This is a genomic window from Shewanella holmiensis (assembly GCF_025370255.1).
Taxonomy (GTDB): domain Bacteria; phylum Pseudomonadota; class Gammaproteobacteria; order Enterobacterales; family Shewanellaceae; genus Shewanella; species Shewanella holmiensis.
Map to the genome: position 1 here is coordinate 173,015 of NZ_JAMTCD010000001.1, position 115,343 is coordinate 288,357.

General features: G+C 41.1%; 100 protein-coding genes (2 of these 100 running past the window's edge). 37 read left to right on the forward strand and 63 right to left on the reverse strand.

The genetic code is table 11. The annotated features are described in order from the left end of the window. The 8 genes from NE535_RS00760 to NE535_RS00795 all read left to right on the forward strand — a co-directional run. Positions 1-863 carry the 3' portion of a LacI family DNA-binding transcriptional regulator gene (locus NE535_RS00760; RefSeq protein WP_261296786.1) on the forward strand. The gene continues 139 nt to the left of window position 1, outside the view, so the window shows 863 of its 1,002 coding nt (coding positions 140-1,002); the start codon falls outside the window, past its left edge; the stop codon is at positions 861-863. 461 nt (positions 864-1,324) lie between these two features. Beyond that, the gene (locus NE535_RS00765; protein ID WP_261296787.1) at positions 1,325-4,324 is read left to right on the forward strand and encodes a TonB-dependent receptor; all 3,000 of its coding nucleotides are present in this window, start codon (positions 1,325-1,327) and stop codon (positions 4,322-4,324) included. Between the two features lie 307 nt (positions 4,325-4,631). Next, entirely contained in the window at positions 4,632-6,254 is a 1,623-nt protein-coding gene (locus NE535_RS00770; protein WP_261296788.1) for a tryptophan halogenase family protein, read from the forward strand. 72 nt (positions 6,255-6,326) lie between these two features. Beyond that, the gene (locus NE535_RS00775) at positions 6,327-7,064 is read left to right on the forward strand and encodes a SapC family protein (RefSeq protein WP_261296789.1); all 738 of its coding nucleotides are present in this window, start codon (positions 6,327-6,329) and stop codon (positions 7,062-7,064) included. An 11-nt stretch (positions 7,065-7,075) separates the two neighbouring features. Then, a complete protein-coding gene (locus tag NE535_RS00780; protein WP_425347429.1) occupies positions 7,076-8,119 on the forward strand; it encodes a cupin-like domain-containing protein in 1,044 nt (347 codons plus the stop codon). A gap of 36 nt (positions 8,120-8,155) precedes the next feature. Next, positions 8,156-9,643 carry a tryptophan halogenase family protein gene (locus NE535_RS00785; RefSeq protein ID WP_261296790.1) on the forward strand — a complete coding sequence of 496 codons (1,488 nt, stop codon included), beginning with the start codon at positions 8,156-8,158 and terminating at the stop codon, positions 9,641-9,643. Between the two features lie 54 nt (positions 9,644-9,697). After that, positions 9,698-10,456 (forward strand): DUF6445 family protein, encoded by a 759-nt coding sequence (locus tag NE535_RS00790; protein ID WP_261296791.1) that lies wholly within the window; start codon positions 9,698-9,700, stop codon positions 10,454-10,456. Positions 10,457-10,470: 14 nt separating this feature from the next. Beyond that, a complete protein-coding gene (locus NE535_RS00795; protein WP_261296792.1) occupies positions 10,471-13,092 on the forward strand; it encodes a glycoside hydrolase family 3 C-terminal domain-containing protein in 2,622 nt (873 codons plus the stop codon). 79 nt (positions 13,093-13,171) lie between these two features. Here the strand turns inward: NE535_RS00795 and NE535_RS00800 are convergent, their stop codons facing one another. The 6 genes from NE535_RS00800 to NE535_RS00825 all read right to left on the reverse strand — a co-directional run bounded on the left by NE535_RS00800 (position 13,172) and on the right by NE535_RS00825 (position 20,275). Beyond that, a complete protein-coding gene (locus NE535_RS00800) occupies positions 13,172-13,948 on the reverse strand; it encodes a substrate-binding periplasmic protein (protein ID WP_261296793.1) in 777 nt (258 codons plus the stop codon). Further along, the gene (locus tag NE535_RS00805; protein WP_261296794.1) at positions 13,945-14,556 is read right to left on the reverse strand and encodes a DUF502 domain-containing protein; all 612 of its coding nucleotides are present in this window, start codon (positions 14,554-14,556) and stop codon (positions 13,945-13,947) included. The genes NE535_RS00800 and NE535_RS00805 overlap by 4 nt, the downstream gene beginning before the upstream one ends. A gap of 123 nt (positions 14,557-14,679) precedes the next feature. Continuing rightward, complete coding sequence (gene phoU / locus NE535_RS00810; protein WP_261296795.1) at positions 14,680-15,390, reverse strand: phosphate signaling complex protein PhoU; 711 nt, start codon at positions 15,388-15,390, stop codon at positions 14,680-14,682. A gap of 71 nt (positions 15,391-15,461) precedes the next feature. Continuing rightward, positions 15,462-16,280, reverse strand: coding sequence for a phosphate ABC transporter ATP-binding protein PstB (gene pstB / locus NE535_RS00815; RefSeq protein ID WP_261296796.1), 819 nt, complete (start codon positions 16,278-16,280; stop codon positions 15,462-15,464). Positions 16,281-16,305: 25 nt separating this feature from the next. Further along, complete coding sequence (gene pstA, locus NE535_RS00820) at positions 16,306-17,964, reverse strand: phosphate ABC transporter permease PstA (RefSeq protein WP_261296797.1); 1,659 nt, start codon at positions 17,962-17,964, stop codon at positions 16,306-16,308. Between the two features lie 58 nt (positions 17,965-18,022). Next, positions 18,023-20,275, reverse strand: coding sequence for an ABC transporter permease subunit (locus tag NE535_RS00825; protein WP_261296798.1), 2,253 nt, complete (start codon positions 20,273-20,275; stop codon positions 18,023-18,025). Positions 20,276-20,466: 191 nt separating this feature from the next. Between NE535_RS00825 and NE535_RS00830 the strand changes: the two genes are divergently transcribed. The 3 genes from NE535_RS00830 to NE535_RS00840 all read left to right on the forward strand — a co-directional run bounded on the left by NE535_RS00830 (position 20,467) and on the right by NE535_RS00840 (position 24,120). Then, a complete protein-coding gene (locus tag NE535_RS00830; protein ID WP_261296799.1) occupies positions 20,467-20,976 on the forward strand; it encodes a glycine cleavage system transcriptional repressor in 510 nt (169 codons plus the stop codon). Between the two features lie 306 nt (positions 20,977-21,282). After that, positions 21,283-23,154 carry a GGDEF domain-containing protein gene (locus NE535_RS00835; protein WP_261296800.1) on the forward strand — a complete coding sequence of 624 codons (1,872 nt, stop codon included), beginning with the start codon at positions 21,283-21,285 and terminating at the stop codon, positions 23,152-23,154. A gap of 138 nt (positions 23,155-23,292) precedes the next feature. Continuing rightward, positions 23,293-24,120 (forward strand): DUF2797 domain-containing protein, encoded by an 828-nt coding sequence (locus NE535_RS00840; protein ID WP_261296801.1) that lies wholly within the window; start codon positions 23,293-23,295, stop codon positions 24,118-24,120. A 111-nt stretch (positions 24,121-24,231) separates the two neighbouring features. Here NE535_RS00840 and NE535_RS00845 read toward each other — a convergent pair whose 3' ends face one another. After that, positions 24,232-24,792, reverse strand: coding sequence for a DUF4136 domain-containing protein (locus NE535_RS00845; RefSeq protein WP_261296802.1), 561 nt, complete (start codon positions 24,790-24,792; stop codon positions 24,232-24,234). Positions 24,793-25,123: 331 nt separating this feature from the next. Here NE535_RS00845 and NE535_RS00850 point away from each other — a divergent pair, with 331 nt between their 5' ends. Together NE535_RS00850 and NE535_RS00855 are read left to right on the forward strand one after the other, a co-directional pair. Continuing rightward, positions 25,124-25,723 carry a LysE family translocator gene (locus NE535_RS00850; protein ID WP_261296803.1) on the forward strand — a complete coding sequence of 200 codons (600 nt, stop codon included), beginning with the start codon at positions 25,124-25,126 and terminating at the stop codon, positions 25,721-25,723. 16 nt (positions 25,724-25,739) lie between these two features. Then, positions 25,740-26,285: a DUF1415 domain-containing protein gene (locus tag NE535_RS00855; protein WP_261296804.1), complete on the forward strand. Its 546-nt coding sequence runs from the start codon at positions 25,740-25,742 to the stop codon at positions 26,283-26,285. Positions 26,286-26,525: 240 nt separating this feature from the next. Here the strand turns inward: NE535_RS00855 and NE535_RS00860 are convergent, their stop codons facing one another. The 10 genes from NE535_RS00860 to NE535_RS00905 form a co-directional block, all read right to left on the reverse strand. Next, entirely contained in the window at positions 26,526-26,771 is a 246-nt protein-coding gene (locus NE535_RS00860; RefSeq protein WP_261296805.1) for a hypothetical protein, read from the reverse strand. After that, the gene (locus NE535_RS00865) at positions 26,771-27,625 is read right to left on the reverse strand and encodes a virulence protein (RefSeq protein ID WP_261296806.1); all 855 of its coding nucleotides are present in this window, start codon (positions 27,623-27,625) and stop codon (positions 26,771-26,773) included. Before NE535_RS00865 ends, NE535_RS00860 begins: the two co-directional genes overlap by 1 nt. A 636-nt stretch (positions 27,626-28,261) precedes the next feature. After that, the gene (locus NE535_RS00870; RefSeq protein ID WP_261296945.1) at positions 28,262-28,483 is read right to left on the reverse strand and encodes a hypothetical protein; all 222 of its coding nucleotides are present in this window, start codon (positions 28,481-28,483) and stop codon (positions 28,262-28,264) included. Between the two features lie 99 nt (positions 28,484-28,582). Further along, positions 28,583-29,341 (reverse strand): SDR family oxidoreductase, encoded by a 759-nt coding sequence (locus NE535_RS00875; protein ID WP_261296807.1) that lies wholly within the window; start codon positions 29,339-29,341, stop codon positions 28,583-28,585. A gap of 12 nt (positions 29,342-29,353) precedes the next feature. Then, the gene (mmsB, locus tag NE535_RS00880) at positions 29,354-30,259 is read right to left on the reverse strand and encodes a 3-hydroxyisobutyrate dehydrogenase (RefSeq protein ID WP_261296808.1); all 906 of its coding nucleotides are present in this window, start codon (positions 30,257-30,259) and stop codon (positions 29,354-29,356) included. Positions 30,260-30,271: 12 nt separating this feature from the next. Beyond that, positions 30,272-31,387, reverse strand: coding sequence for an enoyl-CoA hydratase/isomerase family protein (locus NE535_RS00885; protein ID WP_261296809.1), 1,116 nt, complete (start codon positions 31,385-31,387; stop codon positions 30,272-30,274). Further along, on the reverse strand, positions 31,387-32,181 hold the full coding sequence (locus NE535_RS00890; protein WP_261296810.1) for an enoyl-CoA hydratase: 795 nt from the start codon (positions 32,179-32,181) through the stop codon (positions 31,387-31,389). The genes NE535_RS00885 and NE535_RS00890 overlap by 1 nt, the downstream gene beginning before the upstream one ends. A gap of 72 nt (positions 32,182-32,253) precedes the next feature. Then, the gene (locus NE535_RS00895; RefSeq protein ID WP_261296811.1) at positions 32,254-33,411 is read right to left on the reverse strand and encodes an acyl-CoA dehydrogenase family protein; all 1,158 of its coding nucleotides are present in this window, start codon (positions 33,409-33,411) and stop codon (positions 32,254-32,256) included. Between the two features lie 106 nt (positions 33,412-33,517). After that, positions 33,518-35,011, reverse strand: coding sequence for a CoA-acylating methylmalonate-semialdehyde dehydrogenase (locus NE535_RS00900; protein WP_261296812.1), 1,494 nt, complete (start codon positions 35,009-35,011; stop codon positions 33,518-33,520). Positions 35,012-35,139: 128 nt separating this feature from the next. Continuing rightward, entirely contained in the window at positions 35,140-36,324 is a 1,185-nt protein-coding gene (locus NE535_RS00905; protein WP_261296813.1) for a thiolase family protein, read from the reverse strand. 646 nt (positions 36,325-36,970) lie between these two features. Here NE535_RS00905 and NE535_RS00910 point away from each other — a divergent pair. The 9 genes from NE535_RS00910 to NE535_RS00950 all read left to right on the forward strand — a co-directional run bounded on the left by NE535_RS00910 (position 36,971) and on the right by NE535_RS00950 (position 46,332). Beyond that, a complete protein-coding gene (locus NE535_RS00910) occupies positions 36,971-38,416 on the forward strand; it encodes an ATP-binding protein (protein WP_261296814.1) in 1,446 nt (481 codons plus the stop codon). A gap of 13 nt (positions 38,417-38,429) precedes the next feature. After that, a complete protein-coding gene (locus NE535_RS00915) occupies positions 38,430-39,095 on the forward strand; it encodes a response regulator (RefSeq protein WP_261296815.1) in 666 nt (221 codons plus the stop codon). Positions 39,096-39,188: 93 nt separating this feature from the next. Continuing rightward, complete coding sequence (locus NE535_RS00920) at positions 39,189-39,473, forward strand: EF-hand domain-containing protein (RefSeq protein ID WP_261296816.1); 285 nt, start codon at positions 39,189-39,191, stop codon at positions 39,471-39,473. A gap of 12 nt (positions 39,474-39,485) precedes the next feature. Then, the gene (locus NE535_RS00925) at positions 39,486-39,944 is read left to right on the forward strand and encodes a hypothetical protein (protein WP_261296817.1); all 459 of its coding nucleotides are present in this window, start codon (positions 39,486-39,488) and stop codon (positions 39,942-39,944) included. A 277-nt stretch (positions 39,945-40,221) separates the two neighbouring features. After that, positions 40,222-42,783: a CotH kinase family protein gene (locus tag NE535_RS00930; protein WP_261296818.1), complete on the forward strand. Its 2,562-nt coding sequence runs from the start codon at positions 40,222-40,224 to the stop codon at positions 42,781-42,783. Between the two features lie 121 nt (positions 42,784-42,904). After that, the gene (locus NE535_RS00935; RefSeq protein WP_261296819.1) at positions 42,905-43,822 is read left to right on the forward strand and encodes a polyphosphate polymerase domain-containing protein; all 918 of its coding nucleotides are present in this window, start codon (positions 42,905-42,907) and stop codon (positions 43,820-43,822) included. Between the two features lies 1 nt (position 43,823). Next, positions 43,824-44,396 (forward strand): DUF4956 domain-containing protein, encoded by a 573-nt coding sequence (locus tag NE535_RS00940; protein WP_261296820.1) that lies wholly within the window; start codon positions 43,824-43,826, stop codon positions 44,394-44,396. A 54-nt stretch (positions 44,397-44,450) separates the two neighbouring features. Beyond that, a complete protein-coding gene (locus tag NE535_RS00945) occupies positions 44,451-45,551 on the forward strand; it encodes an OprO/OprP family phosphate-selective porin (protein ID WP_261296821.1) in 1,101 nt (366 codons plus the stop codon). Positions 45,552-45,717: 166 nt separating this feature from the next. Beyond that, positions 45,718-46,332, forward strand: a complete 615-nt coding sequence (locus tag NE535_RS00950) for a PGAP1-like alpha/beta domain-containing protein (RefSeq protein WP_261296822.1) — start codon at positions 45,718-45,720, stop codon at positions 46,330-46,332. 92 nt (positions 46,333-46,424) lie between these two features. Here NE535_RS00950 and metA read toward each other — a convergent pair whose 3' ends face one another. Together metA and NE535_RS00960 are read right to left on the reverse strand one after the other, a co-directional pair. Next, positions 46,425-47,375, reverse strand: coding sequence for a homoserine O-acetyltransferase MetA (gene metA / locus NE535_RS00955; protein WP_261296823.1), 951 nt, complete (start codon positions 47,373-47,375; stop codon positions 46,425-46,427). 43 nt (positions 47,376-47,418) lie between these two features. Next, a complete protein-coding gene (locus tag NE535_RS00960) occupies positions 47,419-47,811 on the reverse strand; it encodes a YbaY family lipoprotein (protein ID WP_261296824.1) in 393 nt (130 codons plus the stop codon). Positions 47,812-47,967: 156 nt separating this feature from the next. On the opposite strand from NE535_RS00960, the gene NE535_RS00965 reads away from it, so the two are divergent. Next, complete coding sequence (locus NE535_RS00965; RefSeq protein ID WP_261296825.1) at positions 47,968-48,714, forward strand: SDR family NAD(P)-dependent oxidoreductase; 747 nt, start codon at positions 47,968-47,970, stop codon at positions 48,712-48,714. A gap of 264 nt (positions 48,715-48,978) precedes the next feature. Here NE535_RS00965 and ompW read toward each other — a convergent pair whose 3' ends face one another. Together ompW and NE535_RS00975 are read right to left on the reverse strand one after the other, a co-directional pair. Beyond that, the gene (gene ompW, locus NE535_RS00970; RefSeq protein WP_261296826.1) at positions 48,979-49,626 is read right to left on the reverse strand and encodes an outer membrane protein OmpW; all 648 of its coding nucleotides are present in this window, start codon (positions 49,624-49,626) and stop codon (positions 48,979-48,981) included. A gap of 690 nt (positions 49,627-50,316) precedes the next feature. Continuing rightward, a complete protein-coding gene (locus tag NE535_RS00975) occupies positions 50,317-52,269 on the reverse strand; it encodes a monovalent cation:proton antiporter-2 (CPA2) family protein (RefSeq protein WP_261296827.1) in 1,953 nt (650 codons plus the stop codon). Between the two features lie 157 nt (positions 52,270-52,426). Here NE535_RS00975 and dgcS point away from each other — a divergent pair, with 157 nt between their 5' ends. After that, positions 52,427-53,311, forward strand: coding sequence for a diguanylate cyclase DgcS (gene dgcS / locus NE535_RS00980; RefSeq protein ID WP_261296828.1), 885 nt, complete (start codon positions 52,427-52,429; stop codon positions 53,309-53,311). A gap of 123 nt (positions 53,312-53,434) precedes the next feature. On the opposite strand, the gene tilS is transcribed toward dgcS, so the two are convergent. From tilS to rpsB, 17 genes are all read right to left on the reverse strand, one after another. Then, positions 53,435-54,964, reverse strand: a complete 1,530-nt coding sequence (gene tilS / locus NE535_RS00985) for a tRNA lysidine(34) synthetase TilS (protein ID WP_261296829.1) — start codon at positions 54,962-54,964, stop codon at positions 53,435-53,437. 18 nt (positions 54,965-54,982) lie between these two features. Continuing rightward, on the reverse strand, positions 54,983-58,459 hold the full coding sequence (gene dnaE, locus NE535_RS00990) for a DNA polymerase III subunit alpha (RefSeq protein WP_261296830.1): 3,477 nt from the start codon (positions 58,457-58,459) through the stop codon (positions 54,983-54,985). A 180-nt stretch (positions 58,460-58,639) separates the two neighbouring features. Then, positions 58,640-59,275, reverse strand: coding sequence for a ribonuclease HII (gene rnhB, locus NE535_RS00995; protein ID WP_261296831.1), 636 nt, complete (start codon positions 59,273-59,275; stop codon positions 58,640-58,642). A gap of 19 nt (positions 59,276-59,294) precedes the next feature. Beyond that, complete coding sequence (gene lpxB, locus NE535_RS01000) at positions 59,295-60,440, reverse strand: lipid-A-disaccharide synthase (RefSeq protein ID WP_261296832.1); 1,146 nt, start codon at positions 60,438-60,440, stop codon at positions 59,295-59,297. A gap of 6 nt (positions 60,441-60,446) precedes the next feature. Further along, on the reverse strand, positions 60,447-61,217 hold the full coding sequence (gene lpxA / locus NE535_RS01005; RefSeq protein ID WP_261296833.1) for an acyl-ACP--UDP-N-acetylglucosamine O-acyltransferase: 771 nt from the start codon (positions 61,215-61,217) through the stop codon (positions 60,447-60,449). Next, positions 61,214-61,675 carry a 3-hydroxyacyl-ACP dehydratase FabZ gene (gene fabZ, locus NE535_RS01010; RefSeq protein ID WP_261296834.1) on the reverse strand — a complete coding sequence of 154 codons (462 nt, stop codon included), beginning with the start codon at positions 61,673-61,675 and terminating at the stop codon, positions 61,214-61,216. The genes lpxA and fabZ overlap by 4 nt, the downstream gene beginning before the upstream one ends. Before the next feature lie 43 nt (positions 61,676-61,718). Continuing rightward, positions 61,719-62,741, reverse strand: coding sequence for a UDP-3-O-(3-hydroxymyristoyl)glucosamine N-acyltransferase (lpxD, locus tag NE535_RS01015; protein ID WP_261296835.1), 1,023 nt, complete (start codon positions 62,739-62,741; stop codon positions 61,719-61,721). 25 nt (positions 62,742-62,766) lie between these two features. Beyond that, entirely contained in the window at positions 62,767-63,264 is a 498-nt protein-coding gene (locus tag NE535_RS01020; RefSeq protein WP_261296946.1) for an OmpH/Skp family outer membrane protein, read from the reverse strand. A 65-nt stretch (positions 63,265-63,329) separates the two neighbouring features. Then, positions 63,330-65,813 carry an outer membrane protein assembly factor BamA gene (gene bamA, locus NE535_RS01025; RefSeq protein WP_261296836.1) on the reverse strand — a complete coding sequence of 828 codons (2,484 nt, stop codon included), beginning with the start codon at positions 65,811-65,813 and terminating at the stop codon, positions 63,330-63,332. Between the two features lie 31 nt (positions 65,814-65,844). Beyond that, a complete protein-coding gene (gene rseP, locus NE535_RS01030; protein ID WP_261296837.1) occupies positions 65,845-67,215 on the reverse strand; it encodes a sigma E protease regulator RseP in 1,371 nt (456 codons plus the stop codon). An 11-nt stretch (positions 67,216-67,226) separates the two neighbouring features. Then, on the reverse strand, positions 67,227-68,417 hold the full coding sequence (ispC, locus tag NE535_RS01035) for a 1-deoxy-D-xylulose-5-phosphate reductoisomerase (protein ID WP_261296838.1): 1,191 nt from the start codon (positions 68,415-68,417) through the stop codon (positions 67,227-67,229). A gap of 5 nt (positions 68,418-68,422) precedes the next feature. Continuing rightward, a complete protein-coding gene (locus NE535_RS01040; RefSeq protein WP_261296839.1) occupies positions 68,423-69,280 on the reverse strand; it encodes a phosphatidate cytidylyltransferase in 858 nt (285 codons plus the stop codon). 19 nt (positions 69,281-69,299) lie between these two features. Continuing rightward, the gene (locus NE535_RS01045; RefSeq protein WP_261296840.1) at positions 69,300-70,124 is read right to left on the reverse strand and encodes an undecaprenyl pyrophosphate synthase; all 825 of its coding nucleotides are present in this window, start codon (positions 70,122-70,124) and stop codon (positions 69,300-69,302) included. 80 nt (positions 70,125-70,204) lie between these two features. Continuing rightward, on the reverse strand, positions 70,205-70,747 hold the full coding sequence (frr, locus tag NE535_RS01050; RefSeq protein WP_188840002.1) for a ribosome recycling factor: 543 nt from the start codon (positions 70,745-70,747) through the stop codon (positions 70,205-70,207). 145 nt (positions 70,748-70,892) lie between these two features. Continuing rightward, positions 70,893-71,624 (reverse strand): UMP kinase, encoded by a 732-nt coding sequence (gene pyrH, locus NE535_RS01055; RefSeq protein WP_188839379.1) that lies wholly within the window; start codon positions 71,622-71,624, stop codon positions 70,893-70,895. Positions 71,625-71,693: 69 nt separating this feature from the next. Continuing rightward, positions 71,694-72,545: a translation elongation factor Ts gene (gene tsf / locus NE535_RS01060; protein ID WP_261296841.1), complete on the reverse strand. Its 852-nt coding sequence runs from the start codon at positions 72,543-72,545 to the stop codon at positions 71,694-71,696. Positions 72,546-72,663: 118 nt separating this feature from the next. Then, the gene (gene rpsB, locus NE535_RS01065; protein ID WP_188839377.1) at positions 72,664-73,392 is read right to left on the reverse strand and encodes a 30S ribosomal protein S2; all 729 of its coding nucleotides are present in this window, start codon (positions 73,390-73,392) and stop codon (positions 72,664-72,666) included. 352 nt (positions 73,393-73,744) lie between these two features. On the opposite strand from rpsB, the gene map reads away from it, so the two are divergent. Genes map through dapD form a run of 3 tightly spaced genes read left to right on the forward strand, consistent with a single transcriptional unit; the run spans position 73,745 to position 77,989 of the window. Continuing rightward, positions 73,745-74,542, forward strand: coding sequence for a type I methionyl aminopeptidase (gene map / locus NE535_RS01070; RefSeq protein WP_261296842.1), 798 nt, complete (start codon positions 73,745-73,747; stop codon positions 74,540-74,542). A 24-nt stretch (positions 74,543-74,566) separates the two neighbouring features. Next, complete coding sequence (gene glnD, locus NE535_RS01075) at positions 74,567-77,140, forward strand: bifunctional uridylyltransferase/uridylyl-removing protein GlnD (RefSeq protein WP_261296843.1); 2,574 nt, start codon at positions 74,567-74,569, stop codon at positions 77,138-77,140. Positions 77,141-77,164: 24 nt separating this feature from the next. After that, positions 77,165-77,989 carry a 2,3,4,5-tetrahydropyridine-2,6-dicarboxylate N-succinyltransferase gene (dapD, locus tag NE535_RS01080; protein ID WP_261296844.1) on the forward strand — a complete coding sequence of 275 codons (825 nt, stop codon included), beginning with the start codon at positions 77,165-77,167 and terminating at the stop codon, positions 77,987-77,989. Between the two features lie 397 nt (positions 77,990-78,386). Here the strand turns inward: dapD and NE535_RS01085 are convergent, their stop codons facing one another. From NE535_RS01085 to NE535_RS01105, 5 genes are all read right to left on the reverse strand, one after another. Next, positions 78,387-80,306, reverse strand: coding sequence for an HD domain-containing phosphohydrolase (locus NE535_RS01085; protein WP_261296845.1), 1,920 nt, complete (start codon positions 80,304-80,306; stop codon positions 78,387-78,389). 120 nt (positions 80,307-80,426) lie between these two features. Then, positions 80,427-81,308: a formyltetrahydrofolate deformylase gene (gene purU, locus NE535_RS01090; RefSeq protein ID WP_261296846.1), complete on the reverse strand. Its 882-nt coding sequence runs from the start codon at positions 81,306-81,308 to the stop codon at positions 80,427-80,429. Positions 81,309-81,628: 320 nt separating this feature from the next. Continuing rightward, the gene (locus NE535_RS01095) at positions 81,629-82,090 is read right to left on the reverse strand and encodes a flavodoxin (RefSeq protein WP_261296847.1); all 462 of its coding nucleotides are present in this window, start codon (positions 82,088-82,090) and stop codon (positions 81,629-81,631) included. 92 nt (positions 82,091-82,182) lie between these two features. Next, complete coding sequence (gene truC / locus NE535_RS01100) at positions 82,183-83,019, reverse strand: tRNA pseudouridine(65) synthase TruC (RefSeq protein ID WP_261296848.1); 837 nt, start codon at positions 83,017-83,019, stop codon at positions 82,183-82,185. A 2-nt stretch (positions 83,020-83,021) separates the two neighbouring features. Then, a complete protein-coding gene (locus tag NE535_RS01105; protein ID WP_261296849.1) occupies positions 83,022-83,342 on the reverse strand; it encodes a YqcC family protein in 321 nt (106 codons plus the stop codon). Positions 83,343-83,451: 109 nt separating this feature from the next. Here NE535_RS01105 and NE535_RS01110 point away from each other — a divergent pair, with 109 nt between their 5' ends. Together NE535_RS01110 and NE535_RS01115 are read left to right on the forward strand one after the other, a co-directional pair. Further along, positions 83,452-84,465, forward strand: coding sequence for a DUF3549 family protein (locus NE535_RS01110; protein WP_261296850.1), 1,014 nt, complete (start codon positions 83,452-83,454; stop codon positions 84,463-84,465). After that, positions 84,462-84,848: a DUF3301 domain-containing protein gene (locus NE535_RS01115; RefSeq protein WP_261296851.1), complete on the forward strand. Its 387-nt coding sequence runs from the start codon at positions 84,462-84,464 to the stop codon at positions 84,846-84,848. The genes NE535_RS01110 and NE535_RS01115 overlap by 4 nt, the downstream gene beginning before the upstream one ends. Positions 84,849-86,960: 2,112 nt before the next feature. Here NE535_RS01115 and NE535_RS01120 read toward each other — a convergent pair. The 7 genes from NE535_RS01120 to NE535_RS01150 form a co-directional block, all read right to left on the reverse strand. Then, complete coding sequence (locus NE535_RS01120; RefSeq protein ID WP_188843134.1) at positions 86,961-87,290, reverse strand: YbaB/EbfC family nucleoid-associated protein; 330 nt, start codon at positions 87,288-87,290, stop codon at positions 86,961-86,963. A gap of 183 nt (positions 87,291-87,473) precedes the next feature. Continuing rightward, complete coding sequence (gene dnaX / locus NE535_RS01125) at positions 87,474-90,359, reverse strand: DNA polymerase III subunit gamma/tau (protein ID WP_261296852.1); 2,886 nt, start codon at positions 90,357-90,359, stop codon at positions 87,474-87,476. 137 nt (positions 90,360-90,496) lie between these two features. Further along, entirely contained in the window at positions 90,497-91,045 is a 549-nt protein-coding gene (gene apt / locus NE535_RS01130; protein WP_261296853.1) for an adenine phosphoribosyltransferase, read from the reverse strand. 108 nt (positions 91,046-91,153) lie between these two features. Beyond that, positions 91,154-91,522, reverse strand: coding sequence for a YbaN family protein (locus NE535_RS01135; protein WP_261296854.1), 369 nt, complete (start codon positions 91,520-91,522; stop codon positions 91,154-91,156). Positions 91,523-91,891: 369 nt separating this feature from the next. Continuing rightward, positions 91,892-92,644, reverse strand: coding sequence for an HvfC family RiPP maturation protein (locus NE535_RS01140; protein ID WP_261296855.1), 753 nt, complete (start codon positions 92,642-92,644; stop codon positions 91,892-91,894). Then, positions 92,644-93,501 (reverse strand): HvfB family MNIO-type RiPP peptide maturase, encoded by an 858-nt coding sequence (locus tag NE535_RS01145; protein WP_261296856.1) that lies wholly within the window; start codon positions 93,499-93,501, stop codon positions 92,644-92,646. Before NE535_RS01145 ends, NE535_RS01140 begins: the two co-directional genes overlap by 1 nt. Positions 93,502-93,705: 204 nt before the next feature. Continuing rightward, positions 93,706-94,137: an HvfA family oxazolone/thioamide-modified RiPP metallophore gene (locus tag NE535_RS01150; protein ID WP_261296857.1), complete on the reverse strand. Its 432-nt coding sequence runs from the start codon at positions 94,135-94,137 to the stop codon at positions 93,706-93,708. Between the two features lie 288 nt (positions 94,138-94,425). Between NE535_RS01150 and NE535_RS01155 the strand changes: the two genes are divergently transcribed. Continuing rightward, positions 94,426-95,370: a tRNA-dihydrouridine synthase gene (locus NE535_RS01155; RefSeq protein ID WP_261296858.1), complete on the forward strand. Its 945-nt coding sequence runs from the start codon at positions 94,426-94,428 to the stop codon at positions 95,368-95,370. A 190-nt stretch (positions 95,371-95,560) separates the two neighbouring features. Then, complete coding sequence (locus tag NE535_RS01160) at positions 95,561-95,929, forward strand: TraR/DksA C4-type zinc finger protein (protein ID WP_261296859.1); 369 nt, start codon at positions 95,561-95,563, stop codon at positions 95,927-95,929. A gap of 103 nt (positions 95,930-96,032) precedes the next feature. Here NE535_RS01160 and NE535_RS01165 read toward each other — a convergent pair whose 3' ends face one another. The 12 genes from NE535_RS01165 to trmJ form a co-directional block, all read right to left on the reverse strand. Beyond that, the gene (locus NE535_RS01165; protein ID WP_261296860.1) at positions 96,033-98,675 is read right to left on the reverse strand and encodes a TonB-dependent receptor; all 2,643 of its coding nucleotides are present in this window, start codon (positions 98,673-98,675) and stop codon (positions 96,033-96,035) included. Positions 98,676-99,039: 364 nt separating this feature from the next. Then, positions 99,040-101,796, reverse strand: coding sequence for a TonB-dependent receptor (locus tag NE535_RS01170; protein WP_261296861.1), 2,757 nt, complete (start codon positions 101,794-101,796; stop codon positions 99,040-99,042). A gap of 1,152 nt (positions 101,797-102,948) precedes the next feature. Next, a complete protein-coding gene (gene ndk, locus NE535_RS01175) occupies positions 102,949-103,380 on the reverse strand; it encodes a nucleoside-diphosphate kinase (RefSeq protein WP_188843114.1) in 432 nt (143 codons plus the stop codon). A gap of 545 nt (positions 103,381-103,925) precedes the next feature. After that, on the reverse strand, positions 103,926-104,261 hold the full coding sequence (gene fdx / locus NE535_RS01180) for an ISC system 2Fe-2S type ferredoxin (RefSeq protein ID WP_188843112.1): 336 nt from the start codon (positions 104,259-104,261) through the stop codon (positions 103,926-103,928). 8 nt (positions 104,262-104,269) lie between these two features. Further along, positions 104,270-106,129 carry a Fe-S protein assembly chaperone HscA gene (hscA, locus tag NE535_RS01185; RefSeq protein WP_261296862.1) on the reverse strand — a complete coding sequence of 620 codons (1,860 nt, stop codon included), beginning with the start codon at positions 106,127-106,129 and terminating at the stop codon, positions 104,270-104,272. Positions 106,130-106,232: 103 nt separating this feature from the next. Then, a complete protein-coding gene (hscB, locus tag NE535_RS01190) occupies positions 106,233-106,757 on the reverse strand; it encodes a co-chaperone HscB (protein WP_261296863.1) in 525 nt (174 codons plus the stop codon). A gap of 46 nt (positions 106,758-106,803) precedes the next feature. After that, positions 106,804-107,127, reverse strand: a complete 324-nt coding sequence (gene iscA / locus NE535_RS01195; RefSeq protein WP_261296864.1) for an iron-sulfur cluster assembly protein IscA — start codon at positions 107,125-107,127, stop codon at positions 106,804-106,806. A 15-nt stretch (positions 107,128-107,142) separates the two neighbouring features. Further along, positions 107,143-107,526, reverse strand: coding sequence for a Fe-S cluster assembly scaffold IscU (iscU, locus tag NE535_RS01200; protein WP_188843104.1), 384 nt, complete (start codon positions 107,524-107,526; stop codon positions 107,143-107,145). Positions 107,527-107,582: 56 nt separating this feature from the next. Then, entirely contained in the window at positions 107,583-108,797 is a 1,215-nt protein-coding gene (locus NE535_RS01205; protein WP_261296865.1) for an IscS subfamily cysteine desulfurase, read from the reverse strand. Between the two features lie 97 nt (positions 108,798-108,894). Next, on the reverse strand, positions 108,895-109,356 hold the full coding sequence (gene iscR, locus NE535_RS01210) for a Fe-S cluster assembly transcriptional regulator IscR (protein WP_261296866.1): 462 nt from the start codon (positions 109,354-109,356) through the stop codon (positions 108,895-108,897). Between the two features lie 280 nt (positions 109,357-109,636). Continuing rightward, complete coding sequence (gene cysE / locus NE535_RS01215; protein WP_261296867.1) at positions 109,637-110,458, reverse strand: serine O-acetyltransferase; 822 nt, start codon at positions 110,456-110,458, stop codon at positions 109,637-109,639. Positions 110,459-110,477: 19 nt separating this feature from the next. Beyond that, positions 110,478-111,197: a tRNA (cytosine(32)/uridine(32)-2'-O)-methyltransferase TrmJ gene (trmJ, locus tag NE535_RS01220; protein ID WP_261296868.1), complete on the reverse strand. Its 720-nt coding sequence runs from the start codon at positions 111,195-111,197 to the stop codon at positions 110,478-110,480. Positions 111,198-111,345: 148 nt separating this feature from the next. Here trmJ and suhB point away from each other — a divergent pair, with 148 nt between their 5' ends. The 6 genes from suhB (at position 111,346) to NE535_RS01250 (ending at position 114,712) form a co-directional block, all read left to right on the forward strand. Next, complete coding sequence (gene suhB / locus NE535_RS01225; protein WP_261296869.1) at positions 111,346-112,149, forward strand: inositol-1-monophosphatase; 804 nt, start codon at positions 111,346-111,348, stop codon at positions 112,147-112,149. 133 nt (positions 112,150-112,282) lie between these two features. Beyond that, positions 112,283-112,687, forward strand: a complete 405-nt coding sequence (locus tag NE535_RS01230; RefSeq protein WP_261296870.1) for a phosphate-starvation-inducible protein PsiE — start codon at positions 112,283-112,285, stop codon at positions 112,685-112,687. A gap of 130 nt (positions 112,688-112,817) precedes the next feature. Further along, the gene (locus NE535_RS01235; RefSeq protein WP_261296871.1) at positions 112,818-113,120 is read left to right on the forward strand and encodes a PilZ domain-containing protein; all 303 of its coding nucleotides are present in this window, start codon (positions 112,818-112,820) and stop codon (positions 113,118-113,120) included. Positions 113,121-113,260: 140 nt separating this feature from the next. Further along, positions 113,261-113,929 (forward strand): AAA family ATPase, encoded by a 669-nt coding sequence (locus tag NE535_RS01240; RefSeq protein WP_261296872.1) that lies wholly within the window; start codon positions 113,261-113,263, stop codon positions 113,927-113,929. Next, positions 113,916-114,257, forward strand: coding sequence for a replication protein RepA (locus NE535_RS01245; RefSeq protein ID WP_261296873.1), 342 nt, complete (start codon positions 113,916-113,918; stop codon positions 114,255-114,257). The genes NE535_RS01240 and NE535_RS01245 overlap by 14 nt, the downstream gene beginning before the upstream one ends. A gap of 77 nt (positions 114,258-114,334) precedes the next feature. Beyond that, entirely contained in the window at positions 114,335-114,712 is a 378-nt protein-coding gene (locus NE535_RS01250) for a VF530 family protein (protein ID WP_261296874.1), read from the forward strand. A 425-nt stretch (positions 114,713-115,137) separates the two neighbouring features. Here the strand turns inward: NE535_RS01250 and NE535_RS01255 are convergent, their stop codons facing one another. Further along, positions 115,138-115,343, reverse strand: the 3' end of a protein-coding gene (locus NE535_RS01255; protein WP_261296875.1) for a hypothetical protein. It continues 685 nt past the right edge of the window; 206 of the gene's 891 nt are visible here — the last part of the coding sequence; its start codon lies beyond the right edge, outside the window; its stop codon occupies positions 115,138-115,140.

A 115,343-nucleotide genomic window follows, 5' to 3' on the forward strand; every position in this document is an offset into this window, starting at 1 on the left:
CGAATACCATTGCCCAATCGCTTGCTTCAAACTGCTCAAATAGTATTGGTGTTCTCGTCTCACAATTAGATGGTCCTTTTTATGGCCCGATGATGACAGAAATAGAAACCGCGCTGCGCAGTGCCAATAAACATGTGATCATTGCTGCTGGTCATGCCGATGAAGAACAAGAAAAAGACGGCGTGGATTTTTTAATGAGTCGCGGCTGTGATGCATTAATTTTAGATGTAGAAGCCGTATCAGATGAATTTCTGCTCCAACTGCACAAGGGCAATACCCCTATTGTATTGATTAACCGTTATATTGATTCAATGAAAGAAAATTGTATCTTTCTTGAAAATGAGCGCGGGGGGCATATGGCTACAGATTATATTTTGTCTCTTGGCCATAAAGATATTGCCTACATCTCTGGTCCTATGTACAAACGCGACGCCAGAGATCGCTTGCAAGGCCATCAAAGAGCCCTTTCCGAACATGGACTCATGTTTGATCCCGCGTTGTGGTTTGAAGGTAACTTCCGTGAGTTTGGCGGTAGTGATGGTATGCGTCATTTACTGTCTTTGAAGAAACACTTTACTGCTGTCGTGTGTGCAAGTGATCAAATGGCATCCGGCGCTATTGCGGTGTGTTTAGAACAAGGTATTCGAGTACCTGAAGATATCTCTTTTATCGGTTACGATAACATTCCGTTTCCACAGTACATATCACCCAAACTCACCACAGTCAGCAACCCCATTAACGAAATGGGTAAAATGGCTGCACTTTGGGTTTTACAACACGTATATAAAAGTGAAAAAGTCGATGTAAATTGCTCTTTCTCACCCGAGTTGTTTGTCCGCGACTCCGCCAAACGCATAAAGTAACTACTGGTTAATCTTGCCATTAACCAGTAAAAAAGAAGCTTATGCTGAAACAAATGACGCATACTCCTCTTAAACGGTTAAGTTACAACTTTTGTAAATAACCGTTTTATGTACAAAAATTCAATCACAAATCTTTCCCGCAGAAAACTCAAATTATCTCAACGAACAAACTCACCCAAGAAAGCGCTTACATATTTAACAACATTCCATCATAATTACTTTCTTATATAATACATGTAATTACAACAAAATTGCGCTTTGATAAGATCGTTAGGTTAACAAAATGTTGTTATTTATGGTCATTTTGATTGACTCAGATCACAAATTGCACTAGGTTTATGTAAGCGCTTACATAAACCAATCAAACTCAATGTGACGCTATTGGAAAATAATAAATCGGTTTGCGCATTCTTTCGTAAACTATTAGAACAAGTAGAATCTAGTCAATGGGGATTTCCTAGATGAAAACAAGAACATTTACCAAAACTAAGCTAGCGACAAGTTTATCGCTTGTACTTGGTTTAGGTTCAATGATGCCTGCACATGCTGCTGAAGATGCTGGTGATGAAAATATTGAAGTGATTCAGGTTACGGGTATCCGTGGCAGTTTAGTCAAGTCAATGGATGTCAAACGCAGTTCAAATGGTATCGTTGACGCAATTAATGCAGAAGATATTGGTAAGTTTCCCGATAGTAATTTAGCGGAATCTTTACAACGCATTTCAGGCGTATCAATTGACCGTCAAAATGGTGAAGGCAGTAAGGTAACAGTACGTGGTTTCGGTCCAGACCGTAACTTAGTGATGCTAAACAATCGCCAAATGCCTACCACTACGGGTTCTCGCTCATTCGACTTTGCTAACGTCGCCTCTGAAGCGATCAGCGCAGTGGAAGTAGAAAAAACCAGCCAAGCGAAAAACTCTACAGGTGGCATCGGGGCAACAATTAACGTGTTAACCCAACGTCCACTTAATAATCCTGGTCAAAAAGCCTCATTTGGGGTTAAAGCCGTAGATGATACTTCTACAGATCAGGGTAGCATTACTCCTGAATTATCTGCTTTATATTCAAATACTTTTGCTGATGATAAGTTTGGTATCTCAATCTCTGCCAGTTATCAAGATCGTGAAAGTGGTAACCAACAAGCGCAAGTGGGTACTGGCTGGCGCAGCTTTCCTGGCAGTGTAGACCAAGACTGGAGCGGTTCACCTGGTGCCAACCCTGAATGGGGTGGTGTACCTAAAGATGCCAACCAAATTAATCGCCCAGGCGATAGTGATGTTTATTCTGTACCACAAACCACCATTTACCGTTTTGAAGAACAACAACGTAAACGTACAAACGGACAATTAGTACTTCAATATGAGCCTATTGATTCGGTTCGTACCACACTTGACTATACCTATATGCGCAATGATGTCGATACTCAGTCGCATGACGTATCAGCATGGTTTAACTTCGTACCGACTCAAGAAAGCACTTGGTCTGACGGCCCAGTATCTTCACCATTAGTTTATTCTGAAAACTACCCAGGTGGTGGTGCAGACTTATCAATGGCTGCAGGTGATTTTGGTACTCGCGATGAAGGCGGTTCATTGGGCTTCAACGTGGAATGGGATGCAAGTGAAAAGTTGTCTTTAGAACTTGATTACCATAATTCATATGCGGAGCGTTCACCAAATAGCCCTAACGGTAGTAGCAGTAACTTAAGTACTGCGGCGTTTATCCGTACGAGTGCTGCCACTGACTTTACTGGTGAAGTTCCCGTATTGGCCGTTGGTAACGGTAATAATGTTCGTCCTGAAGATATGCGTATCACAGGTTCTGTATTTGGTAATGCTGTAAACCGTTCTGAAATAGAACAAGTACAAATTTCAGGTACTTATGATTTTGAAGACGCGGGTAGCATTGACTTTGGTATTGCCTCGACTGAAGTAAACAATCACTCTCAATCAGTTAACGTACAACGTAATGACTGGGGTGGTGTTGGCGCCGCGGGTGATTTAGATGCGGCATGGTTCCCTGCTGGCACAGTTCAAGATAAGTTTGATGGTTCAAAAGGTAACTTTGGTAGCTATGAAGGTAGCGCTTCAACAGATCCTTTAAACACGATTTTTCTATGGGACTTTGAAGCTGTACGAGCTCGCGCTGCAGAGTTATATGCTTCAAGTGCAGTAGGTGATTGTGGCAACGGATTCTGTCCATCAACTGACTATGCTAGTGATACCGACCGTTTTACAGAAGAAACATCAAAATCTGCTTATTTACAATATAACTACTTTGGCGAAATTGGCGACATGCCATTTGATGTTCACTTAGGTCTTCGTTATGAACAAACAGATGTCGAGTCAACTTCAGCTGTATCAGAATTTGGTAGCGCAACATGGATAGCGGAAACAGAAATTGCAGTTAACCCTACAGGTGAACGTATTTTCCTTACTGAAACAGGTGATTACGATTACTACTTACCAAACGTTAACTTCAATATTGAAGTCGTAGAAGATGTGTACGTTCGTGCAGCCTACAGTGAAACCATTGGTCGTCCTGATTACACCTCTATTCAAGGCGGTACAGTTGTAGGCACATTGGCTAACCGTGGTGGTGGTAGTGGTACTAAGGGTAACCCAGGTTTATTACCTCTTGAGTCGACTAACTACGATATTTCAGCTGAGTGGTACTTTGACCAAGGCAGTTACGCCTCGGTAGGTTACTTCCGTAAGGATGTGACTAACTTCATCGACAACGGTGTGGTTGAATCAAATATTTATAACATTCCCGATCCATCACACAGTGCTTATGTGAATGAAGCAATTGCTGCGGGCCAAACAACGGCTATCGCTCAACGTCAGTGGATTTATGATAACTACGGTGCAACAGATCCAAACGTTACCATTAACCCTGCTAACGGCAACATCGAAATTACCGGCAACCCAGGTGATGATGATTTACTGTTCTTAATCAATCAACCGACCAATGACAGCGAAAGCTCAGTTATTGATGGTTGGGAGTTTGCAGTACAGCATTTCTTCGGTGAAACTGGTTTTGGTATGCAAGCTAACTACACCTTAGTGAATGCCGGTGATAGTTATGATAATGCTAACTTAAATCGCCCTGGTGATTTACCACAAAATGTAGAAGTTGGTATCAGTGATACTGCAAACATTGTGGCAATGTACGAAAACTACGGTGTGACCGCTCGTGTTGCCTGGAACTGGCGTGATGAGTTCTTGAATGCTACGGGTAATGGTACGGGTGCTAACCCTCAGTATACCGAAGCATACTCGCAAGTTGACTTCAGCATTGGTTATGACATACCTCAAGTTGAAGGCTTAACTGTCTTCCTTGAAGGTTTGAACATCACCAATGAAACAACTCGCGTACATGGTCGTGCAACTGAACAGGTCTTAAACTACACCCAAACTGGTGCTCGTTATGGATTAGGTGCGCGTTACACCTTCTAAAACTTAGCTCATTCAGTTCTGTCCAATTGAATGAGCCACTTTTCCCTTTAGGTCGTTTGAGGTGGCCACAACCACCTCTTTTTTTTACATGGATAATAAAACTCGGCAATAGGGATGTTGCCTATTTTTTTAAATTCGAAACAATCAAATTAACACTTGAAAGTGCTTACATTTTAATGAATTCTAAACTAACCAATGTTTTAACGTGCTTAGTGAGTTCATTAACCTGTGAGTATTACAGCACCATGCTGATGCCAAACATAAGCACCAAAACAAAATAACAAAGCAGTAACGGTAGGCAGAGTCCATGCAAAAAGCAGTAACCAAAATAGTCATCGTCGGTGGTGGCACCGCAGGTTGGATAACTGCGGGATTAATTGCAGCCGAACACAATGCTGATAATGGTCGTCTCTCCCCTTCTCCTAAATTAGACATCACCTTGATAGAATCTCCCGATGTACCCACTATTGGTGTAGGTGAAGGTACATGGCCATCGATGCGCTCAACCCTGCAAAAAATAGGGATCGATGAAACCACTTTTTTACTGCAATGCGATGCTAGCTTCAAACAAGGCTCACGTTTTATTGACTGGCAAATAGCATCTAACCACGCTATTACAAGCAATATGCCAAATGGACTGCACAGTTATCTGCACCCTTTTACCCTACCCATTGGTGAACCACAATTTGCTATTGCCCCTTTTTGGCTACCACACAAAGATCAGGTCAGTTTTGCTGATGCGGTTTGCCAGCAAAATAAAGTCAGTCAACTGGCGTTGGCACCGAAACAAATTTCCACACCTGAATACAGCTTTATCAATAACTATGGCTATCATTTAAACGCAGGTAAATTCAGCCAATTATTACAGCAACATTGCACTAAAAATTTAGCGGTAAAGCATATTACCGACCACGTCACGGATATTGTTCTGGTGGATGAAACAACACAAACAGATTTACCAAAGGGTGATATTAGCCATGTGCTAACTCAGCAACACGGGCAAATTCATGCCGATTTATTTATTGATTGCACTGGCGTTAAGTCTTTGCTGCTGGGTGACAAGTTAGCCGTACCCTTTATTAACCAAAAACATGTATTGTTTAATGACTCTGCACTTGCGATACAAGTCCCCTACGCCGACGATAATAGCCCTATCGCTTCTTGTACTCATTCAACGGCACAAACAAATGGCTGGATTTGGGACATTGGTTTACCTACCCGTCGTGGTATTGGCCATGTTTATTCGTCATCACATACAGATGACGATCAAGCTTTGCAGCAACTTATGGCCTACCTAAAACCTGATTTAGGCACAAAAGCAGCCGACATATCGCCACGAAAATTGAATATCACACCGGGTCATCATCAGGTATGTTGGAAAAATAATTGTGTTGCTATCGGTATGGCAGCAGGGTTTATTGAACCACTTGAAGCCTCGGCCCTTGCGCTTGTGGAATGGACAGCAAAAGCCGTCGCAACCCAATTACCGCAGACCCGCGATACTATGGACATCATAGCCAAAAGGGTTAATCAACAATTTCAGCATCATTGGCAACAAATTATTGAATTTTTAAAGCTACACTATGTGATTAGCAACAGAAGCGACAGCGACTATTGGCACGACCATAGAACGGCCAATTCAATACCCACTGCATTAACAGAGCAGCTGGCGTTATGGCAACACCAAGCCCCTAGTCAGCATGACTTTATCTATCGCGAAATGTTGTTTCCGGCGGCGAGTTATCAATTTGTGCTTTACGGCATGCAATTTGATACCCGACCTCAGGTTCAACTTAAACCGTCAATGAAGCAACAGGCACAACAGTTATTTACCGAAAACAGCCAAAGAGCCTCTCGTTTAAGCCAGGTATTGCCAACCAACAGAGCGCTGTTAAACCAACTAAAATTAAACGGTTTTTCAAAAATATAGTACTCAGGGCTTTAATGAATTAGCACAATAGTCAACGCTCAAAATAACAATAAACATAAATAGGACAACAACATGACCCAACATGTATTACTGAACAGTGTGGAACACAAAGACCTAAAAGTGATCACTGACCGCTCAGCAAAGTATGGTGACAATGTATGGTATTCGGTCACCTTCCCGCTTGAATTTCGCAGTGTACAAGCTCACTACCCTATCTTTTTCCAGAAGGATGCTACTACGGGTCAATTTTACGCTGTCGCATTATTTGGGTTTAGAAATGAAGATAACCTGTTTTTAACTGACAAGGGTTGGGAGGCATCCTATGTTCCACTGACATTACGCCGCCAACCATTTTTGATCGGTAAACAAGTGGTACGTGAAGATGGCATCGAACAAGAGCAACATGTCATTCATATCGATATCGACCATCCTAGAGTCAATAAAGAGCAAGGTGAAGCTGTATTTCACCCTTTTGGCGGCAATACCGATTACTTAGATGAAGTTGGCGATATGTTAGCTGCAATTCATCAAGGCTTGAATGATAGCAAAGTATTTATTGATGTATTACTTGAGCATGATTTGTTGGAATCATTCACTCTCGATATTGAATTAGATAACGGTGAAAAACATCAAATGATTGGTTTTTACACCATCAATGAAGAAAAGCTCAATATGCTAGAGGGCGCTGTACTGGCAAAACTGCATGAACAAGGCTACCTACAAGCTATTTACATGTCGATGGCGTCTCAATCTAACGTGCGCGATTTACTAGACCGTAAAAATGCACAGCACCAAAATAGAAAAGCATGATGGAGAAAGGGTTGAATACCAATACCACATCAGATGCTGAACTCAGGATGCAAAATTGCGTACCTGAGTATACTGATTGCACACTTGATCAACTATATCAACGAATAGAAAGTGCCGACACACCAATGGTTTTTAAAGGTCTTTGCCGTCACTTTCCACTCGTTAAAGCAGGGCTTGAATCAAACAAAGTTGCAATGGATTATTTGTTACAACACTACGCAGGTCAGCCTGTCACCGCATATTATTTACCGCCAGAACAGCAAGGGCGTGTCTTTTATAATGAGCAGGTTGATGGCTTTAACTATCAAGCTGGACGACTCGATTTAGCACAAATATTCCAGCGTTTACAAACTGAATCACAACAACAAACCCCAGCAAGTGTGTATATGGGGTCAACCAATATCCAACAATATTTCCCTGGCCTTTTTGCAGAAAACTGCTTGCAGTTTTCACAAGTTAATCCGATGGCAAATATTTGGTTAGGCAATCAAACCCGCGTGGCAGCACACTTTGATTTCCCACACAATTTAGCCTGTAACATGGTCGGTAAACGCACATTTACTTTATTTCCCCCAGAACAAATTACCAATTTGTATATTGGTCCGATGGAATTTGCTCCCGGCGGCCAAGAAATCAGCATGGTCAATTTTGACCAGCCCGATTATAACCAATTCCCTAAATTCAAAGATGCACTTGCGGCCTCTTTTACCGCAGCACTCGAGCCCGGTGACGTGCTATTTATCCCAAGTATGTGGTGGCACCATGTACGAGGTGTTGACGATTTTAATGTACTCATTACCCATTGGTGGCGTGATACCCCAGCATTTTTGGGACGCCCCAATAATGCCCTATTGCACAGTATGCTCAGCCTGAGATCATTGCCAAAAGCGCAGCGCAAAGCCTGGAAAGCGTTATTTGATTATTACATTTTTGACCACGATGAAGTTGATGAAAGCCATATCCCTGATAATGCCAAGGGCATGCTCACAAAGCCGATTGATGAGTTAAATGCGCGAAAATTACGCGCCGACTTAACCAATAAATTAAAACGCTAACTGAATAAGAATAAACATACCCCAGAGGTAACCCTAATGAAGACAGCAATAAAAAAAGTAGTCATTGCCGGTGGCGGCACAGCAGGATGGATGGCCGCTGCAGCGTTAACAAAATTGATGGGTAAACACATTGAAGTAGTATTAGTCGAATCGGATGATATAGGCACTGTGGGTGTTGGCGAAGCCACTATACCAACGTTGCATATTTTTCACCGCCTATTAGGTTTAAAAGAACAGGACGTGATGGCGGCAACCAACGCCACATTCAAGCTAGGCATTAATTTTGAAAACTGGCACGACGTAGGAAAAGATTACCTGCATTCATTTGGTTTTTTAGGAAAAGACTGCTGGGCTTGTGGTTTTCAACACTTTTGGCTTAAGGGCAAGCAACAGGGTATGGTCAGCGAAATAGGCGACTACTGCACCGAACATTTAGCTGCTCGTCAAGGCCGCTTTGCCATATTACCGAATCAGGACTACAACCACGCTTATCATATGGATGCCAGCCTCTATGCGAAGTTTTTACGTAAAATGGCTGAGGCTAATGGTCTGACTCGAATTGAAGGTAAAATTACTGATGTACAATTGCACAACAGTAATGGCTATATCAAAGCGCTTCAGCTTGATAATGGCGAAATAATTGAAGGCGATTTATTTATAGATTGCACTGGCTTTAGGGCGCTACTGATAGAACAAACCTTAAATACTGGTTTTGATGATTGGAGCCATTACTTACCTTGCGATAGCGCGATTGCCGTGCAAACAAAATCAGTTAATACCCCATTGGCTTATACCCGCTCAATTGCACGTGAATCAGGTTGGCAATGGCGGATCCCTTTGCAAAGCCGTACAGGTAATGGTTTTGTATTTTGCAGTAAATACATGACAGATGAGCAAGCCATCGACACCTTAATGGCCAACATTGAAGGCGAACCCCTTAATAAACCAAGAGTGATCAAGTTTAAAACAGGATCACGCCGCAAACACTGGAATAAAAACTGCGTGGCTATCGGCCTATCATCGGGATTTTTAGAGCCTTTAGAATCCACCAGCATACATCTTATTCAACGTAGTATTGTGCGATTAATGCAGCAATTTCCTTCTCAGGGCATTGATGACACAGACATCAACGAATTTAACCAACAACTTAAGTTGGAAATGGATAATATTCGCGATTTCATTATTTTACATTACAAAGTCACCGATCGAGAAGACAGCCGTTTTTGGCGTTACTGTAAGAACATGCCTATTCCTGCATCACTGCAGCATCGTATAGATATGTTTAGCCAGACGGGTAAAGTGTATAAATACGGCAATGAATTATTTGGTGAAAGCTCATGGATCCAGGTGATGATGGGCCAAGGGATTATGCCAAAAGAGTATCATCCAATTGTGGATATGATGGAAAAAGAAGAATTGGCAAGTTTTTTAAATAACATCAAATCAACAGCAAAGCGTAAAGTAGAAACCTTACCGCCACATTTCGATTTTATTAATCACTATTGTAAATCAAACATTGTGTAAATAACCTTGAGTGAACAGCAATCAAGTTACTCATAACCAACAAGGATAGAGACCATGTCGTCCATTACGACTAACTCGAATCATGTTAATCAACAGCAAAACACCACTGACAGTATTATCAATGTCAGTGGTATAAAGCCCGAGGTTTATTCTATCGGCCAAGAGCAGACGCCTGTGATTATTATCGACAACTTTGCTGATGATTTATCCACGTTACTGGATATTGCTCGTCAACAGGTCCAGTTTACAAAAGATGACGGTTCATACTATCCGGGCGTACGCGCCCCACTACCTCAACGCTATGCTATTGAAGTCATCAATCAGGTGTTTCAGTTGATTTATGATGTCTATCGTGTTCCGCACCACTTAAGGATTAAACCGCAAATTTTATCGTTTTCGTTAATTAGCCAAGCACCTGACAGTTTAATGCCGCTGCAGCGTTTACCGCATTTTGACACACCAGAGCCGTACTATTTTGCTATATTGCATTATCTTAACGATGGACCTCATGGCAATACCGCATTTTTTAGGCACAAAAATACCGGTTTTGAACGAATTAATGAAGCCAGAATGGAGCACTACTTTACATCAGCAAAAGCATTTTTAACTGACCATGCTAAGGACACCCCCGAGTATTTTGTCAAAAGTGATCAACATTACGACATTTATCATCAAATCGAATACCGCCCTAACCGCCTAGTCATTTACCCGGGCAACATGCTGCATTCAACTTTAGTCGATTTACGCACAGATATTGATGATAACCCTAATACCGGCCGCCTCACTGCCAACATCTTTATAAATTTCAAATAACAAAGGGAAAAGTTATGATTAAGGCTTACAACGTTTTAACTAAAAACAAAATGAAAGCGCTTACAGTCAGCCTTGCTACCTTCTTATGTTCAGGTATGCTCAATACAGCATCGGCGGCTCACCCCAGTATTACCCCGCAAACAATACACAGCCTAAGCGTGCTACCTGACAGTGAAAAACAGCGTATTGGTGAGCGCATAGCAAATGTGGAAGCAGAAATAAAACGCTTATTCCCCTTACTCACTTTAGAAGAAAAAATATCGCTAGTTCACGCTGCGGGTAAGTTTCATATACCCGCAATTGAACGCTTGGGTATCCACGAAATGTGGATGTCTGATGGCCCCCACGGCGTACGCTACGAAATTGATCGAGACTCATGGGCCCCTGCGGGTTGGACAAATGACTATTCCACATATCTGCCCCCCCTTACCGCCGTTGCTGCAAGTTGGGATGAACACATGGCAAGCTTGCATGGCAATGTATTAGGTGCTGAAGCACGTCACCGGAATAAAGACTTAATTCTTGGCCCTGGAGTAAACCTTGCTCGTCTGCCGCTATATGGACGCAATTTTGAGTATATGGGGGAAGACCCATTTTTAGCGTCAAAACTTGTGGTGCCAACAGTAAAAGCGATTCAAGCTAATGATGTCGGCGCGACAGTTAAACATTATGCATTAAATACCCAAGAGCTTAACCGCATTGGCGTGAATGCCACACCCGATGAACGCACCTTACGTGAAGTGTATTTACCGGCATTTGAGGCGGCGGTAAAACAAGCTAATGTGCATGCTATTATGGGAGCCTATAATGAATTCAGAGGCACAAACGCTAACCAAAGCGAACACTTAGTCAACACCATTTTAAAAGGTGAATGGGGTTATCAAGGGGTACTGTTAACTGACTGGAATGTTGACATCAATACCTATGATGCTGCTATGAATGGTCTTGATATTGAAATGGGCACTGATGTGGCAAGCTTTGATGATTACTTTATGGCAAAGCCACTCTTAGAGATGATTAAAAATGGCAAAGTACCTGAATCTGTTTTAGACGATAAAGTGGTTCGTATTTTAAGGGTTCAATTAAGTATCGGCATGATGGATAAACAACGCTTATCTGGCGAACGTAACACTGATGCCCATCACCAAGATGCCCGCACCATAGCAACCAATGGGGTTGTATTACTTAAAAATGATAACCAGGTTTTACCTTTACAGGCCAATAAAATAAGCAACATATTGGTACTTGGGCCCAACGCCGATAAACGTCATGGCTTTGGTGGCGGGTCTTCTGAAGTAAAAGCATTGTATGAAATGACCCCGCTTGACGGCTTAAAAGCTAAATTAGGCGATAAGGTCAAGATAACCTTAATGCGTCCTGCTAGCAGCCAATTTATGCCCATTCCAAACGACTACCTCACCACGCGCCACTGGACAGGCACGCCATCTTGGCAAATAAATTATTATCAGGATGCTGCAATGACGCAGCTAGCAAGTGAATCCTGGATAGCCGACCCGCAATTTGATGCCAAAGGGCAAACACAGTCGCTAGAAATAAAAGCCAATATCAAACCTATGGCTACAGGTAATCACAGTTTCAACATTAAGGCAGATGGGCAGGTTGCGCTGTTTATTAACGACAAACCGTTAATTTCTCCATCAAAGGCACACGCAAATAAGGTCATCTCTAAATCCATGCCATTAGTGGCTGGAGAAACTTACGCAGTCAGTTTCCGTTACCAAGGCGATAAGCAAGCCACCTTAGGCTGGGAAACACCCAATAGCTTAAATAACAGCGAAAGTGAATATTTAGCGGCAGCTAAAAAAGCCGATGCAGTGATTTATTTTGGTGGGCTTAGTCATGCTGATGATAGAGAGTCTATCGATAGACCAAACATGGTATTACCCGGACAGCAGGATGAAGTGATCTCCAAATTGCTTAGCGTAAACCCGAATACCATAGTGATGATGATTGGCGGCTCAGCAGTAGAAATGCCCTGGGCCAAAGAAGCTAAGGTATTACTTTGGGGGTGGTATGGTGGCATGGAGGCCGGCAATGCTTATGCCGACATTTTGTTTGGTGACGCAAATCCAAGCGGAAAAATGCCCATCACGCTGCCGAAAAAGCTGACCGACACGGCTCCCATAGCACTAAACGATTACAATGCTGAAACCTCACGGTATAGCGAAGGCGTTTTCATTGGTTATCGCTGGTTCGAACAACAAGACATTGAACCTGAATTTCCATTTGGTCACGGCTTGTCATACAGCCAATTTAATTATACTGACATGAGATTATCCAGTACCAGCATCCGTGACAACAATAGCTTAAAGGTGTCGGTAAACATCACTAATACCAGTAAAGTAGATGGCGCTGAAGTGGTGCAGTTGTATCTACGAGATATGGATTCTAGTGTGCCCCGCCCCATAAAAGAACTAAAAGGTTTTGACAAGGTTTGGTTAAAAGCGGGTGAAACCCAAACGGCACAGTTCACTTTAACTCAACGAGACTTGTCGTTTTGGGATGTTAAAAGTAATAATTGGTTAGCAGAATCTGGGGAGTTTGAAGTCATGCTTGGGGCTTCGGTTAATGACATAAGATTAAGCAAAAAATTCGACTACCAAGCGACAAAATAAAGACGATTGAGAAATGCTATAGTCAAAAAAGCCGGCCTATTTGCCGGCTTCTTTGTAAGGTTATCTTATGCTATTTTGGCTAAGATTCATTTAATACTTTCTGCTCAGCATCAGCAATCATAGTGCTCAGCTTACCGGTTTTAACTAACGTTTTAATAGCGTTATCGATAATAGGGGCGAGTTCTTTACTATTGGGGTGAATATAAACATAAACGGGTTGCGTTTTTATAGTGGCAGATTGCACCGTCAAAGTATCCGCGTATCGTTTATTAATTGTCGCCATACCATCCATATAACTTGCAATGACAACATCGACTCTTTTCTTATTGAGTAAGTCCATCATCTTTTCTGTTGTTGCTGAATAAAATACTTTTTTAGGATTAAGCCCCAGATTTTGAGTATGTTTAACACCCGTTAATACGCCGACATTTAATTCAGCGATATCCGCCACAGAGGTGATGCTGAACTGAGTATCTTTTCGAGTAAAAAAAGCGGTTTTAATTTCATAATAGGACGTAGGCACTCGGATAAAGTCAGGATTATCTTCGCCATAACGCCATACTCGCATAATCTCACCACTTACCTGGCCATCGCGCATACTACGTTCGGCTCTTGGCGCAGGCAACATCTCAATATCGCACTGTAATTTTTGGGTAAAGCAAATTTCTTCTAATATGATTCTCCCAATATTTTGAATCGACGAGTCTGCCACCCCCACAAAATGGGTATTATTATCGTCACTAAAAGCTTGGGGACTCACAACCAGCACACAGGCGAATAGCGCAGCGGTTAGTTTATTCTTACAATATCGATATGATTGAAATGGCTTAAATAATATAACCAATGCATCCTTCATCGGGAGGTCTCTTTTTGTTTCGCAACGTCATTACCTTTAGCGGTTGAAATACCTGCTGTCAAATTAAACCGCATAGCATCCTCAAAAGACCAGTCTACATTGATAAGTTCATCACGTTTTACCAAGGTTGTTATGCCAGCAACCTGATAGCTAAGTTGAAATAATACTGGAACCCAATCCCCTTCAGGTAATGCATCGGTTAACGGCTGAGGTGTATTATCGCTCATTATAAAACCAACAACATACCCTCCACTTGCCTGTTTAACAAGCACTGTTTTTTGTGTTTTCGGTTTACCGTCGCGATTCATTAAACCAGCGATATCTCGAATGCTGCCATAAACAGATTTAAACAACGGAAATTTCATGAGTTGGCGTTCTAACCAACCATATACCCAAACTATCGGACTTACGGAGAACAATAAACCAGCAATAAATACAATCACAGCAACTAAAATAAATCCTGCGCCAACGAACATAAAGGGTGCGCCAAGGCTGTTTAACAGCAATTGGCCAAGGCCATCGAGTGAAATAAACAGTGACCAAAATAACCAGATAGATAACACCATAGGTAATAAATTGGTTAAGCCACGCGCTAAAGTATTCTTCATAAAATGTCAGTTTCTTGATTGAAGTAAAAATTCCCCGTCATTAAAGCAAATAAAAACGCCTTAAGCGATAACTTAAGGCGTTTTAAACAGGATTACGAAAACTTGCCAATAATTGTTGCCAGTTTACTGATGTAAATCCTTTTCCATATCTTCGTATGATGTATGACGAACATCTTTACCCTTAACGTAATAAATAATGTATTCGCAAATGTTTTTACAGCGGTCACCGACGCGCTCAACAGCACGTGCGGCCCATAACACATCAAGTACACCCGGAATGGAACGCGGATCTTCCATCATATATGTCATTAACTGGCGAATAATGCCCTCGTATTCTTTATCTAACTTGGCATCTTCTTTGTGCAATTCAAATGCTTGCTCTGCATCCATACGGGCTAACGCGTCTAAAGTAGCATGTAATGTACGCGTGGCATGACGCCCCATACTTTCAATACTCACTAATAACGGCTCTTGGCTTTTAGCACGTTTATCAACAGCGGCTTTAGCAATACGTACACACGCATCACCAATACGTTCTAAGTCGGTAATGGTTTTTGAAATCGCTAAAATTAAGCGTAAGTCACTTGCTGCAGGTTGGCGTTTAGCAATGATGCGAGTACATTCTTCATCAATTGCCACTTCCATGCCGTTAACTTTATGATCACCATCAATAACGGTTTTTGCCAGTTCGGCGTCTAAGCCCGCTAAGGCATCAAGCGCTTGCTCTAATTGACGCTCAACTAAACCACCCATCGCCAACACGCGGTTACGAATATCATCAAGTTCTGCGTTAAATTGACCTGAGATATGTTTGTTTAAATTCATTTTTTCCATGTTAATAACCTTAAGCTAAAAATACTGAGTCGAGTTTATGACCTGATCTAAAATGGCGATCTATTCGAAAATTAACCATAACGCCCAGTAATATAATCTTCGGTTTTACGCTTTTTAGGCGTGGTAAATATGGTATTGGTATCGGCATATTCAACCAGTTCACCCATGTACATAAATGCAGTTTGATCTGATACTCGTGCCGCTTGTTGCATGTTGTGCGTTACAATCACCACGGTATACTTTTCTTTAAGTTCAGTGATTAACTCTTCAATCGTTAAGGTTGAAATAGGATCAAGTGCTGACGTTGGCTCATCAAGTAATAACACTTCAGGTTCAATGGCTATGGCACGTGCGATAACCAAACGTTGTTGCTGACCACCAGATAACCCAAAGGCATTATCGTGCAAACGATCTTTCACTTCGTCCCAAATTGCTGCTCCACGTAATGAGCGCTCTGCCGCCTCATCCAGCTCTCGACGGTTGTTCAACCCCTGTAACCGTAAACCATAAACCACATTTTCATATATTGATTTTGGAAACGGATTCGGGCGTTGAAACACCATACCCACGTTACGTCTTAAGGCTGCCACATCGACTTTTTTATCATAAATGTTTTGACCATGAAGCAATATTTCACCATCAATTTTACAGGTGTCAACTAAGTCATTCATTCGGTTTATGCAACGTAATAACGTTGATTTACCACAACCACTGGGGCCAATAAATGCCGTCACCTGTTTTTTAGGGATCTTCATCGACACATTAAATAACGCCTGCTTTTCACCGTAACGTAAATCTAAGTTACGAATTTCTAATGCAGTATCCTGTGCGGGTAAGTTAGCTAAATCTACAGTATCTGTTTGCATGTTTGAACGATCAATCGAAATCATTTTTTCTTTCCTCAGGATATCGCTATTAGTGTTCTAGCGAACGGAATTTTTCACGTAAATGGTTACGCACGCTAATTGCAGTTAAGTTTAACGCCACAATTACCGAGACTAATAAAAATGAGGTGGCGTAAACTAATGGACGCGCAGCCTCAACGTTAGGGCTTTGAAAGCCTACGTCATAAATATGGAAGCCCAAATGCATGAACTTTCTCTCTAAATGCACAAATGGAAAATTCATATCTATTGGCAATGTCGGAGCCAGTTTTACCACACCAACTAACATTAAAGGCGCGACTTCTCCAGCGGCTCGGGCAACAGCAAGAATTAATCCGGTCATAATTGCTGGGCTTGCCATTGGGATCACAATGCGCCACAGGGTTTCAGCTTTAGTTGCGCCTAGCGCAAGACTACCTTGGCGAACCGCACTAGGGATCCGGCTTAAACCCTCTTCAGTTGATACAATAACCACTGGCAAGGTTAAAATAGCTAATGTCAATGCTGACCATATCACCCCTGGTGAACCAAAGGTTGGCGCGGGTAATGCTTCTGGGTAAAATAATTGATCGAGTGAACCACCAAGCATATAGACGAAAAAGCCTAAACCAAATACCCCATACACAATAGATGGCACACCGGCTAAATTGATCACCGCAATGCGGATCATTTTAGTTATAGGGCCTTTTTTAGCATATTCATGTAAGTATATCGCCGCAACTACCCCAAATGGTGTCACAATCACGGCCATTAACATCACCATAAATACGGTACCAAAAATTGCCGGAAATACGCCACCTTCAGTATTGGCTTCACGTGGGTCGTGGCTAACAAATCGACCTAATCCCGTAAACCAGTGGCCAATTTTGCCGATAAACGACATGTGATTGACATAGTTAACATCTAATATACTGTCTAACTTCAAGGTAACTTCTTCGCCGCGCATGTCGCGAATAATCACCGAGTCACGTGCCGCTTTATCTCGTAAAGCGAATAACGATTTTTCTAGCACTAAATAGTCTTGATTCAGCTTGGCAATACCCGCTGCAATTTCGGCTTTACGTTCGGCCGTTAAGTTATTTTCTAATTCGTATTTGCGCTCTTTCAAGCGCAAACGTTCGATTTCATAGTTAATTGAGCCGATATCACTTTTCTGCAGATCTAGTGCTTCATTACTGATATCCACAGCACGATTGATATGCTCAATCAATGAGGTTTCTAGTGCCCCGCCCTCTAATGCTAAGCGCTGACCATCTTCAATTACCGCAATAGGATAACCATAAAAATTGCCGTTTTTGGTACGTTCAAACTTAGCCACATCCGCTGGAGTGCTGCGACTAACGATATCGGTTGCCAATATCCAACGAAAATCTAAGCCGACAAACTCACGGTTACCTGTTTTCACTAAGTAACGCGTCACAAACTCACCTGGGTGTTGGTTAAATTGATGTCCCGCTGAAATCAAGCGCTCTGTGGGCACTTCTTCACGGTCATAAATTTCACCAATAAGCGTGCTTTTATTTCCCTGTTGATCCTGTAACTCCCACTGATAAACATCTGCAGGCCAAAAGTAACTTAGACCACGCCATGCAATCAGTAACAACAGTCCTAGTACGGCAATTAAGCTGATACTCACAGCACCGCCAGTCATCCATATCCAGGGTGAACCTGATTTAAACCACTTACCCATTGCATAAACCTCTTAAGACGACTGCTGAAATTGTATTGATAAATGTCATCATCATTCCTTAAAGTGAGCTGTAGCGGTCACGTAAACGCTGACGGACAACTTCGGCAATCGTGTTGAACACGAACGTGAAGATAAACAGAACAAATGCCGCTAAGAACAGCACACGATAATGTGATGAACCGATAGCCGATTCAGGCATTTCAACAGCAATGTTAGCAGCCAGCGTTCTCATCCCTTCAAACACACTCCACTCCAAAATAGCCGTGTTACCTGTTGCCATCAGTACAATCATGGTCTCGCCTACTGCGCGGCCTAATCCCATCATAATTGCCGAGAAAATACCTGGGCTGGCAGTTAATAACACCACACGAGTTAAGGTTTGCCAGTTAGTTGCTCCCAGCGCCAAACTGCCGTTAGACAAGTGACGTGGTACGGAGAAAATAGCATCTTCTGCGATAGAGAAAATCGTAGGAATAACCGCAAACCCCATCGCAATACCCACGACTAACGCGTTACGTTGGTCGAAAGTAATACCAAGGTCATTGGTAATAAATTGGCGGGTATTTCCATCAAAAAACATCACTTCAATGGTTGGGCTAATTGCAAACGACAACCAACCTACAAAGATAATAACTGGAATTAACATTAACTCTTGATAGGTTTCAGGTAAGCGTTGTTTCCACTTTTGCGGTAATTTACTCCAGCCAAAGGCGCTGACGAGAATCGATGTAGGCAGTAAAAACAGCAGTAATAAAATACCAGGCAAGTGATCTTCAATCAGCGGTGCTAACCATAACCCCGCTAGGAAACCTAAAATAACCGTAGGTAAGGCTTCCATAATTTCGATGGTCGGTTTAACAACATTACGCACTTTAGGCGTCATAAAGTAAGCGGTATAAATTGCGCCAGCAATCGCTAGAGGAACAGCAAATAGCATCGCATAAAATGCGGCTTTCATGGTACCAAACGCCAATGGCATTAAGCTTAATTTTGCTTCAAAGTCATCAGAACCAGAAGTTGACTGCCACACGTATTGCGGCTCAGGGTAACCTTCGTACCACACCTTTTGCCACATAGCGCTCCAAGAAACTTCTGGGTGGCTGTTTTCAACGGCAAACAGGTGTAATTTTTTGTCAGCTTCAATGATTAATGCGTTTGAGCGTGGGCTAAACGACATTAATCCCGGATTTGGTAGATCGAATTTCTCGTCAAATAACTCACGTTGACTGGTGGTATAAAGCAGTGTGAGTTCCCCCTCAGGGCTTAACACTGCAAAGCTTTTACGATAAAACTCAACCGCCATGGTGTCTATCGGCGCTAAATGATCAAATTCTCGAATGTGCTGATACAAACGGCCATTATCGCTGTTGACCTGAAAGTATTGACTGACAACCCCAGTGTTATAACTCACCAGTATTGAGCTTGCTCCTGCCAATAAATTAACTTGTTTAACAGTCGCCTCACCTCTTGTAACATCAACAACCTGTAATAACTCAACAGATTCGGCATCACGAATATCATAAACATACAGCTTATTAGCGGCAGGTAAAATCAATTGACGGTGATCGGGCGTCATTAAAGGTGTTAGTGATTTTGACGGCGCCTCTTCAATGGCAGAATGATAAGCAGTCCATTCGACTTCTTCTGTCATCATATTTTCTTCGCCATCTTGGCGATTGATATTCCAAACACCATTTTGGTCTTGGAACACGAAACTCATGCGGCTATCTGAATAATCAAAAGCTAAGTGATACACTGCGCCATTGGGATTAATCAATAATGGCTTATCGTTTAAGTATTGCACTTTAGGGGTGATTAAACGTTGGTTATCAGGATAAGTGACATTGAAATCAATACCAACAACGACAACCTCACCGCTGCTTAAGCCTAATGCAATGCGCTGCTCGTTTGGACTAGACTTCACACTACTAGTCACGGTAGTGCCTTCTGGGATCTTAATCGTATGAGATGAAATAAGCTGGTTAGTTACTGATGAGTAAAAGTCAATTTGACCATTATTGGCAACACGAAAAAGCACTTCATTTTGCTCGTCACTTCCCACCATTAATGTGGGTGAATCAGTATGCTGAAGCTCAACTTTTGTAACGGGTTGAATATCAGCACCATCAAAAATGGGTTTAATAACATAAAGCAGATAGAAAAAAATCAACAATAACGCGACAAACACCATAGTGCCGCCAACCGTTACGCCAATTTGTGCTGCCTTATCCTTAAATGCCCTACGGGTTGCATAGCGATCTACGAGTAGACTTTTAGCCGCAGAACCAGGCTGACTTACCTGACTTTCCATTAAGAACCTCTATATTTAATCATTCACTAGCATTAGCGCTTTGATTGTGTAAATTACTGTGTTAACAATAAATAATTCAAAACAACAAATCATTTATTATTAACCCAATGATAAGTGGCTGCGATTATATTACGTAAAGATGACAGTAGTGTTACAGTCAACGGTTTAATTTTTTGTAGGAGAAAACATTTATGATGCGATATTTAGTCACTCTGCAAGCACCTGATAGAAAAGGTTTAGTTGAACAAATTGCCAATGCGGTTAGCCGAAATAATGGTAATTGGTTAGATTCAGAAATGCGTCATATCGACGGTATATTTGCGGCAATATTACAATTAGAGCTTCCACTGGAAAAATGGGATGAACTGGTCGATGCCCTTGAATGCATAGAGGGTTTATCACTAACCTACTCGCAAGCCAGCCAAGTGGCGCAACCCATTAAGCATGTAAGTTATCAATTAGTTGCCTATGACCGTCCTGGATTAGTATTGCAAATTTCCAATAGCCTTAACGCATTAGGGGTAAATATTGAGCAGTTTAGTAGCCAGTATGAAACCGCTGGTCATACCGGTGTCGCCTTGTTCAGAGCCAATATGCGCTTAGGGCTAACTGAACTGACTCAAGAAGAGCAAATTATCGAACAACTTTATAAAATGGGTGATGATGTTGTGCTTGATAAAGTCAGTAAGGCAACGGCTTAGTCGCTAAATAACTGCTAAAATGAATTGAAAACACGATTTACCCTCGTAAATAAGTACTCATTAGGATAAACAAGACTATTTTCGAGGGTTCCTCTTTAACCTCTAGTTAACACCTAAAGCACAACATACTGTTAACCACACCAGTTTTAGTGTTTCCCCCATAATCTAAGCTTAGGCAGAGCTATGCACTAAAACTGACTCTCATTGATTAAAACATCTCAAACACTGGTCTAATCACTATACAAAACATGTATTTATGATAATCTTCATTAGCCAACTAAAAGGACACTTAGTGCTGAGGAATACATGGAAAGACACATCTCCCAAATGATCATGACTTTAGTCGCTATTACTACAGCACTTTTTTGCGGTTTATCGCATGCCAATGATGTTTTAACTGAGTTAAAAAACTACGCTAGTACCCATTCTGCTGAACAAAGCATTGCTCACCTCAATCAATTCGATTTGGATAACAGTGGTTTTTCAGCTGAAGATAAAGCCAAATTTTATTTTCAATACGGGCAGTTGTTTGAACAAACCCGCCAACTCGATTTATCAATAGCCAGCTATGATAAAGGCATTTCATATGTTGAATCGCTTCCTGTCACTGACATTCTTATCGACAGCCATCTTGAGCGATCTTTTGCCAATTACCTTAAAACCAATGACCCTGCGGTCTATTGTATCGACAGAGTCAAAGCACTTGATTACGCAAGGCAGCACAATAATATGGAGCTGCTCACCAAAACCCTTACCCAAAATGCTTTTTGCTATGAAGACGCGAGTAACTTTCATATTGGTATTGCGTTACTCGATGAAGCATTAGCCATTGTCGATAAAAGCGATCATTTGAACGCTAACCGTAAAGCCATGATTTATAATGCCACAGGTAGCCTATATCGTAATATAGGTATGCACCAACAAGGTTATGATAATTTTGAAAAAGCCTATCAAACCTGGCAAACTATCAACGATAAACAAGACATGTTTAACATGCTACATAACATGTTTAGCCAGAGTATTAAATTGAGTAATTGGATACAAGCTCAAGCAAATGTCGACCAACAGTTTCAATTAGCCCATGATGCTCCAGAATTTAAAGATTTATATTTTTTTGCCAATTTAAATGCCGGGAGATTAGGATTAAGAACCTACGATTTTCAGCAAGCGATATTTCATTTAAACAAAGCTATCGAACTCAAGCACACCACTCAAGAACATTACTTTATTAGCAGCAGTTATTTGTTTCTCGCATTAGCCTATATGCGAAACGGTCAGGCCATACAAGCTGCCGAAATGGCACATTTATTTAAGCAAGATGGATCGTTTAGAGCTGACAAAAGTGAAATGATTTTAAAAGCTGATGCCATTATAGCTTTTGGCAATAAAGATTATTTAACAGCAACCAATTTGTTATTTAAATTGATTGATGAAGAGCGTGAAAAAAATCAAAGCATGTTAAATAATGAAGTCATTAACTCCGCATTAAAGCATCAAAACAACGTGACCGAATTTGAAAAACAATTGTTAGTAAATAAACTGGCAATCAATGAACTCAAATTAGCGGCCATTCGAGATAAAGAACACATCAACGATTTAACCCTCACCATCATCGCGCTACTGGCATCAACTCTGGGTATTTTGCTGATATTTTTCCTCAACACTTATAAAAAGCGCTCTCAAACTGATTTTTTAACAAAAATTGCTAACAGAGGTTATACCTATATCAAAGGCGAGCAACTTGTTAAGCGCTGTATTAAAAAGAATAAACCTGCATCGGTGATCATTTTTGATATTGATAATTTTAAAGAGATCAATGATAAGTATGGTCATCATATTGGCGACTTAGCCATAAAGTCGCTAGCAAATAAAGCCAAAAGCAGCATCAAAAAACAAGATTTAGTCGGTCGTATAGGCGGAGAAGAATTCTTAATTGTGCTACCCAATACCTGTGAACAAGAAGCGGTAGCGATTTCGGAACGCCTCAGAAACAGCATTGCCGAAAAAACCTTTATCTTCGGAGACATAAAAATTAACTTTACCATTAGCTTGGGCGTATCAGAAATTGAGCCATCGTCCTCTGCACTGCAAGATCTTGTAATGCAAGCGGATAAGGCCTTATATCAAGCCAAGTTTTTCGGTAAAAATAAAGTCTATTTAGCTAGACAATGTGCTTAACTCCATGAGGAACAAGCAAGATACTCGGTTAAATCATCACCAGCATTTCTTTAGAGGTCCAATATCAGGGTTAATTGCTTCCTATTTTCAGAGTAAATTCTGTTAAACTAAGCAGCAAAGCTGATTATTGGAACGCGAATGTTAGGTACTCTGTCAAAACTTAAAACAACACTAAATGATGTCAATGAAGTGCAATATCAATTGCCCGTAGGTGATGCACTTGTTGCCCTTAACCCATTAATAGGTAAATCGCTAACTTTAACCCACACGGGTAATATTTTTTGTTGTAATTGTGGGAAAAAAACCAAAAAAAGTTATTCCCAAGGCCACTGTTATGTGTGTATGCAAAAGCTTGCTAGCTGTGATATGTGCATAATGAAACCAGAAACCTGCCACTTTGATCAAGGCACTTGCCGCGAGCCGGAATGGGCGAAAAGTCACTGCTTTGTTCCACATTATGTCTATTTATCAAATACTTCCGGTATCAAAGTGGGTATCACCCGTCATAGCCAAATTCCGACACGCTGGATTGATCAAGGTGCCACCCAGGGACTCCCAATATTCAAAGTGGCGACACGTAAATTATCTGGACTAATCGAAATTGAATTAGCTAAATTCATTAATGATAAAACGCACTGGCAAGCCATGCTTAAAGGTCATAACGATGATGTGGATTTAGTGTCCCAGGCGGCAACGCTTATTCCTTTAATAGAACAAAAACTACAACAGATTGCAGCGCAATATGATGATGTTGTGATAGAGCGCTTAGACTCGAATATTCAGGCTATTCAATATCCTATTGAGCAATTTCCAGTCAAAGTTAAGTCGCATAATTTTGATAAAGTGGCTGAGGTCAGCGGTATTTTACAAGGTATTAAAGGCCAATATTTATTGTTTGATACTGGCGTGATTAATATTCGCAAGTTTGGATCATACGAAGTTGAAGTTAGCCACGACAGCATTTAATTCTGCAGGTTGCCAAATCGGTAAACAGTCATAAAGGTGTGCCTTTTTGCGATTGAAATACCAATCAGTATAACTGATGACATAATTATACTGATTGGTAATATTCAAAGACTACCTAGACGGAATCGCGCTCAGCATCACTTTGGATAAATCATCAAATCGCTCCGCTCTTTTATCAACACTTTTATTATGATCAATAAATCCTTGAGCCAATACCCGCCAGTAAGGCTCTTTAACTAAAGGATTAAAAAACGCTATCAGCACAGAGCCTTTCTCGAGATTGTTATCAACGCCATGTGTTGACAAGCCTGGCACTAACCCTGCTTTAGCTAATATCTCTGTATCACTCATTTCAGACTCTAATGCCATGCCAAATCCAATCAGCATTTGCGGAGAGTCAGTCAAAGCCACTTGTGTATAACCCTTTGCAGCCATCACTTTATTAACAGATTGACGCAAATGGTCACGTAATGATTCTTCATCTTGTTTATTTTTAGTATGGACAGAAAACATAGTTTGATGCCAAGCATAGGTTGCTGACACTAGCGAAACATCGCCACTGGTCACCATGGTGATTCGGTTTGCAAGGGCTGGCTCAAGGTCCTTGGTTGTACAGGCCGAAACGATAACAAGGCACAAACTGAAGATAACTCGATTTACATTTTTTAACATCAATAACAATCCTTTATAATGACATTTTTAAGATAGTGAACAAACATTTATAAAGCTTGACGCTGTTGGCTGATTAGGTATTTTTGCGATAAAGTTATCAATGAGAACTGCACAAATATAGTGCAGCCAATTCGTAACAATAAACAGTCACACACTGTAAAAACAACCTTAAAATTTACACAGTTCCTCATAATAAGCTAACCCGTTCAATCCGAGATAACAACGTTTAATTCAATCCGCAAACTCGCTACACATTTTATTAGATTGTCATTAAGTAACCCGCTAGAATGCCTGCCATCATAATTTATTATTTGAGTAAGCTTACAGCACCATGGAACTGATCTTTGCCATTGCTTTATTTGCTTTTTCTTCAGGTATCACTCCTGGTCCTAATAACATCATGTTGATGACTTCTGGAGTTAACTTCGGTATTAAGCAAAGTGTGCCTCATCTGTTAGGTATTAGCCTAGGCTTTCCCGCAATGATCCTTGCGGTAGGTTTAGGTATGAGCGCGGTATTTCAAGCCTATCCTATACTGCACACAGTGATTAAAGTCCTTGGTATAATTTACTTATTGTATCTTTCATGGTTGATTGCTAATAGCAGCAGTAAAATGGAAGGAAAAAAAGTCAGTAAGCCTTTTAGTTTCATTCAAGCCGCTGCATTTCAATGGGTTAACCCTAAAGGTTGGATTATGGCAGTTGGCGCTATTGCTACCTTTACTTCGGTGAATCAAGCTCTTACCCCTCAAATTATCACTATTGCCAGCGTGTTTTTATGCGTAGCTTTTCCCTGTGCGATTGTATGGTTAAGTTTTGGCGTTGCTTTAAAACGTATTTTAAAGAATGAGCGTCAACAGCGTATTTTTAACGTCAGTATGGCAATATTACTAGTCGCATCCATTATTCCAATGGTCATTCCAAATCACTAATGCTTTAGGCCCAATTATGACTGATCTTCACCCTTGCATCGCGGAATCTGAAAACTGGGTCAAACAAGTAATTATGAAGTACAACATCTGCCCCTTTGCTCGACGGGAAGTTGAACGCAGCAGTATACGATATCACGCCTGTGAACAAACAAAAGTCAAAGCTGTGCTGCAAGCATTTATCGGCGAATGCAAACTGCTTGAAAAAACGCCAAAAATTGAAACAACGCTATTCATTTTACCGCGGGGCTTTGAAGGCTTTTATTCGTATCTTGATCTGGTTGATTCTGCCAACGATATATTAGTGCAACATGACTTTGAAGGTGTTTTTCAGATTGCCAGTTTTCATCCAGACTATTGTTTTGATGGCGAACCACAGGACAGTGCTGCAAATTATACCAATCGTGCGCCCTACCCGACCTTACATATTATTCGTGAAGCAAGCATGGAATTAGCCTTGGCTAGTTATGATGACCCAGAATCAATTCCACAGCGAAATATCGCGTTTGCAGAGCGTAAAGGAACGGACTTTTTCATCAAATTACTTGAGCAGTGCAAGCGTTAATAGATTCTAATTAGTTATAGATTAACGAAAGTGATTATTAATCTTCAGAAACAACTAAGGGCTGCAAAGCAGCCCTTAGTTGTTATCAACGTCTCACATCAACAGCTTAGAAAGCTTCATTCACATTAAAATAAAAGCCTGAATCACCTTTACCATAAGCCAAATCTAAGCGTAAATTCACTTTAGGCTTCACTTCTAAACGGTAACCAACACCCATGTTAGGCAGAAGATGGTCAAAGCTTAACTCATCAATTGAGTCTGCAATCGTGCCGGTGCCACAAAACCATGTAGCAATAGAATAGCGGGCGCAGAGGTGTCGCCACCTTGCCAATAATGTAGCTCACCGCCCTCTTTTAGCGCGATTTCTTGCCGTTCAAACCCTGCATTAGCGACTGTGCGTTGTTGATGGTGATCAACAACACCAACAATGCTACAACCACTCAGTAGAATAATGAATAAGCTAACACCGATGAGTTTTTTCAACATCAAAATCTATAACCTATGCCAGCCATAAAGCTTTTACGTGTCCCTAAACCACCTTCGAGTAAAAGATCAAAACCTTTTCCAAGTGTGATTTGGCCGCCAATCAAGCCATTCCATTTATTAGCTAGATGTTGGTTCACTTCAAATTTTCCACTCGCGATAGGTACGCCAATGTCGGCCAAATTGCCACTAAAGTTTTGCTCCACATCTTGGTACATAGCACCAATCCATACCTGAGTGTTATGGTTAGCTATTTTAAATTGATAGCCAACACGCGGTGAAACCACGATTGAACTAATTTCCCCATCCAAAATATCTAAATCGGTATTGGTGTAATTAACATCAAGTAAAGCAAACCAATTGCCAATCCCACCTGCGATCGTGCCCCCTCCGCCATAGGTTAAGCCTTCAAAGTCTAGAATAAAATCAAATGGAGCTGATTCTACAGGTTTAAATGGCGGTGGTAATGCAAGGTTTACCGTCACATTAGCAACACTGCTGCCTTTGGTTTTACCGATAATGCCGTAAAAATTTAAAAACGGTAGCACCCACATATCGGCGCGAAACGTCGTGGTATCCGACTCTTGAATTGCTTCACTGCCTTTAATCGAGACGAGATCATCAACAAGTCCTAAGCCGGAAAAGGTTACACTCTCAACCACCAAAGGCTGTTCCATGGTCATATAGGTCGCGCCAAAACCAAACGGCAAAGGTAGCTCATACCCCCTGTCTATCGCTTCTTGAGCCCAAACAGGAAAAGTTCGCTCATACTTTTTGGGCACTTCAATTTCGCTATCGTTCGCGAAACATAAGCTAGGAAAAAATACGATGGCTGAAGCCAAAGAAATCTTATACATAAATACCTTATACGGCAGAATTGAGATTAAATAAGAACCCAATGTGCCAATAAAAGGCTCAAATTTGTGTTTGTTGTTATGAAATTTGATTCAATAAGTGCTATCTAAGAATAACCAAAGCTTAAATTATGTGAATTATTACCTAATATCAACATCCGGCTATTCATAGTTGAGATACTTAAAAATATTTAGCTAAAAATAACAAAGGCATAAGCTGATGTTGTTGGCTTAGAAAATGATTATTTATAAGAAAATACTTTTGAACTCACAAATAAACAACATCTTCCGCATCAAAAAACCAAGCACTTTACTGAGACGCTGGTTAATAAACATAATAAGCTATTAACGCAGTAAAATGGCCAACAAACACTGTCAGAAGGGTTCGGCTAAAGCGAATTAAGCTTTGGTTAGTTATCCTATTAAGTGACTTTTCAGTACCACTGATTAAAATAATAACCCTTTGATATTATTATGAATAACTTACACTGGTTAATTTAATTACAAAGACCTGTTTTCGGTGGTAAGCCCATAGAGATGCTTGCATCATGAATAAGATACATATCGCTGGATTAATAAGTATCTGGACATATTGATAATTAGAAGCAAAGGTGCAAATAATCAGCGCGATATAGGCTTTTAATTACGGGTAAACTTACTTTTAAACCAGTCAATAGTGGCAATTTGTTTGGTTTGTGACAAACCAAAATAAATACAAATCCACGGAGAAATCAGTAAAAACCACGGCAGTCCCGCGGTTGATCGCCCGCTAAATAGAAGGTATAGAAAGCCGCCGTACATTACGATGACGCCTAATATGCCTACCACCAGCATAACCTTTTTAATCCACAGCTCTAACATTGAAATGTTCACTTTTCGCCCTTTTTTAAAAGTATCAATACTCACAGCAAAAAGCCGAGCTAAGCTCGGCTTTGTGTAACGATAATACCACGCTTAAGATTACAAGCGAATACCGCCATCAATTTCAAATACACGACCGTTTACATAGTCGTTTTCAATAATAAAACGCACAGTAGAAGCTATTTCATGAGCTTCACCTAAACGTCCTACTGGTACCATTTTCTCTAAACGCTCTAACGCTTCAGGCTTCATGGCTGCGGTCATTTCGGTAGCAATAACACCAGGAGCAACTGCCGCTGCGCGAATATTGTAACGAGCTAACTCTTTAGCCCAACCTACTGCCATTGCCGCTACTCCCGCCTTTGAAGCAGAATAATTGGACTGCCCCATATTGCCGGCTTTGGCTAAGCTCGAAATGTTGATGATCACGCCTTGCTGAGCGGTTTCAATCATGACTGCAGCGGCTTCACGACCACATAAAAAGGTGCCGGTTAAATTAACGTTGATCACTGACTGGAACTTTTCAAAAGACATACGGTCAACCACTTTACCGTCTTTAGCCTTAACCATTAGTCCATCACGTAAAATACCAGCGTTATTGATTAACACATTAATATGACCAAAGTCTTCACGAATAAAATTAAAACCCGCTACTACATCTTCTTCGTCGGTAATGTCAAACGCATAGCCTTGCACTTCAGTCGTGGCACCTAAATCAGCACACGCTTGCTCAAGTTTTTGTTGGTCTACATCGATAAGCGCCAATTTTGCACCTTGGGCCGCTAAATCATGCGCCATGGCAAGACCCAATCCACCCGCGCCACCTGTGATGACGACAACCTTATCTTTTAATTCCATTACCGGATCCTTTTACTTTTTATTTTGATTTGCAAACTGTTCAAAAATGCTCGAGAAATCAAGACGACCATGGCCTTGTCGAGCATGGTTAACATACAAACTACGCGCTAATGCGCCCATTGGTGTACTTGAGTTTGAAGCTAACGCTGCCTGTTGTGATAAGCCTAAGTCTTTCACCATTAAGTCAACCATAAAGCCGCCTTGGTATCCTTTTGATGATGGCACATTATCCATCACATTTGGACAAGGGTTATATTTTTCCAGCGTCCAGTTTCCGCCGCTGCTGACTTTCATGATATCAGACAATACTTTGGGATCTAAACCGTTATCTATGCCTAATTGCAAAGACTCGCTAGTACCGACCATCAACACTGAAAGCAGCATGTTATTACAAATTTTAGCAATTTGTCCTGCGCCTACCTGACCAGCATGGAAGATATTTGCGCCCATCACAGTTAATACCGTTTGTGCTTTAGCATAAGCAACATCACTGCCGCCACAAATAAAGGTTAACGTACCGGCTGCAGCACCTGCTGTGCCGCCAGATACTGGAGCATCCATAAATTCAATGCCATTTTCTGCCGCTTTAGCACCGACGATTTGTGCCGTTTGCGCATCAATGGTTGAGCAATCAATTAATAAGGTGTCTTTGCCGACAACATCTAATAAACCTTTATTATTGTCATCACCAATGTAGATACTTTGAACATGCTTGCCCGCGGGTAACATAGTAATGACATAGTCGGCTGATGCCGCTGCGCCACACGCTGTTTTGGCGCTTAATGCGCCTTGGTCGGTTAAGGCTGCTACGGCCTGTGGATTTAAGTCAAACACAGTTACCGTTATGCCAGCTTTAATTAAATTAGCCGCCATTGGGCCGCCCATATTACCAAGTCCGATAAATGCTACTGTTGCCATGTTTAATTCCTTTTAAAAGTCTTTTAATGGGTGATGATGAGCTTGCCAAGGTGACGTTAATAATGCGGCAAGCGCATCATCGGTGACTTGTGTTACATCATTAAATCGCCATTGTGGATTGCGGTCTTTATCAATTAACAGTGCGCGCACTCCCTCACAAAAATCGCCATGGGCGCAACAATTTACACTGATCCCTAGCTCCCATTTAAAACAGTCGGCTAAACTTAATTCAGTGCCTAATTGTGCCTGGGCAAACACCAAGTGCCAGCTTAATGGGCTGCCTGCTAAGGCGGTTTTTTGGGCGCGCTTTAGCCAGTCTAATTCTGTTTGCAAGCTGGATAATTGATAATGCACATCTTCAATATCGCCAGACATTAATAAATCGATTTGCTGTTGAAATGCTTCTAGTGGGCTGTCGCCAATTTCAACGCTAACGTTATCTTGCATGACATTTAATAACTGCGTCAGCGCCTGATGGTTCACCTCAGTTTTATCATTCCAATGAATGTCAGCTAAGGCATCAAATAAAGGCTCTTTATCATCGCTGGCTAAAAAGTGATTACCAACATTGACGTATAAAGCATCTGCAGCATTCATGTTGTAGGCTGTTAACCCTAAAAACAGGCCAATTTTACCTGGCATGCGATTTAAAAAATAACTGCCGCCCACATCAGGATATAAGCCGATAGTGACTTCAGGCATAGCAATTCGGCTACGTTCAGTGAGCACGCGATGAGAACCGCCGGCCATTAAACCTAAACCGCCGCCCATCACAATACCATCTCCCCAAACTAAAACAGGTTTACCGAACTGATGCAGTAAATAATCTAGTTGGTATTCTTGGGTGAAAAAATCACAGGCTTCGTCGGTCATTTTATGCGGATTAGCAATTGAGGCATGGTAAATAGCCCGTACATCACCACCCGCACAAAACGCTTTATCACCGCTGCCATCAAGCACTACCAAGGCAATATTCGCATCAGTTTGCCATTGTTTTAGCTGCTTGGTCATGGCCTGCACCATGTTAATGTTCAATGCATTAAGGGCTTTTTCAATATTTAAGGTCACAACCCCAATCGACTTGCCCGATAATGTGCCAAGGGTTTGAAAAATTACATCTTGAGTCATTAGGCATTCTTCCAATTCGGTTTACGTTTTTCAAGAAAGGCATTTACGCCTTCAGCTTGATCTTGGGTATCAAACAAACCCACAAATAATTCACGCTCTAACGGCAACGCCTGTTTGCAAGGCATAGTGCGTCCGGCTTGAATGAGGGTTTTACACACTGCCACACTACTCGGTGATTGCTTAGCCACTTTTGCAGCTAATGCAAGTGCCGCATCGAGTGCTTGCCCCTGTTCAAAGACCTCTTCAACCAACCCGATTTTTTCAGCTTTAGCCGCGTCAATGCGCTCACCACATAAAATCATCCGTTTTGCCCAGCCTTCACCCACCAAAGCGGTTAAGTTTTGCGTACCACCCGCACAGGGTAATAACCCTACCGTCGCTTCTGGCAATGCCATTTGCGCTTGTGCTTCAGCAATACGAATATCACAAGCTAATGCCACTTCTAATCCACCACCCATGGCATAACCATTAATGGCGGCAATTGATACGCCTCTAAATGCACTGAGGGTTTCGAATGCCTCACCAAAATGTTTGGCCATGGTAGCCGCATTGCCTTTGTCGCCATCGGCAAACAAATTTAGATCGGCACCAGCAGAGAAAAACTTCTCGCCCTGACCAGTGATCACTAAGGCATAGATATCTTTATTTTCATTCAGTTCAAGTACTTTGGCTTTCAGTGCTTGTAAACTGGCCGCGGTCCATGTGTTGGCCGGCGGATTGTTCATTTTTATAATGGCAGTGTTGCCATCAATTCGTACCCAAATGGCATCTGTTGCTGTGGTATCGGTTGTCATGATGTAAACCTTAATCGTCTGCTGAAATTATCTCGTCTGCGCTAATTCGCCCCTATTGATGAATAGAATGGCTTAACGAATAGGATGGGCGTTTTCATCCAGCAGACGACGGGCAATAATTAACCGCATAATTTCATTGGTACCTTCAAGAATTTGATGCACGCGTACATCACGGAAATGACGCTCAAGTGGGTATTCTCGAATGTAACCATAGCCACCATGAATTTGCAGCGCCGCATCACAGACCTGAAAACCAACATCAGTGGCAAAGCGTTTCGCCATAGCACAATATGCACTTGATTCTGGGTCTTGGGTATCCAGCTTAAATGCCGCTAAACGCACCATTTGCCTTGCAGCAACTAAATCGGTAGCCATATCGGCTAATTTAAATTGTAATGCTTGAAACGCCGCTAACGGCTTACCAAACTGCTTACGCTCATTCATATACTGAGTAGCGCGATCGAGTGCTGATTGTGCTGTACCAATTGAACACGTGGCAATATTAATCCGCCCGCCATCTAAGCCTTTCATGGCAAAAGTAAAACCTTGGCCTTCTTCGCCTAACAGATTGGCAACGGGAACTCGCACGTTTTCAAAACTAATTAGTCGTGTAGGTTGAGCATTCCAACCCATTTTGTCTTCGGCTTTACCGTAGGTCACACCGACAGCATCCGCCGGAATAGCGATAGCAGAAATCCCTTTAGGCCCAGCTTCACCCGTTCGGCACATCACCACTAACAACTCGGTTTCACCGGCGCCTGAAATAAACATTTTTGAGCCGTTAATGATGTAATCATCACCTTCGCGCACAGCTTTAGTTTGCAATGAGGCGGCATCACTGCCGGCACCTGGCTCTGTAAGGCAATAAGAGGCTAATAGCTGGCCGGTTGTTAAGCCTTCAGACCATTGACTGCGTAGGGTTTCTGTTCCCCAGGTAGTGACCATCCAAGTAGCCATATTATGAATTGTTAACATGGCGGTTGTGGCGGTACAGCCGTAGGATAACTCCTCAAATATGATCGAGGCATCTAAACGAGATAGCCCCATGCCACCTTCTGACTCTGGCGAGTACAATGAGCAAAAACCTAACTCGCCCGCTTTTTGGATAACATCTTTAGGGAAGTGATGCTCTTCATCCCATTTAGCGGCAAACGGGGTTAATTCATCGGCTGCGAATTGACGGGCAAGATCGGCAAACTGGCGTTGATCTTCATTTAAATTAAAATCCATTGAGGGGCTCCTACTTTGTTCTGACTGATGACTCTTGGGTCATTTATTGGCAGGCGAACACAAGTGTAGCCTGCCATAAGGTCTTGTTTTCTTATTACTTGAATCACTACTTGAGATTGATACTCATATTTGGACCAGATACCGCGTCGGTTTCAAACCAACGTGAAGTAATGGTCTTGGTCTCAGTGTAAAAACGTACGGCTTGCTTGCCATACGCATGCTGGTCGCCATAGAAACTGCCTTTCCACCCCGTAAATGAGAAGAAAGGTAAAGGCACAGGAATTGGCACATTAATACCCACTTGACCGACTTCAATTTCATGTTGGTATTTACGTGCAGCACCGCCAGATGCCGTAAAGATTGAGGTACCGTTTCCGTAAGGGCTGTTATTCACTAGCTCAATGGCATCGTCTAAGCTGTCTGCTTCCATACAGCATAAAACTGGGCCAAAGATTTCTTCTTTGTAAATGCTCATGTCTGTTGTGACTTTGGTAAACATGGTTGGGCCTACCCAGTTACCCGACTCATATCCTGCAACAGTAAAATCGCTGCCATCAAGTAAACATTCAGCGCCTTCTTGTTTACCTTGTTCAATCAGGCTTAACACGCGCGTTTTAGCTGCTGGGCTGATAACAGGACCATAGGCCGCTTCAGGGTCATTCCACAAACCTGGACGCACTTTAGCCAGCGCTTCTTTTAACTCAGGGATCCACTCTTTTGCTTTACCCACAAATACCGCAACTGAAATCGCCATACAACGCTGGCCCGCCGCGCCCACTGATGCGCCCACTAAGTTATTAATCACTTGTTGTTTACTGGCATCTGGCATGATCACGCAGTGGTTTTTAGCACCTGCAAATGCTTGTACGCGTTTAAGGTTATCGGTACCCGTTTTGTAAATATATTGGCCAACGCCCACTGAGCCGACAAATGAAATCGCTTTAATGGCAGGATCGCGCAGTAAAATATCAACCGCCACTTTATCACCGTGAATCAACTGTAATACGCCTTTAGGCGCGCCAGCTTCAACAAACAATTCAACAAGACGTTGTGGGGTCATTGGATCTTGTTCTGAAGGCTTTAAAATAAAAGTATTACCGCAGGCTATAGCAAGAGGGAACATCCATAACGGGATCATCGCAGGGAAGTTAAAAGGCGTAATACCTGCACACACTCCTAATGGCTGGGTGTAGCTGTAGGTATCAATGTTACGAGCGACGTTTTCAACGGTTTCGCCCATCATTAATGAGGCAATGTTACAAGCATGCTCAGCCACTTCAATACCACGCCACACATCACCTTTGGCATCTTCGAACGTTTTGCCGGTTTCTTGGGCTAAAATAGTCGCGATTTGATCGTGGTTTTCTTTCAACAAATGCTGATAACGCAACATCACTCTTGCACGCTCAGAAACAGGCACTTCTTTCCAAGTTTTAAACGCTTCTTTTGCACTGTGAATGGCTTGTTCAACTTCAGCAGGAGTTGCTGCATTGATTTTAGCAATCACACCATTATTGATAGGGTTCGTGACGTCGATATTGTGAGTACCTTTACCAACAGTGAACTCGCCATCAATATAATGTTTTACTTGTGTGGTCATAATATTTCCCTTCGAACCAGATTAAATCGGGGTAAGCATTAATGGCGATGATGTTGTATTTGTCCCAATCACTATGTGTCGGGTTATTGCTCATTAATGCTTGTCTTGTTGAACGTTAGTTTGTCGCTTTATACTTCAATCGCCATAGCAACGGCTTCACCGCCGCCAATACATAATGATGCGACACCACGATGTAAGCCGCGGGCTTTTAATGCATGAATGAGTGTCACTAACAAGCGCGCACCTGAACAACCAATAGGATGACCTAATGCACATGCACCGCCATTAACGTTGACTTTATTGGCATCTAAACCGAGTTCAGAAATAGCTAACATGGTGACCATGGCAAAGGCTTCATTAATTTCAAATAAATCAACATCATCTTTTGTCCAATCCACTTTACCAAGCAATTTGTTCATCGCGCCGACAGGTGCTGTAGTGAACATGGCTGGCTCTTGTGAATGGGTAGTGTGACCTTTGATGGTAGCTAAAACAGTTAAGCCTAAATTGGCAGCATTTTCTCGTGTCATCAGTAATAAAACCGCAGCACCATCAGAAATTGAGCTAGAATTAGCCGCAGTGATCGTACCGTCTTTGGTAAAGGCAGGACGTAAACTTGGAATCTTTTCAGGACGGGCATTACCTGGTTGTTCATCGGTGTCGACAACAACATCACCACGACGATCGCTTACCGTAACAGGAGTAATTTCAGCCTTAAAAGCGCCGGAGTTAATCGCGTTGTTGGCTTTTTCAAGCGAGCTAAGTGCAAACGCATCCATTTGCTCACGGGTTAAGCCATAATCATCTGCCGTTTTTTGTGCAAATGTCCCCATTGCACCACCGGTATAAGCATCTTCAAGGCCATCTAAAAACATATGGTCCATCACTTTGCCATGACCCATACGCATCCCGCTTCGCGCTTTATCAAGAAGGTACGGGGCCTGACTCATGCTTTCCATGCCACCAGCGATAACGATATCGCTGCTACCGGCTTTAATTAAATCATGGGCTAGCATCACGGTTTTCATTCCTGAGCCACAAACTTTATTAACCGTAGTAGCGCCAACAGAAAGCGGTAAACCAGCCCCTAATGTAGCTTGACGAGCTGGTGCCTGGCCTAAACCCGCTGGCAACACACAACCCATTAACACTTCATCAACGCTAGAAGAAGCAATACCACATTCGGCAAGTAAACCTTGAATAGCGGCAGCCGCCAAGGCTGGGGATTTCACTGCGGACAGTGAACCTTGGAAGCCACCCATTGGGGTACGCTTTGCTGCAACAATGACAATATCTTGGCCCTGACTGCTCATATAAAAACTCCATTCAACAAACTGACAAATTTAATAACATTAACCCACTTTGACGTTTACGCGAACGTAAAGCAAGCAAATATGAAACGTCAGAGTAGAAGAATTTTGATGCTAATTGTCAGTGAAGATTTACACTTGAAAGGATTTACCGTTATGACAAGGGTTTTAGCGAATTGAGTTGAGTATCGCCAGCCATCAATATTTGCAGATATAGGAGAACAATTTGCTTTATTGTCGGATGTGCCAAACTCCACTATTGTTCAGGGTGAGATCGCGAATACTTTTCGCTCAATTAGTGGAAGTTTATTAATCGAATATCAACTGCATGGACGCAGTTATTCTTTTATATTTGGGCCATCATGGATGATTTCACGGCGTTTCGTTTAATAAACGTTCACAAGCTGTATGAAATACAATCACTCATGCGGTAGCCCTGCACTATTGATTACGCGTTCTGTATTTTAATAATTTAAAATAAAACAGGCATTAGCAGGTTTTATACCTTAATAATATTTTTAGCCTAAAGTTTTGATACTTACACAATGTTTGCACATTTATTGTATATAATCTTTCTACTCATATAATCAAACCATTATTCGCTCCGATTTTAGCGATCAGATTAATGTCGTAGAGGAGCCCTAATTCTATGAATATTCAAAATAAGCTGTTTTTTATTTTGTTTGGTTTGAGTGTTGCTTTGATAGCAGCCTTGATGATGTTAGTGCAAAGCAGCATAAATAAGGGCATGCAGGAATACGTAAACAATAAAGAGATTGAACGATTACAGCCAGCAATAAGCGAACTTACCACTATCTATCAAAAAGAGGGTAGCTGGGCCAGTATGGACGGTAAACATAATCGATTCCTTCATATAATCGAAAGCGTCCAAGAAGACAACACACCGCCTCCTCGTCGAGAAAAGCAACCAAGAAGAGCATCACCACCTCCCAATGCTGACGCTTCAAGAATGCCGCCACCAAAGCATAGACAACCTCCTAGACGCCCTCATTTTGCACTACTCGATTTAAACGGTGAGCTAGTTGCGGGGAAAAATATTTTTGCTGACGAGTTTATAGAAATCCCAATAACACTGAATAACAAAACCATTGGTTTCCTTTTAACGGCTAAATATGACCGACTTACAGAAGGTTATGAATTTGACTTTATTAAGCAACAAAAGCAGTTTTTGTGGGTGATTGCGTTAATTGCCATCTTCTTCGTGGCAACTGTGACCATAGCGTTATCTCGTCATTTAGTTATCCCCGTTAAGCTAATCGCTAATGGAATTCATAAACTAACCTTGGGTGAGTACGATCAAAGCATTCATTTGAAAAGAAAAGACGAACTAGGAGATTTAAGCAAAGACTATAATGAATTGGCGATGACCCTATGCGAAAGTGAAAAGTCTCGAAAGCGGTGGCTGGCAAACATTTCTCATGAATTGCGCACCCCAGTGTCAATTATTAGAGGTGAGCTAGAAGCAATGCTAGACAACATTCGTCCATTGACAAAAAATAATATCAGCTCTGCTAATGATGAAGTCATTCACCTTCAGCGATTAATTGAAGATCTACATCTACTAACGACAGCAGATGTGGGTGCGGTACGTTATCAAAAATCATCGCTTAGCTTAAATAACTTGCTCAGTGATGAATCAGAAAAGTTCGCAGGCTATTTAGCAAACGCAGGTATTTCTTTAACCACAGCGTTTTGCCCTCAACAATTAATCATTAATGCAGACAAAACTCGACTCAACCAACTGCTAGAAAATATTGTCAATAATGCGATTAAGTATTCCAAAGCCAGTCAGCTGAAAATATCCCTCAATTTGACAGTTCATGACCGAATTGATAGGGCAATAATTATTATTGAAGATGATGGTGTTGGTGTAGAAGATAGGCATTTAAAGCACTTGTTCGACTATCTCTATCGAGTCGATGACGCTAGAAACAGAAAAGACGGTGGAACCGGATTAGGTTTGTCCATATGTCGGCAAATCGTCGATGCCCATCATGGAAGTATCAGCGCTAATCACTCAACGATGGGTGGCTTAGCCGTTGAAATTATCCTTCCAATAACCCATAACGATTAGAAGATCTGTCGCCATGTTAAATTCAATATTAATTGTCGAAGATGAAGTAAAGTTGGCAACCTTGTTGGCTGACTACTTTTCACAAACTGAGCTAACACCGCATTTAATTCATCATGGTAATGAAGTCATCGCATGGGTAAAAGAGCATCAGCCGCAAGTTATTCTGCTTGATATTATGTTGCCAGGTAAAAATGGCATAGATTTGTGCAAAGAAATCCGCCAGTTCTCGGATGTACCTATTTTAATGGTGACAGCAAAAGTTGATGAAATTGATCGCTTACTGGGGTTGGAATTAGGCGCCGACGATTATATTTGCAAGCCTTTTAGCCCAAGAGAAGTCGTTGCAAGAGTCAAAGCTGTGTTACGTAGAAGCAAAACCGTGAATAATAACTTAAACCAATTAAAGCTCAACGCACACCGTTTAACCGTTTCATTCGCCAATCAAGAAACAGCACTTACCGCTTTTGAGTTCCAATTACTTACCCCACTAATCGAAAAACCAGATCGTATTTTTAGTCGAGAACAGTTGATGAGAAATATGTATTCAGATAATCGGATTGTGAATAACCGCACCATAGACAGTCACATTAAAAAGCTTCGCAAGAAGTTAGCCGACATAAGCGACGGCAAAGACTGGATACAGGCAGTTTATGGCACAGGTTATCGTTTAGTTTTGTAAGCTGATTGCCTGCACTTTCCTTTATTTTTGCACATTGCTTGCATATTTGGTCGTTAAACTAGTGTTATGTTTAACAACTAGAGTACTAACCAAATGCAAAAATACATAGTCGTTACCTCGCTTTTACTGTCAATGCTAGCTGGACAAGCATTGGCGCAAAATAAAGATTCACAAGATGAGCGTAAACCACCTCGCCCAGAGTTTTCTTCAATCGATAGCAATAATGATGGCATCGTTGAATTGTCCGAATTTGCAGCCTTGCCTCATCCACATGATGATTACGAAACAATATTCAACCATATTGATGCCAATGCAGATGGCGTGATCTCAGAGCAAGAATTTAATGATCATAAACCACCCCGTAAAAATAAGAGATGAAGGAGAAGTTCAATGATTAACTCAATTGGTTCAAGTGGCTCAATGCCCCCTCCTCCTCCCAGAAGCTCTCAGCCATTAACGGAAGATCAACAACAACTTTTAACGGATACATTGTCAGAATACGATACTGAAAACCTAACATCATCAGATGCACAATCGATTATTGAAACATTGTCTGACGCAGGTATTCAACCAGGTAAAGAGTTAGAAAGTGCAATGGCCGAACTCGGCTTTGATGCGAAAAACATAGGTGAACTTGCTGGCGGCGAACACCGACCTCCGCCACCACCAGAACAAAGCTCTGAAGAGATCAGTAGCATTTCAAACTTTTTGATTGAAATGGTTGCTGCAAAGCTTGCTGAGACAGGACAAAATGAGCTTAGTAGTGCAGACAAAGAAGATATTTTTTCTAAATTATACGAAAAATTTGGCATTGATGACGGCGAGTCTGTGATTAATACCACCGCTTAAAATGAGTAATTATCATTACTAGTTAATTACTACTTACGGCCAAGTGCCAAGTGCCAAGTGCCAAGTGCCAAGTGCCAAGTGCCAAGTGCCAAGTGCCAAGTGAAAAACAATAACGCTACTTGATTCATTAGGTAGCGTTTTTTATTTCTAGATTCACATCCATCAACATCACAGTTAACACTTCACCACATTAGTTAACACTTCCATATTTGATGCACAATGTTTGCATATTCGTTTTATAGACTAGTGGTACATTTCTAGGAAGCTATAAGACGACATGATGAAAAAACAAAACCATTTATGGATAACCGCGATCATCGCCAGCACTATATTAACGGCTTGCGGCGGTGGAGACAGTAGCAATGAAACCGTTGTTGAAGATCCTGATACGACACTCCCAGTTACCTCACAATTATTGATTAATGAAATTGTTGCCGATGCAGAAGATGGCGGTAATGATTGGATAGAACTATATGCCCTTGAGGGCCCCGTATCGTTAGCAAGTTACACCATTGTCGATGACAACACTGAACGCACGCCTCAAGCACTGCCTGACGTTACATTAGCGCAAGGTGAATTCATTGTAATACAGGCAATTGATGAAGAAGACACTCCGCCAGACAGTGGCTACTATGTCACCTTTAAGCTGGGCAGTGATGATGCGGTCACGTTATTCAAAGATGGCGTACAAAGTGACACGCTTGACTGGGAAGAAGGCGATGCCCAACAAGGTAGCAGTTATGGTTTATACACCGACGGCACTGGCACTGCGCAAACACTTTCACCAACACCTGGCGAAGCAAATCAGCCATCCACTGCAGACATAACCTATGACCTGATTATTAATGAAAATGCGCCTATTCGAATCAACGAAATCGTTGCTAAGAATAGTGAAAGTGAACATGACTGGGTAGAGCTCTACGTTACTGGTAATTATTCGGTCAACTTGAGTGACTATCAAATTGCTGATGAAAATAATGAATTGGTAACTTTGCCTGATATTACACTTGCACCAGGCGAGTATTACCGCCTATATGCGACAACAGATGTTATTGAAAATACTCAAACGATTGCATTCAAACTAGGTAGTAGTGATCAAGTCAGTTTGTATCAAGATGATGACTTAGTTGACCAACTCAGCTGGAAAAAAGGACAAGCATTAATCGGCTACAGCTATGGACGCTTTCCTGATGGTAGCGATGGTACATTTGTACTAACGCCTTCACCACAAAGCACAAACACTAAAGCATTACATGGGCCCATTGTTATCAATGAAGTTGTGGCAAATGACGAAAACGGTGGCTACGACTGGTTCGAACTTTATAACAACAGTGCCCAGCAAATATCATTAGCAAGCTATCAAGTGATTGACGGCAGCGACGACATTGAACCGGTAACATTACCCGATGTTGAACTTGCTCCTGGAGACTATATAGTCATTTTCGCCAGCGATGAACAACTAACACAACATTATGTACCGTTTAAGCTTGGCAATAATGATGAGTTAAGCATTATGTTAAATGGCGAAGTCGTCGACTATATCGACTGGGATAGTAGCGATGTTAATACTGGCTATAGCTATGGCTTAAGTGCCGCCAATAGCAGTGATAACAGCTGGCATAAAGATTTTCTAACACCTACTCAAGGAACCGCTAACGAACTCGCCACGGCGTTTGAACCCAATGTCGTTAAGAATTTATACATCGATATATCTGATGAAAATTGGCAAAGCATTTTAGCCAGCCCACTTGATGAAGAATATCACCAAGCCAGCATTACCTTTGAGGGTGTAACACTAGACAGCGTTGCGATTAGAACTAAAGGTGGCTCAAGTTTACGTGCTGTTTCTCAATCAAATAGCGATCGTTATAGCTTTAAAATCGACATTAACGAATATGTCGATGGGCAGAAATTCTTTGGCTTGAAAAAGTTCACCTTACAAAACTCATACAACGACCCTTCATACATGCGCGAAGTCATCGCTTATGACTTAATGAAAGACCTAGGCATTGCAGCACCAGACCATGCTTACGTTAATGTCTACATCAATAATAAATTGTTTGGCTTTTACCTCATGGTCGAAGTAATCGATAGCGAGTTCATCGAGAATTATTTTGACAATACCAATGGTGACTTATACAAGCCAGATGGAACAGGCAGTGACCTACAATGGATAAGCGCCGACATTGCCGATTACACAGGAATTAACCAACAAAACAATGAGGAGACCACAGATAACGGCGCTTTCATCAACTTTATTGCAGAAATGGATGCAGGTTCAGAGTCAGTGATTGATGTCGATAGCCTACTAAGGTACATGTCAGTGAGCGTTTCACTATCAAACCTCGACAGCTATCACGGCACGCTGGCACATAATTACTATATCTATGAACAAGATGGCATATTTACTTTTCTACCATGGGATTTAAACGAAAGTTTTGGCACGTTTAGTATGGGTTGTCGCAGTGATATTCGCGGCTTATATATTGACGAACCCACTAGCGGTGCAATGTCTGAACGCCCAATGGTGGCAAATGTTTTCAGCAATCAAGATCATTTAAATACTTACCACGACTATCTCTGGCAACTCATCGAAGGCCCATTAGCTGATGATGCTTTCGCACAACGTGTAAACACAATTGCCGCCTTAATTGATGAACATGTAGCGAATGACCCCAGTGCTTTTTATGGCTATTCAAGTTTCATCCAAAACTTAGACAACTCCGTCGACAAGTTTTATGGATTGACCTCATTCATGACTTATCGCGTTAACAACATGCGTCAACAACTCAATGGCAGTTTGCCTTCATCTGGCACTGGTCAAGGCTATTGTCGCTAAACGGGAAGTGTCACTAGGAAGAAAAGCTTTGTCGGGTGTTGTTAGCAGCTTAACTCGACAAGCTTGTTCCTTATCACACCAGCATTGTCTGCATATCTCACCAATTAAAGATAGAAGTATTATGATGAATCACACGTATGACAGCTTATTTCATCGCTTTGAAAGTTGTTTTGAACGTAGAAATGAACAAGACATAAATGCTCAGGTTGCTAGCAACTTACGTACTAGCCTCACTAATGTAGACGCTATGACTGATCCCATAGCAACATTAATCATGCCCGAGCTAATACACTTTCAATGCCATGGCTTAGACGACTTAAAAAACGCCAAACTAATGAACAGAGTTGATAGCAAGTTCATTTTGCCCATTGCTTTTTTGCCTAAATTACTCGGCCAACTTACGCACTTTTACAGCATATTGGAGATCAACAATAATCGAATATCAACTTACCACAATCAATATTTTGATACGCCGTCGATGGCGCTATACAAAGACCACCACAACGGTAAATTGAATCGTTATAAAGTTCGCCGCAGACATTATGTCAATACAGATACCCAGTTTTTAGAAGTAAAATTTAAGAATAATCAAAAGCGTACCTTAAAATCGAGAATTCAATTAACCGGACACAGCAATGAAGGCTCTGAATTTGTCGAACAGCAAATGGGGAGCATAAGCAGCAACCTGCAAGTTAATCAGCATAGTGGTTATCAACGTATTGCCCTTGCTAATGAAGCTCAGGCTGAACGGTTAACCATTGATTTTAATCTGTGGTATCAACACCACCAAAGCACTGAAAAATTAACCCTACCGGGCTTTTTTATTGCGGAACTCAAGCAGGCTAAAAAATCTAAACGCTCTCCGTTTTATCAACTAATGAGCGCCAACAACATTTTTCCATTGTCCTTTAGTAAATATTGTATTGGTTGTGCCCTGTTGAATACATCATCAGTAAAAACCAATCGATTTAAGCCTATTTTGTCGCGAATAGAAAAGCTTAACCAGCCCCTACCATTGACCACTTTTATGAGTAACTAATATGACTGAACTAGATATCTCTTTCATTTCACGCTTTTTAATTAATCTCCTGTCGTTAATTTTACTTTGTTATGCATGCTATTTTCGTGTCAGCAAAAACTCGACTGTTGCTGGCTCGTTTATTTTATTTGGGGTCGGTGTTTTTATTATTACTCGCCTACTTCATGGTGTAGATATGTCAATGGAATTTGCATTTGGCCTATTTGCGGTATTTACCATGCTACGGTATCGCACCGAATCTATTTCAATTAAAGAAATGACATATCTGTTCTTGGTCACCGCCATCGCCTTATTAACTTCGGTAGGCCAAATGTCGTTATTAGATTTAATGATCTTGAACGGGATCATTTGTTTACTCGCTTTTGCCATTGACTCAAGCCTTTTTGGCAAACGTTATCAAACCAAAACCATAAGCTATGAGCGCATCGAAAATATAACGCCACATAACCGAACTAAGTTAATTGACGACTTAAGTGAACGCACCGGCTTAATGGTTGAAAAAGTAGAAATTGAGCATATCGACTTTCTGCGAGATACCGCACAGATCAAAATCAGCTACCTGCCACATGAGTAACGCTTTAGGCAATACCACAGCCTTCAACCAATGAATTTAAGGTGTAAGTATCAAATGAAAACATTCATGATTACCGTTTCTGTCGTTTCGACCCTTTTCAGTTTGGCAACCTGTCATACCGCTCAGGCAAAAGATAACCAGAAGATAGATAACAATAAAGTCGATATCAGCGGCTATTTCATGGTTGATTACGATAACTTTGACAAAGGCTTTCTAGAAGACAAATCAGAGCCGACAACTAAAACTGATATTAGACGAGCACGGATCAGTTTTAAAACTGAATTTGTCAAAGATTGGAAAGCTAAATTATCAATCAATTATTCTGATGATGAAACTGAAATTAAAGATGCCTACGCACAATACAAAGGCTGGAATTGGGCAAATTTAACAATAGGTCAGCAAAAAGAACCTTTTGGTTTAGAAAAGCTAACCTCCTTACGCAACCAGTCAATGGTGGAGCGTAGCCTAGTGAGCAACGCCCTAGCTCCAAGTCGATCAATTGGCGTAAACCTCAATGGTGGCTTTTCATCATTCAACTGGGACCTAGGCTACTTTTTGCCTAACGAAACGGAAACGGCTAGCGCTGTTACAGGTAGATTAACCTGGTTAGCCTGGCAACAAGACGACAACCGGCTTCATTTAGGCGCAGCTTTAAGCGAACGAGATTTAAATGACAGTGAATTTCGCATCAATGAAACAATGGAAGTCAATTTTTCAGATTCTCTCATTGAAGGAGAAAAGCTAAATGCCGACACTAACTCACTACAAAGCATAGAGTTACTGTGGCAATACCATGGTTTTACTACCATGGCTGAATGGCAACAATCGCAGGTAACTGACATTAACGACTTAACGTACGACTACCAAGGCGGCTATGTGCAGTTGAGCTATCTATTGAGTGGTAATAACCGCCAATATAAGAACGGTAGGTTAGGAAGCGTCAGCGACTCAGATTGGGAATTTACCACTCGCTTTAGTACATTTGACATGAATGAAGAAAACCATCAGTCGGATATTTATTCTGTAGGGGTTAATTATTACCCGAGTAAAAAACTAAAATTTATGGCTAATTATATAAATGCCGAACAAATTGAAAATAATATCGAATTAGGCAGCAATAAAGCGATTTCGCTTAGAATGCAATACAGCTTTTAATGTTCAAAATAGCATGCTTATGTAAGTTGAAATTGCTTTTGTGACAACCACAGAGTAAAACTAACCAATGAGAAAGTAGGCACAGATTAACTGCTGCCTACTTTAACTAGCCAAGCTTTATGTTTACACTCTGATCCAATTGCAGCTTATATCACAAGGGAAAACAATGAAGATTATTCTATTACATGGTCTTTATATGCATGGCATTGTGATGCAACCCTTGAGCTTTCAATTACGTAAACTGGGCTATGACACACAAGTGATCAGCTATAACAGTTTGAATATTGATGAAGAGGCGTTGTTTACCCGCATTGACCAAGCCTTAGCTCAAACTAGCTGCAATATTTTAGTGGGTCACAGTTTGGGTGGTTTGATGATTAAACGCTACCTTAACGCACGTAACCCCTCAACTGAGGTGATATCGCACGTGGTTGCCATTGGCTCACCATTAAAAGGGGCTTCTATTGTCAGCCGATTACAGCATTTAGGCGTAGGCAAAGTGCTCGGTAACTCGCCGCAATGTGGATTACAGCAACATGAAGACACTTGGCATTTTCCACAAGCTCTTGGCAGTATTGCAGGTAATATACCCTTTGGCGTTAGACGCTTGCTGATTCGAGATAACAGCCAATCTGACGGCACTGTCACCTTAGATGAAACTCGGCTTTGGGGCATGAAAGATCATATTGAAACTAAGCAAACCCATACAAGCTTAATTTATAATGCCTTTGTGCCTGCGCAAATTGATCACTTTATCAGGAACAATCAGTTTCTGCGTTAAGTCAGTACTTCAAATTCCAGTCAATAAACAGCTGTGGCAGCCCCTAAGTTAACTTTAAGAGCTGTCTATTCTTTAGAGCTGCCTATTCGGTGTTACCTTGCGGGCTTGCTTTCCCAGGGCGTCATCTTACTCATATCAGACAAGTCATATGGCGTTAACTGGTAAACATAATAGTTGAGCCAGTTACTCACCAACAAACTGCCATGGCTGTGCCAGCGAGCTATGGGCTCTTTAGTTGGATCATTATCACGATAATAATTGCTCGGTATATTAGGGTTAATACCTAAGCCAACATCACGCTGATATTCATCATTTAAAGTAGACTTTTGATACTCAGGATGTCCCATGACAAACAAATTACGACTATTGCGGCTAAGTACAATATACGCCCCTGCTTCAGCAGACTCTGCGAGCACTTCAACATCAGAATGTTGGTGTAAATCGTTAATATTCACTTCAGCATAACGTGAATGCGGCGCAAAAAACTCATCATCAAAACCGCGTAATAATGGATGTGGTTCGCTGGTACGACTATGGTTAAACACCCCCGAGCGCTTTTGCTCAAGCAAACTGCGATTAATACCGTATAAATGAAACAAACCTGCGTGGGCTGCCCAGCATAAAAATAACACCGACGTGACATGCTGCTGTGACCAATCAATAATCTCTTTGATATGTTCCCAATACACCACATCTTCAAAATCAATTTGCCCTAATGGCGCACCGGTAATAATTAAACCATCGTAGTTATTGTGGCGTACTTGTTCAAAATCACGATAAAAAGTATTCATGTGGTCAACAGAGGTATGCTTTGACTCTTTATCATGAATACGCAACAAATCGACACCAACTTGCAGTGGCGTATTGCCTAATAAACGCAATAACTGGGTTTCTGTTTCAATTTTATTGGGCATCAAATTCAAGATGAGTACCCGCATTGGGCGAATATCTTGATTCGCTGCACGCGTTTCTGACATCACAAAGATATTTTCTGACTCTAAAATACCTGCTGCGGGTAAATCATCTGGAATTCGAACCGGCATGCTACATCCTTACCTAATTATTAATCGACAAATACCGTTGAAATTATCGCTTTATCATATCCACAACCACAGTCAACGCTTGTGGATTTGAAACATCAACAGGATAAGATTGCGTATTGATGAACCACAACTCATCAGCAACAGTGATCCGGGCACTAATGGCATAACGATGACCTGTTTTGAACGCCTCTGTTGGTAAGACAAACTCGAAAGGTGTGACACCGGTAACCGGAGTTATTTCATATTCAGCCAGGATTTCTGCCTGAACATCTTGCAGTGACACATCTTGTAATTGGATTTGGATCACAGAATTTGCAGGTAATGCTATACGTTGTTTATACAGCACTTCACCTACTATCTGAGTATTTTGAGGAACAGTTTGGCATCCTGATAGAGCCGCAACCATCGCTATAACGCATATTATCTGTTTAATCATGGTTCATCTGCTTTAGTTGAATGACGTCGCATTATAATACATCAAGACGTCTAGAAGTCTACACTTCCAGTATTGAAAAATTTTCGTGCTTGTTATCCGTAAGCGATATTCCTATCATAACCTTTCGATTTCACATAATGAGTGTCAAACCTCCTCATGACCACTATCGCTACCGCTATGATTATTGGTGCCAGCTCTCAGCTAAGTAAAGAACTGGCGCGCCAACTTGCGGCTCAAAACGTAAAATTATTGTTGTTTGTTCAAGAACCAGACGCATTGACCGAATTTGCCAATTCGCTATCCGTTCCAACAGCCGTTTTTCCACTTACGATTACTGATCCCACAAAACTGAACGAGCAAATTAGTCAGGTATGGCAAAGTGAAAATGGTGCCCACTTAGTGATAGTCAATACAGGATTGAATAGTTACGATGCATCGCTACCATGGCAATTAGAAGAAGATATTATTGAGGTCAACGTCAGAGGCTTTGCGGCTATATGCAACTGTGTGTTTAAATTAATGACAGAGCAGCGGTACGGTCAATTAGCGGCAATTAACTCCATCGCCGGTCAACGTGGCGGGCCAAGTGTTGCTTATCACGCATCTAAAGCCTTTGCTGAAAATTATTTTCAAGGTTTGAGTATGCACGCGCAGCGTTTAAAGCTGCCTATTACCATTAGTGATATTCAATTAGGCTTACTCGATAAAGCCGCAATGCAACAAAACCGGTTTTTATTGCCGCCTTTGGAGAAAGTCGCCAAACAGATATTAACCGCGCTAAAGCAAGGAAAACGTCGTGCTTACGTAACCAAACGCTGGCGAGTAGTAGCTTGGTTAAACCGAATGTTACCTGAATATATTTATAATACCCGTCACTGGAAAACCAAGAAAAAAAAGGATTAGCCAACCGATAGCAGGTCATTGAATCTTTATTTGATGCATAACGCTGTAATTATCGAGATTGTGCGATTGTGCGATTATAAAAAATACGGATTATAACATTAGATCCATATGCTCTATACAGTCTGATGCCAGATGTTGATATTAGATATCAGGGGCAGTATTTTATGCTTTATTTCGATTTACCTGAACACTCAATAGCATTCAAGCTGACAAAAAATAGGAGCCAATGGCTCCTATTTCTTTAAGGTGTTTGATTAACAATGATTAAAACTTATAACCAACACTGACCATGTAAACCCATGGGTTAATATCGGTATCAATCGATACAGCATCTCCACCAAGCGTAAAGTTTACATCAGTTGAAATGTCAGCATACCAAACAGAAGCGTTCACTAACCAATCTTTATTGATGTTGTAATCTAAACCAACTTGAGCAGCAAAACCCCATGAAGTTGATAAGCTTAAGTTATCAAGACCGAGATCTTTTGCTTCTTGGGTAAAATCATTGTCAAAAAAGTTAGTAAAGTTAACACCAACACCCACATATGGACGAAGCTTAGATTGTGCATCACCAAAATAATATTGCGCAACCAGTGTAGGTGGTAAATGCTTAGTTTCAGCTATTTTACCTAATGCACCTAAAGAAACATCATGGCTGAATGGTGTTGCCGCAAGTAGTTCAACTCCCCAGTTATCAGTAATCATATAACCAAAGTTTAAACCTAACTGAGTGTTATCATCTACACCAAATTCAGCAATACCAGCAACAACTGGGCTAGATTCGTCAGGCGAAACCATAACTGCACCCGCTCTAAAAATGATATCACCAGCTTGGTGAGCGACAGCAACTGAAGATACACCAGCAGATAATAAACCTGCAGCAACTAAACCTAGGGTTAATTTTTTATTCATTTTCATACTCCATGAGGGCAACAACTGGATGCTTTTCTGTTACATCCTTAACAATTGACGCCACTCTGCCTGAAAATTTAATTAACAACATTGATCTGGATCAAGCTAACCAATTACACCTTTAGAGGTATTCATTTAGTAAGCTTTTCTTTGATGTAGATCACGCATTTGTTGATCTAAAAATCAAAATTCGGTGCCTATTGAATATTGAAAAATATAATAAATTGATAACCTTACTAGGACTAAATCGAAACGAACAATATACGATGCAGCACGATTTAATGGTGGAGCAACAAGAGCATTCACCAATATCCAGATAAAGGCAGTCGCCTTAAATGAGCCGGTAAAACTGTCATGCCAACCCATAATAAAATACCCCTAAATAACATAATTTAGGGGCATCAAATTAGCTGACTATTAAGAGGTGAACTTACTTAATGAGGTTTGGTCGAGTTAAAAAGTATTCAGAGAGGCGAATGGATGATGCCTAATCATCTATATAAAAGCCATTCAACAAGGCGTAAACCGTTTTAGCCGCCCCTTTCGAACGGCATTTGTTGACCAATTCAATTTCGATATTAGAATGTTATATAAAGTTACTTCACCACAAGGTCTCTCCCCAGAGCAATGCCGACAACTGGAAGTAACAATAACCTCGAAACAGTCACAGGGCCGAATAACGGCGTAAATTTAACCCTGCAACAGATACTCTTCCGCTTTTTCAATACTGCGCGGTTTACCCACTAACATTAAAATATCATTGCGGCGCAATACCCAATCGTCTGGTGCTGGTTCAATTTCAGCGCCTTTTCTGCGCACAGCTCGAAGCTCGACATCCAATTGTAGCCATGGAATATCGGCCACTTTTTTACCCACGCTGCTAGCGCTAGTGCTCAGAGACACAGCATGCAGTAAATCTAATGTAAAATCGGTTTCAGTTCCTGAGAAAAATCCATGTAGATATTGGTAGTGGTTGCGTCTTTCAGATTCAAGGCGTTTAATGATCCGTGCTAAAGGTACGCCACACTTATAAAGCACTTGCGACACTAACATCAAGCTGCCCTCAAGTGACTCAGGTATTACCTGAGTTGCCCCAGCTTCTTTTAGCTCAGTTAGGTTAGAGTCGTCTCGAGTACGCACTAGAATTTTTGCATCTGGCGCTAACTTCCTACTAAGCGCTAAAGCTTCTTCAGTTTGACGCTCTTCGGCAAAAGTTACCACCACCATGCTGGCTTGACGAATACCCACACGTTTTAAAATCCCCATTTTACAGGCATCGCCAAAATATACAGGCTCGCCAGCGGCACGTGATTCTGTCACTCGGGTAGGATCGAGATCTAACACAATATAATTAATAGCTTCGGTTTTTAAAAAGCGGGCAATCGTTTGACCCACTCGACCATAGCCTAAAATAACCACAAAATCATCGTCTTCACTTGTGGGTAATACAACCGTTTGATCGGCCATTTCTTTTGAAGGTTTACCGCCTTTAAATTTCTTAGCTATATCGACACTATTTCGTATCAACCAGGGAGATAAAGACATTGAAATAACCGCCACAGCAACCAGTATGGTGCTGACTTCTTTATCTAATAATTGATAATTAACCGCTAATGCTAATAGCACAAAACTGAACTCGCCAACCTGACCTAAACTGATAGCGGTACTTAACGCTACTTTGGCATGTTCGCCAGCAAGTTTGAGCAGGCCATAAACAATCACAATTTTTAGAACTACCACGGCAATTAAAGTGACTAATATTTGCCACCAATATTGCAGGACCAAATTAAAATCGAGCAACATACCAATGGATATGAAGAATAACCCCATCAACAAGTCTCTGAATGGGCGAATATCGGCTTCTAACTGTCTACGGTACTGACTTTCCCCTAGTAGCATACCGGCAATAAATGCACCTAATGCCATCGACAGTCCAAGCCATTGGGTAAATGCGCCGGTAACTAAAGCCACCACAAGGGTAGAAAGGACAAAAAGTTCATTGGAGCGAGAACGAGCAACTTCATCAAAAATACGTGGCAAGACCCATTTGCCAAATGACATTAATCCTAAAAATGCCAATATCCCGGTAAGTAGCCCGTAAAAGATGCCGTTTAAACTCATTGGGGTACCATCACTTGCGAGTAAAGGTAATAAAATAAGCATGGGGACTACGGCTAAATCTTGGAATAGCAAAACACTAATGGATAATTCACCATGGCGACGTCTTAACCAACCTTGCTCATTCATCAATTTGAGCACAATAGCAGTCGATGACAGCGCAATGGCTGAACCAATGACGACTGCGGCGACAATATTTTGACCTAAAAAATATGCAATTCCACCGGCGATAAATGTCGTCACAATAACTTGCGCACTGCCTAAACCGAATACGGTTCTTCGCATTGACCATAACCGCGGCACAGAAAACTCTAACCCTAAGGTAAACATCAATAACACGACGCCAAGTTCCGCCACAAAATGAACTTGCTGCTGTGTGAACCAATGCAAACCGCTGGGGCCACTGATCACTCCAGTAAGCAAGTAAGCCAAAATAGCAGGTAATCCCAAACGGCCTAACACCGCTATCGAAACGATGGCGATGACCAACATAAACAAAATATGAATAAACATATTGTGTTCCATAGGCAAAACTCCTTGTCAAAAAATCGTCGAGATACTGCTACATCTTATTACCAAAACAGCACAAAAGTAACAAGCTCCTAAAAAATATGATAAAAAAAATTTAGGCACACAACTTGCTTAACATGTGTATCGCGCTGTAACGTTTTGGAGTAACCCTATGGACTTTGCTATTGCAACCGAACTTTTCCCTGAAGATTATTGGTATCGTTCTAATGCCCATCTGCATATGGAGCCAGAGCTTGATCTTGTCCAAGTGATCCAACAACTACACGCAAGTTTAGATCCACGGACAGTTTTTGCCTGTTATGGCAAAGTCATCGGTCAGTATTTGCCGATCAAAGCATTACAATTATTTGTCGGTGAACACAAGTTTAGCTGGGGTCGTCATCACGGTATTGAGCTGACCCGCAGTATCAAAACTGAATCTGATACATTACGTTTGCACTACTATCTTGCTGTGCCACTTAGCCCTATTCAAATGAAACAGCTTAATCATATTGAAGCATTGGTATTACAACCGTTTCAGAATGCAATGAAGTATCAGCAAATGTCTAACCAAGCAATGTTTGATGCGTTAACGGGTTTGGGTAATCGTTATTACTTTCGTAAAGTTATCCATAAAAGTATTGCTAGAGCAGAACGGCGCCAAGATCATGTTTCATTGATTGTTATCGATTTAGATAAATTTAAGCAATTAAATGACCAGTTTGGTCACACTGTTGGCGATAACGTACTGACCAGTTTTGCCTCATTAATCAACGACTCCATTCGCGACACAGACCAGGCATTTAGAATTGGTGGTGACGAATTTGTGATTATTACTGAAGGTAACGCTGATGCAGCAAGTATTATTTGCCAACGCATCATTGAAAGTTTGCCATTACACTCACATCTGACAGATTACGGGGTTAAGTGTAGTTTAGGTATTGCGCAATCGCGCACTAATGAGGTTTTTAATACCCTGTATGAGCGTGCCGATAAGGCTATGTATCAAGCAAAAGCAGCAGGTAGAAACTGTTTCAAAGTATGCGAAGATAAATAGCTTAAGCTAGGATGATAGTAAAAAATGGCCACAGCATCCCGTTATGGCAAACAAAAACACGTTTACTGTTTAGTGATTAGTGATTAGTGATTAAAGAAAAAAACAACACAGCGACTAAGTAGCCTAACCGCTGGTTATTATATCAATCTGCAATCCCTGATCATTGTCTTGTGCAAGGTAGCGTTTGTCTACCCACAAGCCTAATGCACCAACCAGCTCGTCGCCATAAAAAAGCAGCGGAATATGCTCCCGACGCCAGGGAGCGATGGCTAACTCTTGCCAAAGTTTTTTTAATTCTCGCGGTTTTTGCCGAAAGTGATCAGCAAATTGTGGCTGACACTTGGTGCTGCCCTTAGCAGAAAACCTAATGGATATTTGATGAATATTATCGGGTAACTTTAGCCTGATACCAGTATGTGACTTTACAAGATTAACTTGCCAGTTAAATGGCGTAAAAAGCAAATGTGTAGCATTGATATGACATGAAGGATTGCTTAAAGCCAATACAGCATTGTGCTGCACCTCTGCGTTGACCTCTTCATTAACATTAGTGGCATTAAGCCAGCCTTGTAACTTTTCAGTTAAACGTAATGGCAAATCATCAGCGAGTGTTAGATGCTCACTCGGCATGGCATATAGATACTGTCCAAATCGTTTTACGACAATCCCTGAGTAATAAATATTGAGATTAGCATCTTCTTTAGCCGTTAATGCCTGACTGAGGATTTGGTTCAACTGCACCTGCGATGGCAGAGATAAACCAAGGTGTGTTAAATAACCACGTAACAGCAAAGCTTGCCAGGCGAGCGGAGCTTTGGCTAAAAGGCTTAATGACAGTCCTGTACCATTGCACGCCATATTTGTCCCTTGTGACACCTTAAGCATTGCAGGTAAACGCGAACTGACTTCATGTTCGATAAGTTGTTGTTGCTCGTTGATTAGTTCAGCACTTCGGCTTGCAGTAAGGGCTATACTAGGCCAACGGCTTTTAAGCAGCGGAATAATATTGAGGCGTAAAAAGTTCCGATCGTAACTGTCGTCTTGGTTACTTTCATCTTCTATATGCGTCAGAGCATGTTCAGCGGAAAATTGTACAATCTCGTCACGAGAAACCTGTAACAATGGTCTCAGTTTATAGTAAGGGGACGCTGCTGAGCCCGCTAATTGATACTCTCCCATCGCAGCTAACCCTTTAGGCCCCTGACCGCGTTTTAGAGCTAATAACAATGTTTCTAATTGGTCGTCCTGATGATGCGCCGTCAGTAGTATATCTCCGCTGCCAAGATGTTGTTCTATCGCGTGATAACGTGCTTCTCTGGCAACAGCCTCAAGGCTTTGGCGAGGCTTTAGGTCAAGTTTTACCCGTTCAATAATAATGGGAAGATTATAGTCTGCCGCTTTTTGTTGGCAATGGGTTACCCATTTATCAGCATGACGGCTTATGCCGTGATGAACGTGCACTAGCACACAAGCAAACTGCGGAAAGATTTTAGCAAATTCACTTAACCCGTAGGCTAATACCTCTGAGTCTACGCCACCGCTGTAAGCTAATACAATCTTGGCTTGACGCTGTGTAGCCGTTGCATTCGCGTGCAGAGCCAAATGTGGTAAACACAAACGGCGAATATGACCGACAAGGTGTGATTTATCCATTTACGCTGTTATTCACGATTAATTAAATACAATTTTGACATTACTTGACCCAAGTTGCGTTTCTAACGCTAGCATCAAATCATCGGATGGATTGACACGCCATTCATCGCCTAATGTTAATCTTCCGCAAGCGCCTTCTTTAGTGTAATTAATCACTACCGGTACAGCACCGCTTTTCCAAGGTTGTAAGGTTTCTTTAAACTGATTGAGCCATTCTGGTGATAACATCTGGGTTTGAATATTCAACTCAACGGCTTTAGCAAAATGACTTCTGGCTTCGCCTATTTCAATAATGTTTCGGCCATTCATCCTGTTACCGCCGGCAAAGTCATCAAAACTGACATCGCCTTCACAAATTAAAATACGGTCTTTTTCCAATAAATGGCCAAATTTTTCAAACGGTTCAGTAAAAAGCATGACCTCTAAACGGGCGCTTTTATCATCTAACGTGACTAAGCCCATTTTGGAACCTCGCTTAGTGATCATGACCCGAGTCGCCACCACCAAACCAGCGGCTTTCACGGTTTTACCCCGCTCAGTCGGGTGAATGTCTTTTAAACGCCCCGAAGTGTATTGCTTAAGCTCTGCTAAATATTGATTTATCGGATGCCCTGTTAAATATAGCCCTAAGGTATCACGCTCACCTTCAAGCCAAATTTTATCAGGCCAAGGCGTACATTCAACAAACTGCTGTTTGTTATCATCGGGCTCATCATTGAGCAAGCCGAACATGTCATGCTGACCAATCTCTTGCGCTTTGGCATGTTGAGCAGCGGCTTTGATGGCCTCAGGCAAGGTTGCCATCATAGATGCGCGATGCGGGCCAAGATTGTCCAATGCCCCTGCGCAAATCAGTTTTTCTATTACCCGTTTATTCAGCTTCTTTAAATCAATACGGGCACAGAAATCGAATAAATCGATAAAAGGTCCATCTTTACGCGCCTCGAGGATTGAGTCGACAGGGCCTTCACCCACCCCTTTAATTGCGCCAATGCCATAAACAATATTAAGATCATCATCAACGGTGAACTTAAACAGTCCCTTATTTACATCCGGCGGAATTAACGGTAATCCCATGCGCTCGCATTCATCTACCAGGGTAACAATTTTATCTGTGTTATCCATATCGGCAGACATTACCGCCGCCATAAATTGCGCAGGAAAATGGGTTTTTAACCACAAAGTTTGGTAAGAAACTAATGCGTAAGCAGCTGAATGCGATTTGTTGAAACCATAACCAGCGAACTTTTCAACCAAATCGAAGATTTTCATCGACAGGTCGCCGTCAACGCCGTTTTGGATCGCGCCCTCTTTAAAGATACTGCGCTGTTTGGCCATTTCTTCAGGTTTTTTCTTACCCATAGCACGACGCAGCATATCTGCCCCGCCTAGGGTATAACCTGATAGAACCTGTGCAATCTGCATCACCTGCTCTTGATACAAGATAATACCGTAAGTGGGCGATAACAGTTCTTTGAGGGATTCATGTTGATATTGTGCGTCAGGGTAAGACACTTCTTCTCGGCCATGTTTACGCTCAATGAAGTTATCAACCATACCTGATTGCAAAGGACCTGGACGGAATAGCGCAACTAACGCAATCATATCTTCAAAACAGTCTGGCTGTAGACGCTTAATCAGGTCTTTCATGCCGCGAGATTCGAGCTGGAACACCGCGGTAGTTTCATATTTTTGCAATAATCTAAAACAGGCAGGGTCATCAAGCTTAATAGCTTCAATGCGAACAGGATCTTTACCCTCTTTGGCCAGACGCGGATTGATCATCTGCAGCGCCCAGTCAATGATGGTTAAAGTGCGTAAGCCCAAGAAATCGAATTTAACTAATCCCGCTGTTTCAACGTCATTTTTATCGAACTGAGTAACAGGGTTTAAGCCTTCAGCATCACAATATAATGGTGAGAAATCAGTAATACGGGTTGGCGCGATAACCACACCACCGGCGTGTTTACCAGCATTTCTAGTAACACCTTCTAAGCGTCGACACATGTCGATAAGCTCTTTGACATCTTCATCTGCGGCATAGGCTTCAGGCAGCGCAGGCTCTACTTCAAATGCTTTGGCAAGGGTCATACCCGGTTCTGCTGGGATCATCTTAGTAAGACGTTCAACAAAACCATAGGGATGGCCTAATACTCGGCCTACGTCACGCACAACCGCTTTGGCGGCCATGGTACCGAAGGTAATAATTTGCGATACCGCTTCACGGCCATAGAGATCTGCTACATGGTCAATCACCTCATCACGTCTGTCCATACAAAAGTCGACGTCAAAATCGGGCATTGAAACACGTTCAGGATTCAAAAAACGCTCAAACAGCAAATCATATTCTAATGGGTCAAGGTCAGTAATCTTTAGCGCATAGGCCACTAAAGACCCCGCTCCTGAACCACGACCTGGACCAACCGGAATACCATGATCTTTACCCCATTGGATAAATTCCATTACGATTAAGAAATAACCAGGGAATCCCATTTGATTAATCACTTTGAGCTCAATCTCAAGACGCTCGTCGTACTCGCCTCTTCTTTCCAATCGAACAGCCGGATCTGGAAATAAAAACTCTAGACGCTCTTCAAGGCCTTTTTCCGATACTTCGACCAAAAAGTCTTCAATAGACAAATCACCGGTAGGAAAATTAGGCAAAAAGTATTCATGCAAGCGAATAGTGACGTTACAGCGTTTAGCTATTTCTACTGTGTTACTGATAGCTGAAGGAATATCTTTAAAAAGTTCGCACATTTCATCTTCACTACGAAGATACTGTTCGGCACTGTAGGTTTTAGGTCGGCGGGGATCCGCAAGGGTGAAGCCATCATGAATAGCCACCCGAATTTCATGTGATTCAAAGTCATCCGGCTTTAAAAACACCACCTGATTCGTTGCGACTACAGGAATTGACATTTTTGATGCCAATTCAACCGCCATGTGCAAATAGCGTTCTTCATCGGGGCGGTTAGTGCGGATAAGCTCGAGATAATATCGATCATTAAAGTGTGTTTGGTAGAAGTTGACCAACTCATCTACCTGCCCCTGGTTTCCTTTTAATAAGGCTTTACCGATATCGCCTTCTTTGGCTCCCGATAAAATTAAAATCCCTTTGTTATAGGTGACAAGCCAAGATTGATCGATAACCACTCGGCCGTTAACTTGACCACGTAGGTAAGCTTCACTGATAAGCTGAGTTAAATTTTGATAGCCATCATTATCCATCGCGATAATGGTTAAGGCACAAAGCTCCTTGTCAAACCCCGGTACTTGCATCCAAAAATCAGCACCGATAATAGGCTTAATGCCCACCCCGTGCGCGCCACCATAAAACTTTACCAAACCACAAAAATTATTTTGGTCGGTCAAAGCTAATGCCGCCATACCCTGCGCTTCCGCCGCTGCTAAGATAGGTTTTACCTTAGCAACACCATCACACATGGAAAAATCACTGTGAACGCGTAAATGCACAAAACGAGGATCGGACATAGATAAAATTCTTATTATTCGATGATAAAAGAGATGCAAAAATGCAATTGAAAATATCGGCTAGATTAACAAACATTCAAATCACTGCCAATAACTTAGCTGTCACGGTAAGAAGATGACTTTGACAGTGATATAAAAATGAAACCTTACCACGGTGACAATATTAGCTTTAAAAGTAAACTATCGCTGATTTAATCTATCGGCAACAGGTTTAAAGCTTTTACGATGCTCATCTAACACACCAAATTCCGCTAGGGCGTCAAAATGTGCTTTAGTTGGATAACCTTTATGCTTAGCAAAACCATACTGCGGGTGTTTAGCGTCAAGCTCAAGCATTTCTTGATCTCTTACCACTTTGGCGATGATTGATGCCGCGCTAATGGCGCTCACCAAACCGTCGCCTTTGATAATGGCATGTGATTGAATACCAAAATCTGGTACACGATTTCCATCAACAAGCACCTTCTGTGGAGTGATCCCTAGCCCTGCCACTGCACGCTGCATGGCTAGCATGGTGGCGTGTAGAATATTAAGCTCATCGATTTCTTGCGGACTAGCACGTCCCACACTAATCGCTAGCGCATTCTCATATATCGTCAGATATAGGGCGTTTCGGCGCTTTTCGGATAACTTTTTAGAGTCATTTAAGCCGTCAATAGGACGACGTGGATCTAATATAACGGCTGCAGTAACAACGTCACCGACTAATGGCCCACGGCCAACCTCGTCAACGCCCGCGATGCACCCTTGTGATAATAGAGCCACTTGCTCAGGGGTAATATTCTTAATCACTGTTGGCAAAGCGAAGTTAGTCATTGGGATCTCGTTAACTTAATTAAACTTCAATTAACGCGACAACGGCATCTGCTGCGCGCTCACTGGCATTGCATTTGAGTAATTGGTGCAATTGTTCGAATCGAGCTCTAAGGGGAGAAAAGTCTTTATCCAACTGATTGATAACAGCATCTGCGATTAATTGAGGCTGACAATCAGCTTGAATTAATTCTGGCACTATGGTTTCGTTCGCCAATAAATTGGGTAAAGAATAATTAGAAATTTGCATCATGCGTACCGCTATCGCGTAAGTTATGGGACTAACACGATAAGACACTATCATAGGACGCTTTACTAACATGGCCTCTAAAGTTGCTGTGCCTGAAGCTAATAAAATACAGTCGGCAGCAGCCATCACTTCTCGCGACTGACCATCGATAATATCGATAGCTAAATCAGGAGCATATTTTTCCAACGCTTCAATAAACTGTTTACGTCGTGCCGCGTTAACAACAGGAGTCACAAACTTAATGTCGGGATAGGCATCTTTAACTAACTTAGCCGCTTTGAGAAAAGGCTCAGCAAGTTGCGCTAACTCGCCACCTCGAGAACCGGGTAAAATCGCTAGGTACTCCGCTTCGGCATCTAACCCCAATTGTGTGCGTGCTGCTAACTTGTCGCTTTGCATCGGGATATCATCAGCTAGCGTATGACCGACAAAAGTGCAAGGAACATCATGTTTATCATAAAATGCTTTTTCAAATGGTAATAATGACAACACCATGTTAGTTGCTTTAGCAATTTTAAAAATACGTTTTGGTCGCCATGCCCATACAGAGGGGCTAACATAATGAACCGTTTTAAAACCTTTATTTTTTAACTTAAGCTCAAGGCCAATATTAAAGTCTGGTGCATCAATACCAATAAAACAATCAGGTTTAATAGCACAAATCTGCTCAATCAAACTGGCACGAACTTTTAATAATCGGGGCAAACGAGACAGCACTTCCACTATTCCCATCACAGCCAGTTCTTCCATCGAAAACCAGGATTGAAAGCCTAAAGCTTGCATGCGGGGTCCACCAATGCCAACGAATGTCGCATCTGGATAGCGCAATTTAAGCGATTTTATTAATCCGGCACCAAGAATATCGCCGGAGATTTCTCCGGCGACCATGGCAAATATTGGGGGAGTAGATTTGCTCATTTTTAACTATCGAATAATCCCACGTGAAGAGGTTGTAATAAAATCGACCATAGATTGCACATATGGGTCATTTTCAGCATCGACAGCTATCTCGGCCAACGCTTCATCAATAGTTAGATTTTTGCGGTATAAGGCTTTGTAGGTTCGACGAATAGCATGTTGAGTTTCTTTGCTAAAACCGCGACGCTTTAACCCTTCAACATTTAAACCACGAGGAATAGCTGGGCTGCCAGCTGCCATGACGAATGGAGGTACATCTTGAAAAATTGTCGATGAACCTGCAGTAAACGCATGCGCACCAATATGCACAAACTGATGCACACCAGTCATGCCACCAAGAATCACATGATCGCCAACATGAACATGGCCAGCAATAGAGGCATTATTTGCCATAATGACATTGTTGCCAACAACGCAGTCGTGGGCAATGTGCACATACGCCATGAACAAATTATTCGAACCAATACGAGTTTCACTATTATCTTGAACAGTGCCGCGATGAATGGTGACTGACTCGCGAATGATATTATTATCACCCATGATTAAACGTGTCGGTTCACCAGCGTATTTTTTGTCTTGACACTCTTCACCAACTGAGGCGAATTGAAAAATGCGATTACCTTTGCCTATCACCGTCGGGCCTTTAACCACAACATGTGAACTGATCCAGGTATCATCACCAATTTCAACATCGGCACCAATATACGTCCAAGGGCCTATGGTGACATTATTACCAATTTTTGCATCAGGGTGAACAAATGCTAGTTTATCAATCACTTTTGAATCTCTCTTCGGGCACACATAATTTCAGCGGAACAAACGACTTCGCCATCGACAAGAGCTTCACCAACGAAAACACCAATTCCGCGACGCTCTTTAATCATTTTAACGTGAAAATGAATTTGATCTCCGGGTTCTACAACTCGTTTAAAACGCGCTTTATCAATACCAGCAAAATAATACAACACATCTGGTGAAGGCTCTGTACTCATTGTTTTAAAAGCAAGTAGACCCGTAGCTTGCGCCATTGCTTCTAAAATCAACACACCAGGCATAACAGGTGCTACAGGGAAGTGACCTTGAAAGAAAGGTTCGTTAATTGTCACGTTCTTTATCGCATGCAGTTGTTCACCAACTGTGTAATCTAATACGCGATCTATGAGTAAAAATGGATATCTATGTGGAAGATATTTAAGGATTTCTTTAATATCCATTGTATTTAATTGGTTCGACACTCTTGATTCCTTAACTCAAGTGAATGAGTTTTATAGCTAACAGTTATTCAGATTCTGATGATTTTTCGAGTTTTTTAACTCGATTAAATAGATCATCTAAATGGCGGAACCTGACTGTGTTTCGGCGCCACAACTTGTTTTCCATGGCGACTGTGGCTGAAGAATAAACGCCTTTGTCTCTAATCACACTTGTCACATTAGTCGCACCACTAATATGAGTACCATCTGCGATAGACAAATGACCAGAAATAGCGCAATGGCCACCTACAATACAGTATTTACCAATAACCACACTGCCCGCTAGTGTAGTATTACCTGCAATAGCAGTGTTTTGTCCAATAATAACATTATGGGCAACTTGCACTTGGTTATCGATGATAACGCCGTCGTGGATTTCAGTATGCGATAACGCACCACGATCAATGCTGGTACAAGCACCTATTTCGACATTATTACCAATTCTAACACCGCCAGTTTGTGGAATTTTAATCCAATTACCGCGCTCATTGGCATAGCCAAAACCATCAGAACCAATAACGGTTGAGGAATGAATAATACAATCAGAACCAATATGCACATTATGGTAAACCGTCACATTAGCCCATAAACGTGTATTTTTACCAATTATGCTGGATTCCCCCACTACAGTACCCGCACCAATTTGCACGTTATCACTGAGAATTACATTGGCACATATAACCGCATTAGCACCAATCGACACATTTTCGCCAAGCTTGGCTGACGTATCAATTTGGGCACTAGGATGTATACCGATGGCTGCTTTGGGGGTCGTATCAAGATGCTGGGCTAAACGTGCAAATGCCACGTAAGGGTCAGCGACAATGACAGCTATTCCTTGATAAAATTCTGCTTCTTTCTCACTCAATAATATCGCGCTCGCTTGAGTTGCCTCAAGTTGAGCGCGATATTTACTATTGGCTAGAAAAGAAATTTGACCTTCTGCCGCATCTTCAAGTGTTGCTACAGTATGGATGATAATTGAATCATCCCCACGAATAGTTGCATTTAGCAGCTGGCCAATCTCTTTTAAAGTCATTTGTTGCATAGTACCTTTGCCTTAACGTTCGGGCTTATTTACCTTTACTTAATGCTTCAACCACTTTGCCGCTAATATCAGCATCAGGCTTAACAAAAATTACCGCACCACGCTGTAATACCATGTCATATTTTTCTTTTTCAGCAATGGTATTAATCACTTTTTGAACTTGTACTAGCAGTTTATTTTGCTCTTCACCTTGACGACGACGCATATCTTCATCAAGTGCTTTGCCTTTTAATTGAAACTCAGACTTCAACGATTCCATTTTACGAACCATGTCAGTTTTTTGAGTATCACTCATTAACGCACCATCACGTTGCTGCTTTTCAACCATTGAACGCATTTCTTCCTGCATTTTTTGGACTTCAGCAACACGATCACCAAATTCAACTTTTAATGATTTTGAGATTTGTTCACGTTGTGGTAATTGTTCAAATACTTCGCCCATATCCACTACGGCAATTTTTTCAGCGTGCGCCATCATAGGTACAGCTAAAAAAGCTAATGTTACTAATGCGCGATTGACCATCTTTTTCAAAGTAGACTCCTTGTTAATAGACACTTGTTCAGCAAAACTTGCCGAGTGTATTCATTTTAGAACGTTTTGCCAATATTGAACGAGAAAATCTCTGTTTCATCGTCTTCGTATTCTTTAAGCGGCCAAGCCAAACTAAACACCATCGGCCCCATAGGAGAAAGCCACTGGACACTCATCCCCCAAGAAGCACGTATTCGACTCGGATCACTAAAGTCTTCAAGCTTATTAAATTCATCAGCAGGAAGGTTTCTATATGAATCATAGTCAAACTCAGTATCCCATACGTTACCGGCATCAACGAAGAAACTGGTACGAACAGAATTGGTATATGCTTCATCCAAAAATGGTGTTGGCACAATTAACTCAAGGCTAGCGGTTGCGATGGCATTACCACCGATTGAACGGCCTTGGTTAACATAAATTTCATTCGGGTCACTAGGCAAACTACAACCATCTCCTGACGGATCAGGTGCACATGGCTCGGTACCACGCATTAAGTAAAATGAACGAGGACCGACTGAGTTTGATTTAAATCCGCGTAATGAACTGCTACCACCTGAGTAATAGTTTTCCCAAAACGGTAGAATTTGATCATTATCGTTAAACTGTCCATAGCCATTTGCATAGCCTAAACGCGCTCGCGTCAAAATCACGAAGCTGTGTTTACGTGTTAGTGGGAAATAGAAGTTAGTGTCGAAATCTGTTTTAAAATACTGCAGATCCGAACCTGGCACAGTCATTTTTCCACTTAAACGCTGTGATGAACCATCCGTTGGGAATGTTCCGCGGTTTAATGTACTTCTATACCAACCGGCATTTAATTCGAAATTATCAAAGCTTAAATCAGCATTAGGATCTTCACTATCACGGTATACATTATAAAAGCGTAGTGCTTGTTCATAAGCAGAAATTTCAGAAATCGCGTTATGACGATAACCTATACCACCGTTTAAACGATTATTTTCGTTAATAGGGAAACCCGAATTAACTGCTACACCATAAGATTTATTCTTATAGCGTTCAAGGTTAGCCTCATTCGCATCAAATTCGTTCCAATAAACACTGCCACCTAAACTCACGCCGTCTTTGGTGAAGTAAGGATCGGTATATGAAATATTGGCACTTTTCGAATACTTGTTAGTGTTGATGCTAATACCCGCTTGGTTACCTGTACCTAAGAAGTTATTTTGTTCTACACCAAACTGTAAACTCACACCAGATTCAGTACCGTAGCCTACACCAGCATTAAATGAGCCAGAGGGCTGTTCTTTAACACTAACAGCGACATCCACTAAATCATCACTACCTGGTACCTGAATGGTTTCAGTATCAACGGTTTCAAAATAGCCCAATCGATTTAAACGCGCTTTGGATTGTTCAATTTGAGCTGAGTTTAACCAAGCACCTTCCATTTGACGAAGTTCACGACGCATGACTTCATCTTTAGTCACCGCGTTGCCAGTAAAATTAATACTGCGCACATAAACACGCTTACCTGGTTTAATATTGATATTAAGGACAACTTCTTTGTTCTCATCATCAATTTCAGGATAGGTTTTCACTTCAGGATAAGCATAACCAAAACGGCCCAGATATTTACTGTACATTTCTTCGGTGAAAGTCACATCTGCACCGTTGTACATATTGCCTGCTTTGATAGGTAAAATGGCACGCATTAACTCTTCACGACCCATTAAATCGCCCGTTAAGTTAATGTCTTTAACTTTATATTTTTCACCTTCATCGACGTTGATGGTAATATAAAGCCCTTTACGATCAGGTGTCATAGCCACTTGTGTAGAAGTAACATCAAAACGAATATACCCTTGGTTATGGTAATACGTTTTAATGGTTTCTAAGTCAGCCTGAAGTTTTTGCTTTTGATAGCGGCGCTCACCAAATACATCCCACCAGGCAACAAAGTCTTTCAACTCCAGCATGCTGATTAATTCAGAATCACTGAAAACAGTGTTCCCTACTACGTTAATTTGACGAATTTCAGCGGCTAAGCCTTCAGTAAAATTAAATTTTAACTCCACACGATTACGCGGTAAATTGATAACTTGCGCTTGAACCTTAGCGCCGTATTTACCCACACCGTAATAAAAGTCTTGTAAGCCTTTTTCGATACCAGAAAGCATGGTGCGGTCCAAAGACTCACCAATTTTAACACCTGAGCCATCAAGACTTTCTTGAAGCTGCTCATCTTTAATATCTTTGTTGCCTTCAAACGTCACCGCACTAATGGTAGGACGTTCTTTAACTGTAACATACAACACGCCAGCCTCATGGCTTACGCTAATGGTTTCAAAGTTTGTTGAACCATATAAGCTTTTTATCGCCTGTTGTAATTTAACTTGATCAACTGTGTCACCGACTTTAACCGGCAAGTTTAACAATGCAGCTCCTAATGCTACACGTTGTAGACCTTCAACTTGAATGTCTGTGACTTCAAATGGCTGGAATGTATTTGCCCAACCGTTCCCTGCAAAAGACGCGCCGACGAATAACATCGATGCAAATAGTTTATTCAATCTCATAGAGCACTTCTAATTATTAGTCTGTCCTTGCTCAGAGTCGGGCAAAATCGTTGAAAAGCGCTACACTCATCAACATTAGCAGCAAAGCTGCGCCAAACCTGAATCCAATTTCCTGCACCTTTTCAGGTACAGGCTTACCCGTAATCACTTCAATAAAGTAATACAGCAAGTGTCCACCATCTAGCACGGGTAAAGGCATTAAATTGATAATACCTAGGTTCACGCTAATTAGTGCGATAAATCCAAGAAAATACACCAATCCATAATTTGCGCTCGCACCAGCTCCTTGCGCAATCGAAATGGGTCCACTTAGATTTTTCACCGACACATCGCCGGTAAATAATTTACCTATCATTTTGAAACTAACCACCACAAGCTGCCATGTTTTATCGACAGCGGCGGACACGGAATCTATCATGCCATATTCTAAATCAAAGCGCATATTTTCAGGCCATTGCGCTGCGGTGGGGCTAATACCAATAATACCGATTGTGTCACCATTGTCATTGGTTTGAGCCTGTGGCACAACCTCAATTTGCAACAGTTCGCCTGCTCGCTCAATATCTACACTAAGCGGCTTATTAGCAGATGTTTGTACCACATCGACAAAGCTATTCCAATCTTTGTAAGGCTGTTGATTTATCGATAAAATTGTATCGCCAATCATTAAACCTGCTATTTGTGCCGCACTATTTTCTGATATTGCGGCAATAATAGGATTAATTCCAGGTCTGAATATCCCTAAACCTAACGCGGTAATCGGTGATTCTTTTTCAGGATCAAATCTCCACTCACGGGTATCGAGTTGATAAGTTTTACCTTTATCATCAATACCGTCCATTCTTGACAATGGCGCCAAAGTCACATCAACACTGTCATTACCAATATGTCCAACCAAGGCAAAATTAACCTCTTCCCAGTTGCGAACATCTTGACCTGAAATAGCGATAATTTGCTGTGGTTCCGATAACTGAATCACAGCTGCGGGCGAATTAACTTTAGTTGAATCTATAACGGGTTTAATCGACGGAACACCGATTAAATACATGGCATATAAAGCAACAATCGCAAAGGCAAAGTTAGCTAATGGCCCTGCAGCAACAATGGCAATACGCTGCCAAACTGTTTTACGATTAAACGCTTGATTTAGCATATCGGCAGGTACATCTTCAACCCGCTCATCAAGCATCTTTACAAAGCCACCCAAAGGGATCATGGCAACCACATATTCGGTACCATCTTGACCGACTTTACGCCAAATAGCTTTGCCAAAGCCAATGGAAAATTTTTCGACTTTAACGCCACACTTTCGTGCAACCCAAAAATGACCATACTCATGGACGGTAATTAAAATACCAAGAGCAATAATAAATGAACCTAAATTCCACAAAAAATCGAACATTTTACTCCTAGTTACACTAACGCTTTAATTTTAGATAAAGCCAATCGGCGTGCTTCGCTGTCTAAAGCAATAATATCTTCTATCGTCTTTAAAGCTGACGGATTGAACGATACAAGGCATTGTTCATTGACGACAGCAATATCGGTAAATTTAATTATTCCCTGTAAAAAAGCGTCAACGGCAATTTCATTAGCCGCATTTAATACCGTGGTAGCTTCTTGCCCTTGTTGGCAAGCATCTATCGCTAACTTTAAACACGGAAAACGATCAAAATCAGGTTCTAAAAAGCTTAACTCTCCGACTTTGAAAAAGTCTAAAGGTTCAACACCAGCTAAAATTCTTTGTGGATAGCTCATACAATGAGCAATTGGCGTACGCATATCAGGATTACCCATCTGAGCAAGAACCGAACCATCTTTGTATTGCACCATGGAATGAATAACACTTTGAGGGTGAATAACCACTTTAAGCTGCTCAGGCATGGTATTAAATAGCCAACGCGCTTCGATGTATTCTAAGCCCTTATTCATCATCGATGCTGAATCAACAGATATTTTTCTGCCCATTGACCAATTCGGATGCTTACAAGCCTGATCGGGTGTCACACTTGGTAAAATAGATAGGTCAGTCGTTAAAAAAGGACCGCCCGAACCTGTTAATAGGATATGCGAAATGCCTTCAGCAGCCATATCGCAAAAACCTAAGTTATTTTGAACGGCTTGAGGCATGCATTGAAAAATCGCGTTATGCTCGCTATCGACGGGGAGTATCGTCGCTCCCGATGCCTTTGCGGTTTGCATAAACAGTTCACCAGACATCACTAAGGCTTCTTTATTGGCCAGTAGTACTCTTTTACCAGCCTTAACAGCGGCAAATGTAGGCACTAACCCGGCAGCGCCTACAATGGCAGCCATAACAGTATCAACGTCACTGTGGGTAACTAAAGCCGTTAATTCCTCAGGGGTTGAGGTAACGATAGTTTTACAAGATGAGGGTAACGCACGCTTAAGTTTCAGCGCAGCTTGTTGATCAACCATATGAGCAAACACAGGTTGATGTGTCTCGCATAAACCGAGCATTTTATCAACGCTAGCATTTGCAACAAGCGCATAAACAGCATATTTATCTGGATTTTGAGTGACCACACTCAAGGTGCTTGCGCCAATTGATCCTGTGGCGCCTAGGATAACCATGTTTTGCATTGGCATCACATCCACATGGCAATATAGATTAACGTAAACACAGGAAACGCAGCTGTTAAGCTGTCGATTCGATCAAGTATGCCACCGTGTCCTGGTAAAATGGTGCCTGAATCTTTAATAACCGCAACGCGTTTAAACATACTTTCAGATAAATCGCCAAATGCTGATGCCAAGGCTGTAATTAGGGTGACAACAACCAACAAGCCTAACTCTTGTTGAGGAGAAACATACATCACCCCAGCAACAATTAACAGGGTTGTCAGTAACCCACCCGCTAATCCTTCTAGCGTTTTAGCTGGGCTGACGTTAGGCATTAATTTATGTTTGCCAAGCGTTCTACCAGCAAAATAAGCGCCAGTATCTGTTGCCCAAACGATTAACATCACAATCAGCACTAATATTCCACCAAAATACGGATCGGCTTGGCTACTTAATGATTTAAGGGTAATTAAAGATACAAAACAAGGGATTAAGGTTAGCTGGCCAAACATCGATTTTAGCATATGGCTATTGCGCCATAGTGCTGCGCTCTTAGGGAAACTAAATACCAGCAAAGTGCTAACAACCCACCACACGACACCAATGCTAATAATCGCTAAAAACATCGGTTGCAAATGCCCTTTGAACCATAAGCTGTCTGCTGGAAATAACACGTTAATCGCAATCAACAATACGGTTACTGTGATGGTAAAAGACCATTGAGTGATATTGCACTCTTTATCGATAAAGCATCCCCACTCTTTCGCTGCAATGGCAAAAATAGGGACTAAACACCATGCAAAATACACAGAAGGAACCCCAAATATACCGACTAACACAAGTGGGATTAAACAAAGTGCTGTTATTATTCGTTGTTTTAGCAAAAAAATAATCCTCTTAAGATTAAAGCGCCCGTATTTCTTCTATTTGACTCCCAGTCAAACCGAAACGGCGCTGACGGCTGGCAAAAGTTGCCAGTGCATGATGAAAAGCCTTCTCATCAAAATCAGGCCAAAGTGTTTCTGTGAACACTAACTCAGCATAGGCGGCCTGCCATAAAATAAAGTTACTAATGCGGTAATCACCGCCCGTTCTTATCATTAAATCAACTTCGCTTTGATTTTGCATGCTCAAATGTTGATTTAATGCCTCTTCGGTCATCTGACTGCTGCTGATTTCGCCACTTTCGACTTTTTCAGCTAATTTTTGAGCAGCCTGGATGATATCCCAACGTCCGCCGTAGTTAGCAGCAACATTAAGAATTAACCCTGTGTTATCTTGTGTCTTGTCTTGAGCCTGGGCGATTTGAGCTTGTAAACGTGCTGAGAATCGACTGATGTCGCCAATAATATTGAGCTTAACTTGATTTTTATCTAAGCGCTTAATTTCACGTTGTAACACACTGAAAAAAAGCTCCATCAACAAATTAACTTCTTTATCTGGTCTGCGCCAATTCTCACTCGAAAATGCAAACAGCGTTAAAGAGGCAATACCTAATTGGCTTGCTGCACTCACTATGCGTCTAACAGCTTTAACACCTGCTTTATGACCTACCACTCGAGGCATACTCTTATTCTGAGCCCAACGACCATTGCCATCCATAATGATAGCCACATGCTTGGGCAAAGACTGCCTAACGATATCCGATAATTGTCCAGGTAAGACTTCAGACGTCACTAACTCAGAAGAAGTTGTAACACCTGATCCATAATCATTTGTAGATGACATCAACAACGACCCTATAAAAAACAAACGCCGTGTAGTATACCCTTACACGGCGTATTAACTCTAGCGTTGAACGCTGAAGTTTAGACTTCCATTAACTCTTTTTCTTTTGCAGCTAATAGCTGATCAACATTTTTAATTGCTGCATCAGTAAATTTTTGTACGCTATCTTCACTACGACGTACATCGTCTTCAGTGCATTCTTTGGCTTTTTCTAACTTTTTAACTTCGGTAATAGCATCACGACGCACATTACGGATGGCAACACGGCCGTTTTCAGCTTCATTACGGACAACTTTAATGAAGTCTTTACGACGTTCTTCAGTTAATGCCGGTAACGGAATACGCATTGAAGTGCCCGCTGTCATTGGGTTCAAACCAAGATCAGATGACATAATGGCTTTCTCAACAGCTTGAACTAAAGTTTGATCAAATACCGTTACGTTCAATGTACGAGAATCTTCAATACCAATGTTAGCCACTTGCTTAAGTGGAGTCATTGCACCATAGTAAGAAACTTGAATTGAATCTAATAAACTTGGGTGTGCACGACCGGTACGCACTTTAGCCATTTGATTTTTAGTTGCATCTACACATTTACCCATACGCTCTTGCGCATCTAACATAATTGTTTCAATCACAATAATTTCCTTTTTAACCAATATTCATTGAGTTCGAGCCGATAGATAAAGAATTGTACAGACAATGGATCAGCTCAAACAATATTTGCAGTTTATTTTACGACACACAGTAACAGATGTGATAGCGCAATTATTTCTGGCTGCTAATAATTGTACCTTCACTTTCGCCCATAATAACACGGCGTAAAGCACCTGGCTTATTCATGTTGAATACTAAAATTGGGATGTTATGGTCACGGGCCATAGTAAAGGCTGCAAGATCCATTACTTTTAATTCAGACTCTAAAACTTCATTAAAGCTTAGGGTGTCGTATTTAACCGCTTCAGGGTTTTTCATTGGATCGGCAGAATAAACACCGTCTACTTTAGTACCTTTTAATACCACTTCCGCTTCGATTTCAATACCACGCAGACATGCTGCAGAGTCAGTCGTACAAAATGGATTACCTGTACCAGCGGCAAATATCACTACTCGACCAGATTTTAGTAAGCTAATAGCTTCAGCCCAATTATAATCGTCACACACCCCTTTTAATGGGATAGCTGACATCAGGCGCGCATTAACATAGGCACGGTGCAATGCATCTCTCATGGCTAAGCCATTCATGACAGTTGCTAGCATACCCATGTGATCGCCCACCACACGGTTCATGCCAGCTTGTGCTAGCCCTTCACCACGAAATAGATTACCACCACCAATTACCACACCAACTTGAATACCCAGTTCAACAAGTTCTTTCACTTCTTGAGCCATGCGATCAAGTACTTTTGGGTCGATGCCGAAGCCTTCTTCGCCCATTAATGCTTCACCGCTTAATTTAAGCAGAATACGTCTAAATGCAGGTTTTGGATTGGTGCTCATAATTTTTATCCTGATTATAACAAGACCGCAGCGATTGCTGCGGTCTTAGGGTATATAGAGAAAAAGCGATTACGCCTTTTTAGTAGCAGCGATTTGAGCTGCAACTTCAGCAGCAAAATCTTCTTCTTTCTTCTCGATACCTTCACCCACTTCTAAACGAATGAAGTTAGATACTGTCGCTTTTTTCTCTTTAAGAATTTCGCCAACAGTTTTCTTTGGTTCCATGATGAAAGCTTGACCAGTAAGAGAAATCTCACCAGTGAACTTCTTCATACGACCAACAACCATTTTCTCAGCGATTTCAGCAGGCTTGCCTTCATTCATCGCGATTTCGATTTGAAGAGCTTGCTCTCTTTCTACAAGTTCAGCAGGTACGTCTTCAGGGTTTACGAACTCAGGCTTAGAAGCAGCAACATGCATAGCGATGTGCTTTAACGTTTCTTCGTCAGCTTCACCGGCAACAACAACACCGATGCGCTCACCGTGACGGTAAGACGCTAGGTTAGCCCCATCGATATACTCAACGCGACGAACATTGATGTTTTCACCGATTTTGGTTACTAGTGCAACACGCGTTTCTTCAAACTGTGCTTTTAAGTCTTCGATAGTCACTTTAGATGCTGCAGCAACATCTAAAACAGCATTAGCGAAACCTAAGAAGTTAGAATCTTTAGCAACGAAGTCAGTTTGACAGTTAACTTCTAAAAGCGCAGCGAAACCTTCACCGTTCTTAATTAGAATTGTACCGTCAGCAGCGATGTTACCGGCTTTCTTAGCCGCTTTAGCCGCGCCGCTTTTACGCATGTTATCAATCGCTAGTTCGATGTCACCGTTAGTTTCAGTCAGTGCATTCTTACAGTCCATCATGCCAGCGCCAGTGCGGTCACGAAGTTCTTTAACTTGGGCAGCAGTAATTGCCATTGTTAAATCCTCTATTTAAATTCGTCTAATATTGCATTTGTAAAACAGGGGCCCAAAGGCCCCTGTTTACCAATTATCTTATTGGCAAATAAGGGGGGATGAAAAACATCACGCCTTATTAAACAGCTTCTACGAAACCGTCTTGTTCAGCTTGAACAGCTAAATCTTGACCACGGCCAGAGTTGGCAGCAGCAGCAACAGATGAAGTGTACAAACGAATTGCACGCATCGCATCGTCGTTACCAGGAACGATGTAGTTAACACCGTCTGGAGCAGAGTTAGTATCAACAACTGCAACAACTGGGATACCTAGGTTGTTAGCTTCTTTGATTGCGATATGCTCATGGTCAGCACCGATAACGAATAATACGTCTGGTAAACCGCCCATGTTCTTAATTCCGCCTAAAGACTTTTCTAACTTGTCTAATTCGCGTGAACGCATTAAAGCTTCTTTCTTAGTAAGCTTGTCGAAAGTACCGTCAACAGACTGGCTTTCTAGTTCTTTAAGACGCTTGATTGACTGACGAACAGTTTTCCAGTTTGTTAACATACCGCCTAACCAGCGGTGATCAACATAGTACTGGTCACAAGAAATTGCAGCTTCTTTGATAGCTTCGCCAGCAGCGCGCTTAGTACCAACAAATAATACTTTACCTTTCTTAGAAGCAACGTTGCTAATGAAAGCTAAAGCTTCGTTGAACATTGGTACAGTGTGCTCAAGGTTGATGATGTGTACACCGTTGCGAGCACCGAAGATGAAAGGCTTCATCTTTGGGTTCCAGTAACGTGTTTGGTGACCGAAGTGAACACCAGCTTGAAGCATGTCGCGCATTGAAACAGTAGTCATTGTATATACCTTAATGTAAGGGGTTAGACCTCCACGCATCCCATGTTTCGACTCTTCTTAGCCATTATGGCGTTAAGAGCACCCCGAAAAATGTGTCGATACGTGTGTGATTTAGTATTTAAGTTAATTGCCATGTATAATAGCCGCAAATTCTGACAGTTTGTTGAAACATTGAACAATTAAAGCACAACGAAGTGATTTTTTATTCAGTGAGATAAAACAAACCAAGAAACACGAACTCACACATAACGGCGCGCTTTATACCATAAACAGCGATCAAACACAACTTTTTACGTGTAATTGATTAGTTTAAACGTGCCCATTTTGAACGTTAAAAACCAAGAGAAGATCCATGAGTATTGTCATTAAAAATGCCGACGAAATTGAAAAAATGCGCGCTGCAGGCAAGCTAGCAGCACAAGTACTGGAAATGATTGCACCGCATGTTGTAGCGGGGATCACAACGGATCAATTAAATACCATTTGTGCGCAATATACTGAAGAGCAAGGGGCCATATCAGCCCCGCTAAATTACCATGGTTTTCCCAAGTCTATTTGTACCTCGGTCAATGACACCATTTGCCATGGCATTCCATCAGATTACATACTCAAAGATGGTGACATTTTAAACATCGACATTACTGTAATCAAAGATGGTTATCACGGTGACACCTCAAAAATGTTTTTAATTGGTGATGTCAATCCTAAAGACAAACGCTTGTGTCGCATAGCTCAAGAAAGTCTCTACTTGGCGATTAAAAAGGTGAGACCTGGTGCAAAATTAGGCGAAATCGGTACAAGTATCGAAAAATTCATCAAAGCAAGTAAAACTGGACTTGATAAGTATTCTATCGTGCAAGATTATTGTGGTCATGGAATTGGTGCTGTTTTCCATGAAGAGCCTCAAGTGGTGCATTATAAAAATAATGACAAAACCGTGATTAAGCCGGGTATGTGTTTTACTATCGAACCTATGATTAATGCTGGCCGCCATACCACCATATTAGATAAAAATGATAACTGGACAGTGACAACCTCTGATGGCAAAAATTCAGCCCAATGGGAACACACTTTATTAGTCACTGAAACGGGTGTTGAAGTGTTAACGCTTCGTGATGAAGAAGACTTCCCAAGAATAATTAACTTTTAATCTATAAAACAATCAAGGATATCGATGAATACCGCGCTGGCAGCTAAAAATACCTTACTAGAACTTAACCAGCGCTTAGTTGAGCAATATAAAGCGAAGCACTCCATCGCTGATATAGTCAAACAACGTAGCGCATTCATCGATAACCTACTCCAAGAAGCTTGGATAGAATGTAAGCTAAACCTGTATCCTATGTCATTAATCGCTGTCGGTGGTTATGGACGTGGCGAGCTGCTCCCCTATTCTGATGTCGATTTACTGTTTTTAATTGAACAGGATGAAGTCTGCCAAAACACCCAAGCAAAGCTGAGTGAATTGATCACATACCTTTGGGATGCTGGGCTTGAAATCGGCCACAGTGTGCGCACTGTTTCGCAAACCATTGACCAAGGTCTAGCTGACATTACAATCGCAACCAATTTAATTGAAGCGCGGTTTTTATGCGGAAATACCCAACTTTTTGACGAATTATATCAACGTATTCGTCAAGATGATTTCTGGCCTTCTGCCGAGTTCTACAACGCAAAAAAAGAAGAACAAACCCTCCGCCACTCAAAAGCCAGTGCTTTTGACCTCGAACCCAACATAAAAACCTGCCCAGGTGGTTTAAGGGATATCCAAACCATTGCCTGGGTGGCTATGCGTCACTTTGATGCCGCTAATTTAACTGAACTGGTTGAGCATGATTTTCTTGAACCTTCTGAGTTAGAAGAGTTACTGGAATGCCAAAACTACCTGTGGGAAATTCGATTTGCATTACATATTAGTGCTAATCGCAATGAAAACCGTTTGTTATTCGACTTACAACGCCAAGTTGCTAGCCTGCTAGGCTATGAAGATGCAACTCAACTGGCGGTTGAACAGATGATGAAACGCTATTATCGCACGGTCAGACGCATAATGGAGTTAAATCAAATGCTGTTGCAGTTGTTCAAACGTGCAACACTCGGGCAATTTAAAGCATTAGAGATCCAACCCATCAATGAGCGATATCAACGTCGCGGTTATTACATTGAAGTGCTCGATAATGAGTTATTTAATCAGCATCCAGAAGAAATATTAAATTTGTTTTTACATGCCGTTAAAAACTCTAATATTCAGTATATCTATGCTCCAACATTGCGATTACTTCGCAAAGCTCGTCGCAGCTTAACCGGTCCACTTCAAGATAACCCAGATTGCCGCAAGGTATTTATGGATATTCTGAAACATCCTCGTGGCATAGTCGCATTTTCGATGATGCACAAACACGGTATTTTATCGTCTTACCTGCCCGCTTGGCGAAGCATTGAAGGTCAAATGCAGTTTGACCTTTTTCATGCTTACACTGTCGATGAACATACTCACAGATTATTGCTAAACATAGAAAGATTCGCTCAGGCCGAGCAAAAAGATGAGTTTCCATTAGGCGCTGTGCTTATTAACCAATTACCAAAAAAAGGGTTATTGGTTTTAGGTGCAATATTCCATGACATAGCGAAAGGCCGCGGTGGTGACCACAGCAAATTGGGCGCGAGCGATGCGATTGATTTTTGTAAATTACATGGGCTGAATGATCACGACGGTCGCCTAGTCGCTTGGTTAGTTGAAAACCATTTAGTCATGTCGGTAACCGCACAAAGACGTGACATTTCGGATCCGGATGTCGTCGCTGAGTTTGCTGACAAGGTGCATGATGCTATTCATTTAAGTTATTTATATTGCTTAACCGTTGCGGATATTTGTGCCACCAATGAAAAAACCTGGAATAACTGGAAAGGTTCATTATTAAGAGACTTATACTTTTCAACTCAACGCGTACTAGCTCGTGGTAAAGAAAAACCGGTTGATGAACAGGCTCGTGTAGAAGAAATCCAAGCAAAAGCCCAAAAAGAATTATTACGCCGAGGCATCAAAGATAAAGACATGCAATCTTTGTGGTGTCGATTTAAACCTGAATATTTTTTACGTCACCAGCCTAATCAGGTTGCGTGGCACACTGAGGCGATAATCAAACATGATCAGAATGAGCCCTTAGTTTTAATGTCAAAGCACATGACACGTGGCGGCACTGAATTATTTGTATACAGCCAAGACAGGCCTAAGCTATTTGCTACCGTAATGACGGTTTTAGATAACAAAAATATAAACGTACATGATGCAAATATCATGACGTCAATTGATAATTATGCACTAGACACTTTTGTCATTTTAGAACAAGATGGCGAGCCTATCGTGCAACTGTCACGAATACATAGCATCAAAAAAGCGCTTGAAAAAGCCTTAGCCAGTGAAAATCCTAAATTGCCCAAGTTCAGAAAGCTTGCGCGAATTATGAAGCCGTTTAACGTGCCAACACAGGTGAGCTTTTTACCCAGTATTCGTCAAGACACCAGCATGATGGAGCTAATAGCCCTTGATACACCAGGTCTTTTAGCAAAAGTAGGTGATATTCTTTACCGCTGTGAAGTTACCTTGTTAGCAGCCAAGATCACTACTATCGGCGAGCGTGCAGAAGATTTTTTCATCTTGCAAACACAAGATGGTCAATCACTCAATGAAGCACAACAACAGCATTTATCTTCATCGCTGCATTTAGCGTTGAACCAAATTAGTTAATTAATATGATATTGGGAGAGTTCCATGGAGGCATTACGCCAACGCATTGAGGCGGCATTTGAAGCACGTCAAACTATCACCCCTAGCACAGTTGAACCAAGTATTCGTGCTGACGTAGAGACAGTGATAAGCATGCTTGATAAAGGTCAAGCACGTGTTGCTGAGAAAATTGATGGCGAGTGGCATGTCCACCAGTGGCTAAAAAAAGCCGTTTTGTTGTCTTTTCGCATTTTCGACAACGGTGTGATTGAAGGTGGTGACACCAAATACTTTGATAAAGTACCGCAAAAATTTGCTGATTATGACGAAGCACGTTTTAAAGAAGAAGCGATTCGTGTAGTCCCGCCAGCAACGGTTCGTAAAGGCTCATTTATCGGTAAAAATACCGTACTAATGCCATCTTACGTTAATTTAGGTGCTTATGTAGACGAAGGTACAATGGTTGATACATGGGCAACCGTTGGTTCATGCGCGCAAATTGGTAAAAATGTGCATCTATCTGGCGGTGTGGGTATTGGCGGTGTGTTAGAGCCATTACAAGCCGGCCCAACGATTATTGAAGATAACTGCTTTATTGGTGCGCGCAGTGAAATCGTTGAAGGCGTCATTGTCGAAGAAGGCAGTGTGATTTCAATGGGTGTTTACATCGGTCAAAGCACACGTATTTTTGATCGTGAAACCGGCGAAGTGCATTATGGTCGCGTACCTGCAGGGTCTGTTGTGGTATCGGGCAACTTACCGTCAAAATGTGGTACTTATAGCTTGTACGCTGCAATCATCGTTAAAAAGGTTGATGCTAAAACACGTGGTAAAGTCGGTATTAACGAATTATTACGCATTGTTGATTAATCAAGATTGAACTTAGTTGAAAAGGCTCTTAGGAGCCTTTTTTATTAGCCAATTTGTAACTTATCCCTTTATAAAATCATTGTTATACAAATTAATAGATGAATAAAGACAGACAGATAATCTACATTGAAAATACAGTTAAGCTTAAAATTTATACTGAAAAAAACCAGACTTACGCATAAACAGCTCGCTTCCTGCATTTAAAAAAATGCCCAGCCCTAGACAAACAACTTTCTGATAAAAACTTATTATCAACAACCGCAATTTAACAAACATTACTTAATAATAAAAATATCGAAATGGCTTGAACTATTCACTATTCAAAAATGTCACGCCAACTTTAAAAGTTTAACTTAATGTTTAAATGCAGAACCTTAACTATCTACTTAATGGTTTTTTAACTTTGCATAGAACGCTCTTCATCTAACTCATTCATCAATGCATTCGCTAAAATCTTCCACGTTACGATACCAATCACCTGATTATCGAGATTTTGTACCACAAGATAATCAATTGCATGTTTTTCCATGAGGACTTTCGCATCTTTCAAAATAGTGTTTTCAGCAATAATATTAATTTTATGCTCCATTATTTGATGAGCACGTTTATTAAGTAAACTTCTGTCGGCCGCACGCTCTGCGGCTGTATTTATAAATGGGCTATGCCAAAAAGCCAGAATGTTTTTATCAATAACACCAATGGGTAAACGATTTTGTTCCGATAAAACAACGGCAACATTCATTTTCGCTTTTAACAGCATAGACTCTACATGCTCAAGCGTATGATATTCTTCTATAATAACAGCAGGATCTAAATTAAGACTTCCCACGTACTCTGCGGTTTTAAGGTCATGGATAGCTAAAATATCTAAACAAGCATCTACGACATTTTCATCAAAAATTTTACCTCGGCCATCCATTAATACATCATTTAACGCTTCCATTCCCATTGAGGGACGATATGGTCTATGACTTAAAATCGAATCAGCAACATCCGCAACAGCAATAATTTTAGCTTCGATAATAATATCTTTACCTTTTAAGCCATCAGGGTAACCAGAGCCATCCAATCGCTCATGGTGCTGTAAAATCATCTGCTTAATCGGCCAAGGAAACTCGACCTCATCCACAATTAATGCTCCTTGTAATGGATGCTGTTTGACTAATTCGTACTCCGTCGGTGTGAGTCTTGATGGTTTAGCTAAAATTTGGCTAGGAATAGCAAGCTTACCAATGTCATGGATCAAAGCACCAAGCTTTAATCCCTCTAATTGATCAGTTGGCAAACCTAACTTTTCCCCCATTAAATAGCTTAATTGCGCGACTGATTTTTGATGGCCCGCGGTGTAAGCATCTTTTAGCTCTAAGGCTTCAGAGATTGCGCCAATTAATTGCACCAAGATTTGGGTCATTTTCTCTTTTTGGTCTTTTATAATGACCGACTGTTTCATCATGGTATTCATGGTACGAGGCAGCTCAACACAATGCCATAAAATAGTGGCGTATATGCTCAAGGATTTGGCATCGACATTGGTAAACGGTTTATCTCTGTTACCAACGCCAATAATCCCAACCAGTTTTTTACGGTATCGAATTGGCACGCATAAATGGTTTTTAAATGCAAAGTAACCGTCTTTTTGCAGCTTCACTGAATTGTCTAACGGTTCGTTATGAATGGTGGCTTGCTTAGTATGAATCGTTTCTGCCCAGATACCCGATTCAGCCAAATAAATTTGATTATCAGGAATGGCAAAGTACAGTTTCACTTTATCAGTCCAAGCTGTACGAAGAATTTTATTATGTTTTTCATCATAAATATGAAGATAGCCTACTTGACTGTGAGTTAGCGCAAGCCCCTGTTGTAAAGCCGTTTTAAATATCATATCTGGTTTAGCTGTCATCACAGCTTCTATCTGCTGCAACCAATCATCACTTGATTGTATCGCCAAGTTATAATCAGGGTGCAACTCCATCAGCCACTGTTCATCTAAACTTAGCCTGGTAAACACAATACACCACTGATCATCCGTACCTTCAATTGCAGCAATTGAGGCTTGTAATGCATGACCATGCGTATCAATAAAATGCAGTAATTGCTCTGAGTCCCTACACTGTAAGTCGATAAGATCGACATCCATATTGGGAAACGTCGCGCTCATCGGCTGTTTTACGATAGCTGCAATAGGTTTTTTGACTTGCGAATATAATGTCTCACTTAAACGGATGATTTCAAGGCGATCATTAAAAATCGCCCAAGATAAACCAAACCCTTTTGGTAGTTCTCCATGCTTCAAAAAGAAGTCTTGTCTTTGGCGCATTTAATACCGTTCCTTGTCATTATCAACTTATATTAATATTAGTCCAAACAAATGATTTTGCTAGTAATTAAATTTTAATATGGTACCTGATGTTCAACAAACACTATGACTTAACTAAGATTAAAACACCACGGTTTTATTACCATAAACCACAACCTGTTCATTCAACACCAGTTGTAGCGCTTTACTCAATACGCTTTTTTCCACATCACGCCCCTGATGAGCGAGCTCTTCAGCGCTGTAACTATGATCGACAGAAATGACATCCTGTTTAATGATAGGTCCTTCATCTAAACAGTTATTCACAAAATGGGCTGTGGCGCCAATAATTTTTACGCCTCGATCCCATGCTTGTTTATAGGGGGAAGCGCCGATAAAAGCAGGCAAAAATGAATGATGAATATTAATGATACGATCGGGAAATTGTGCAACAAATTCTGGTGTTAACACTCGCATGTACTTAGCAAGTACTAAATAATCAGCCTCATAGGGCTTGATTACATTAAGCATAGCTTGCTCATGTTCTTCACGGTTTAATCCATCATGGCTAATAAAATGAAAAGGTATATCGAATTTTTCTGTTAAATTTTGTAATACATCATAATTACCAACCACAGCGGCTATTTCAACATCCAAGCCTCCGTAATAGGATTTCATCAATAAATCACCCAAACAATGAGCTTCTTTAGTGACCATAATCACCACTCGTTTTTTACCTGCATCTACTAATTTAAAGTGATGTTTGCTAGGTAACACAGCTTGTAGTGCACTAATAAAATCAGCTTCATTGATATCACCATCTAGCACAGTGCGCATAAAGAAACGACCTTGAGCATGATCGACAAACTCATTATTTTTAATCACATTCAGATGATGTTCAAAACACACGCCTGATATTTTGGCGATAAGCCCCTGCTCATCAGCACAATCTATAATGAGGATTCTTCTTGTTACCTTAGTGTGAACAGATTTTTCAGCGACTGGGGGGGATAATGGCACCATGGTTAAACTCCTAAAATACACCGTTAGTTGAGTCTGCCACTAATTGCTGCGATTTTGGTAATTTTTATCCTAAAACTAAATTAAATTTCAGAATTAATATCAACTAATTCATGATTTGACATTAAAAGTGACTAATAATTAATAAAATGATGTTTAGCGACGAGAATCGATGTATTTTTGTAAAAGTTTCCTTAAGGTTTCGGCTTTGGTTCCATAGACAACTTGTACGCCCTGACCAACTACTACCACTCCTTAAGAGTGGCTTAGTCGCAGAGCGAATTTAAACCACTGTAAGGATAGAAATTGAGTCAAAAGATAGCTTAATCCTTGTTTGCGCTTGCTGCGGCTTGCCAAGTTGTTAGCCATTTGATTGCTTCAAGTTCAGGTTCCATCGTTTCAGTCGCATCAATTTCAAGTCTTGGTGTTAAAGCTTGTGCTCCCAATTCGCTAAATAACTCATCAAACTGTTTTGCTGCGCCACAGAAAGTGTCATAACTAGAATCGCCGAGTCCTACAATACTGTATTTTAATTTCGGTAAGTATGGCGCCGTCGTTTTTAGTTGTGCAAACCAAGGCCATATGTCCTCTGGTATATCCCCCTGCCCTGTTGTCGAACACACAACAATAAGATATTCAGACTCATTTGGAACAAAACCTGTTAGTTCATGAGGTTGCTTTAATATCGCCTTAAAACCCAGGGCAGTTATTTTTTTCACTAGGGTTTCTGCTGTAAATTGAGCACTGCCATAAACCGTGCCAAAAACTAAATTAACATTAACCAAAATAATTTCCTTTATGCGTCTTTTGAACACTAAGCCATATCATTTAACATACTGTATAGGTTTGTTTTATTGCAAGTTTTTCTTTAGCTAATTTATATTAAGATTGCTGGCTCACTATCTATTTCATCCCAACCCAGCAAATCGAAAACAGTTAACCACTCAGGCTCTATCTCTGTTTCAATATGCATCGATTTTTTCGTTACAGGGTGAATAAAAGTTAAACTTTTAGCAATAAGCCATAAACGGTTAACTCCGAAATGCTCACGGCCAAATTTATTTTGTTTACCATCGCCATGCGTTGTATCACCTATAATAGGATGGCGTAAATGTGCCATATGACGACGTAATTGATGTTTTCTGCCTGTTTTTGGTGTTAGCTTTATCAATCCAAATCGGCTTGTGGGATAACGACCAGAACTATAAGGAATTTCACTATTTAACAGCGGTTGGTATAACGTCACCGCATCTTGAGCAGGCTTATCTGTAGCGGCAAATTTGTCAGCAACATCATCAAGTTCAACTTTTAACGCGTAGTCCAACTCTCCTGCTTCGTGCATATTGCCTCTGACTAAAGCTAAATACTGCTTAGTGACCGTGTGTTGCTCGAATTGCTCGCATAAAATACGTGCACTTTCACTGCTTTTAGCGAATAGCAAAACACCTGATGTCGGACGATCTAAACGATGCACAGGAAAAACATGGCAACCGACAAGATCTCGAGTCAATTGCATGGCAAAAAAGCGCTCCTTTCGAGCCAAATAACTTCTGTGAACAAGTAAACCAGCAGGTTTATGGATAGCAACAATATGCTCGTCTTCAAATAAAATCTCTAAATGTGGAGGCAATTCTTGTTCTGCTTCGCACAGCGTATCGCTATCAAGTGGTTCTGCGCTATTATCAGCATCATGGGGGAGATAAGTTTCATTCATGGTTACTGTTCCGTGCGCTGAGGATTGACAAGGAGTTGGTCAAATTTTATCAGCAGTTTAATAATTGACTGTTTATCTGGTTGGGTTTGCCATGTTTGTTCAGCCATTGGCGCAATAGCCATTTGGATTGGCAAAGGGCTATTGGTGGTGATTAACTGACGCATTTTAGGAATAAAAATATATTGCAGCCATTGTTCAAATGATAGGGCATCACATGCGAATGGAGCTGTACTGGCCATTGCTGCAGCTGACGGCGTGTGCGTAGACCATAACGAGCTGGCTTTAAGTTGCAACTCTAATTCGACTAAAAACGTCGAACTCATTTCATAAACCATAAAAATAACGACTCTAATGCGATGCTAAAGGTTGAATATGATAACATTAGCCACCATTAATACCCATAGATTGCCACGTGTTGTATAGCGAGTTACCATGACAGAAATCACCACCCTAAGCCAATTTCTGGCCACCGCTGGAACTCAATTCCAGGTTTATGATCTTGGAAGACGAGTCCAGAACATCGATATGATGGCTTTTCATCAAATTGAATCTTTGGTTTCCCCCTACCCTTATCCAATCCAAGGTCATGCTTTATTTGCTATTGTTTTCTGGCAAGAAAATCAGCAACCGTTTATTTGGTTTATCAAACTGCCTTTAGATGAACAAGGGTTATTATCCCCCGCACCAAGACAACAATTTATTAAAATGATATTAGAAGCACTGGGACGTGATCCTACTCAGGCTTTAACAGATGAACAACAGCAACAATTAGCTAACCATCCTTTTAGTTTTAAACCAAATCAACAAAAACTGGCTTTATTTAATGCATTGGTCAGAAAACAACTTGGTCAGCAAGCCTCAAGTCAATATGAATCGGCTGCTCAATACCTTAGCGGCCAAATCCCCGCAGAGCAATGGCAGCATATAGGCTTTCAAGGTCTAGCCGATGTTTGCGTCAGAATGGCATCATTTGAACACCAACAAGAAATCATTAACATTCTGCCAATCGCGCCAATTGAAGTACAAGCTGCTATTTGCGAATGCTTAGAACATCTGACATTAACGCAGCCTCTAGCGGACTCGGTATTTGCACTCTTCAAACAAGTACCTATTGAGTATAAAGGGGTATTTTTAAAGGCATTGGCTTCACACGCACTATTCAGTCAAGAGGCAATTGACACCCTCAGCAAGAATGACCAACTTGATGATGCTATGTTAATTACTATCGCTGCACGAAACTGGAATGCATTAAAAGATGACTCTACTCGCAAAATCTTTTTAGAAGCTCTGGCAAAACAATCACAATCCTTTTTCAATCAGGTTTTTGCTGATATTGTTGCTATACCCAGTCTTCGCAATGCGTTATTAACAGATTTACGTAACCCAGAACGTAGCGAACAACTTTCACTCGCCATTGGCGGTTTATTTAAGGCAGCAAGCCTATGATGTCTGACTTTTTATTGATAGTTGCTTTAGTCGTTATTGCAGCATTTTTCTGGCAATTGCGGAACATGGCTGAGGTCAGCCGAGTTATCGCTGAACAAGCCTGTGGTAAACAAAATGTGCAATTATTGGCAATTGCAATGGTATCAGCTCGTCCAAGCTTGGGGGGACATACTGGGTTGTGCTGGCGTGCTAAGTTTATGTTTGAATTTAGTACCGATGGCATGAATCAATACCGCGGGCATATCAATATGCATGGAAAAAAGGTTAACAAAATTGATTGGCCTATTTTTCCTGAACCAGAATGGCTTGATGCTCCAATGGCAAAAGGCAAGTTTGGTGGTTGTGGAACAAGTAATAGTTGCAATTCAGGTAAGTGCCATTAATCATATTTGTAAGTTTTACATTTAAAAAATGCTATCTAAACAGATAGCATTTTTTTACTCAATAAAACACTCAATCAATGATGTAACCCTTTCAAACTGTCAGCTTAAGCAATAAACAAGTTTTTGAAATGTTTAAATCTAATGCTAACAGAGTATTTTTTGATATATTGCAGCATAAATGGCCCACTAGGATCTGTTTATTTCTCAAGTATTTTTTTGTAGCGAATTGTTTGCCATTTATATATGGCAGAGGCTCTGCTGCTTAGTTATTCTTGTCGTCGTCAAGTAAAATGGCCAACAAACACTGTCCGAAAGATTCGACTAAAAACGCATTAAACTTTGTTGCGTGAATTTTGTTTAGATAGCAAGTTGCACTCCATTATTCGCGCTTCATTCATTTTTAATCTCGAAAAAACGCCACCAGCAAAGATCAACAGCCGCTAATTATTGATGACTAATGTGAACTTTTTGACTACTTAAGAGTTTAGGAGGTTATTTTTAAATAGCAGAGTTAAGGTGTTAAAATAGCTGAGCGTCTTCCTTCGCTGAATCAAAATCGCAAAAGAAAGGCCGCGACATTAAGTCACGGCCTTCTGTTCTCTTGTTAAGCTTTCCTGCTATTTTGTTTGCTCCCTGCACCATCCATGCGTATCAGCTGCTCCTGCACCTATCCTTGCTCTTTCCTTGAGAATCCTTGTACTTTCGTACTGTCCTTCTTACTCGATTATCCTTTGACCGAGCCTGCTCTGTCCTGAGCGTGTCCTTTTATCATCCTTGAAATCCTTTTTGATATTTCCCACCATCCTAGTGGGCAACTCATTCTAAGTATCAATCCTAGATACTTATCTCGCCTTGTCCATAAAACGAGTTATTATCCTTTTTAACAAACAATTGCAATCCTTTACAACACATCCTGTGCGCTTAAGCATCCTGCTTACACCACATCCTGTATATCGCTATCCGTTTCTTAAGTTAATATTAATCCAAATATGTCAAACACAATAGGCACAAAACATCTATGCAACAAAAAAACAACAGTCCAAAACAACAGTAAAAAATAAAATATCAATAATAAACAGTTAATTAGCTTCATCCGTAAAGATAAAGTTGATTAACAAAGCCTATTTAACCTACAACCTTTGTGAGATATCTCTCACAAAGATAGTGGTAAAATACGAATATGGATTTTATTGTTCGCCAAATAAAAAGGCACAACCTGAAATCAGGTTGTGCCCATTTTAACTCTTACGTCAGCTACCTTGCTAAATTAATGCTTCCTGCCCATCCTTGCGTCTAGCCATCCTGGCTTTCCTTTAATCCGTTATCTCTCAACAATCCTTTACTTACGTAAGTTGAGTTCAATCCTTTGTTCAGTCATCCTTATACTGAAAATTCAAATCCTTTGAATTGTCCTTTAGCATCCTGCTTTCCAATCCCTGATTCCTTGTGTCAGCTTTCGCTTTCACCCATCCTTGTTTCGGCTATCCATTTGCCGAGCTCATGCTCTATTTCCTTGAGCGTGTCCTTATTTCATCCATGATATTCAAAGTGTTAATTCAGTATTATTACTCTTCCCGAGCAAACCTATCCGTCTCTTTCACTTGATGTAATCATTGTATCGAAAAGATATTCAAATAAAATGCATAAAATTGTTCATTAATAAAAACAAGCTACCATAAAAAAAAACAAAACTTTAATTAACTGATTTTAATCACTAAATAAATTTAAAACAGACTTTGTAGCAAAACAATCACCATTAACACCTACAAGAGTGTAAGAGATTGCTCACACCATGGTGAGCACTTATAGCTTTATTGCTTTAAATATAATTGAGAGCTCCCACTCTATCTGACGAAACATCAATCTTAGGTAAATAATTAAAATTTAGGGCATTTTAGGAAACTAGCTGATTGGAGTGTGAAATAAGGTCGCGGACACATTACAAAATAACTTAACTCGAAAAGAACTAAATCCCAATGAGGAATACAGACGGGTACCAAATGCAAAAAAGCCCAAGTGAAAAACTTGGGCTTTAATTTACCGCTATTTTGTCCGATTTCAGCCTGACATTTAACAGGGTTAAATGATGAGCAAAATCAGACTATCAGGTAATTAGAACGGCATTTTCATGCCAGGAGGTAGTTGCATACCGCCAGTGACTTCTGCCATTTTTGTTTTTTGGTTTTCTTCTACACGACGCGCCGCATCATTGCAGGCTGCTGCAATCAAATCTTCCAGCATCTCTTTGTCATCTTCCATTAAGCTTGGATCAATTTCAACACGACGCACATTGTGTGTACCTGTCATTGTCACTTTCACTAAGCCTGCGCCAGATTCGCCAGTCATTTCCATACGAGCGATTTCTTCTTGAACTTTAGCCATCTTGTCTTGCATCATTTGGGCTTGCTTCATCAAGTTGCCCATGCCGCCTTTTCCAAACATAATCGATTCTCTTTCTCTATTAAATAATGGGTTTTAGCAAGTTGCCAAATTGGGCTAATCTTACTGAAATTATATCGATTAGCAAACTGGTAAATGTAAATTTGCGAGGCTGCTAACCTATTGAAGCCATATAGGCTAATTCTTTTACTGTCGATGGCGATGAATAATCAACAGAATAAATATTTAATCCAACAATGCAGGAATAAGCTGCGCCACATTAGTTAACTGCTCTTGTGGATAAACAACCGAGTCATCATCTAATTGTGCAGCAAGTTCATTTATCATCCATTGCACATGCTCATCCGCTAATATTGACTGTTTAGCCTGTTGTACTAATTCTTTATGAAAGCGTTTACGTAACTCAAGTGGGGTTTCGCGACTAGCATCTTGGCCTATGTCGACAATCACCTGAATATCCTGTTCCAAAAAGGCTGACAAACCAGCCTGCAGTTGCTCAATAGCAATATCGGCACATAAATGTTTTTGATCCGGTTTTAACGTTAATGTTATGGGATTGGACACCGACTGACATAAAGAGTTCACTCCGAGTTGACGCACTCGTCCGCCGACTTTGACTTGCGCCATAATTTGATACCAATGCAGATCAACCTCATTCCCGGTAATCTCGTGGCCAATTGCACTAAGCTCAGTAATATTAGCTTTTGAATAAACTTGGTTATCACCTTGCTCAATTAACCCTGTCGCTTCAGCCTCTTCCACTTCATGACTAATTAATGTTGGAGTAGCTATATGACTCGCAACAGCCAATTCCGCAGGGGCAATTTCAGCAGTCGCTACCTGTTGAACTGCATTTAATGCTAATTCTTCTGCAGATGGCGCTTCCCAAGGGGGTCTGTCATATGCACCAGAAAACTGTTTTTCTGTTGATACATCTTGCTCGATTATCGAACTTGAATGCTGCGCGCTATCTTTTACCCTTGGTGGTTGAGCTGTATGACTTTTCTCATCCGATGTAACATCAACCGTATTCACTCCGCCTAATTTGGCCTGCGAAGCGCTAATTTTAGCTTGCTGCTTATCGGCAGCCTTTTTATTTGACGCATCAGCTTCATCCTGCGCTTTATGAGCACTAACCTCAGCTAATAATGTATCCCGGCTTGCTAATACCAAATCTAAAATATCATCTAATGGATCAAATTCAGCTTCATCAGCGGGCTCAATTGTTGAAGTTAAATCTTGTGATGTTAAGGGCTCTGGATTTAACTGTGATGAATCATCTTTTACTGCCGATGTTGCTTGTAATGAGGTTTCAGACTGCTGATTATAAGCAAGATAATCTTCATAATCGGTATGATTATCCTCCTCATATTGAGCATAATCAGCGCCAATGTAGACGTCATCTTGTGCGGAAAAAGATGAAGAGTCTTCTGCTGTAGCTAAATTTATGTCAGCTTGAGGGGCGGTGACTTGAGGCGTGAGTGACTGTGTATCATTACCCTCATTTGGTTTATTACCCTCATTTGGTTTATTACCCTCATTTGGTTTATTACCCTCATTTGGTTTATTACCCTCATTTGGTTTATTAACCTCAGTATTATCACTATCGACAGCCCGAGCCCTGACTGGATCAGCAAAACCCATACTTTCAGCCTGGTTAAGCAGCATTGCTTGTTGTGCAATTAACTCCGCTGAATCATCCTCGATATCAACAAAATCGTCAGTATTGTCAGCTTCACTATCAGTATCTGCTGCAGAATTGACCTCAGTGAATGCTAAAGATGACTCATTTGCTAGCTTAGATACAGATTCAGATTTAACAGCACTCGATGTAGAATTTTTTGGTTCAACCTCAGCGTCAAATGCATTACTCACAGCGTGTTTATGCCCTGCTATATCAACACTTATATCGTGAGTAACATCGTTAGTTGGAGACTTTGGGCGAGTCTCAATGACCTCTTGAGACTTTGCACCTAAGGGTGGTAACTCTAGATTAACGGGGTTATCGGTAATCCAACGTTTAGTTTGCTTTTCCGGCACAAAAGCGACTGCTCTTAACAGTGCCATTTCTAAACCCGATTTAGGATCAGGTGCAAAAGGCAAATCTTTTCGTCCGGCTAATAGCATCTGATAATAAAGCTGAATTTGTTCGGCAGATATTTGCTGAGCAAAAGCCAATATTTGCTCGCTGTATAATGATGATTGCGCTGCAGCGGGGGCAAATTGAGTTAAGGTGATCTGATGCAGTAATTCTAATAAGCTGCGTAACACTTCCTGTGCATCTGCGCCAAAAGCTAACACCTTGGCAACCGTGGTCATCAAAGGTTCAATATCGGCATCACAAAGCGCTTTTAGCAGTGCGATAACCTGTTGCTGATCAATACTACCAAGCATTGATTGCACTTGCTGATGCATTACTTGACCAGAGCCAAAAGCTATCGCCTGATCGGTCAAGCTTAAAGCATCACGCATACTGCCGTTTGCGGCTTTAGCTAACAAGGCCAAAGCTTGGTTTTCAAATGGCAGTTGTTCTTGAGTTAATACAAATTCAAGTTGCTTAGCAATTTCATCTTGCGACAAGCTTTTTAAATTAAATTGTAAACACCGAGATAATACCGTAACGGGCAATTTTTGAGGATCAGTTGTTGCTAACAGAAACTTTACGTGCTCTGGCGGTTCTTCTAAGGTTTTTAATAACGCATTAAAACTACTGCGAGACAGCATGTGTACTTCATCGATAAGATACACTTTATAGCGCCCACGTGAAGGACGATATTGAACGTTATCCAATAACTCACGGGTATCATCTACTTTGGTTCGCGATGCTGCATCGACCTCAATTAAATCGACAAATCGACCTTGAGCAATTTCTTCACAACTTGAGCAAACTCCACAAGGCGTGGCCGTCACGCCCTGCTCGCAATTTAATCCTTTAGCAAACAAGCGCGCTAAACTGGTTTTACCCACACCGCGAGTACCAGTGAATAAATAGGCATGATGCAAACGTTGTTGGCTTAATGCATTGGTTAACGCTAATAACACATGCGCTTGACCGACCATTTGCTCAAATTTGGCAGGGCGCCATTTGCGGGCTAACACCTGATAAGACATGCAATTCCCCAAGCTAAACTGTTCGGGAATTTATCCCGCTAATTACGCCAAACAATAACATGCAAAACAGCTACAGGCTATTGTTTGGCAGCTATTAGCTGGCTTTATCAACAATTCTGGGTTGATAAATTATCGATTTACTCGCCTTCAAATTCACACAGGCTTAACACTTCGATGCCCATGGCTTTTAATCTGGTTTCTCCGCCAATTTCTGGCAATGAAATAACAAAAGCGGCATGTTCCACTTCGCCCCCTAATTGGCGGATAAGTTTTACGGTAGCTTCAATCGTGCCGCCGGTTGCAAGTAAATCATCAATCACTAACACTTTGTCGTCCGCATTAATGGCATCAATATGAATTTCTAATGTATCTTTACCATATTCAAGCTCATAGGTTTGGCTTATGGTGGCACGAGGTAATTTTCCTGGCTTACGTACTGGAACAAAACCAATACCGAGCTCAAGTGCTAACGGGGCGCCAAATAAGAAGCCACGAGCTTCAGTCCCAACCACTTTAGTGAAACCCTTTGATTGATAATGGGCGACCAATAAAGCAATTGTTGCTTTGTAAGCTTCAGCACTTTCTAAAAGGCTGGTGACATCACGGAACATAATGCCTGCTTTTGGATAGTCCGGAATGGTTTTAATGCTTTGCTTGATCAGCGCTAAACTGTCTTTATTCATCATAGTGAAAACTCTTTAAATGGGATTTCAATAAAAAAGTCCCTTTGGGGACTCGTTTAACAATTAACAGGATCTTAAGCCTGTTATGAATGGCATGCAACCATTGCGCTATTAATCTGTTAACTCTGGGATCTGCCACAAATAAATCAACAGACCACATAACATGCCCAACAACATTAACTTGACCCAGATTAACGGCACCAAGGTAATACTGATGGCAAAACTGAGTGTGGTCATTATCATTGCGCGACGTTTTAAAGTTCTATTTAATGCACGTTTTGTTTGCCAATTGTTTAATGCTTCAGCAAACCAAGGGTGGGTCATTAACCACGTATGTAGGCGTTCACTTGATCGGGCAAAACAAAATGCCGCGAGTAAAATAAATGGCACTGTCGGTAATAAAGGTACCACTATTCCAATCACACCAAGTAACAGACTTAGCAAACCAACAATAAGATACAAGCCACGCTTTATGACCATAATTCTTCGTCATCCTCAAAACAAAAAACCACTCTTTAATGAGTGGTTTGTCACACCTAGCTTATTGTAGCCTAGATTAACGCTTAGATTAAGCCTACAAATTTTAACCAAGATAATGATGCTGGCAGTGTTGGGATAAGTAAAACAAGAATAAAACCAATTAAGTAAAAGGCATTGAATGGATCTTTAAACGGCTCGTTCATGGAATGTCCTTGGGCAAAAATGCAGAGTATTGTTTAACTTGTGTTCGAGTTAACATAAAGCCGCGGTGCGCGCGAATAAAATGTGAACTTCATCACAACGCGCGCATTCTACTGCGATTGATTACGAATAAAAACCATAAATATTTTAAGGCTTATTTGCTATCAATTAACGCGTAGTCACGACTATGCCCTTTTCAACCATTTGCTTAAGCATCTGAACGCAGCCGTTTATCATAGTGTCAGGGTGCATATGCGGGTAAAACCCGATGAGCTCATGAATAATCTCGTCAAAGCCGATACTCGTTTGTAGTTGAGTACGCTGTTCAATTAACGCTAAAACTTGCGCAGTGAGAGGATTTAATTGCAAGAATGAAACTTCCTCTTCCACATCTCGATACACACAGAAAAACTGTGGCTGTGAAGGTGGTTCAATCGGTTGATAATCAACACTAATATGTTGAACATCATATTGATACTGCGCTACTTTGGCGCAAACAGACAGCTGCAATGGTTTGGATAGTAGTAAATCGGCTTCTAATATTTGTTGCTGATCGCTCAATTGTTTTGTGGCAACCACTAACTCTAACCATTCATAGTGCGCTAGCTCCAGTAAAAACTTAGGATCAGAGTCTTTCATTTCATATTGCTGTAAAAATGCCAAAAACTCCCCTGCTATTTCAACAAAGATTGGCGTGTGGCAGTTATGTTCAGCAAAAAACTGCTGCACGAGTGTTAACCAAGCCTGTTCATCATAAAGGCTTTTAAGCACAGGAAAAGCGCTTGAAACAAAACCATTAACATTATTAAAAAATAACTCTCGATAGATCACCATTCGTCTTGGTTCAATACCATTGGGTAAGGGTTGGCTTGGATCACGGATGTAATCCATAAAGCCCTGCTGAATATCAGTAAACTTCATTAGGCTTTCCTTACTTTCAAAGCATCATTAGCATGTTGCTGGTAGGTATGAATTTGATTAATTTCACCCAATAAAATGTCGGTAGGAGGAATATTAAAATCGCGTTCTAACAGTGTTGGGTGCACCCCATGAATGTCATAGCAGCTTTGCAACAACGACCAGACGGGATCAATGATATCTGCACCATGGGTATCAACCATTAAATCGATATCTTCTTGGTAATGTCCTGCGATATGCAAATAGGCGATTCGCTCTGTTGGCATAGAGGCCAAAAATTGCTGCGCATCATATTGATGATTAATAGAATTGACATAAATATTATTAACATCGAGTAACAGTTTACAGTCAGCTTCTGTCAGTACAGCATTCACAAAAGCTTGCTCTGTCATTTGGGCACCTGGAGCAGCATAAAATGACACATTTTCTAAAATGAACGGCCGCTCTAAAATATCTTCAACTTGTTTGATGCGTTTTGCGGTATGAATGACAGCTTCGTCAGTAAAGGGAATTGGCATTAAATCGTACATATGCCCTGTACCGGAACAATAACTTAAATGTTCTGAATACACCTCAATTTGGTGTAAGTCTAAAAATTGCTTTATGTTGTGTACAAAGTCAGTATCTAGCGGTGCTGAGCTGCCAATTGATAAAGACAAGCCATGACAAAAGAAAGGATGTTGTTCCGTAAGCTGTTTGAATTGACGTCCATATTTGCCACCTAGTGTCATCCAATTTTCAGGAGCCACTTCAAAAAACTCGATCTCTGGCGGCGTTAACTGACAAAACTCAGTTAGCATTTCTCGTCGCAACCCTAACCCTACCATTGCAGATGATGGTGTTTTTTCTTTGATGGACATAAAAGACCCTTACAGCAAGCGAGTGATTTATCGATAATAATAGAAATATTAATTTTCAATTGATTATAAATAAGATAAGGCCTGAAAACAGGCCTTATTTTGAGAGCAATTAGACAGATTAAAAGCAAATTATCTTTTACCGCCGCTTTGACCCTCTTGAGATTTATCCAAGTTAGCTTAAGCTTTTTTGCCTTGCTCAGTTGCTTAGTTCATATCGCCGCCACATTTACCTTCTTTGGCTTTTTCAGCGCCTTTTTTCATGTCGCCGCCACACTTACCTTCGCCGCATTTACCTTCTTTGGCTTTTTCTGCGCCTTGTTTCATGTCGCCACCACACTTACCTTCGCCGCATTTGCCTTCTTTGGCTTTTTCAGCGCCTTGTTTCATTTCACCGCCACACTTACCTTCGCCGCATTTGCCTTCACCACACTTACCTTCTTTGGCTTTTTCTGCAGACTTTTTCATGTCGCCGCCACATTTACCCTCACCACATTTACCTTCACCACCATCTAATTGGTAACCTTGGGTTAATTGCTCAAAACCAAATGGGTTTGCTTGTGCTTCTGTTGCAATGCCAGCACTCATTACTACTGCACCTAATGCAACTGCGAGGGTAGTTTGCTTAACTGAGTTCATATTTTGATTCCATTTAAAAAATTGAATGATGACCAACATCATTGCTGGCTTACACATATAGACCCAGCAAAATAAATATAAATTTCAAAAAATTTAATATTTTTTTAACTAGGTTCACTTTAATCATTTCCAAGTGTGCTAGGAAATAATCATGATAGTTAATCATAGAGTATATCTTGATGGTTTCAATACGTTTTTAGTTATTAAATTATTGGAAGTAAAACTAACGCTGGCATCATGTGTGTTTAAGGTTAAAATAGCGCCCTTTATTCAAGCTGAGAGAATGCTGTGCGACTTGTATTAGCGCCTATGGAAGGCGTAGTAGATGATTTGATGCGTGATATTTTATCCACTATTAACCCGTTTGATTTAGTCGTCACCGAGTTTGTTCGTGTGGTGGATCAACTGCTGCCTGAAAAGGTCTATTACAAACTCTGCCCTGAATTACACAACGATGGCTTAACCCCGAATGGCACCCCCGTGAGAGTGCAATTACTCGGTCAAGAACCTAACTGGATGGCTGAAAATGCATTCAGGGCAGTAGAATTGGGTTCTCGTGGTGTGGATGCTAATTTTGGTTGCCCAGCTAAAATAGTCAACAGAAGTAAAGGCGGTGCAGTTTTATTACAGTACCCTGACAACATTCATAAGATCGTTAAAGCAATGCGTCAAGCTGTGCCTGAAGATCAACCCGTTACAGCCAAAATTCGTTTAGGCTATGAAGATAAATCACTCTTTATGGAAAATGCACTGGCAATTTATGAAGCTGGAGCAACAGAAATAGCGATTCATGCGCGCAGCAAAGTTGATGGCTACAAGCCGCCAGCCTATTGGGAATACATCACTGAAGTCAAAAAGCGTTTACCTATTCCAGTGATTGCCAACGGTGAAATTTGGAGCGAAGCTGATGCTAAGCGATGTATGGAAGTCACCGGATGTGACAACATTATGATTGGTCGCGGGGCCATTTCATTACCTAACTTAGGCGCATGTATTAAGCACGGTAACAAACCATATACTTGGGAAGAAACCTTAAATTTATTATTGAGTTACACCCAAAAACAGGTTGATGATAAAAAGTCTGACTATTTGCCAGGCCGGATAAAGCAGTGGTTTACTTATTTAAATAGGCAATATCCAGAAGCCGATGCACTGTTTCGCGAGTTAAGAGTTTTTAAAACCGCGGATGAAATTGTATCTGTGCTTAATCATGCTCAGCAAAGTGCTCAATAACAGCAAAATTATCTCCCCTAGCAATCCTATTTAGCATTGTCAGTAGCTATATGTGTGGATTAACAAAAATTAATCCACATCAGCTATTTGAAGACTAAAATCTCACCGAGAATTGATCTTTATCATAACTCACTTTTTTTAAGCTCGTAGAATAACAAGTTATATTGATCATCTCTAATAAAGGTATGTGGTGAAAAATCAGGATATTCGAGCCCAATTGTCTCAAATTGAAGCTGAGCTAAGAGCTAAAATCAAGCTTGAACTTTTACAGCATCATATCGACAATCAACAACTCAATACGATTCAACAAATGGACTTATCTAACCTCATCGATTATTTGAGTGAAATCAAATTGCCTGACACTTGTTTGTTCGAACGTTTAATGCGATTGGATGCTGCGATTTGTCAACTGGATCTTGGACTGTATGGTCTATGTTCTGATTGCGAATCCGAAATAGAAGCTTCACGCTTACAAGATGATCCAACAGAGCAGCGCTGCAGTGTTTGCGCATCACGTTATCAGCAAGAACATCGTCATGAGTTACGTTTAAATCATTAAAGCGCATCTTACCTTTTGTCGAGTTAGATTTAGTATTCGTCGCCAACCCAATAAAAAACCTCCGCAAGCGGAGGTTTTTAGTTACTGTGGAAAATTAACTAAATTAGAACTTTACGTTTGCGCGAACAAAGAAGTAACGACCTAATACATCATACGTAAACGGATCGGTATTTGAATCGTTATTACCTGTATAGTAAGGAGGCTCTTCATCAAAAATGTTGTTGATACCAGCTGACATTCTAACAGTACTTGTCACATCATATGAGCCTGACAAGTCATGATAAACAATGCTATCTACAGATGGTGCATAACACTTAGTGGTATCGGCTTTACAAGCAAATGAATCCATACCATCGATATAACGTGCTTCGTATGTCGCACTCCAGTCATCGGCTGAGGCTGTTAAATTGAAGTTAGACTTAAATTTAGCATAAGCACCCACACCACCAGTGATATAACCACGGTAATCGACAGCTACACCATCAGGATCGAACTCTTCATATGAAGAAAGAATCGATGTATCTAAACCCGCTTTCCAACTTAAGTTTAATGCATCAAAAACATACGCTACGTTAATGTCATAACCTGAAGTATTTGTGGCACCAATGTTTTGTAAACCGTTATCAAACTTAATACGACCGGTATTATCAATAGAGATATTAGACGCTTGGCACAATGCCGTTCCAGTATTAATTAATGAGCCATCAGCACCTAAACATTGATTAGCAACATAATTAGAGTCAACAGCCGTGATGGTATTAGTGATAGCAATATCATAATAATCTACAGTGAATGATAATCCCTCTACATAGCTTGGTGAGTAAACTAAACCAACAGTAGTGATATCCGCTTCTTCAGGTGTGAGTAAAGGATTACCACCCACAGTCACTTCAGCTTGAGTCTGATCTGTTGCGGGATGAACAACTTGATCAAATGAGGGTGATTTACCACCAAACAGCTCTCCAACAGTTGGAGCTCGGAAAGCTGTAGAGCGACCACCACGAACCATTAAATCGTCATATAAACGCCAAGTTAATCCTAGCTTCCATGTAGTATCTTCACCAAACGTACTGTAGTTGAAGTAACGCATTGCCGCGCTAAGATCGACTTGTTGTGCCAATGGTAAATCAGCTAATAATGGAATAGCTAATTCAGCATATAATTCATCAACGCTGAACTCACCTGCTGTTGGTTCAACACGCGGGTCATTAGCTAACCCTTGAGATGTAAGTGAATCAGGAGTGTAATGAGCAGACTCTTTACGATGCTCATAACCGGCAGCGAAACCTAATTCACCTGCAGGTAAATCTACAATCCCACCAGATAAGGTTGCCGCAACAATATCTAACTCACTGCCACCACTGTTAAGTTCTGTGTAGATAAATGGCGCGATACTGTCGCCTTGCCAAGACTCTTGTAGGAATGGATCAAATTTACCTTCCAATACAGCATCGTTAATTGATCCTAAATTATGTAAATTGGCTAAGGTATCAACAGAGTCATTCTTACCTTTGTTGTAAGAAGCATCCCATGTCCAGCCATTGTCAAACTCACCTTCAAGACCTACCACTATGCGGATGGTGTCAACGGTTTGGCTAAAATCTCGTGAACCAGACTCAACCATTCGACGACCATAACTGACTTCTTCACCCGCTGCTATCCAAGGTAATAAATCATCAGTCATCCAACCACCAGCCGCTTTAGGTTGGTATATCCAAGGATCACTATTCCAAATAGGCTGTGGCGCCATTTGTTGATCAGACCAACGCTTGGTGTACATCGCCTCAGAAAAGAACATTGTTGAATCTGTTAGCTCATAGGTACCCGCAAAGCTTAAGTTTAAGCGCTCCATAGGTGTAGATAAGAAGCTGTCTTTTGAATAGTTAAAACGGTCTGCATCAGTAAACTCGTGGTATTCACCACCACGACCACTTAAATTGGCACCATTCTCGCCCCAAATATGGCCTCCTTCTGAATAAGAACTACCTGCGCAGTAAAGTTCTTTACTGCCTGCTGCACCTTTTTCAGCGATTGGACACTCGGAGAACCCACGATCAGCCTGACTAGCTTCACCACGTTTAGTGTATTGAGCATTGATAACCACGTTACCTTTGTCGAATGTGTTACCTAAAGTGAAGTCAAGGCTTGTTTCATCAGCATCTCCCTGGCCAGAAATACCGGTTTGTGCGTTTAACTCAAAACCATCAAAATCGCGCTTAAGAATAACGTTAACAACACCAGCGATAGCATCTGTTCCATAAACCGCTGAAGCGCCGTCTTTTAGGACTTCAACACGTTGGATCATTGAAACGGGAATCGTATTTAAGTCAACCGTTGATGCCGCACCTGTTCCCGATGCAATCATACGACGGCCGTTAACCAAAACAAGAGTACGGTTAGAACCTAAACCGCGTAAGTTAACACGAGCATTACCGCCTGAACCATTGTTTACCGCGGCGTTAGTCATTGCTCCACCTGATGAGGTCATTTTTTGTAAAACATCATCAATTGAAGTTGCGCCAGATGCGATAATTGAAGAAGCGTCGATAACACTTACAGGGCTTGCAGTTTCCATATCGGTACGCTTAATACGTGAACCCGTAACCGCAATGCGCTCAACTTTTTGAACTTGTTCTTCTGCAGCAATAGCAGATGTAGATATAAAACCTGAGGTAGCGACTGTTGTTGCAGCCGCTGCCAATAAACCGCGACGAATAGCTTTGGCCGTTAATGATACTGAACTCATAATTTTCTCCCTTAGACGTTAATTTATATAACGTAATGTTTTTTATTGTTTTAACAGTTAACTCCCAGTTAACCGATTGACTCGATACTGTTAAATAAATGCAACATTCTCAACGACAAAAACAATATAAATACGCATAAAAAACATATTGATACAGACTGATTGATTGCTATTTGAAAAAGCCCAACAGTACTGAGGCTTTGATAGCTAACGCAGTTGTAACTGCACATCAAACAACAGCACACTTAAGTTGATACATTTTGAAAAACATGAATACTGAGAGTTAAATTTAGCGGGGGTGACTTTTTTACATAAAAAAACCGGCCTAATGGCCGGTTTCTGAGTTAACACCGAGTGTTAAAAATTAGAACTTAACGTTAGCACGAACGAAGAAGTAACGACCTAACACGTCATAAGTGTATGGATCGGTATTTGAATCGTTGTTACCTGTGAAGTACGGAGGCTCTTCATCAAAAATGTTATTGATACCAGCTGACATGCGAACAGTGCTTGTCACATCATAAGAACCTGATAGGTCATGATAGATAATGCTATCTACAGATGGTGCATAACACTTAGTGGTATCTGCTTTACAAGCAAATGAATCCATACCATCGATATAACGTGCTTCGTATGTCGCACTCCAGTCATCCGCTGAGGCTGTTAAATTAAAGTTAGACTTGAATTTAGCATAAGCACCCACACCACCAGTAATATAACCACGGTAATTGACTGCGTTTCCATCTGGATCATATTCTTCATATGAAGAAAGAATTGATGAGTCTAAGCCCGCTTTCCAGCTTAAGTTCAATGCATCAAACACATAAGCTACGTTAATATCAAAACCAGAAGTATTGGTTTCACCAATGTTCTGTAAACCATTGTCAAACTTGATGCGGCCTGTTGCATCAATTTGGATGTTTGAAGATTGGCATAGTGACGTACCAGTGTTAATAGCATTACCGCCAGCGTCTAAACATTGATTAGCTACATAGTTTGCATCAACAGCTGTAATGGTATTCGTGATACCGATATCGAAATAGTCAACAGTGAAAGATAGACCTTCAACATAGCTTGGAGAATACACTAAACCAACAGTGGTGATATCTGCTTCTTCTGGTGTTAGTAATTGGTTACCACCAACGGTCACTTCAGCTTGTGATTGATCAGTAGCTGGGTGAACAATTTGGTTGAATGATGGAGACTTACCACCAAACAACTCACTAACAGTTGGTGCACGGAAGGCTGTAGAGCGACCACCACGAACCATTAGATCGTCATATAAACGCCAAGTTAAACCAAGTTTCCATGTAGTATCTTCACCAAACGTGCTGTAGTTGAAGTAACGCATTGCCGCGCTCAGATCAACTTGTTGTGCCAAAGGCAAATCCGCTAATAGTGGAATGGCTAATTCAGCATATACTTCATCAACACTGAACTCACCGGCAGTTGGTTCAACACGAGGATCATTTGCTAAACCTTGAGCGGTTAACGAATCAGGCGTGTAGTGGGCAGACTCTTTACGGTGCTCATAGCCTGTAGCAAAACCTAACTCACCTGCTGGTAAATCAACGATACCACCAGATAAAGTACCAGCAAGAATATCTAACTCACTGCCACCGCTGTTTAATTCAGTGTAGACGAATGGTGCAATGCTCGCACCTTCCCAAGAAGATTGAGTAAACGGATCAAATGTTTTCGCAATTACAGCGTCGTTAATAGAACCGATGTTATGTAAATTGGCTAAGGTATCAACAGAATCGTTCTTACCTTTGTTATAAGAAGCATCCCATGTCCAACCGTTATCAAGCTCACCCTCAAAACCAAGAACGATGCGAATTGTATCTACGGTTTGACTGAACTCGCGAGATCCAGACTCAACCATACGACGACCGTAACTGACTTTTTCGCCTTCTTGAACTTTACCAATTAGCTCTTTATTCATCCAAGTTGAGTCATATGCCCATGGAGAGCTACTCCAAATTGGTTGCGGAGCCATTTGTTGTTCAGACCAACGCTTGGTATACATAGCCTCGGTAAAGAACATTGTTGAATCAGTCAGTTCATAGGTACCTGCGAAGCTTAAGTTTAAACGCTCCATAGGGGTAGATAAGAAACTGTCTTTGGCGTAGTTGTATTTATCTTCGTTAGTAAAGTCATGATAAACACCACCGCGACCGCTTAAATCAGCTTCGGTCATGTTGTCGTCGAAGTAAGCAAATTTTGGCTTACCTTTACCATCATCAACATAAGAACCATAATGGCCAGAGTCACCTATTGCATAAGCACCTTCTGGGCCTGTTGCTGTGATACCAAAATTGTTATCACCCCAAATATGACCACCTTGTGAATATGAGCTACCACCACAATAAAGTGTTTTTGCGCCAGCAGCACCTTTCTCTGCAATTGGACACTCAGAGAAACCACGGTCAGCTTGGCTAGCTTCGCCACGCTTAGTGTACTGAGCATTGATAACCACGTTACCTTTGTCGAACGTGTTACCTAAAGTAAAGTCAATGCTTGTTTCATCAGCATCACCTTGACCAGAAATACCAGTTTGCGCGTTTATTTCTAAACCGTCAAAATCACGCTTTAGAATAATGTTAACAACACCAGCGATAGCATCTGTTCCATAAACGGCTGAAGCGCCGTCTTTTAGTACTTCAACACGCTGGATCATTGAAACAGGAATGGTGTTTAAGTCAACAGTTGAAGCAGCGCCGGTTCCTGATGCGATCATACGACGACCGTTAACCAATACTAAAGTACGGTTTGAACCCAAGCCACGTAAGTTCATTGTAGCGTTACCGCCTGAACCGTTGTTAACTGCAGCGTTAGTCATTGCGCCGCCTGAAGATGTCATTTTTTGTAAAACATCATCAATTGAAGTTGCGCCAGATGCGATAATTGAAGAAGCATCAATAACACTTACAGGGCTTGCTGTTTCCATATCGGTACGTTTAATACGTGAACCGGTAACCGCAATACGCTCAACTTTTTGAACTTGCTCTTCCGCTGCAACAGCAGAAGCCGAAAATAGACTGATAGATGCAACACTTGTCGCTGCAACTGTTAATAAACTGCTACGAATTGCTTTCGCAGTTAATGAAACTGAACTCATAATAAAACTCCCTGCAACTTAGTTTTAAAAACATCAAGTTGTTATATTTCTTATAATGTAATTAGCCATATGCTAAATACGGGGGGCATTATTAATGAATAAAAAACGATTAGTCAACAAAGGCAACATTTAATAAACAATACACTCATTAGTTTTCAGCGCATCAACAGAAGAAATATCAACACCATGATTTTATTACATTTTAACTAAAACAAAACTATATCCAAAAAACAAATTACAACACTTAAATACCAAATTAATAACAAATAAAAAACAACTAAATCCATATATTATTACACCGTTACATTCTCAATACATATATATCACAGTCAATACAAATCGTTCGCTCACAAAACAACCAAATTTAATGAAATAATTTTCAAAAGTTTCATTTTGTAACTTAAATATAAATTATGAATGGCGATAATTGGTTCATGTTATTCTTTTCTATCAACACAAAATTTATTCAGTACTTAGCGTTCATTTTGATAAAATAAGCCAAAGAATAAACAATTACTTCAGTAAATCACCGACACCATTAGTTAGCCGACTATTCCATTCGCTTTCACATATATTTACATCATAACTGAGACAACAAAGCAATTTGGATAAAGGAGGGACTCTTCTGCATATCAACACACATCGATAAAACACTAGATTAGTAAGCAAAACCTATCAAGCATGGACAGAACTGTTTGGTAAACAAAACAACAATTGCTAGTTTGCGCTCGAATGGATTTGTGTTTATAAAATCCCCCCCAGCAAGTCTATTCATCTTTGTACCCGCCGCAATGTTTTATGCCTGACCTTTTCAATAAGACAAATCTTAAAGGAGCTAGCGCGATGACCCAAAAACGAGGTTTCACAGCATACCCAGGAGGTTAAATACAATGTTTAATCATTCCCGCAGTAACTTAACATTCACTCCGGCATATGTTTACACAGCGGTATCAGGGTTTTAGCATCGAAAAAAGTAAACCTTGAGCGTTAAATTCAAGATATTTAGTGAATAGGATTTTGAGTAAAGGTTTGAAACCATAGCGCTTGAGATTGTAGATTAGAGACTTGAAAATGATAAACAACGAAAAAATGAGGTTTAATTTTGCGCAATAAAAAAGGCGCCTAAGCGCCTTTTATTCATTAGAGCAAAGATTAACGAGTGCGTGGGCACACTTCATCTGCGCTAAAGAAGTAAGCAATTTCACGTTCTGCAGAAGCTAAAGCGTCTGAACCGTGAACAGCATTTTCATCAATGCTTGCTGCGTAGTCTGCACGTAAAGTGCCACGAGCTGCATCAGCTGGGTTAGTTGCACCCATGATTTCGCGGTTAGCTAAAACTGCATTTTCGCCTTCTAAACATTGAACCATGATTGGACCAGATGTCATGAAAGAAACTAAAGCACCAAAGAAAGGACGAGCGCTGTGTTCAGCATAGAAGCCTTCAGCTTGTTCTTTAGTTAGGTGAACCATTTTAGAAGCGATGATCTTAAGACCAGCAGATTCAAAACGGTTGTAGATAGCACCAATGTGGTTTTTTGCAACTGCATCAGGCTTGATAATAGAAAAAGTGCGTTCGATCGCCATAACGTGCTTCCTTAATGTGAGCAAGTTTATAAAATTCGCGCGGATTATACGTAATTTAACCGCATAAGCATAGCCTTATACGTAATAAACCTGAACTCTAGATAACAACTTGCTTTCTAGAGGCTATTTTTACTGATAACTGTGTTTAATTTGTTTGCAATAGGCCAGCTATTGACGCACAAATTTGCCTTGTTCTAAGAAAAAATATCTCTCTAGAATACATGGATTAGATATATGTTATTTAATTTCAGATATTTAGCTAATCTCTTATCCAGAGTTCAGGTTAATAAGTTTTGTCTAGCTGGCAAACCGCTATCGCTTACATAATAAGGTTATGTGTCAACTAAGTTCAAAAATGAAGCGTTCACAGCGCATAATATTAACCATAACGAATAAAACCAGCATCTGATTAGTTGGACAAAAAACGGCATTAACAAGTCATCAAAAAGAGTGGGATCACAGTGATGACAAGTCAATTTAGGACTGGAAATAAAAAAGCAGGACAAATGTCCTGCTTTAAAACATCTGAATGATAACGAGAGGGTTTAGCCTTCACTGACCATATTGATAGTGTATTTAGGAATATCAATCACCATGTCACAATCGACCACTTTGGCCTGACAAGATAAACGACTTTCAGGCTCAAGCCCCCAAGCTTTATCTAGCATATCGTCTTCAAGCTCATCGCTTTCTTCAAGCTGATTAAAGCCTTCGCGTACCACAACATGACATGTTGTACATGCACAAGACTTTTCACAAGCATGCTCAATATGAATGCCGTTACGTAAAGCAACATTCAAAATGGTCTCACCAACTTCAGCTTCCAGCACCGCCCCATCAGGACATAATTCAGCGTGGGGTAAAAATACTAACTGTGGCATGTTGTCACCTATATATTGTCAACAGAACGGCCCTTTAATGCCGCCTTAATTGAGTTATCCATACGTCTTGCCGCAAAATCTTGGGTTTGGGCATCTAAATCGTTGATCGCTTTTTCAATTGCATCAACATCATCTTTCTCGGCGGTTGCGGCTAATTTTGCAATAGCCGTTTGTAACTGAGCATGTTCATTTGCTGCAAGTAATCCGCTATCTTTTTGTAAAGCCGCGGTTAAAGATTCAATCACTCTTGCAGCTTCAACTTTCTGTTCCGCTAGCATTCGGCGAGTGATATCTTCTTTTGCATGCTTCATTGAGTCTTTTAACATGGTCGCAATTTCAGTATCTGACAAGCCGAAAGATGGCTTAACTTGAATACTGGTTTGCACCTCGGTTGACTTTTCCATGGCGGTCACGCTCAGCAAACCATCCGCATCCACTTGAAATGTCACTCGAATGTGCGCAGCACCGGCGGCTAATGCCGGGATCCCCTGCAGGGTAAAACGGGCGAGAGAACGACAATCATCAACTAATTCACGCTCACCTTGGACAACATGGAAAGCCATCGCAGTTTGACCGTCTTTAAAGGTGGTAAATTCTTGTGCTCGTGCTACCGGAATAGTGGTGTTGCGGGTAACCACTTTCTCTACTAAGCCACCCATGGTCTCAATCCCTAATGATAACGGGATAACATCCAATAATAACAAATCAGACTCAGGTTTATTCCCCACCAGAATATCAGCTTGAATTGCTGCGCCAATGGCGACGACACGATCTGGGTCAATTGACGTTAATGGGGCCTTTTTAAAGAAGGCTTCAACTTGCTCTCGTACCATAGGTACACGCGTTGAACCACCTACCATGACAGTTTCAATGACTTCATCGATAGTCACACCCGCATCACGTAATGTACGACGACAACTGCTGATAGTTTTTTTCACTAAAGCTGAAATGAGTGAATCAAAATCAGGCTTTGTCACATCGCAACTAAGCAGCTTGCCTTGATAATCTAAGCTGGCAGTAACAGCGCTGTGACTGGTCAGTAATTCTTTTACGCGACGCGCTTCAATTTGTAATCTACGCGCTTCTTGTGCTGATAGATTGGTTAATTGCCAAGCTTGCTTAAAATGGTCCACTAATAACTGGTCAAAATCATCGCCACCTAAAGCTGAATCGCCGCCCGTAGCCAGTACTTCAAATACACCACGATTGAGTCGCAGTACCGAAATATCAAATGTGCCGCCACCTAAATCATAGATAGCGATTACGCCTTCTTGTTTGGTATCAAGTCCATAGGCGATTGCGGCAGCGGTTGGCTCGTTAAGCAAACGCAATACTTTGACACCTAACAACTCTGCAGCATCTTTGGTCCCTTGACGTTGTGCATCGTCAAAATAGGCAGGAACGGTAATCACCACTCCCTGTAACTCACCACCTAAGGTTTTTTCTGCACGAGCCACCAGAGGTTTTAAAATTTCGGCAGAAACTTGAACAGGGTTAACTTTGCCTTGCTGGGTCACAAAAACGGGTAAACCATTTTCGCTTGCCTCCAATTGGTAGGCTAACTGAGTATCGCGGGCTTGAATATCGCTTAAACTGCGGCCCATGAATCGCTTTACCGATACGATGGTATTTTTCGGGTCAGTTGCAGATTGAGCTTGAGCACTGTCACCCACAAAAATCGATTCTTTGGCATAGTGCACCACTGAAGGTAGAGAGTGTTGACCATTCTCATCCGCTAATGTTGTTGCCTGGCCACTTCTTACCGCTGCGACAAGTGAATTTGTGGTCCCTAAATCAATACCCACCGCTAAACGGTGCTGATGAGGTGCGGCGCTTTGGCCAGGTTCTGCAATTTGCAACAGTGCCATAGTGTTCCAACTTTGTTGTAGATAAGCCTTTAGGCTTATCAAAAAATACGGAGACGAAGTAGATTAATCAAGACTTAATTCTAAGGCTGAATTCTACCTTAAATTAGTCAAGTAGTGCATCTTCGATACGAGCAAGTTCATCGTTTAATTTTGCCATAAACTTTAACTTACGAATTTGATCTGCCGCTTGCTTATTATCATCTTCAGCAGCTGTAATGAGCAATTGACTCAAAAGGGTAAATAATGATTTTTCATAACTAGCAAAGGAATCATACAGTGCATCGACAGCATCTTGAGGTTCGGCGGCATCATTAATGTCTTCTAACATTTCCCGCCATTCCATTTGCTGCATCAAAAAACCGCTATCTCTAATGGTGGTGGTTTCATGACTAAGATCGATGCCGCGCAATGAAAGCATGTGCTCCGCGCGTCGTAATGGACTTTTGAGGGTTTGATAGCCGTCGTTAACTTGGGCTGTACGTTGAACAGATAATAATTTTTGCTGCTCTGAAGCATGAGCAAATTTATCGGGGTGCACCGCCCGTTGCAGATCGCGATAGCGTTCTGCAAGGTTGGCGGTGTCAATATCGAAGGCTGGAACGAGGTCAAACAATTCGAAGTAATTCATTCAATAACATTCATACTTACATGTTTAAAACACAGTGATGGGTGAGTTACACGGTGAAGCTTTCACCGCAACCACATTCACCTTTGGCGTTAGGGTTATTAAACTGAAAACCTTCATTTAGGCCTTCTTTAATAAAATCTAACTCGATACCTTGTAAGTAAATAAAACTTTTAGCATCAATGATGATATTCACACCATCAATGGTGTATAGCTCATCATCGTCATTCAAGTCATCTACAAACTCAAGCACGTAAGCCATTCCTGAACAGCCAGATGTTCTCAACCCAAGGCGTAAACCAAGACCTTTTCCACGATTTGCAAGAAAAGATCTTACTCTGTCAGCCGCTGCTGGGGTCATTGAAATTGCCATCTTTAACTCCAGGGATTACTTAGATTGTTTGGACTTGTACTCTTCAATTGCCGCTTTGATAGCATCTTCAGCTAAAATAGAGCAATGAATTTTTACCGGTGGTAATGCAAGTTCTTCAGCAATGTCAGCGTTTTTAATGCTAGCAGCTTCTTCAACTGTTTTACCTTTAACCCACTCAGTAACCAATGAGCTAGATGCAATCGCACTACCACAACCATAGGTTTTGAATTTAGCATCTTCAATAATGCCGTTAGCACCAATTTTAAGTTGCAGCTTCATTACGTCGCCACATGCTGGTGCCCCAACCATACCCGTCACTACTGACGGGTCATTCTTATCGAAAGATCCAACGTTACGTGGATTTTCATAATGATCGATTACTTTTTCGCTATAAGCCATGATACTGCTCCAAAATCTCTGTCTGTTAACAAATAGGTGTTAATGGGCTATGCCCATTAATGATGTGCCCATTGAACTTGGTTCAAGTCGATACCATCTTTGAACATTTCCCAAAGTGGTGACATCTCACGTAATTTGTCGATTGATTCAGTGATTACTTTAATTGCATGCTCAATTTCTTCATCGGTAGTAAAACGACCAATTGAAAAACGAATTGAACTGTGTGCCATTTCATCGTTTAAACCTAATGCACGAAGCACATAGCTAGGCTCTAAACTGGCAGAGGTACAAGCTGAACCTGATGATACGGCTAAATCTTTCAATGCCATCATTAACGACTCGCCTTCAACAAAGTTGAAACTCACGTTAAAAATGCCACAATAACCTTGTTCAGCATCACCATTGATATAGGTTTCTTCAATGTGATTGATGCCGGCCCAAAGTTTGTCGCGTAAACGACGAATACGTGCTCCATCTTGTTGCATATCTTGCTTAGCGATAGCAGCTGCTTCACCTAGGCCAACAATCTGATGCGTCGCTAATGTACCACTGCGCATGCCACGTTCATGACCACCACCGTGCATTTGAGATTCAAGACGGATACGTGGTTTACGACGCACATATAATGCACCAATACCTTTAGGCCCATACATTTTATGAGCAGAAATAGAAATCAAATCTACTTTGGTTTCTTGTACGTCCAATGGCAATTTACCTGCACTTTGTGCAGCATCCATATGGAAGAAAATACCTTTAGCGCGACATAACTCGCCGATGCTGTTGATATCTTGCACTACGCCAATTTCGTTATTCACATGCATAATGCTGACAAGGATCGTATCGTCGCGCATTGCCGCTTCAAGGCGAGAAACAGGGATAATACCATTGGCATCCGGTTCTAAATAAGTCACTTCATAACCTTCACGTTCTAACTGACGACACGTATCTAACGTGGCTTTATGTTCAGTTTTGCTGGTAATGATGTGCTTGCCTTTCTTGTGGTAGAAATGAGCAATACCTTTAATAGCAAGGTTTGATGATTCTGTTGCACCTGAAGTAAAAACAATTTCACGGTGATCAGCGTTAATCAAGTCAGCAACTTGATTACGGGCAATATCAATTGCCTCTTCAGCTTGCCAACCATAACGATGTGAACGAGATGCTGGATTACCAAACACTCCGTCCATAGTCATATGTTGAACCATTTTCTCTGCGACACGCGGATCTACAGGGGTTGTTGCGGCATAATCTAGATAGATAGGAAGCTTCATAACACACTCCGTACTTAGCAGTCTCAGCTGAGGCTACATACAACGTACAAATAATAATTATATTTAAATCAACATCATTTAATTTATAAACCTAAGCTTATAAACTAACACGATGTTCCTTCTGCATTTCATCTTGCTTTAAAGAGATAAATTGCACATCCCTTTTGTTCATCAAACCAGCAAGTGAAATACCATTTAAAAACTCTGAAATTTGTTTACTTAAATCGCCCCATAACGAATGGGTTAAACAACGCGTACCACTTTGGCAGTTACCTTGTCCCTGGCAGCGAGTGGCATCAACTGACTCATCAACTGCATGGACAACCATGCCCACTGAAATGTCATTGGCCTCTAAACCTAAACGATATCCGCCACCGGGTCCTCGTACACTGGACACCAAACCATGTTTGCGTAATTTTGCGAAGAGTTGTTCAAGGTAAGACAGCGATATGCCCTGTCTTTCTGATATATCAGCTAAAGGCACTGGCCCTGAGGCAGAATGTATAGCAACATCCAACATTGCTGTAACTGCATAGCGGCCTTTTGATGTAAGTTTCATAACCTGTTACTGCTCCTCAAAAGTATGGAGCAATTTCAACATACCCGAGTATTTTAGTCAAGTATTAATCCTACTAAATAAGTCAAGTATTGGTATAAAGAACGTCTAAAACAGCATAAATTTAGCTGACGTATTTAACCTTTTTATGGCTTAAAATTCAATGTAAATAAGGGAATAATTCCCCTATTTAGCATGAATTTATGATCTGAATAGTATTTAGGTATTGATCTAAACACTGAAACCTGGATATTGATAAAGCCAGCTAACCAAAGCTAAGCGCTTAAATGCTTGGATCAAACTCAGTGATTTCGAGTTGACGCTTTTTTGCCGCGGCTTGTTCTGCTTCATTAAAATCATCTACATTTAACTCAGGTAATTTATCTGTACAGACCTCGCCTCCCATTGTTTGAATAGCTTGACATAACTCTTGCACCTTTGAGTCCATTAAATGCATATGATCAAGCATCTGCCCAATAGCATTTGCTACCGGATCGGGATTATCAGGTGAAACGGCATAAGCATCAAAGCCATACTTTTTGGCCATTTCGGTGCGACGCTCAACTTTCTCTTTGGATTGCTTGCTTGGGGTAGCCACAACTCGACCAGGAATACCAACAACTGTGTGGTCGGCCTCAACATCTTTAACCACCACCGAGTTTGAGCCAACACGAGCACCATCATGCATAGTAATTGGCCCAAGTATTTTGGCGCCAGCACCAATCACCACATTGTTACCTAGCGTAGGATGCCGTTTGCCAGCTTGCCAAGTCGTACCACCTAAAGTAACTGAATGATATAAGGTGCAATCATCGCCAATTTCAGCTGTCTCACCAATTACCACACCCATACCATGGTCGATAAAGAAACGCCTGCCAATAGTGGCTCCCGGATGAATTTCAACACCCGTTAACCAGCGGGAGAATGTAGACAAACATCGAGCAGTTAAACGCCAATTTCCTCGCCAAAATTTATGGCTGATACGATGCAACCAAATGGCATGCATACCAGGATAATTAAGTAAAATTTCAATTGTACTATTTGCCGCAGGATCACGGTGATAGATAGATTCAATGTCTTCTTTTAATCTCGATCTCACGCCCATGTGAACTCCCTACTCACCACTATTTTTTGTCTATTTTTTTGTCTATCGAGGTTAAGATACCGCGTAATATATTCATCTCTTGTGCTTCAACGCGCGCACGACTGAATAAGCGGCGTAGTTTTATCATGACGTTACCGGGGTGATTTTTAATCACAAAGCCTGTTTCTGATAATGTCGATTCTAAATGAACAAAGAAACGCTCTAAATCTTCTGCTAGAGGATACTCTTCCTCTGGTGCAGGTTGCTCACCCAAGGCTAAATGCGCTACCCGGGTTTCATAACAAATAATTTGCACTGCTTGAGCTAAATTAAGTGAGCTATATTCTGGATTAGCAGGAATGGCCACATGATAAGTACACTTTTGCAGTTCTTCATTACTTAAACCATGATTCTCACGGCCAAAAACAATTGCAACTGGCCCTTTGATACTTTCAAGCGATAACTTTTCACCCGCCTGGCGAGGGTCAAGCATCGGCCAATCTAATGTACGACTACGTGCACTAGTTGCGATCACTAAACTACAATCAGCAATCGCTTCTTCTAATGAGTTAACCGTAGTAAGATTTTTTAAAATATCAGATGCACCTGCAGCCAATGCAATTGATTGCCCATCAGGTTCAACTCTTGGTTCTGCGAGGTATAAATTAGACAAGCCCATGGTTTTCATCGCGCGTGCAGTTGAGCCGATATTTCCAGGGTGAGACGTGCCAACAAGCACAACACGAATATTACTTAGCATGACATTACTTTCGTTCAAAAAATATTGAATGCATGTTAACACAAGCTCCGTTTATACCGTTATATGAAAATCTGCATTTGATATAACTATTGAATAGGGTATAATGCTGCCGCTATTTTACTCGTTCTTTAAAATCCAGGGGATTGCTATGCATCCGATGATGACTATTGCCACACGCGCTGCGCGCGCTGCTGGCCAAACAATTATGCGCGCCTATACTGAACTCGACCGTGTTGAGGTAAGTACCAAAGGAATTAATGACTTTGTTACGAGTGTAGACAAGGAAGCAGAAGCAACTATCACATATCAAATTCGTAAGTCATACCCAGATCACACGATCGTGGGTGAAGAAGACGGTGAAAACCGTGGACAGAATAAAGATTATGTATGGATAGTCGATCCTTTGGATGGTACCAACAACTTCGTACGTGGTATTCCTCATTTCGCGGTTTCAATTGCCTTACAACATAAAGGTGTGACTGAAATCGCTGTAATTTACGATCCTGTCCGTGAAGAGCTATTTTCAGCTGTCCGCGGTAAAGGCGCAAAAGTTAACGATTTCCGCATGCGCGTGACTAGCGTAAATGAATTAGACAGCACCATGATTGGTACTGGATTTCCATTTAAAGCTCGTCAGCACACTGAAACTTACATGAAAATCTTAGCTGAAGTTTTCCCACAATGTGCTGATTTACGTCGCGCCGGTTCTGCAGCATTAGATTTAGCCTACGTAGCTGCTGGCCGCTTAGATGGTTTCTTCGAAATCGGTTTAAAGCCTTGGGACATAGCTGCTGGAGACTTAATTTGTCGTGAAGCCGGCGGTACAGTTACTGATTTTACTGGCGGTCACAATTACCTAGTCTCAGGTAACATTGTTGCTGGAACGCCAAAAGTGACATCTCAATTAGTTAAAATCATGCGCCCTTTATTAAATGAAGGTTTAAAGCGCTAATCGCTTCGTATTATTAACTAAATAAAAACCGCTAACTTATTTAGCGGTTTTTTTATGTCTGTGATTTAGATCGCTGGGCAAATTGCTCACTTTCCTTAATAATGTTGACTTACTCACAAATATTAGAGCCATTATGCATAGAGTTAAACATGCCAGTATCCAATCATTAAAGTCGATTGAATACTTAGTCCTTTTCATCATCGCTTTAGCGACTATTTTTGCTATTGGCGAAGAAATTTTACATATGTTCGCCATTAGAACCGTCGAACTTGCAGATCTGTTATTACTATTCATTTACCTCGAAGTTTTGGCGATGGTAGTTAATTACATAGAATCAGGTAAATTACCCATCCGCATGCCACTCTATATCGCGATTGTGGCATTAGCTCGATATCTCATTTTAGATATGAAAGGCATGGACGATTGGCGTATTTTAGCCATTTCATTTTCTACCATCGTACTTGCTACTACGGTAATCGTTATTAGATGGGGACAATTAAAAATGCCATATCCAAAAAACCAAGACTACGACAGCTAATCTTAAAAATAAGCTAACTAAAAACGCCAAACATTTTGTTTGGCGTTTTTGCTTTAAATAAGCATTTGGTATTGCTTAAAAAAGCCAATATGCTAAAACTAAAGTATCGTGTCCCATATGGAGAGTTAAAATGGACCAAGAGCCAACAGGTTTTGAAGAAAAGCGCACATCACTGCGTGTCGACATGGAAGCAGAAAGAGTCAAGTTACACTGGATCAGTAAAACAGGTGAAAGTCATGATGACGCAGCCGTGTGCATAGACCTAGCGCGTAAAGGTGTATTATTTGATTACTGTAAGGCTTTTGAAGTAGGTGAATTAGTAGCTATGACGTTTAACGAGGGGACCGATAAACAAAATACAATTAAAGGACAAGTTTGTCGTTGCACTAAAAGTAATGACCAAAGCTACCATATTGCATTGCAATTACTGTAATGATTTACGGAGAATAAACACTTTGTTGAACCAAAGTGGCGTCTGTAATTAGCCAGAATCAAAATATGGCCTATACTCATTTTAACAAGTTAAACTTATCGCTTTGGCATATTGAATTTGAACAGTAAAGGGAGAAGAGTATGATACTGCTCGTAGGCGGTGAAAAAGGCGGCAGCGGAAAAAGTTGCTTAGCGCAAAACCTTGCCGTTTATATTACTCAAAAATTCAATGCTAATGTGTTGATGGTTGATTGTGATCCACAGCGCACAACATCAGACTGGATCCAGGCACGAAACAATGACCCAAATCTAGCTCCCATCAACTGTATTCAGCTATATGGCAAAATTCGTAATGATTTACTGAGCCTAGATGAAAGGTTTGATTACGTCATTGTTGATTGTGGCGGCCAAGACAACCTAGCAATGCGAGCAGCAATGTCGGTTGCCACCTATGTTGTCATTCCATTAAGACCGAAGCGTCGCGACCTAAAAACATTACCGCATATGGAAGATATGCTCAGTACTTGTAAAATGGTCAATCCCAAAATGGTTGCCACCATTGTGATTACGCAGTGCCCTGCTTTACCCTCCCAATTCAAGCGTATTTTAGAAGCTAAAGAAGTCGTTGAATCTTTCAACCTTCGCGCGCTTAACTCTGTTACCTTCAGTCGTAACATTTATGATGACAGTGAAGAAAGTGGATCTTCGGTTTTAGAAATCGAACCTGATGGCAAAGCCGCTCTTGAAATTAGAGCGATTGCTGATGAATTATTCGCAATACCACCAGAAAATAGTTATGAGTTTAACTGACCTTAAGCGTAAAAAACCAAAGCTGCATAAAAAATCAGTTTCGGTTGATGACTTTATTGAAGATGCCAATAACTATGCTTTTGGCAAAAAAACTGTGGTGGGTGATGACTCCCCTGCGCAACAATCAACTCAGGCCTTTTTGAAAGGGCTCGATAAAAAAAGCGTCAAAATATATCGTCATGCGACTTTTACCCTTACGGAAAAAAGTATCAGTCAATTAGATGAGTTATCCAAAAATGCTGGAATGGCTAAATCCAAATTATTACGGATATTAATTGATGACTTTTACCACTTATCCGCCAGCAATCAACAAAAGCGCTTAAAGTAGTAATACACGCTCACTTTACCCCACCTTTTTAGGTATAATTACAACAGACTATTATTTCATACGGCTACACAATTATTATGACCCAGCAAAACAATCCACTTCATGGCATTAAATTGGAAACTATTATTACCTATTTAGTGGATAAATATGGCTGGGAAGATTTAGCCCTAAGAATTAATATCCGGTGTTTTAAAGACAACCCAAGTATTAAATCAAGCCTAACGTTTTTACGCAAAACACAATGGGCCAGAGACAAAGTCGAATACTTATATTTAAAGAGCAATAAACTGCCTTTACCAATCAGGCCAGACCGTGATGAGCAGGCAAAAAAATCGAGAACACAATCTTCGACTGCAACAAAAAAGCGCCCCCTCACTACAAGCATGAAGGCTATTGATGCAAACACATCATCAGACACAAGTCCTATCAATTCGCAGATATGGGGAAAAAGTTAAGCCCCATTACCGTGGACTTAGCATGGATGATACGCTAGCTTTCGTTGGGCCAGATACGGCCAATCGGAAGCGTTAGGATGTTTTTGTATTAGGCGAAAATGGGTGAAGCAGACTGCATATAAAGTGTAATCCGAGATCGAACCCCATCGAAAACATGCACTTTTCAGCATTTTTAGTCTAGGGCAATGCGGGGGCCAAAGGACTTCTTTTGCAGAAAAACGTGTGTTTTGCCACTTTGGTCTGATGTGAGTGAAGCGCCAGGATGTTAATTTGATTAAAAGGCTAGCAAGTTTTGACACCGAAATGTGCTCGCCCTAATCCGTTTATCCGAAAAAGTGCCAAACTTTACTATAAACAGACATTAAGATTAATTCACTGAGCAAAAATAAATTGTTTAGTAGAAACTCTGTTTATAAAGGAACCCATTACAACGGAAATTCGAAAATAAGTCGCCAAACTTGTAAGCCACCTCCTGCCTGGTAACTTAACCCCAAACGATCAAATTTCAATCCATCCCAACCAAAAACATCATAACCTATAGGTCTAGAAAACTTAAACGTTGCCCCTACTTCATAAGAGTGGCTTGTCAGCACATCTTTTCCCGTCGGATTAACGAATTTTATTTTATCAA

What these genes read in the sequence shown, in the direction of transcription:
- hscA (WP_261296862.1), bottom strand. Translation starts at nt 106,129, where the DNA reads ATGGCACTGTTGCAAATTGCAGAACCTGGCCAAAGCGCCGCACCTCAT.
- NE535_RS00895 (WP_261296811.1), bottom strand. Translation starts at nt 33,411, where the DNA reads ATGGATTTTAATTTAAATGAAGATCAACGCCAGTTTGCCGATCTTGCC.
- pstA (WP_261296797.1), bottom strand. Translation starts at nt 17,964, where the DNA reads ATGGGTAAGTGGTTTAAATCAGGTTCACCCTGGATATGGATGACTGGC.
- glnD (WP_261296843.1), top strand. Translation starts at nt 74,567, where the DNA reads ATGAATACCGCGCTGGCAGCTAAAAATACCTTACTAGAACTTAACCAG.
- NE535_RS00885 (WP_261296809.1), bottom strand. Translation starts at nt 31,387, where the DNA reads ATGACTCAAGATGTAATTTTTCAAACCCTTGGCACATTATCGGGCAAG.
- NE535_RS01120 (WP_188843134.1), bottom strand. Translation starts at nt 87,290, where the DNA reads ATGTTTGGAAAAGGCGGCATGGGCAACTTGATGAAGCAAGCCCAAATG.
- dapD (WP_261296844.1), top strand. Translation starts at nt 77,165, where the DNA reads ATGGAGGCATTACGCCAACGCATTGAGGCGGCATTTGAAGCACGTCAA.
- NE535_RS00785 (WP_261296790.1), top strand. Translation starts at nt 8,156, where the DNA reads ATGAAGACAGCAATAAAAAAAGTAGTCATTGCCGGTGGCGGCACAGCA.
- NE535_RS01250 (WP_261296874.1), top strand. Translation starts at nt 114,335, where the DNA reads ATGACCCAGCAAAACAATCCACTTCATGGCATTAAATTGGAAACTATT.
- NE535_RS00965 (WP_261296825.1), top strand. Translation starts at nt 47,968, where the DNA reads ATGACCACTATCGCTACCGCTATGATTATTGGTGCCAGCTCTCAGCTA.
- tsf (WP_261296841.1), bottom strand. Translation starts at nt 72,545, where the DNA reads ATGGCAATTACTGCTGCCCAAGTTAAAGAACTTCGTGACCGCACTGGC.
- map (WP_261296842.1), top strand. Translation starts at nt 73,745, where the DNA reads ATGAGTATTGTCATTAAAAATGCCGACGAAATTGAAAAAATGCGCGCT.
- tilS (WP_261296829.1), bottom strand. Translation starts at nt 54,964, where the DNA reads ATGGATAAATCACACCTTGTCGGTCATATTCGCCGTTTGTGTTTACCA.
- NE535_RS00870 (WP_261296945.1), bottom strand. Translation starts at nt 28,483, where the DNA reads ATGTTAGAGCTGTGGATTAAAAAGGTTATGCTGGTGGTAGGCATATTA.
- suhB (WP_261296869.1), top strand. Translation starts at nt 111,346, where the DNA reads ATGCATCCGATGATGACTATTGCCACACGCGCTGCGCGCGCTGCTGGC.
- NE535_RS01110 (WP_261296850.1), top strand. Translation starts at nt 83,452, where the DNA reads ATGACAGAAATCACCACCCTAAGCCAATTTCTGGCCACCGCTGGAACT.
- truC (WP_261296848.1), bottom strand. Translation starts at nt 83,019, where the DNA reads ATGAATGAAACTTATCTCCCCCATGATGCTGATAATAGCGCAGAACCA.
- NE535_RS00800 (WP_261296793.1), bottom strand. Translation starts at nt 13,948, where the DNA reads ATGAAGGATGCATTGGTTATATTATTTAAGCCATTTCAATCATATCGA.
- NE535_RS00770 (WP_261296788.1), top strand. Translation starts at nt 4,632, where the DNA reads ATGCAAAAAGCAGTAACCAAAATAGTCATCGTCGGTGGTGGCACCGCA.
- NE535_RS01230 (WP_261296870.1), top strand. Translation starts at nt 112,283, where the DNA reads ATGCATAGAGTTAAACATGCCAGTATCCAATCATTAAAGTCGATTGAA.
- NE535_RS00865 (WP_261296806.1), bottom strand. Translation starts at nt 27,625, where the DNA reads ATGTATAAGATTTCTTTGGCTTCAGCCATCGTATTTTTTCCTAGCTTA.
- NE535_RS00960 (WP_261296824.1), bottom strand. Translation starts at nt 47,811, where the DNA reads ATGATTAAACAGATAATATGCGTTATAGCGATGGTTGCGGCTCTATCA.
- NE535_RS00890 (WP_261296810.1), bottom strand. Translation starts at nt 32,181, where the DNA reads ATGACAACCGATACCACAGCAACAGATGCCATTTGGGTACGAATTGAT.
- NE535_RS00775 (WP_261296789.1), top strand. Translation starts at nt 6,327, where the DNA reads ATGACCCAACATGTATTACTGAACAGTGTGGAACACAAAGACCTAAAA.
- rseP (WP_261296837.1), bottom strand. Translation starts at nt 67,215, where the DNA reads ATGTTCGATTTTTTGTGGAATTTAGGTTCATTTATTATTGCTCTTGGT.
- dgcS (WP_261296828.1), top strand. Translation starts at nt 52,427, where the DNA reads ATGGACTTTGCTATTGCAACCGAACTTTTCCCTGAAGATTATTGGTAT.
- NE535_RS01085 (WP_261296845.1), bottom strand. Translation starts at nt 80,306, where the DNA reads ATGCGCCAAAGACAAGACTTCTTTTTGAAGCATGGAGAACTACCAAAA.
- NE535_RS01150 (WP_261296857.1), bottom strand. Translation starts at nt 94,137, where the DNA reads ATGAACTCAGTTAAGCAAACTACCCTCGCAGTTGCATTAGGTGCAGTA.
- NE535_RS00900 (WP_261296812.1), bottom strand. Translation starts at nt 35,011, where the DNA reads ATGACCACACAAGTAAAACATTATATTGATGGCGAGTTCACTGTTGGT.
- NE535_RS00940 (WP_261296820.1), top strand. Translation starts at nt 43,824, where the DNA reads ATGACTGAACTAGATATCTCTTTCATTTCACGCTTTTTAATTAATCTC.
- trmJ (WP_261296868.1), bottom strand. Translation starts at nt 111,197, where the DNA reads ATGCTAAGTAATATTCGTGTTGTGCTTGTTGGCACGTCTCACCCTGGA.
- NE535_RS00860 (WP_261296805.1), bottom strand. Translation starts at nt 26,771, where the DNA reads ATGTTGAAAAAACTCATCGGTGTTAGCTTATTCATTATTCTACTGAGT.
- NE535_RS00925 (WP_261296817.1), top strand. Translation starts at nt 39,486, where the DNA reads ATGATTAACTCAATTGGTTCAAGTGGCTCAATGCCCCCTCCTCCTCCC.
- NE535_RS01140 (WP_261296855.1), bottom strand. Translation starts at nt 92,644, where the DNA reads ATGAAGTTTACTGATATTCAGCAGGGCTTTATGGATTACATCCGTGAT.
- NE535_RS01205 (WP_261296865.1), bottom strand. Translation starts at nt 108,797, where the DNA reads ATGAAGCTTCCTATCTATCTAGATTATGCCGCAACAACCCCTGTAGAT.
- NE535_RS01165 (WP_261296860.1), bottom strand. Translation starts at nt 98,675, where the DNA reads ATGAGTTCAGTATCATTAACGGCCAAAGCTATTCGTCGCGGTTTATTG.
- NE535_RS00945 (WP_261296821.1), top strand. Translation starts at nt 44,451, where the DNA reads ATGAAAACATTCATGATTACCGTTTCTGTCGTTTCGACCCTTTTCAGT.
- NE535_RS00910 (WP_261296814.1), top strand. Translation starts at nt 36,971, where the DNA reads ATGAATATTCAAAATAAGCTGTTTTTTATTTTGTTTGGTTTGAGTGTT.
- NE535_RS00850 (WP_261296803.1), top strand. Translation starts at nt 25,124, where the DNA reads ATGGAACTGATCTTTGCCATTGCTTTATTTGCTTTTTCTTCAGGTATC.
- NE535_RS00935 (WP_261296819.1), top strand. Translation starts at nt 42,905, where the DNA reads ATGATGAATCACACGTATGACAGCTTATTTCATCGCTTTGAAAGTTGT.
- iscA (WP_261296864.1), bottom strand. Translation starts at nt 107,127, where the DNA reads ATGGCAATTTCAATGACCCCAGCAGCGGCTGACAGAGTAAGATCTTTT.
- NE535_RS00975 (WP_261296827.1), bottom strand. Translation starts at nt 52,269, where the DNA reads ATGGAACACAATATGTTTATTCATATTTTGTTTATGTTGGTCATCGCC.
- iscR (WP_261296866.1), bottom strand. Translation starts at nt 109,356, where the DNA reads ATGAAACTTACATCAAAAGGCCGCTATGCAGTTACAGCAATGTTGGAT.
- NE535_RS01020 (WP_261296946.1), bottom strand. Translation starts at nt 63,264, where the DNA reads ATGGTCAATCGCGCATTAGTAACATTAGCTTTTTTAGCTGTACCTATG.
- lpxD (WP_261296835.1), bottom strand. Translation starts at nt 62,741, where the DNA reads ATGCAACAAATGACTTTAAAAGAGATTGGCCAGCTGCTAAATGCAACT.
- fdx (WP_188843112.1), bottom strand. Translation starts at nt 104,261, where the DNA reads ATGCCACAGTTAGTATTTTTACCCCACGCTGAATTATGTCCTGATGGG.
- ompW (WP_261296826.1), bottom strand. Translation starts at nt 49,626, where the DNA reads ATGAATAAAAAATTAACCCTAGGTTTAGTTGCTGCAGGTTTATTATCT.
- NE535_RS00835 (WP_261296800.1), top strand. Translation starts at nt 21,283, where the DNA reads ATGGAAAGACACATCTCCCAAATGATCATGACTTTAGTCGCTATTACT.
- phoU (WP_261296795.1), bottom strand. Translation starts at nt 15,390, where the DNA reads ATGGAAAAAATGAATTTAAACAAACATATCTCAGGTCAATTTAACGCA.
- NE535_RS01235 (WP_261296871.1), top strand. Translation starts at nt 112,818, where the DNA reads ATGGACCAAGAGCCAACAGGTTTTGAAGAAAAGCGCACATCACTGCGT.
- NE535_RS01045 (WP_261296840.1), bottom strand. Translation starts at nt 70,124, where the DNA reads ATGTCATCTACAAATGATTATGGATCAGGTGTTACAACTTCTTCTGAG.
- NE535_RS00855 (WP_261296804.1), top strand. Translation starts at nt 25,740, where the DNA reads ATGACTGATCTTCACCCTTGCATCGCGGAATCTGAAAACTGGGTCAAA.
- NE535_RS01105 (WP_261296849.1), bottom strand. Translation starts at nt 83,342, where the DNA reads ATGAGTTCGACGTTTTTAGTCGAATTAGAGTTGCAACTTAAAGCCAGC.
- dnaE (WP_261296830.1), bottom strand. Translation starts at nt 58,459, where the DNA reads ATGTCCGATCCTCGTTTTGTGCATTTACGCGTTCACAGTGATTTTTCC.
- NE535_RS00825 (WP_261296798.1), bottom strand. Translation starts at nt 20,275, where the DNA reads ATGGAAAGTCAGGTAAGTCAGCCTGGTTCTGCGGCTAAAAGTCTACTC.
- NE535_RS00845 (WP_261296802.1), bottom strand. Translation starts at nt 24,792, where the DNA reads ATGTTAAAAAATGTAAATCGAGTTATCTTCAGTTTGTGCCTTGTTATC.
- bamA (WP_261296836.1), bottom strand. Translation starts at nt 65,813, where the DNA reads ATGAGATTGAATAAACTATTTGCATCGATGTTATTCGTCGGCGCGTCT.
- lpxB (WP_261296832.1), bottom strand. Translation starts at nt 60,440, where the DNA reads ATGAGCAAATCTACTCCCCCAATATTTGCCATGGTCGCCGGAGAAATC.
- hscB (WP_261296863.1), bottom strand. Translation starts at nt 106,757, where the DNA reads ATGAATTACTTCGAATTGTTTGACCTCGTTCCAGCCTTCGATATTGAC.
- mmsB (WP_261296808.1), bottom strand. Translation starts at nt 30,259, where the DNA reads ATGGCAACAGTAGCATTTATCGGACTTGGTAATATGGGCGGCCCAATG.
- NE535_RS00905 (WP_261296813.1), bottom strand. Translation starts at nt 36,324, where the DNA reads ATGAGCAGTCAGGGCCAAGATATTGTCATTGTTGCAGCAAAGCGTACC.
- NE535_RS01240 (WP_261296872.1), top strand. Translation starts at nt 113,261, where the DNA reads ATGATACTGCTCGTAGGCGGTGAAAAAGGCGGCAGCGGAAAAAGTTGC.
- NE535_RS00915 (WP_261296815.1), top strand. Translation starts at nt 38,430, where the DNA reads ATGTTAAATTCAATATTAATTGTCGAAGATGAAGTAAAGTTGGCAACC.
- NE535_RS01115 (WP_261296851.1), top strand. Translation starts at nt 84,462, where the DNA reads ATGATGTCTGACTTTTTATTGATAGTTGCTTTAGTCGTTATTGCAGCA.
- ndk (WP_188843114.1), bottom strand. Translation starts at nt 103,380, where the DNA reads ATGGCGATCGAACGCACTTTTTCTATTATCAAGCCTGATGCAGTTGCA.
- metA (WP_261296823.1), bottom strand. Translation starts at nt 47,375, where the DNA reads ATGCCGGTTCGAATTCCAGATGATTTACCCGCAGCAGGTATTTTAGAG.
- NE535_RS01135 (WP_261296854.1), bottom strand. Translation starts at nt 91,522, where the DNA reads ATGGTCATAAAGCGTGGCTTGTATCTTATTGTTGGTTTGCTAAGTCTG.
- NE535_RS01145 (WP_261296856.1), bottom strand. Translation starts at nt 93,501, where the DNA reads ATGTCCATCAAAGAAAAAACACCATCATCTGCAATGGTAGGGTTAGGG.
- NE535_RS00875 (WP_261296807.1), bottom strand. Translation starts at nt 29,341, where the DNA reads ATGGAATTAAAAGATAAGGTTGTCGTCATCACAGGTGGCGCGGGTGGA.
- NE535_RS00950 (WP_261296822.1), top strand. Translation starts at nt 45,718, where the DNA reads ATGAAGATTATTCTATTACATGGTCTTTATATGCATGGCATTGTGATG.
- NE535_RS00765 (WP_261296787.1), top strand. Translation starts at nt 1,325, where the DNA reads ATGAAAACAAGAACATTTACCAAAACTAAGCTAGCGACAAGTTTATCG.
- frr (WP_188840002.1), bottom strand. Translation starts at nt 70,747, where the DNA reads ATGTTAGATGCGCAAGAGCGTATGGGTAAATGTGTAGATGCAACTAAA.
- apt (WP_261296853.1), bottom strand. Translation starts at nt 91,045, where the DNA reads ATGATGAATAAAGACAGTTTAGCGCTGATCAAGCAAAGCATTAAAACC.
- NE535_RS00805 (WP_261296794.1), bottom strand. Translation starts at nt 14,556, where the DNA reads ATGAAGAATACTTTAGCGCGTGGCTTAACCAATTTATTACCTATGGTG.
- dnaX (WP_261296852.1), bottom strand. Translation starts at nt 90,359, where the DNA reads ATGTCTTATCAGGTGTTAGCCCGCAAATGGCGCCCTGCCAAATTTGAG.
- purU (WP_261296846.1), bottom strand. Translation starts at nt 81,308, where the DNA reads ATGGTGCCATTATCCCCCCCAGTCGCTGAAAAATCTGTTCACACTAAG.
- pyrH (WP_188839379.1), bottom strand. Translation starts at nt 71,624, where the DNA reads ATGAGCACCAATCCAAAACCTGCATTTAGACGTATTCTGCTTAAATTA.
- NE535_RS00920 (WP_261296816.1), top strand. Translation starts at nt 39,189, where the DNA reads ATGCAAAAATACATAGTCGTTACCTCGCTTTTACTGTCAATGCTAGCT.
- iscU (WP_188843104.1), bottom strand. Translation starts at nt 107,526, where the DNA reads ATGGCTTATAGCGAAAAAGTAATCGATCATTATGAAAATCCACGTAAC.
- NE535_RS00930 (WP_261296818.1), top strand. Translation starts at nt 40,222, where the DNA reads ATGATGAAAAAACAAAACCATTTATGGATAACCGCGATCATCGCCAGC.
- NE535_RS01170 (WP_261296861.1), bottom strand. Translation starts at nt 101,796, where the DNA reads ATGAGTTCAGTTTCATTAACTGCGAAAGCAATTCGTAGCAGTTTATTA.
- NE535_RS01245 (WP_261296873.1), top strand. Translation starts at nt 113,916, where the DNA reads ATGAGTTTAACTGACCTTAAGCGTAAAAAACCAAAGCTGCATAAAAAA.
- NE535_RS00795 (WP_261296792.1), top strand. Translation starts at nt 10,471, where the DNA reads ATGATTAAGGCTTACAACGTTTTAACTAAAAACAAAATGAAAGCGCTT.
- NE535_RS00790 (WP_261296791.1), top strand. Translation starts at nt 9,698, where the DNA reads ATGTCGTCCATTACGACTAACTCGAATCATGTTAATCAACAGCAAAAC.
- pstB (WP_261296796.1), bottom strand. Translation starts at nt 16,280, where the DNA reads ATGATTTCGATTGATCGTTCAAACATGCAAACAGATACTGTAGATTTA.
- cysE (WP_261296867.1), bottom strand. Translation starts at nt 110,458, where the DNA reads ATGGGCGTGAGATCGAGATTAAAAGAAGACATTGAATCTATCTATCAC.
- NE535_RS00840 (WP_261296801.1), top strand. Translation starts at nt 23,293, where the DNA reads ATGTTAGGTACTCTGTCAAAACTTAAAACAACACTAAATGATGTCAAT.
- rnhB (WP_261296831.1), bottom strand. Translation starts at nt 59,275, where the DNA reads ATGACTAACTTCGCTTTGCCAACAGTGATTAAGAATATTACCCCTGAG.
- ispC (WP_261296838.1), bottom strand. Translation starts at nt 68,417, where the DNA reads ATGCAAAACATGGTTATCCTAGGCGCCACAGGATCAATTGGCGCAAGC.
- NE535_RS00830 (WP_261296799.1), top strand. Translation starts at nt 20,467, where the DNA reads ATGATGCGATATTTAGTCACTCTGCAAGCACCTGATAGAAAAGGTTTA.
- rpsB (WP_188839377.1), bottom strand. Translation starts at nt 73,392, where the DNA reads ATGACTACTGTTTCAATGCGCGACATGCTTCAAGCTGGTGTTCACTTC.